91 protein-coding genes, 4 tRNA genes and 4 pseudogenes (1 of these 99 running past the window's edge) are annotated in these 115,343 nt (G+C 55.9%); 22 read left to right on the forward strand and 77 right to left on the reverse strand.

What is annotated here, in order from left to right; translation table 11 throughout:
• Nucleotides 1-150: 150 nt before the first annotated feature.
• Genes hemG through pepQ form a run of 4 tightly spaced genes read right to left on the reverse strand, consistent with a single transcriptional unit; the run spans nucleotide 151 to nucleotide 4,134 of the window.
• The gene (hemG, locus tag AC2LB6_RS04105; RefSeq protein WP_490092567.1) at nucleotides 151-684 is read right to left on the reverse strand and encodes a menaquinone-dependent protoporphyrinogen IX dehydrogenase; all 534 of its coding nucleotides are present in this window, start codon (nucleotides 682-684) and stop codon (nucleotides 151-153) included.
• Nucleotides 685-701: 17 nt separating this feature from the next.
• Nucleotides 702-2,153 carry a Trk system potassium transporter TrkH gene (gene trkH, locus AC2LB6_RS04110; RefSeq protein ID WP_004571219.1) on the reverse strand — a complete coding sequence of 484 codons (1,452 nt, stop codon included), beginning with the start codon at nucleotides 2,151-2,153 and terminating at the stop codon, nucleotides 702-704.
• 32 nt (nucleotides 2,154-2,185) lie between these two features.
• Nucleotides 2,186-2,803, reverse strand: a complete 618-nt coding sequence (locus tag AC2LB6_RS04115) for an IMPACT family protein (RefSeq protein ID WP_490092568.1) — start codon at nucleotides 2,801-2,803, stop codon at nucleotides 2,186-2,188.
• Entirely contained in the window at nucleotides 2,803-4,134 is a 1,332-nt protein-coding gene (gene pepQ / locus AC2LB6_RS04120) for a Xaa-Pro dipeptidase (RefSeq protein ID WP_490092569.1), read from the reverse strand. Before pepQ ends, AC2LB6_RS04115 begins: the two co-directional genes overlap by 1 nt.
• 187 nt (nucleotides 4,135-4,321) lie before the next feature.
• Here pepQ and fadB point away from each other — a divergent pair, with 187 nt between their 5' ends.
• Both fadB and fadA read left to right on the forward strand, forming a co-directional pair.
• Nucleotides 4,322-6,505: a fatty acid oxidation complex subunit alpha FadB gene (gene fadB, locus AC2LB6_RS04125; RefSeq protein ID WP_490092570.1), complete on the forward strand. Its 2,184-nt coding sequence runs from the start codon at nucleotides 4,322-4,324 to the stop codon at nucleotides 6,503-6,505.
• Nucleotides 6,506-6,515: 10 nt separating this feature from the next.
• Nucleotides 6,516-7,679 (forward strand): acetyl-CoA C-acyltransferase FadA, encoded by a 1,164-nt coding sequence (gene fadA, locus AC2LB6_RS04130; protein ID WP_490092571.1) that lies wholly within the window; start codon nucleotides 6,516-6,518, stop codon nucleotides 7,677-7,679.
• A gap of 80 nt (nucleotides 7,680-7,759) precedes the next feature.
• Here fadA and fre read toward each other — a convergent pair whose 3' ends face one another.
• Together fre and ubiD are read right to left on the reverse strand one after the other, a co-directional pair.
• On the reverse strand, nucleotides 7,760-8,461 hold the full coding sequence (fre, locus tag AC2LB6_RS04135) for an NAD(P)H-flavin reductase (RefSeq protein WP_008926461.1): 702 nt from the start codon (nucleotides 8,459-8,461) through the stop codon (nucleotides 7,760-7,762).
• Between the two features lie 41 nt (nucleotides 8,462-8,502).
• Nucleotides 8,503-9,987, reverse strand: a complete 1,485-nt coding sequence (ubiD, locus tag AC2LB6_RS04140; protein WP_490092572.1) for a 4-hydroxy-3-polyprenylbenzoate decarboxylase — start codon at nucleotides 9,985-9,987, stop codon at nucleotides 8,503-8,505.
• Between the two features lie 240 nt (nucleotides 9,988-10,227).
• On the opposite strand from ubiD, the gene rfaH reads away from it, so the two are divergent.
• Entirely contained in the window at nucleotides 10,228-10,716 is a 489-nt protein-coding gene (gene rfaH, locus AC2LB6_RS04145) for a transcription/translation regulatory transformer protein RfaH (protein ID WP_090966337.1), read from the forward strand.
• On the opposite strand, the gene tatD is transcribed toward rfaH, so the two are convergent.
• The 10 genes from tatD to udp form a co-directional block, all read right to left on the reverse strand.
• Entirely contained in the window at nucleotides 10,713-11,495 is a 783-nt protein-coding gene (gene tatD, locus AC2LB6_RS04150) for a 3'-5' ssDNA/RNA exonuclease TatD (protein WP_490092573.1), read from the reverse strand. The genes rfaH and tatD overlap by 4 nt on opposite strands.
• Nucleotides 11,496-11,582: 87 nt before the next feature.
• Nucleotides 11,583-12,341: a Sec-independent protein translocase subunit TatC gene (tatC, locus tag AC2LB6_RS04155; RefSeq protein ID WP_419140470.1), complete on the reverse strand. Its 759-nt coding sequence runs from the start codon at nucleotides 12,339-12,341 to the stop codon at nucleotides 11,583-11,585.
• Entirely contained in the window at nucleotides 12,341-13,042 is a 702-nt protein-coding gene (gene tatB, locus AC2LB6_RS04160; protein WP_490092574.1) for a Sec-independent protein translocase protein TatB, read from the reverse strand. Before tatB ends, tatC begins: the two co-directional genes overlap by 1 nt.
• 3 nt (nucleotides 13,043-13,045) lie before the next feature.
• Complete coding sequence (gene tatA / locus AC2LB6_RS04165) at nucleotides 13,046-13,300, reverse strand: twin-arginine translocase TatA/TatE family subunit (RefSeq protein WP_490092575.1); 255 nt, start codon at nucleotides 13,298-13,300, stop codon at nucleotides 13,046-13,048.
• A gap of 109 nt (nucleotides 13,301-13,409) precedes the next feature.
• Nucleotides 13,410-15,047, reverse strand: coding sequence for a ubiquinone biosynthesis regulatory protein kinase UbiB (gene ubiB / locus AC2LB6_RS04170; protein ID WP_090966348.1), 1,638 nt, complete (start codon nucleotides 15,045-15,047; stop codon nucleotides 13,410-13,412).
• Nucleotides 15,044-15,649 carry a ubiquinone biosynthesis protein UbiJ gene (gene ubiJ, locus AC2LB6_RS04175; protein ID WP_490092576.1) on the reverse strand — a complete coding sequence of 202 codons (606 nt, stop codon included), beginning with the start codon at nucleotides 15,647-15,649 and terminating at the stop codon, nucleotides 15,044-15,046. The genes ubiB and ubiJ overlap by 4 nt, the downstream gene beginning before the upstream one ends.
• An 11-nt stretch (nucleotides 15,650-15,660) precedes the next feature.
• Nucleotides 15,661-16,419, reverse strand: coding sequence for a bifunctional demethylmenaquinone methyltransferase/2-methoxy-6-polyprenyl-1,4-benzoquinol methylase UbiE (gene ubiE, locus AC2LB6_RS04180; protein WP_008926452.1), 759 nt, complete (start codon nucleotides 16,417-16,419; stop codon nucleotides 15,661-15,663).
• A gap of 75 nt (nucleotides 16,420-16,494) precedes the next feature.
• A complete protein-coding gene (gene rmuC, locus AC2LB6_RS04185) occupies nucleotides 16,495-17,994 on the reverse strand; it encodes a DNA recombination protein RmuC (RefSeq protein WP_136196618.1) in 1,500 nt (499 codons plus the stop codon).
• Nucleotides 17,995-18,079: 85 nt separating this feature from the next.
• Nucleotides 18,080-19,348, reverse strand: coding sequence for a tetratricopeptide repeat protein (locus AC2LB6_RS04190; protein ID WP_490092577.1), 1,269 nt, complete (start codon nucleotides 19,346-19,348; stop codon nucleotides 18,080-18,082).
• An 88-nt stretch (nucleotides 19,349-19,436) separates the two neighbouring features.
• Nucleotides 19,437-20,198, reverse strand: coding sequence for a uridine phosphorylase (gene udp / locus AC2LB6_RS04195; RefSeq protein ID WP_008926449.1), 762 nt, complete (start codon nucleotides 20,196-20,198; stop codon nucleotides 19,437-19,439).
• A 303-nt stretch (nucleotides 20,199-20,501) separates the two neighbouring features.
• On the opposite strand from udp, the gene AC2LB6_RS04200 reads away from it, so the two are divergent.
• Nucleotides 20,502-21,335: a dienelactone hydrolase family protein gene (locus AC2LB6_RS04200; RefSeq protein WP_490092578.1), complete on the forward strand. Its 834-nt coding sequence runs from the start codon at nucleotides 20,502-20,504 to the stop codon at nucleotides 21,333-21,335.
• 51 nt (nucleotides 21,336-21,386) lie between these two features.
• Here the strand turns inward: AC2LB6_RS04200 and metE are convergent, their stop codons facing one another.
• Nucleotides 21,387-23,657 (reverse strand): 5-methyltetrahydropteroyltriglutamate--homocysteine S-methyltransferase, encoded by a 2,271-nt coding sequence (gene metE / locus AC2LB6_RS04205; protein WP_490092579.1) that lies wholly within the window; start codon nucleotides 23,655-23,657, stop codon nucleotides 21,387-21,389.
• Between the two features lie 144 nt (nucleotides 23,658-23,801).
• Here metE and metR point away from each other — a divergent pair, with 144 nt between their 5' ends.
• Both metR and AC2LB6_RS04215 read left to right on the forward strand, forming a co-directional pair.
• Nucleotides 23,802-24,728: an HTH-type transcriptional regulator MetR gene (gene metR, locus AC2LB6_RS04210; RefSeq protein ID WP_003854400.1), complete on the forward strand. Its 927-nt coding sequence runs from the start codon at nucleotides 23,802-23,804 to the stop codon at nucleotides 24,726-24,728.
• An 83-nt stretch (nucleotides 24,729-24,811) separates the two neighbouring features.
• Complete coding sequence (locus tag AC2LB6_RS04215) at nucleotides 24,812-25,291, forward strand: YehS family protein (protein WP_010257278.1); 480 nt, start codon at nucleotides 24,812-24,814, stop codon at nucleotides 25,289-25,291.
• Nucleotides 25,292-25,696: 405 nt separating this feature from the next.
• Here AC2LB6_RS04215 and AC2LB6_RS04220 read toward each other — a convergent pair whose 3' ends face one another.
• The gene (locus AC2LB6_RS04220; RefSeq protein ID WP_490092580.1) at nucleotides 25,697-26,554 is read right to left on the reverse strand and encodes a carboxylate/amino acid/amine transporter; all 858 of its coding nucleotides are present in this window, start codon (nucleotides 26,552-26,554) and stop codon (nucleotides 25,697-25,699) included.
• A 374-nt stretch (nucleotides 26,555-26,928) separates the two neighbouring features.
• Here AC2LB6_RS04220 and glpT point away from each other — a divergent pair, with 374 nt between their 5' ends.
• Complete coding sequence (glpT, locus tag AC2LB6_RS04225) at nucleotides 26,929-28,269, forward strand: glycerol-3-phosphate transporter (RefSeq protein WP_003854394.1); 1,341 nt, start codon at nucleotides 26,929-26,931, stop codon at nucleotides 28,267-28,269.
• Between the two features lie 49 nt (nucleotides 28,270-28,318).
• Here glpT and yigL read toward each other — a convergent pair whose 3' ends face one another.
• Nucleotides 28,319-29,119, reverse strand: coding sequence for a sugar/pyridoxal phosphate phosphatase YigL (gene yigL / locus AC2LB6_RS04230; protein ID WP_490092581.1), 801 nt, complete (start codon nucleotides 29,117-29,119; stop codon nucleotides 28,319-28,321).
• Nucleotides 29,120-29,171: 52 nt separating this feature from the next.
• Nucleotides 29,172-30,164, reverse strand: a complete 993-nt coding sequence (gene pldB / locus AC2LB6_RS04235) for a lysophospholipase L2 (RefSeq protein WP_490092582.1) — start codon at nucleotides 30,162-30,164, stop codon at nucleotides 29,172-29,174.
• Nucleotides 30,165-30,276: 112 nt separating this feature from the next.
• On the opposite strand from pldB, the gene rhtB reads away from it, so the two are divergent.
• Nucleotides 30,277-30,900: a homoserine/homoserine lactone efflux protein gene (rhtB, locus tag AC2LB6_RS04240; protein ID WP_490092583.1), complete on the forward strand. Its 624-nt coding sequence runs from the start codon at nucleotides 30,277-30,279 to the stop codon at nucleotides 30,898-30,900.
• A 69-nt stretch (nucleotides 30,901-30,969) separates the two neighbouring features.
• On the opposite strand, the gene AC2LB6_RS04245 is transcribed toward rhtB, so the two are convergent.
• The 4 genes from AC2LB6_RS04245 to pldA form a co-directional block, all read right to left on the reverse strand.
• A complete protein-coding gene (locus AC2LB6_RS04245) occupies nucleotides 30,970-31,779 on the reverse strand; it encodes a DUF1460 domain-containing protein (protein WP_490092584.1) in 810 nt (269 codons plus the stop codon).
• Between the two features lie 211 nt (nucleotides 31,780-31,990).
• The gene (gene rhtC, locus AC2LB6_RS04250; protein ID WP_179899028.1) at nucleotides 31,991-32,614 is read right to left on the reverse strand and encodes a threonine export protein RhtC; all 624 of its coding nucleotides are present in this window, start codon (nucleotides 32,612-32,614) and stop codon (nucleotides 31,991-31,993) included.
• Between the two features lie 12 nt (nucleotides 32,615-32,626).
• Nucleotides 32,627-34,456, reverse strand: a complete 1,830-nt coding sequence (gene recQ, locus AC2LB6_RS04255) for an ATP-dependent DNA helicase RecQ (protein ID WP_490092585.1) — start codon at nucleotides 34,454-34,456, stop codon at nucleotides 32,627-32,629.
• Nucleotides 34,457-34,480: 24 nt separating this feature from the next.
• Entirely contained in the window at nucleotides 34,481-35,359 is an 879-nt protein-coding gene (pldA, locus tag AC2LB6_RS04260; protein ID WP_490092586.1) for a phospholipase A, read from the reverse strand.
• Nucleotides 35,360-35,553: 194 nt separating this feature from the next.
• On the opposite strand from pldA, the gene AC2LB6_RS04265 reads away from it, so the two are divergent.
• On the forward strand, nucleotides 35,554-36,024 hold the full coding sequence (locus AC2LB6_RS04265) for a thioesterase family protein (protein WP_490092587.1): 471 nt from the start codon (nucleotides 35,554-35,556) through the stop codon (nucleotides 36,022-36,024).
• A gap of 23 nt (nucleotides 36,025-36,047) precedes the next feature.
• Nucleotides 36,048-36,953 carry an EamA family transporter RarD gene (gene rarD / locus AC2LB6_RS04270; RefSeq protein ID WP_490092588.1) on the forward strand — a complete coding sequence of 302 codons (906 nt, stop codon included), beginning with the start codon at nucleotides 36,048-36,050 and terminating at the stop codon, nucleotides 36,951-36,953.
• Here rarD and AC2LB6_RS04275 read toward each other — a convergent pair.
• The 10 genes from AC2LB6_RS04275 to AC2LB6_RS04320 all read right to left on the reverse strand — a co-directional run bounded on the left by AC2LB6_RS04275 (nucleotide 36,918) and on the right by AC2LB6_RS04320 (nucleotide 47,723).
• The gene (locus tag AC2LB6_RS04275) at nucleotides 36,918-37,976 is read right to left on the reverse strand and encodes an AbrB family transcriptional regulator (protein ID WP_490092589.1); all 1,059 of its coding nucleotides are present in this window, start codon (nucleotides 37,974-37,976) and stop codon (nucleotides 36,918-36,920) included. The genes rarD and AC2LB6_RS04275 overlap by 36 nt on opposite strands.
• 97 nt (nucleotides 37,977-38,073) lie before the next feature.
• On the reverse strand, nucleotides 38,074-39,027 hold the full coding sequence (gene corA, locus AC2LB6_RS04280) for a magnesium/cobalt transporter CorA (RefSeq protein ID WP_003854370.1): 954 nt from the start codon (nucleotides 39,025-39,027) through the stop codon (nucleotides 38,074-38,076).
• A gap of 178 nt (nucleotides 39,028-39,205) precedes the next feature.
• Nucleotides 39,206-39,262, reverse strand: coding sequence for a YsgD/CorL family protein (gene ysgD / locus AC2LB6_RS04285; protein WP_369690086.1), 57 nt, complete (start codon nucleotides 39,260-39,262; stop codon nucleotides 39,206-39,208).
• Nucleotides 39,263-39,329: 67 nt separating this feature from the next.
• Nucleotides 39,330-41,492, reverse strand: a complete 2,163-nt coding sequence (gene uvrD / locus AC2LB6_RS04290) for a DNA helicase II (protein WP_490092590.1) — start codon at nucleotides 41,490-41,492, stop codon at nucleotides 39,330-39,332.
• Nucleotides 41,493-41,647: 155 nt separating this feature from the next.
• Nucleotides 41,648-42,364: a 5-amino-6-(5-phospho-D-ribitylamino)uracil phosphatase YigB gene (gene yigB, locus AC2LB6_RS04295; RefSeq protein WP_022624864.1), complete on the reverse strand. Its 717-nt coding sequence runs from the start codon at nucleotides 42,362-42,364 to the stop codon at nucleotides 41,648-41,650.
• Nucleotides 42,361-43,266: a tyrosine recombinase XerC gene (xerC, locus tag AC2LB6_RS04300; RefSeq protein WP_490092591.1), complete on the reverse strand. Its 906-nt coding sequence runs from the start codon at nucleotides 43,264-43,266 to the stop codon at nucleotides 42,361-42,363. The genes yigB and xerC overlap by 4 nt, the downstream gene beginning before the upstream one ends.
• On the reverse strand, nucleotides 43,263-43,967 hold the full coding sequence (locus AC2LB6_RS04305) for a DUF484 domain-containing protein (protein ID WP_010257324.1): 705 nt from the start codon (nucleotides 43,965-43,967) through the stop codon (nucleotides 43,263-43,265). The genes xerC and AC2LB6_RS04305 overlap by 4 nt, the downstream gene beginning before the upstream one ends.
• Entirely contained in the window at nucleotides 43,964-44,788 is an 825-nt protein-coding gene (dapF, locus tag AC2LB6_RS04310; RefSeq protein WP_010257326.1) for a diaminopimelate epimerase, read from the reverse strand. Before dapF ends, AC2LB6_RS04305 begins: the two co-directional genes overlap by 4 nt.
• Before the next feature lie 28 nt (nucleotides 44,789-44,816).
• Nucleotides 44,817-45,017, reverse strand: coding sequence for an LPS translocon maturation chaperone LptM (lptM, locus tag AC2LB6_RS04315; protein ID WP_010257328.1), 201 nt, complete (start codon nucleotides 45,015-45,017; stop codon nucleotides 44,817-44,819).
• Nucleotides 45,018-45,164: 147 nt separating this feature from the next.
• Entirely contained in the window at nucleotides 45,165-47,723 is a 2,559-nt protein-coding gene (locus AC2LB6_RS04320; protein WP_010257330.1) for a class I adenylate cyclase, read from the reverse strand.
• A 315-nt stretch (nucleotides 47,724-48,038) separates the two neighbouring features.
• On the opposite strand from AC2LB6_RS04320, the gene hemC reads away from it, so the two are divergent.
• The 4 genes from hemC to hemY are packed head-to-tail and all read left to right on the forward strand — an operon-like array spanning nucleotide 48,039 to nucleotide 52,063.
• The gene (gene hemC / locus AC2LB6_RS04325) at nucleotides 48,039-48,980 is read left to right on the forward strand and encodes a hydroxymethylbilane synthase (RefSeq protein WP_031292611.1); all 942 of its coding nucleotides are present in this window, start codon (nucleotides 48,039-48,041) and stop codon (nucleotides 48,978-48,980) included.
• Complete coding sequence (hemD, locus tag AC2LB6_RS04330) at nucleotides 48,977-49,705, forward strand: uroporphyrinogen-III synthase (protein WP_033767572.1); 729 nt, start codon at nucleotides 48,977-48,979, stop codon at nucleotides 49,703-49,705. Before hemC ends, hemD begins: the two co-directional genes overlap by 4 nt.
• Before the next feature lie 25 nt (nucleotides 49,706-49,730).
• Nucleotides 49,731-50,864: a uroporphyrinogen-III C-methyltransferase gene (gene hemX / locus AC2LB6_RS04335; protein WP_490092592.1), complete on the forward strand. Its 1,134-nt coding sequence runs from the start codon at nucleotides 49,731-49,733 to the stop codon at nucleotides 50,862-50,864.
• A gap of 2 nt (nucleotides 50,865-50,866) precedes the next feature.
• Nucleotides 50,867-52,063: a protoheme IX biogenesis protein HemY gene (gene hemY / locus AC2LB6_RS04340; RefSeq protein WP_490092593.1), complete on the forward strand. Its 1,197-nt coding sequence runs from the start codon at nucleotides 50,867-50,869 to the stop codon at nucleotides 52,061-52,063.
• Nucleotides 52,064-53,179: 1,116 nt separating this feature from the next.
• Here hemY and AC2LB6_RS04345 read toward each other — a convergent pair.
• From AC2LB6_RS04345 to trxA, 18 genes are all read right to left on the reverse strand, one after another.
• A tRNA-Pro gene (locus AC2LB6_RS04345) sits at nucleotides 53,180-53,256 on the reverse strand.
• A 20-nt stretch (nucleotides 53,257-53,276) separates the two neighbouring features.
• Nucleotides 53,277-53,363 (reverse strand) — tRNA-Leu (locus tag AC2LB6_RS04350).
• 16 nt (nucleotides 53,364-53,379) lie between these two features.
• Nucleotides 53,380-53,455 (reverse strand) — tRNA-His (locus AC2LB6_RS04355).
• A 98-nt stretch (nucleotides 53,456-53,553) separates the two neighbouring features.
• Nucleotides 53,554-53,630, reverse strand: a tRNA-Arg gene (locus tag AC2LB6_RS04360).
• A gap of 158 nt (nucleotides 53,631-53,788) precedes the next feature.
• On the reverse strand, nucleotides 53,789-54,529 hold the full coding sequence (gene wecG, locus AC2LB6_RS04365; protein WP_490092594.1) for a lipopolysaccharide N-acetylmannosaminouronosyltransferase: 741 nt from the start codon (nucleotides 54,527-54,529) through the stop codon (nucleotides 53,789-53,791).
• A 26-nt stretch (nucleotides 54,530-54,555) separates the two neighbouring features.
• On the reverse strand, nucleotides 54,556-55,899 hold the full coding sequence (wzyE, locus tag AC2LB6_RS04370; RefSeq protein ID WP_490092595.1) for an ECA oligosaccharide polymerase: 1,344 nt from the start codon (nucleotides 55,897-55,899) through the stop codon (nucleotides 54,556-54,558).
• The gene (gene wecF / locus AC2LB6_RS04375; RefSeq protein WP_490092596.1) at nucleotides 55,896-56,963 is read right to left on the reverse strand and encodes a TDP-N-acetylfucosamine:lipid II N-acetylfucosaminyltransferase; all 1,068 of its coding nucleotides are present in this window, start codon (nucleotides 56,961-56,963) and stop codon (nucleotides 55,896-55,898) included. The genes wzyE and wecF overlap by 4 nt, the downstream gene beginning before the upstream one ends.
• Nucleotides 56,960-58,210: a lipid III flippase WzxE gene (gene wzxE / locus AC2LB6_RS04380; protein ID WP_490092597.1), complete on the reverse strand. Its 1,251-nt coding sequence runs from the start codon at nucleotides 58,208-58,210 to the stop codon at nucleotides 56,960-56,962. Before wzxE ends, wecF begins: the two co-directional genes overlap by 4 nt.
• The gene (rffA, locus tag AC2LB6_RS04385) at nucleotides 58,210-59,340 is read right to left on the reverse strand and encodes a dTDP-4-amino-4,6-dideoxygalactose transaminase (protein ID WP_490092598.1); all 1,131 of its coding nucleotides are present in this window, start codon (nucleotides 59,338-59,340) and stop codon (nucleotides 58,210-58,212) included. Before rffA ends, wzxE begins: the two co-directional genes overlap by 1 nt.
• Nucleotides 59,327-60,034 (reverse strand): dTDP-4-amino-4,6-dideoxy-D-galactose acyltransferase, encoded by a 708-nt coding sequence (gene rffC, locus AC2LB6_RS04390; RefSeq protein ID WP_490092599.1) that lies wholly within the window; start codon nucleotides 60,032-60,034, stop codon nucleotides 59,327-59,329. Before rffC ends, rffA begins: the two co-directional genes overlap by 14 nt.
• Complete coding sequence (gene rfbA / locus AC2LB6_RS04395) at nucleotides 60,012-60,893, reverse strand: glucose-1-phosphate thymidylyltransferase RfbA (RefSeq protein WP_490092600.1); 882 nt, start codon at nucleotides 60,891-60,893, stop codon at nucleotides 60,012-60,014. The genes rffC and rfbA overlap by 23 nt, the downstream gene beginning before the upstream one ends.
• 19 nt (nucleotides 60,894-60,912) lie before the next feature.
• The gene (gene rffG / locus AC2LB6_RS04400) at nucleotides 60,913-61,983 is read right to left on the reverse strand and encodes a dTDP-glucose 4,6-dehydratase (protein WP_490092601.1); all 1,071 of its coding nucleotides are present in this window, start codon (nucleotides 61,981-61,983) and stop codon (nucleotides 60,913-60,915) included.
• Nucleotides 61,980-63,239: a UDP-N-acetyl-D-mannosamine dehydrogenase gene (gene wecC, locus AC2LB6_RS04405; protein WP_490092602.1), complete on the reverse strand. Its 1,260-nt coding sequence runs from the start codon at nucleotides 63,237-63,239 to the stop codon at nucleotides 61,980-61,982. The genes rffG and wecC overlap by 4 nt, the downstream gene beginning before the upstream one ends.
• Nucleotides 63,236-64,366: a non-hydrolyzing UDP-N-acetylglucosamine 2-epimerase gene (gene wecB / locus AC2LB6_RS04410; RefSeq protein WP_490092704.1), complete on the reverse strand. Its 1,131-nt coding sequence runs from the start codon at nucleotides 64,364-64,366 to the stop codon at nucleotides 63,236-63,238. The genes wecC and wecB overlap by 4 nt, the downstream gene beginning before the upstream one ends.
• A gap of 10 nt (nucleotides 64,367-64,376) precedes the next feature.
• Nucleotides 64,377-65,426 carry an ECA polysaccharide chain length modulation protein gene (wzzE, locus tag AC2LB6_RS04415; protein ID WP_090966417.1) on the reverse strand — a complete coding sequence of 350 codons (1,050 nt, stop codon included), beginning with the start codon at nucleotides 65,424-65,426 and terminating at the stop codon, nucleotides 64,377-64,379.
• A gap of 30 nt (nucleotides 65,427-65,456) precedes the next feature.
• Complete coding sequence (gene wecA / locus AC2LB6_RS04420; protein WP_090966419.1) at nucleotides 65,457-66,536, reverse strand: UDP-N-acetylglucosamine--undecaprenyl-phosphate N-acetylglucosaminephosphotransferase; 1,080 nt, start codon at nucleotides 66,534-66,536, stop codon at nucleotides 65,457-65,459.
• A gap of 280 nt (nucleotides 66,537-66,816) precedes the next feature.
• Nucleotides 66,817-68,076: a transcription termination factor Rho gene (gene rho, locus AC2LB6_RS04425; protein ID WP_010257369.1), complete on the reverse strand. Its 1,260-nt coding sequence runs from the start codon at nucleotides 68,074-68,076 to the stop codon at nucleotides 66,817-66,819.
• Between the two features lie 351 nt (nucleotides 68,077-68,427).
• Complete coding sequence (gene trxA, locus AC2LB6_RS04430) at nucleotides 68,428-68,760, reverse strand: thioredoxin TrxA (RefSeq protein ID WP_003851963.1); 333 nt, start codon at nucleotides 68,758-68,760, stop codon at nucleotides 68,428-68,430.
• Between the two features lie 117 nt (nucleotides 68,761-68,877).
• Between trxA and rhlB the strand changes: the two genes are divergently transcribed.
• On the forward strand, nucleotides 68,878-70,170 hold the full coding sequence (gene rhlB, locus AC2LB6_RS04435; RefSeq protein WP_090966423.1) for an ATP-dependent RNA helicase RhlB: 1,293 nt from the start codon (nucleotides 68,878-68,880) through the stop codon (nucleotides 70,168-70,170).
• Between the two features lie 6 nt (nucleotides 70,171-70,176).
• Nucleotides 70,177-71,664, forward strand: coding sequence for a guanosine-5'-triphosphate,3'-diphosphate diphosphatase (gene gppA, locus AC2LB6_RS04440; RefSeq protein ID WP_490092603.1), 1,488 nt, complete (start codon nucleotides 70,177-70,179; stop codon nucleotides 71,662-71,664).
• Nucleotides 71,665-71,856: 192 nt separating this feature from the next.
• Here gppA and AC2LB6_RS04445 read toward each other — a convergent pair.
• From AC2LB6_RS04445 to rep, 9 genes and pseudogenes are all read right to left on the reverse strand, one after another.
• Nucleotides 71,857-72,320: pseudogene (locus AC2LB6_RS04445) on the reverse strand (DUF943 family protein).
• A gap of 94 nt (nucleotides 72,321-72,414) precedes the next feature.
• A pseudogene (locus AC2LB6_RS04450) lies at nucleotides 72,415-72,882 on the reverse strand (DUF943 family protein).
• Between the two features lie 100 nt (nucleotides 72,883-72,982).
• Nucleotides 72,983-73,450 carry a DUF943 family protein gene (locus AC2LB6_RS04455; RefSeq protein WP_490092604.1) on the reverse strand — a complete coding sequence of 156 codons (468 nt, stop codon included), beginning with the start codon at nucleotides 73,448-73,450 and terminating at the stop codon, nucleotides 72,983-72,985.
• A complete protein-coding gene (locus tag AC2LB6_RS04460; RefSeq protein ID WP_490092605.1) occupies nucleotides 73,447-74,289 on the reverse strand; it encodes a YPO3983 family protein in 843 nt (280 codons plus the stop codon). The genes AC2LB6_RS04455 and AC2LB6_RS04460 overlap by 4 nt, the downstream gene beginning before the upstream one ends.
• Before the next feature lie 343 nt (nucleotides 74,290-74,632).
• Entirely contained in the window at nucleotides 74,633-75,097 is a 465-nt protein-coding gene (locus AC2LB6_RS04465) for a DUF943 family protein (protein WP_490092606.1), read from the reverse strand.
• Nucleotides 75,081-75,935: pseudogene (locus AC2LB6_RS04470) on the reverse strand (YPO3983 family protein). The gene AC2LB6_RS04465 and the pseudogene AC2LB6_RS04470 overlap by 17 nt, the downstream one beginning before the upstream one ends.
• Nucleotides 75,936-76,358: 423 nt before the next feature.
• Complete coding sequence (locus tag AC2LB6_RS04475; RefSeq protein WP_490092607.1) at nucleotides 76,359-76,823, reverse strand: DUF943 family protein; 465 nt, start codon at nucleotides 76,821-76,823, stop codon at nucleotides 76,359-76,361.
• A pseudogene (locus tag AC2LB6_RS04480) lies at nucleotides 76,813-77,661 on the reverse strand (YPO3983 family protein). The gene AC2LB6_RS04475 and the pseudogene AC2LB6_RS04480 overlap by 11 nt, the downstream one beginning before the upstream one ends.
• A 526-nt stretch (nucleotides 77,662-78,187) precedes the next feature.
• Complete coding sequence (gene rep, locus AC2LB6_RS04485) at nucleotides 78,188-80,209, reverse strand: DNA helicase Rep (protein WP_490092608.1); 2,022 nt, start codon at nucleotides 80,207-80,209, stop codon at nucleotides 78,188-78,190.
• Between the two features lie 75 nt (nucleotides 80,210-80,284).
• Between rep and ppiC the strand changes: the two genes are divergently transcribed.
• Nucleotides 80,285-80,566 (forward strand): peptidylprolyl isomerase PpiC, encoded by a 282-nt coding sequence (gene ppiC / locus AC2LB6_RS04490; protein WP_010257386.1) that lies wholly within the window; start codon nucleotides 80,285-80,287, stop codon nucleotides 80,564-80,566.
• On the opposite strand, the gene AC2LB6_RS04495 is transcribed toward ppiC, so the two are convergent.
• Complete coding sequence (locus tag AC2LB6_RS04495) at nucleotides 80,567-82,627, reverse strand: AsmA family protein (RefSeq protein ID WP_490092609.1); 2,061 nt, start codon at nucleotides 82,625-82,627, stop codon at nucleotides 80,567-80,569. It abuts the gene before it with no gap.
• A 284-nt stretch (nucleotides 82,628-82,911) separates the two neighbouring features.
• Between AC2LB6_RS04495 and kdgK the strand changes: the two genes are divergently transcribed.
• Together kdgK and AC2LB6_RS04505 are read left to right on the forward strand one after the other, a co-directional pair.
• Nucleotides 82,912-83,844 carry a 2-dehydro-3-deoxygluconokinase gene (kdgK, locus tag AC2LB6_RS04500; protein ID WP_490092610.1) on the forward strand — a complete coding sequence of 311 codons (933 nt, stop codon included), beginning with the start codon at nucleotides 82,912-82,914 and terminating at the stop codon, nucleotides 83,842-83,844.
• 755 nt (nucleotides 83,845-84,599) lie between these two features.
• Nucleotides 84,600-85,472, forward strand: coding sequence for an alpha/beta hydrolase (locus tag AC2LB6_RS04505; protein WP_003851978.1), 873 nt, complete (start codon nucleotides 84,600-84,602; stop codon nucleotides 85,470-85,472).
• A gap of 2 nt (nucleotides 85,473-85,474) precedes the next feature.
• Here the strand turns inward: AC2LB6_RS04505 and AC2LB6_RS04510 are convergent, their stop codons facing one another.
• From AC2LB6_RS04510 to bcsR, 8 genes are all read right to left on the reverse strand, one after another.
• Nucleotides 85,475-86,965 (reverse strand): M16 family metallopeptidase, encoded by a 1,491-nt coding sequence (locus tag AC2LB6_RS04510; RefSeq protein WP_490092611.1) that lies wholly within the window; start codon nucleotides 86,963-86,965, stop codon nucleotides 85,475-85,477.
• A gap of 246 nt (nucleotides 86,966-87,211) precedes the next feature.
• The gene (locus tag AC2LB6_RS04515) at nucleotides 87,212-88,501 is read right to left on the reverse strand and encodes a dicarboxylate/amino acid:cation symporter (RefSeq protein ID WP_090966440.1); all 1,290 of its coding nucleotides are present in this window, start codon (nucleotides 88,499-88,501) and stop codon (nucleotides 87,212-87,214) included.
• Nucleotides 88,502-88,726: 225 nt separating this feature from the next.
• Entirely contained in the window at nucleotides 88,727-90,733 is a 2,007-nt protein-coding gene (hmsP, locus tag AC2LB6_RS04520) for a biofilm formation regulator HmsP (protein WP_490092612.1), read from the reverse strand.
• A 117-nt stretch (nucleotides 90,734-90,850) separates the two neighbouring features.
• Nucleotides 90,851-94,318: a cellulose synthase complex outer membrane protein BcsC gene (gene bcsC / locus AC2LB6_RS04525; protein WP_490092613.1), complete on the reverse strand. Its 3,468-nt coding sequence runs from the start codon at nucleotides 94,316-94,318 to the stop codon at nucleotides 90,851-90,853.
• Nucleotides 94,311-96,599 (reverse strand): cellulose biosynthesis cyclic di-GMP-binding regulatory protein BcsB, encoded by a 2,289-nt coding sequence (bcsB, locus tag AC2LB6_RS04530; RefSeq protein WP_490092614.1) that lies wholly within the window; start codon nucleotides 96,597-96,599, stop codon nucleotides 94,311-94,313. The genes bcsC and bcsB (AC2LB6_RS04530) overlap by 8 nt, the downstream gene beginning before the upstream one ends.
• A 4-nt stretch (nucleotides 96,600-96,603) precedes the next feature.
• The gene (gene bcsA / locus AC2LB6_RS04535) at nucleotides 96,604-99,204 is read right to left on the reverse strand and encodes a UDP-forming cellulose synthase catalytic subunit (protein ID WP_490092615.1); all 2,601 of its coding nucleotides are present in this window, start codon (nucleotides 99,202-99,204) and stop codon (nucleotides 96,604-96,606) included.
• Nucleotides 99,201-99,932: a cellulose biosynthesis protein BcsQ gene (gene bcsQ, locus AC2LB6_RS04540; protein ID WP_490092616.1), complete on the reverse strand. Its 732-nt coding sequence runs from the start codon at nucleotides 99,930-99,932 to the stop codon at nucleotides 99,201-99,203. The genes bcsA (AC2LB6_RS04535) and bcsQ (AC2LB6_RS04540) overlap by 4 nt, the downstream gene beginning before the upstream one ends.
• Entirely contained in the window at nucleotides 99,932-100,129 is a 198-nt protein-coding gene (gene bcsR, locus AC2LB6_RS04545) for a cellulose biosynthesis protein BcsR (protein WP_490092617.1), read from the reverse strand. The genes bcsQ (AC2LB6_RS04540) and bcsR overlap by 1 nt, the downstream gene beginning before the upstream one ends.
• Nucleotides 100,130-100,356: 227 nt before the next feature.
• On the opposite strand from bcsR, the gene bcsE reads away from it, so the two are divergent.
• The 3 genes from bcsE to bcsG are packed head-to-tail and all read left to right on the forward strand — an operon-like array spanning nucleotide 100,357 to nucleotide 103,747.
• Entirely contained in the window at nucleotides 100,357-101,892 is a 1,536-nt protein-coding gene (gene bcsE, locus AC2LB6_RS04550) for a cellulose biosynthesis protein BcsE (protein ID WP_490092618.1), read from the forward strand.
• Entirely contained in the window at nucleotides 101,892-102,080 is a 189-nt protein-coding gene (gene bcsF, locus AC2LB6_RS04555; protein ID WP_490092619.1) for a cellulose biosynthesis protein BcsF, read from the forward strand. Before bcsE ends, bcsF begins: the two co-directional genes overlap by 1 nt.
• The gene (gene bcsG, locus AC2LB6_RS04560; RefSeq protein WP_490092620.1) at nucleotides 102,080-103,747 is read left to right on the forward strand and encodes a cellulose biosynthesis protein BcsG; all 1,668 of its coding nucleotides are present in this window, start codon (nucleotides 102,080-102,082) and stop codon (nucleotides 103,745-103,747) included. The genes bcsF and bcsG overlap by 1 nt, the downstream gene beginning before the upstream one ends.
• Before the next feature lie 114 nt (nucleotides 103,748-103,861).
• On the opposite strand, the gene AC2LB6_RS04565 is transcribed toward bcsG, so the two are convergent.
• The 7 genes in view from AC2LB6_RS04565 to bcsO are tightly spaced (at most 48 nt apart) and all read right to left on the reverse strand, a layout consistent with a single transcriptional unit that may run on beyond the window.
• Nucleotides 103,862-104,869, reverse strand: a complete 1,008-nt coding sequence (locus AC2LB6_RS04565; protein ID WP_490092621.1) for a family 8 glycosyl hydrolase — start codon at nucleotides 104,867-104,869, stop codon at nucleotides 103,862-103,864.
• Between the two features lie 8 nt (nucleotides 104,870-104,877).
• Complete coding sequence (gene bcsD / locus AC2LB6_RS04570; RefSeq protein ID WP_490092622.1) at nucleotides 104,878-105,321, reverse strand: cellulose biosynthesis protein BcsD; 444 nt, start codon at nucleotides 105,319-105,321, stop codon at nucleotides 104,878-104,880.
• Entirely contained in the window at nucleotides 105,321-109,136 is a 3,816-nt protein-coding gene (locus tag AC2LB6_RS04575; RefSeq protein ID WP_490092623.1) for a cellulose biosynthesis protein BcsC, read from the reverse strand. Before AC2LB6_RS04575 ends, bcsD begins: the two co-directional genes overlap by 1 nt.
• Nucleotides 109,137-109,141: 5 nt before the next feature.
• A complete protein-coding gene (gene bcsB / locus AC2LB6_RS04580; protein ID WP_490092624.1) occupies nucleotides 109,142-111,937 on the reverse strand; it encodes a cellulose biosynthesis cyclic di-GMP-binding regulatory protein BcsB in 2,796 nt (931 codons plus the stop codon).
• Nucleotides 111,934-114,045, reverse strand: a complete 2,112-nt coding sequence (bcsA, locus tag AC2LB6_RS04585) for a UDP-forming cellulose synthase catalytic subunit (RefSeq protein ID WP_490092625.1) — start codon at nucleotides 114,043-114,045, stop codon at nucleotides 111,934-111,936. Before bcsA (AC2LB6_RS04585) ends, bcsB (AC2LB6_RS04580) begins: the two co-directional genes overlap by 4 nt.
• A 48-nt stretch (nucleotides 114,046-114,093) precedes the next feature.
• Nucleotides 114,094-114,897, reverse strand: a complete 804-nt coding sequence (gene bcsQ / locus AC2LB6_RS04590) for a cellulose biosynthesis protein BcsQ (protein WP_490092626.1) — start codon at nucleotides 114,895-114,897, stop codon at nucleotides 114,094-114,096.
• On the reverse strand, nucleotides 114,888-115,343 hold the 3' portion of the coding sequence (bcsO, locus tag AC2LB6_RS04595; protein WP_490092627.1) for a cellulose biosynthesis protein BcsO. Its footprint extends 120 nt past the window's final position; only the last 456 of its 576 coding nucleotides appear in the window; its start codon lies beyond the right edge, outside the window; its stop codon occupies nucleotides 114,888-114,890. The genes bcsQ (AC2LB6_RS04590) and bcsO overlap by 10 nt, the downstream gene beginning before the upstream one ends.

Consider the following 115,343-nt stretch of genomic DNA (forward strand, 5'->3'; position numbering starts at 1 on the left):
GGCTCAGTCTCCTGTGCCTCTCAACCCGTTTCCCGTTGCCGGTGTTCCGTGTCGATGGAGGCGCATTATAGGGAGTTCGCGCGGGCTGACAAGTGTTTATTACGAAAAGATTATCGTTCGCAGTAATTTTCATCAAATCGCGCTATTTCGCTACGATTTGCCTGGTAACTGTGCAAGATCATTGGCAAAAGTACGTACCTGTTGCCAGTCCGTGTACTCCACTTCTTTCGTGGAATCTGTCTCACCGCCGGTCATACGCATAATCAACTGAATCATGACGCGATCGAACCAACGATAGCGCGGATAATAGAGTGCGCCTGCAAACACGGCACAGCAATCGGGTTGCCACGGCGAGCTGGCCAGGAACTTCTGCGTATAAGCATTAGTTTCAGGAGAACGCTTCTCAGGTTTACGCGCCGTGAGGTTCACCGAAAAGAAACCGCTGGTACGCTGCTGCAACTCCTGCAGATGTTGCTTCACGAATTTATCAACGACCGGCTGGAAGTGGCCGTAGCGGATAGAGGCGCCAATCAGCACGCGATCATACTGCGCCCAGTCAGGCAGAGCGGCATCCTGAATGTCCAGCACATCACATGGCTGTTGCTGACGGATCAAATCAGCTATAGAAGAGGCAATCTTCTTTGTTTGTCCGTCGCGGGTGGAATAGAGAATCAGCGCTTTCATGTCAGCATCCTTATTAATTATTCACGCCAGAAAGTAGGCGTGAACAGCACCAGCAAGGTAAATACCTCGAGACGCCCAAATAACATGGTGGAAATAAGAATCCATTTCGCCACGTCATTCATTGAAGTGAAGTTATCGGCCACAACCCCTAAACCCGGCCCGAGGTTATTTAGCGTCGCGGCAACAGCAGCAAATGCCGAGAAGTCATCGACGCCTGTGGCAATGATCGCCAGCATGCTGACCAGGAACACCAGCGCATAAGCCGAGAAGAATCCCCATACGGCCTCAAGGATACGTTCCGGCAACGCCCGATTCCCCAGCTTAATGGTGTAGACCGCATTCGGGTGAACCAGACGCTTAAGCTCACGATTACCCTGCTTGCATAACAGCAGGATGCGGATAACCTTCAGGCCACCGCCGGTTGAACCGGCACAGCCGCCGATAAAGGCGGAGCACAACAGCAGCACCGGCAGGAACAATGGCCAGCGTGCGATGCTGTCGGTCGTGAATCCCGCCGTTGTCGCCATGGAAACGACCTGGAAGAAGGCCTGGTTCAGCGTTTGCCAGCCGCTGTCGTAAACATTGTGGAACCAGAGCACCAGCGTGCAGATCAACACCAGTGTCAACTGAACACCAATGAACATGCGGAATTCCGGGTCGCGCCAGTAAACGCGCAGATTGCGCCCGCTTAACATGGCAAAATGCAGGCCGTAGTTACAGCCTGAGATCAGCAAAAACACCGCCACGATGGTATTGATGGTGCCACTGTGAAAATAGCCGATGCTGGCATCATGGGTTGAGAAGCCGCCAATCGCGATGGTCGAGAAGCTGTGGCCGATAGCATCAAAGGCCGGCATTCCTGCCAGCCACAATGCCAGCGCACAGGCCACCGTCAGCAGAACATAGATCAGCCAGAGTGTTTTGGCCGTTTCGGCAATACGCGGCCGCATTTTGTTATCTTTCAGTGGCCCCGGCATTTCAGCGCGATAGAGCTGCATGCCCCCGACGCCCAGAATCGGCAATATCGCCACCGCTAACACGATGATTCCCATACCGCCCAGCCACTGCAGCATCTGCCGATAGAAGAGGATCGCCTTAGGCAGCGAGTCCAGCCCCACCAGCGTGGTGGCACCGGTCGTTGTCAGGCCAGAGAAAGATTCAAAGAACGCATCCGTCACGGAAAGATGCGGCTGCTCGGCAAAGATAAAGGGCATAGCCCCTACGCTGCCCAGCACCGTCCAGAACAGGACAACAATCAGAAACCCTTCCCGCGGTTTGAGTTCGGTTTTCTTTTTGCGATTCGGCCACCACAGCAGCGAGCCGATCACCAGCGCCATCATAAAGGTCTGGCTAAACGCCCGCCCCGCGCCATCGCGATAAATCAATGCAACCAGGCCGGGCAAAATCATCGTCACTGAAAAGAGGATCACCAGCAGACCGACTATGCGGGTAATGGCGCGAAAGTGCATTCAGCCGTTCCTTTAAATAATAGAGATGAACATCAGGGTGTGAGCGGGATCAGCGATAACGCGCCCCGACTAAAGTCTGACAGATTTTTTTTGAATCCGTCGATTTGTCCGTAAGGTACAGCCAGCGTCAGCGCAATGCGATCCTGAAACTGACTGTCGGTCACCTTACCGTCGAAACGCTGAACCAGCCGTTCAACATCACTGAGCTGTGGATAGTCACATTGCAACGTAAACAGCTTCATCGGCACTTTGCGCTGCCGTGGCAGCAGCTTAAGCCCCTGCTGAACGCCACCGCCATAGGCTTTTACTAAGCCACCGGTTCCCAGCATGATGCCGCCGTAATAACGCACTACCACGGCAGTAATCTCGCCAATATCCGCGCCCATCAGTTGCGCCAGCATCGGTTTCCCTGCCGTACCCGAAGGTTCACCATCATCAGAGAAGCCGAGCTGTTGAGAATCATTCGGCGCGCCCGCGACCCATGCCCAGCAGTGATGCCGTGCAGCGGGATGCTCGCTTTTGACCTGCTGGACAAAGGCGCGTGCCGCCTCTGTCCCCTCGGTGTGCGCCAGCAGCGTAATGAACCGACTCTTTTTGATCGTCTCCTCACTGCTGCTCACGGGCACAGCGGGAATATCAAAGGCCTTCATCAGGCCAGATGCAGATCGCGGGTCATGTTCTCAACGCGATGCGCATGGATCACCACGTTATCCTCGATACGAATCCCGCCATAAGGCCGAAGTGCATCGATAGCCTGCCAGTTAAAGTGCTGACTGAAACGGCCTGCACGCAGCGGCGCCAGTAATGAGTCAATAATATAGAAGCCCGGCTCGATGGTTAATACCATGCCCGGTTGCAGCACGCGGGTGCAGCGAAGATAAGGATATTGCGCAGGCGCGGCCAGATGCGTGCCCTGTTCATCCTGCATAAAACCAGCCACGTCATGCACCTGCAGACCCAGCGGATGCCCCAGGCCATGTGGCATAAACGGACCGGTCAGATCTTCAGCCACCAGCGCTTCTTCGCTGATGCCCTGCACCAGCTCAAACTTCAGCAGCATCTTCGCAATACGCTGGTGCATCTGAAGATGATAATCGGTGTAGCGAACGCCGGCTTTCAGCGTAGCTATCAGCGCCAGCTCTTCCGCGTTCATCGCCTCAACCATTCTGGCATAGAGCGAACTGCTCTGCGCCGCATAGCTACGGGTCAGATCGGCGGCGTAGCCAAGATACTCAGCGCCCGCATCAATCAAAAAGCTGTGGCATTTCGCCGGTGGCTGATGATCCAGCCGGGTGTAGTGCAACACCGCAGCGTGCTCATTCAGCGCAATGATATTGCCGTAAGGCACATCGGTGTCGCGATGACCGGTCGCAGTCAGATAGGCCTGGTTGATATCGAACTCGCTTAAGCCTGCCGAGAACGCCTCTTTCGCTGCGCGATGACCGGCAACCGCCAGCTTTTGCGCCTGGCGCATACAGGCAAGTTCATAATCTGTTTTGATGCTGCGATGGAAGTGCAGGAAGTCGATCACCGCTTTGGGATTGATATTGCCAGAGGCGATACCGAGCTGAGCCGCGCGCGCGTTGACCGGACCAATATAGGCGACATTATCACGCTGGGCAGGCAGCAACTGCGCAATCTCATCCGCATTTTTCAGGCCGATAACCTCGACATCCCCGGTCCAGAAGCTATCCGGCAGCGGTTCAACGTTATGCCAGTAATCCACCGGAGAGTAGAACCACAATCTGGGTTTGTTCACTCCATCAATCCACAGCCAGCAGTTAGGCACCTGCGTCACCGGCACCCAGGCCTTGAACTGTGGATTCACCTTGAACGGATAGGTGTGGTCATCCAGAAACACCGTCAACAACTCACCGGAATGGATCAACATCGCATCCAGTTTGTTGCGTGCCAGCACCTGCTGCGCCCGTTGTTGCAACGTGGCGATATGCGCGTGATACAAGGTCTTCAGTGAATCCATTGACGTCTCTCCAGTGTCGCGAAATGGCCGCAAGTTTAGCATACCCCTTGCGCAGATGCCGAAGTCGGCGGAGCTGTGATCTTGTTAGCAAATCAGCAAAGAGCAGTTTGCAAATAATTAACATCACTCCCACACTCACGATCATCTGGTATGACCAGATCACCTTTCGCGGTTTCAGGAGACGCACATGCTCTACCAAGGCGCTAACCTTACTCTTCACTGGCTGGACGATGGCATCGCCGAGCTGGTTTTTGACGCTACAGGCTCGGTCAACAAGCTCGATACGCAAACCGTCGCCAGTCTGGGCGAGGCGATTGCGGTGCTGGAACAGCAGCCAGAACTGCGCGGCCTGCTGCTGAGCTCCGCTAAACCTGCTTTTATTGTGGGCGCGGATATCACCGAGTTTCTTTCCCTGTTTGATGCACCTACCGAAAAACTGAGTCAGTGGCTGAGCTACGCCAACAGCATCTTCAACCGTCTGGAAGATTTGCCGGTGCCGACCCTGGCCGCCATTGACGGCTATGCGCTGGGCGGCGGATGTGAATGCGTTCTGGCAACCGATCTGCGTATCGCCACTGCGGACGCCCGTATTGGCCTGCCGGAAACCAAACTCGGCATCATGCCCGGATTTGGTGGCAGCGTGCGATTGCCACGCCTGCTGGGTGCCGACAGTGCGCTGGAAATTATTGCGGCGGGCAAAGATGTCGATGGCAATGCTGCCCTGAAACTCGGTCTGGTCGATGCGGTGGTCGCTCGCGAAAAACTGCGCGAGGCGGGGATCACGATGCTCAAAGCCGCCGCCACTGATGGCAGCTGGCGCGCGCGCCGGGCACCGAAACTGGCTCCGCTGAAACTCAGCCCGATTGAAGCGGCCATGAGCTTCACGATTGCGAAAGCGATGGTGCTGCAGACCGCAGGTAAACATTATCCCGCTCCGCTGATGGCAGTAAAGACTATCGAAGCGGCGGCCAGTCTTGGCCGTGATGATGCGCTGAAACTTGAAACCGCGGCGTTTGTGCCGCTGGCGCAGTCTGATGAAGCCCGCGCACTGGTCGGCATCTTCCTCAACGACCAGTACGTGAAAGGCCTGGCGAAAAAGCGCGGCAGCGAAAGCGGCGCACCGTCTCAGGCGGCGGTACTGGGCGCAGGCATTATGGGTGGTGGCATCAGCTACCAGTCTGCGTGGAAAGGCGTGCCGGTCAGAATGAAAGATATTAACCCCAGGGCGTTAACCCTGGGGATGAACGAAGCCAGCAAGTTACTTAATAAGCTGTTGGAACGCGGCAAAATCGACGGCAACAAACTCGCCAGTGTGATCGCCACTATCCAGCCCACACTGGATTATGCCGGTTTTGACCAGGCCGATGTGGTGGTGGAAGCCGTAGTTGAGAACCCCCTGATCAAGGCCAAAGTGCTGGCTGAAACCGAACAGCATCTGCGTGAAGACGCGATTCTGGCCTCCAATACCTCGACCATTCCTATCAGCCAACTGGCACAGGCGCTGCAGCGCCCGGAAAACTTCTGTGGCATGCACTTCTTCAATCCGGTGCCGCGTATGCCGCTGGTTGAAGTAGTTCGTGGCGAGAAAACCAGTGAAGCGACGCTGAGTAAAGTGGTGGCCTGGGCCAGCAAAATGGGCAAAACGCCGATCGTGGTGAATGACTGTCCGGGCTTCTTTGTGAACCGGGTACTGTTCCCCTACTTCGCTGCTTTCAGCCTGCTGCTGCGCGACGGCGCTGATTTCCGTCAGATTGATAAAGTGATGGAAAAACAGTTCGGCTGGCCGATGGGTCCCTCCTGGCTGCTGGATGTGGTAGGCATCGATACCGCACACCACGCGCAAAGCGTCATGGCGGATGGTTTCCCGGATCGTATGAAGCATGACTATCGCGATGCGATCGACCTGCTGTTTGATGCCGGTCGTTTTGGCCAGAAAAATGGCAAAGGCTTCTGGCGCTGGGAAGAAGATAAAAAGGGCAAGCTGAAGAAAGTGCCAGATGCGGAGGTGGATACACTGCTGCAACAGGTTTGTCAGCCCGCGCGAGTCTTCAGTGACGAAGAGATCCTGAACCGCATGATGCTGCCGATGCTGAATGAAGTGGTGCGCTGCCTGGAAGAGAAGATTATCGCCTCACCGGCAGAAGCGGATATGGCGCTGGTCTATGGCCTCGGCTTCCCGCCGTTTCGTGGTGGTGCTTTCCGCTACCTCGATACCCTGGGCAACAGCAATGTGGTCGATCAGGCCCGGCGCTACAGCACGCTCGGCGGCCTGTATGCCCTGCCTGCGCTGCTGGTGCAGAAAGCCCATCAGCATGAAAGCTGGTATCCCGCCGCCAAACCGATTGATGAAGCCGCGCTGAAAAGCGCCTGAGGGCAAGAAGATGGAAAATGTGGTGATTGTTGATGCGGTGCGCACGCCAATGGGACGTTCAAAAGGCGGAGCTTTTCGGAACGTGCGCGCTGAAGATCTCTCTGCGCATCTGATGCGCGAAATTCTGAGCCGCAACCCGGCGGTGAATCCGACATCCCTCGACGATATCGTCTGGGGCTGCGTACAGCAAACGCTGGAACAGGGATTTAATATCGCACGTAACGCCGCGCTGCTGGCCGAAATCCCGCACTCCGTACCGGCCACAACCGTCAACCGGCTGTGTGGTTCTTCCATGCAGGCGCTGCACGATGCGGCCCGCGCCATTATGGTTGGCGATGCACAATGCTGCCTGATTGGGGGCGTGGAGCATATGGGACACGTGCCGATGAATCACGGTGTAGACTTTCATCCCGGCCTGGGCCGCACCGTCGCTAAAGCCGCGGGCATGATGGGCTTAACCGCCGAGATGCTGGCACGTATGCATCATATCAGCCGTGAGCAGCAGGATGCGTTTGCTCTGCGTTCGCACCAGCGCGCATGGCAGGCCACCCAGCGTGGGGATTTCGCGACAGAGATTGTCGCCACTTATGGTCACGACAGCGACGGCATTCTCAAACGCTATGATTTCGACGAGGTGATCCGCGAGGAGACCAGCGCCGAAGGACTGGCGGCGCTCAAACCCGCCTTCGATCCGGTGAATGGCACCGTCACGGCAGGAACGTCGTCGGCGCTGTCAGATGGCGCGGCCGCCATGCTGATCATGAGTGAATCACGCACCCGTGAACTGGGGCTGACGCCACGCGCACGTATCCGCAGCATGGCAGTGGTCGGCTGTGATCCGTCGATCATGGGCTACGGACCGGTACCGGCCAGCAAACTGGCATTGAAACGCGCTGGACTGAGCGTCAGTGATATCGACGTGTTTGAGCTGAACGAAGCCTTTGCCGCGCAGACGCTGCCCTGCATCAAGGACTTAGGTTTGCTGGAGCTGATAGATGAAAAGGTCAATCTGAATGGTGGAGCGATTGCTTTAGGCCATCCGCTGGGCTGCTCCGGTGCGCGCATCAGCACTACGCTGCTGAACATTATGGAACGACGCGATGCCCGGTTTGGTCTCGCCACCATGTGCATCGGACTGGGTCAGGGGATCGCGACCGTATTCGAGCGTCTGTAATACGTTGAGTCTTACTTTGTCAGATTTACCCGCCGTTAACCGGCGGGTTTTTTCTATCTGCTACAGGCTGCTACCGGGAATCAGATAAAGGCAAACGCATCGCCATACATCTGTGATTCCACTGCGCCACGCTCGGCACAGAAACGATCGCGGGCAATCTTCGCCATCTCAAAACGACCGGCGATGTAGATCTCATGCTCGCTCAGCGTGCTGAAGTCCTGCATCACGGCCGTCAGGACCGTGCCTGAACGACCCTGCCAGCCCGCTTCGGGCTGCTCGACGACCGGGATCACCTTCAGGTTCGGGTGCTTGACTGCCAGCGCATCAAGTTCGTCCATATCGTACAGATGTTTGAGTTCGCGTCCGCCCCAGTAAATGGCGATATCGCGCTCTGGCTGTTCCGCCAGCGCGGTGAGCAGAATTGAACGGGCATAGGAGAAACCGGTACCGCCTGCAATCAGGATCAGCGGTTTAGTGCTCTCTTCGCGCAACCAGGCATCGCCGTGCGGCATATCAACCGTGATCTGGCGATCGTTACGGATGCGATCCATAACGGCCATGGCATAGAGGTTCAGATCGGACGCGCCGATATGCAGCTCAATGATATCTTTTTCCATCGGCGTTGAGGCCAGTGAGAACGGACGCTTGTCGCGCTCATCCATCACTACCATCAGATACTGTCCCGCGCGAAAACTGAATTCCGCTTCAGGGATCAGGCGAACGCGATAGACCGTGTCGGTAATCGCCTCAACTGAAGTTACTTTACAGCTTAACGTTGTCATGCGTTCCCTCTGTCGGGTCGTCTTTATGGTTGTGCTCGCCATCAACGCTGTGGCGGCTGATCAAAAATACCTAGCTCATCCCAGATAGCATCAATGCGCGCGGTGACCGCAGGATCTTTAACGATAGGAGTACCCCATTCGCGCTGCGTTTCACCAGGCCACTTGTTGGTCGCATCCATCCCCATCTTCGATCCCAGCCCAGACACAGGCGAGGCGAAATCGAGATAGTCGATCGGAGTATTTTCCACTAATACCGTATCGCGGGCCGGATCCATACGCGTGGTGATCGCCCAGATCACGTCGTTCCAGTCACGCGCATTAACGTCATCGTCACACACAATAACAAATTTGGTGTACATGAACTGCCGCAAAAACGACCAGACGCCAAACATGACACGTTTGGCATGCCCTGCGTACTGCTTTTTAATCGTCACAACCGCGAGGCGGTATGAGCAACCCTCAGGCGGCAGATAGAAGTCCACGATCTCCGGGAACTGCTTCACCAGAATCGGCACCAGGACTTCATTCAGCGCCACACCCAGCACCGCAGGTTCATCCGGCGGACGACCGGTGTAGGTGGAGTGATAGATAGGCTTATGGCGCTGCGTAATATGCGTCACGGTAAACACCGGGAAGCTATCTACTTCATTGTAGTAGCCAGTGTGGTCGCCGTAAGGTCCTTCCGGCGCCATATCGCCCGCTTCGATATACCCTTCCAGCACGATTTCCGCACTGGCCGGCACGTCGAGATCGTTCGAGAGGCATTTCACCACTTCGGTTTTATTGCCGCGCAGCAAACCGGCAAACGCATATTCTGATAGCGTATCCGGTACCGGCGTGACGGCACCGAGGATGGTCGCGGGATCGGCACCCAGTGCCACCGAGACCGGAAAGCGCTCACCCGGATGCGCTTTCGTCCACTCCAGATAATCAAGCGCGCCGCCACGGTGCGATAGCCAGCGCATAATCAGACGATTTTTGCCGATCACCTGCTGCCGGTAGATACCGAGATTCTGCCGCTCTTTGTGCGGGCCGCGCGTCACGGTCAATCCCCAGGTAATCAGTGGTGCCGCATCGCCAGGCCAGCACTTCATCACCGGAATGCGCGTCAGATCGACTTCATCGCCGCTGAACACCTCTTGCTGACAGGACGCATTGCGCACGCGTTTAGTCGGCATGTTCAGGACCTGCTTAAACTGCGGCATCTTGTCGAAAAGATCGCGGAACCCTTTTGGCGGCTCCGGCTCTTTCAGGAAGGCCAGCAGTTTACCCACTTCACGCAGTGCGCTGACCTCCTCCTGGCCCATGCCCATCGCCACACGCTTTGGCGTGCCGAACAGATTACACAGCACCGGCATGTCGTACCCTTTCGGGTTTTCAAACAGCAAGGCGGGGCCACCGGCACGCAGAGTGCGATCGGCAATTTCGGTCATTTCCAGTTCAGGGTCGATCGACTGGGTAATGCGCTTTAGCTCACCGCGCTGTTCGAGCAGCGCGAGAAAGTCTCTTAAATCGTGATATTTCATGCGGCTTTAGCTTTCCGGCCAGAGTGAATCGGCCATTATAGGTCTGATTAAGCGGATATGCTGAGGTTTATACGGCGGCTTCACAAGCTGACGTCCATTTCCTGCCACCTTTTCTGCTGCCCACCGGTATGTTAAGAAAATTCTCAGTTTTTTTTCGCTGCGGGACGCTTTACCCTGCCCCTGCGCTATAACTCTGGCAGCAGGTTTGCTATTCTTAGCGTCCATTCAATGGGAGCAGTTATGGAATCCTGGTACTTACTCTATTGCAAACGTGGACAGCTATTGCGCGCGAAGGAGCATCTGGAACGGCAGGAAGTAAATTGCCTGAGTCCAATGATCGCTCTGGAAAAGATCGTGCGCGGCAAACGCACCACGGTGAGTGAGCCACTTTTTCCAAATTATCTGTTTATTGAATTTGATCCGGAAGCGATTCATACCACGACCATCAGCAGCACCCGTGGTGTCAGTCACTTCGTGCGCTTCGGCACCACGCCCGCGACCGTGCCATCGGCCGTGATTGAAGCGCTGGAGACCGACGTCCCGCAAATCCTGCTTGATCCTGAGACCCCACAAAGCGGCGATGAAGTGGTCATCACCGAAGGGACGTTTGAAGGGCTGCGCGCCATCTTTGCCGAGCCGGATGGTGAAACACGCTCGATTCTGTTGCTTAATCTGCTGAACAAGCAGGTGATGCGCAGCGTGGATAACAAGCAGTTCCGCAAGCTTTAAACCAGTCTGAACAACGTCCGCGCATTCTGATCAATGCGGACCGCCAGTTCCTCAGCATTCTCGCCACGCCATGTCGCCACCTGATTAACTATATGCGGTAAAAAGCAGGGTTCGTTCCGGCGTGAGGTCGGGCGCGGGCGCATGTCGCGCGGCAGCAGATAAGGCGCATCGGTTTCCAGTAGCAGACGATCGGCTGGAATCAGTGGCAGCAGCTCACGCAGTTCCAGACCACGACGCTCATCGCATACCCAGCCCGTTATCCCCACCGATAATCCCATTGCAAGACAGGCTTCCAGTTCATCACGCGTGCCGGTAAAGCAGTGGATCACCGCACCCGGCAATTTTGGTAGCCAGGGCCCAAGCACCGCAGCGAAGCGCTCATGAGCTTCACGGCAGTGAAGAAACACAGGCATATTGAGTTCCGCCGCCAGAGCCAGCTGCGCGTCAAACGCATACTCCTGCTGCTCATGCGCCGACAGGTTGCGGTTGAAATCGAGTCCGCACTCACCGATAGCCACCACTTCCGGTTTTTCAGCCAGGCGACGCAGAGTGCTGGCAATTTCCACAGACCATTCACTGGCATGATGAGGGTGAACGCCCGCGGTAGACCAGCAGAATTCAGGTTGAGCTTCAGCCAGTCGCTGAGCCTGCTGGCTCTCCAGCGCGTTAGTGCCGGTAATAAGCATCCCGGTGACGCCCGCATCACGCGCGCGTTTAACCACCTTTTGCCGATCGGAGGCGAATTGCGTGCTGGTCAGGTTTACACCGATATCAAACATAATTTTTCCCACTGTTTATAACAAAAACCGCCCATCCGGGCGGTTTGGCTTGATCGCTTCCCGCCTGTGCGGGTAAAGCTGTCAGCTTCAGGAGTCGCTGTTTTCGTCCTCATCCTGTGCCCGGCGGCCTTTACCCACATAGTAACGGGAAAAGAATACGCCGACTTCAAACAGGCAGTACATCGGAATAGCGAGCAAAGTTTGGGAAAAAACATCCGGTGGTGTGAGCAGCATCCCGACTACGAAGGCGCCCACCAGAATATAGGGACGTTTCTTCTTCAAATCTTCCGGACTGGTGATTCCGGTCCAGCACAGCAAAACAATCGCCACCGGCACTTCAAACGCCACACCAAATGCCATAAACAGCGTCATGACAAAATCGAGGTATTTAGAGATATCCGTTGCGACGGTGACGCCAATCGGCGCGGTCTTGGTGAAAAAACCAAATGCCAGCGGGAAGACCACGAAATAGGCAAAAGCCACGCCGAAGTAAAACAGGAAGGTGCTGGAAAAGAGCAGCGGCATAACCAGCTTACGCTCATGCCGGTAAAGCGCCGGGGCGATGAAAGCCCAGACCTGATAGAGGATCACCGGCACCGCAAGAAACACCGACACAATAATGGTCAGCTTAATCGGCGTGAAAAACGGTGAGGCCACATCGGTCGCAATCATGCTGGAGCCAACCGGCATCTGGCTGATCAGCGGAGCCGCAACCAGCTGGTAGATATCATTAGCGAAGTAAACCAGCACCAGGAAAATCCCCAGTACGGCGAGGATGCAGTTCAGTAGTCGCTTACGCAGCTCAATCAGATGACTGATGAGCGGTTGGGTATCTTCAACGGCCATTATCGTTCATCACTTGCAGAAGAGGAGGTAGCGGAATTACGCACAGAATCTGTCGGCCTGGCAACATCCGCAGCGGGTGCCTGTGCCGGAGCGCTGGCCACGGCGGCAGGTGCGGCAGAAGATTGCACAGCCGGAGCGGATGAAACTGCTGACGGAGCCTGCGCCGGGACAGTGGCAACTGCGGAAGGTGCCGCAGAAGGTTGCACAGCCGTGACAGAGTCTGAAACCGGAGCGGGGGCCTGTGCCGGCGCGCTGGCCTGATGTTCTGCGGTAGCCGGCGTCGCCGCAGGCTCAACCGGGCCAGGCTCTGAGCCCTGCACCGTTTCAGAAGCGGGCTGAGGCGCCGGCCTGTGCTGAGCCGAATGAATGGTGTTTGCCTCGTCTTCCTCTTTTTCAATGTCGATGCTCTGACTGACCGAGCGTTTCATTGAATCCGCGGTTTTACGCAGCTCTTCCATCGACTCTTTCAGCTCAGGTGAGAGTGTGCCGCGGCTCGCTTCTTCCACCTTTTTCAGGCTGTCCTGCAGCTCCTGCAGCTTAAGTTCCTGCGCCAGTTCATGTTGTACATTGGCTGCGAGCGAACGGATCGCCCTGATCCAGCCGACCACAGTTTTCACCGCAACCGGTAAACGTTGCGGGCCGAGTACAATCAGCCCGATAACGAACACCAATACCAGTTCACTAAAACCAATATCGAACACGGTTTACACCTGCTTGTCGTTCTTGACGTCTTCTTTGGTAGCCGAAGTTTGCTGTTTATCAGCCAGCGTTTTGGCCGCGAAGTCAGCATCCTGCTCTTTCGGTTGATCCTTTTTATCGTCCTCGTCACCCATGGCTTTCTTGAAGCCACGAATCGAAGAACCTAAATCTGAACCCAGATTACGCAATTTATTGGTACCGAACAGAAGTACAACAATGACGGCAATGATTAACAATTGCCAGATACTGATACCGCCCATGAGATAGCCTCTAATATTCTGTGAAAACGATGAGGTAATGCACCACAGAGTGCCCTTTTTAACCGGGCCTGAGCCAGCGACATTACCTTTTTTTAGACGGACGTGACAATCAGTTTGTCTTACGCCAGCCGATTAACCAGGAGACGATTCCCGCTGCCATCAATACCGCCGGGAAGAAGTCCCAATCCGGTCGGGTGAGCAGCACAGCCGTTCCGCTTAACAGCAACGTTGCACCGACGCCAAACAGGTAACGCGCCTGATGATGGCGGACGCGCTGCGCATTCATATCGCCCACTAATTTATCGACACTGTGCCTTAAAAGTTTGTGCTGGCGCAGGCTGTCGTAAAAGAGTTCTGGCAACTCGGGAAGCTTCTCAGCCCAGAATGGCGCTTTCTCTTTCACCGCACGGATAATGGCGGGCAAACCGACCTGATCCTTAATCCACTCTTCCAGGAACGGCTTGGCTGTCTTCCACAGGTCGAGCTGCGGATAGAGCTGACGGCCGATGCCTTCCACATAAAGCAGCGTTTTTTGCAACAGGACCAGCTGCGGCTGCACTTCCATATTGAAGCGGCGTGCGGTGTTAAACAGGTTCAGCAGCACATGCCCGAAGGAGATCTCAGCCAGTGGCTTTTCAAAAATCGGCTCACAGACCGTACGAATCGCAAACTCGAAATCTTCAACATTGGTATCGGGCGGTACCCAACCTGAGTCAACGTGCAATTCCGCGACTTTACGGTAATCACGGTTGAAGAAGGCGATGAAGTTTTCCGCCAGATAACGCTTATCTTCTTTATTCAGCGAACCCACGATACCGCAGTCAATGCCGATATATTGCGGATCTTCCGGATGTTCGTAGCTGACAAAAATGTTGCCCGGATGCATATCCGCATGGAAGAAGCTATCGCGGAAGACCTGGGTGAAGAAGACCTGCACACCACGTTCAGCCAGCAGCTTCATGTTCACGCCATGACGCTCCAGCGTGGCAACGTCTGAAATCGGAATGCCGTAGATGCGCTCCATCACCATCATGGTTTCGCTGCAGTAGTCGGAATAGACTTCCGGCACATAGAGCATGCGGCTGTCTTCGAAATTCCGGCGCAGCTGAATGGCGTTGGCCGCTTCACGTAACAGGTTCAGCTCATCAAGCAGGGTTTTTTCATAATCGCGCACCACCTCGACCGGACGCAGACGGCGGCCATCCGGCAGCAGACGCGGAACCCAGCGGGCCAGGCGATAAATTAGCTTCATGTCCGCTTTAATCACCGGCAAAATATCGGGGCGAATCACTTTGATCACCACCTTCTTGCCGGTCGATTTCAGCGTGGCGGTGTGCACCTGCGCAATGGATGCTGACGCCAGTGGCTTGATATCAAAATCATCAAACCAGGTTTCAATCGGCGCACCCATCGAAGCCTCAATCTGCGCTTTAGCTTTAACGCCATCAAATGGCGCAACGCGGTCCTGCAGGATAGCGAGTTGATCGGCGATCAGCGGCGGGAAGAGATCCCGACGGGTTGACAGCATCTGGCCAAACTTGATCCAGACCGGACCCAGTTGCTCCATCGCCATACGCATACGTGCGCCGATGGGTTCATGCTGATGCAGATTCGGGATCCAGAAAACAGAGCGACGCCACAGGCGAAACAGAAAAGTGAGGCGTGTCTGGGGAATCAGTTCATCAAGGCCATAGGTCAGAAACACCTTCATGATCAGATATAAGCGGCGGATCTCTCCAAAACTCATTTTGCCTCCAGCTGCGCCAGACGCGCATCAAGCGCCTCAAGCGAACGTTCCATCGCGTCAACCTCCTCAGAAAACCAGGCTAATTCCAGCGAGCCAGGCGCAACACGCCACTCTTCGGTTATAGCCTGTCCGAGATAATCCTGGCGACGCTGCACTTCACCTTTGAAAAAGCGTAATGCCTGTTGAGAGCGCTGACTAATGCCTTGTGCGGCGATATCGCCCACCCAGGGAGCCAGATATTCTGCCGGATCCAACTCAGCCAGATCCATCAGCGCGGAGAACTGCTGCACCACCTGCAGGTCACCTTCAACCTGCAGCTCACCGCTGCGGATCAGCGGCGTCAGCTGCTGGCGATCGCGCAGCTTCGGCAACGTTTTCAGTGAGGTGATCACCGTGCAGTCACTGCGATCCTGCCAGTCCGCTAACACATCCAGCTGCTGTTCACTGAAGACCAGCACCAGCGGATGAGAGAACTCATTCAGGCGCAGCGTCAGCACTTTGCCATTCAGGCGTTGCCGCGCCGGTTTCAGGCCGCGATCGCGATAGAGAATACGGTTCAGCACCGTTTCCAGGCCCGCGGTAATCAAGGGCGTCAGGTTCATTACCATCTCACTCAGAACTTAAATCCACGATGCAGCGCGACAATGCCGCCGGTCATATTGGAGTAAGTGGTATTTTCAAAACCAACATCGTTCATCATCGCCTTCAGGGTCTCCTGATCGGGATGCATGCGGATCGATTCGGCCAGATAGCGATAGCTCTCTGCATCCTGCGCTACCAGCTGTCCGATGCGCGGCAGAATGTGGAACGAGTAAGCGTCATACGCTTTGCTCAGTGGATCCAGCACCGGCTTAGAGAACTCCAGCACCAGCAGACGTCCGCCCGGCTTAAGGACGCGGAACATCGAGGCCAGCGCCTTCTCTTTTTCCGTAACGTTGCGCAGACCAAAGGAGATGGTGATGCAGTCGAAATAGTTATCGGGGAAAGGCAGAGCTTCTGCGTTGGCCTGTACATAACTCACGTTGCCAACCACGCCCTGATTGCGCAGCTTTTCGCGGCCCATCTTCAGCATGGAGCTGTTGATATCGGCCAGGACAACCTGACCTGTTTCGCCCACCAGGCGAGAAAATTTAGCGGTCAGATCGCCGGTACCACCCGCCAGATCTAACACGCGCTGACCGCGACGTACGCCGCTGCTGTCAATGGTAAAACGCTTCCAGATACGATGGACGCCAAACGACATCAAATCGTTCATCAGGTCATATTTTGCCGCTACGGAGTGAAACACGTCTGCGACTTTGTCAGCTTTTTCGCTTTTGGCGACCGTCTGAAAGCCAAAATGGGTAGTTTCCTGCTGTGATTCATCTGCCATCGGTTTTACCTGCTCCACAAACAATACTTCCCGAAGTGTATCAGAGTCACGGAAGTCAGGCACGCTGCGCCCATACTATTCGTGGAGGCGTCTCACACGCAGCTCACTTTCATCCGCATCCCTGTCGTCATCTGCATCTTCCTCTGCCCGGTTTTCCGGCATGGCACGTTCGGCCAGTTGCGGGTTGATGGGCCGTTTGATCTCCACGCCCAGCGCGCGAAATCCTTCTGTCTGCGCAATCAGGTTGCCACGCCCTTCTGACAGCTTTTTCATCGCCTCGCGATAGCTATTCTGCGCCTTATCCAGGCTGTGACCAATGCCGCTCATGTCATCAACAAACAGCCGCATTTTGTCATAGAGCCGGGTTGCACGATCGGCGATACGCTGCGCATTGCGGCTCTGATGCTCATAGCGCCACAGATTATTAATGGTCCGCAACGCCACCAGCAGCGTGGTGGGACTGACCAGCATGATGTTCTGCTGCAGCGCCTCGCCAATCAGCTCAGGCTGACGGTCAATCGCCAGCAAAAAGGCGGGCTCAACCGGGATGAACATCAGCACATAATCCAGCGATCGTAAGCCGGGCAATTGCTGATAGTCCTTTCGTCCCAGCAGGCGGATGTGTGCCCGCATGGCAGCGACATGCTCCTGAATCGCCTGCTCACGTTCGATCTCATCATCAGCATTGAAGTAGCGCTCATAGGCCACCAGCGTCATTTTGGCATCTACCACCACATCTTTACCCTGCGGCAGGCGCACAATGACATCCGGCTGCATCCTGCCCTGCTGTTCTGACTGAATACTCACCTGGGTTTCATATTCGTAGCCTTCACGCAGTCCGGAGGCTTCCAGTACCCGGCTCAGCACGACTTCACCCCAGTTACCCTGGATTTTATTGTCGCCCTTCAGCGCTTTGGTCAGGTTAAGGGCCTCCTGCGCCATCTGCGCATTCAGCTGCTGTAACTGCCGGATTTCATGGGTCAGGGTGTGCCGCTCGCGCGCCTCTGCGCCAAAGCTCTCATGTACCTGACGACGAAAGCCATCAAGCTGTTCACGCAGCGGGCCAATCAGCCCATCCAGACTCTGGCGGTTCTGTTCATCGACGCGACGGCCGCTGTTTTCGAAAATACGGTTGGCGAGGTTTTCGAATTGGGCGCTGAGGCGTTGTTCGCTGTTGGTCAGCAGACGCTGTTTCTCTTCAGCAGCGAAACGGGTCTCTTCAAGACGGATGGTCACTTCGCGCAACTCCGCTTCCTGCGCGCTATTAACCTCAAGCTGATTGCGCAGTTCACGATTGAGCTGTTCGCTTTCATTGCGCCAGTAATCAAGCTGTTGCAGTCGCTCATTGGCACCGCTCAGCGCGCCGTGAAGCTGACGCAGCTCCTGCTCACGCTGCTGCGTCTGCTGCTGAAGCTGTTCAATTTGCTGCTGCTGGCGCTGTTGCGCCTCTTCCTGCAGACGGCGCTCGGTCTGGAAACTGGCGACCTGATGACCGGCACGTAACTGTGCCAGCATCCAGCCAATCCCTAACCCGGCAAGCGCCAGACAGGCGCTGATGATGATGTGCTGATCCATGATTTCCCCGCGACTCAGGCTGCTGAGGGAAAAGGTAGAGTCGCACTGTATGAATGTCCAGACAATTTTAGCCGGACTCAGCCACTTACAAAGCCGCCACCGTCAGCTTTCCAGCCTGCCACTCATCAATCAGGAAAAATGGCATCGGCAGCAGCCATTCCCCCTTTCTAACCTGCGCCAGATAGTGCCAGGTTGTCTCGCCGGACGTGATCGCGACGCGCTGTCTGCTCCCCTCCTCGGCGCTGGATTTGCCGGTCATACTGGCAAAACCGGCATTGCTGCCAACGTGGAAATGCGGCGTCTGCCAGCGTACGGGCGCATGGTCAGGCCACGGCTGAGCCTGATGGAAATGAAACAGCTCATCATGGCTCAGGAGGCTTTCACGCACTGTCGGCCACAACGCCACCTTAAGGAAATACTGATCGGTGAAGCGTTCACTGCCCTGATACTGCGCAATGAAATCACGCATCGCCTGTTCCACACCCCGGAAGACGCCGTGACAGCCGCCCCACATCCCTGCCAGCAGCAGTTCGGTATGAGAGAAGTAGTCACGCATATGGTGGAACCAGTAAGGCGATGCCAGCCAGGCGTTAACCGCCATCGCTTCGCGCTCCGAGAGCAACGAGTCGGCATCGCGCACGATAAAGCGCTTCACAGCCGGATCGTCGAGCACCAGAAAACGCCACAGGGTTGGATACAAGGTTTTTTCGTGAGACATATCGATCAACTGGACGTGCGGCTGGTCAAGACGCTGCCAGACATGCTGCGGCACGCTGTCATCAAGGTAGATGCGGCAGACCCAGCCGGGATAGAACTCAGGCGCCACTTCAACGTTTTTGATTAAGGTTTCGCAGTAGCGTGGCTGATCGCCATACAGGCAGAAGGCGATAACATTCTGGTGCGGCTGACTGAGATCGACAGGCTCAGGTTGCGGAGCGGGAAACGCCATGCGCTGCCCCTGACTGAAACGCGCATCAGAACGCATCAGCGACGCCAGACCGTGACGCGCCACCTCGTCCTTTTTATCCAGCCAGCCACACACTTCGGTCAGGCCATCCAGCCAGGTTTCAGAGGCTGTCGCCTGCACAGCAGGCGGTGACTGATAAATCTTCTGATAGATTTTGTACGCTTTATTGTACTGACCCAGACGCAGCAGACATAACGCGTAGTCGCTCAGCACCTGCATTTGATTGGGCATTGAGCGCAGCACCTCTTCGCAGCATTGGGCAGCCAGCGCATAGTCGCCCTGTTGCATGGCGGCGCGGAAATGTTCGGCACTGCGTTCCAGCCGGGCACTGAGTGCGGCAGGATTAGCACCAGGGAGAGGACGTCGGACAGGAATGGTATTGCGCATAAACACTCTCAGGTTTCACTGAAATTACGCGCCGTTAACTACCGGCAGCAGGTTTTAGTCTGGACAAAAACCTGCTGCCTGACGCGGCCTACAGCAAGCGACGCGCCGCTTCGACCACAATCTTCACTGCGTCACTTTCTGTCTGTTTCATGGTGACCGCATCCGGGATCTCTTTCTGAGTACGGTTCACAATCACGCCCGCCACCATACCGGCCCGCAGACCCTGGCTGGCGCACATGGTTAACAGTGTAGCGGATTCCATCTCATAGTTAAGCACGCCCATCTCCTGCCACTCTTTCATCGAACCTTTGAAGCGGCTGACGACGCGGCCTGAGACGGTGTCGTAACGCTCCTGGCCCGGATAGAAAGTGTCAGAAGAGGCGGTGATACCGATATGGGTCTTCGCGCCACAGGCTTCTGCCGCGGCAACCAGCGCGGTGGTGCAGGCGAAATCCGCCACTGCCGGAAACTCCATCGGCGCAAAATGCAGGCTGGCCCCGTCCAGGCGAACCGATGCGGTGGTCACCAGTACATCGCCAACATTGATATGTGGCTGGATCGCGCCAGTCGTTCCAACACGCAGGAAGGTCCGCACACCGAGCTGTGCCAGCTCTTCGACGGCAATCGACGTAGAAGGACCGCCTATACCAGTTGAACAGACCACGACCGGCTTACCATCAATTTTTGCCAGCCATGAGGTAAATTCACGGTGTGAGGCGAGATGCGTGGCATCTTCCATCAGTCCGGCAATTTTCTTCACACGCTCCGGATCGCCTGGCACAATCGCTAGGGTGGCGCCCTGCAGATCGGCTTTAGTCAGGCCAAGATGGAAAACGTCAGACTGTGTCATTTTCAGACTCCTGTTAAGGGAAGGTAGCGCGCCACTCTACGCCAGCACGCTCGATAAATATGTGACAGCATTCACTTAAGAAAATGAAAGTTACATTTCAAGCCAGCTAAAATGTGATTGCTATCACACAATCAAATCTTCCTGGTCTGGATAGCCCTTCGCGAGGCTGTGTCTGGGTCACCGCAATGTTAAAGAGATGGATGATTTTATTCGCTGCTGATTCTGTTACCCGACACCTGGCGCGCAGGCTTTACAGCCAGGCTATAGTTACGTGATTGCGCAAATGCTTGCACGGAGAGAATAATGAAACCCAGTGATAATATGGCACAAAAACCGGCGACGGGCGGCTTTGCCCCTGCCGTGCAGCCCACCGCCTCTACGACCATCATTACCGAAAGCCCGGCCATTCACTCAGGTGAAACCTCAGTACCGAGCCAGGGCGAAAACATGCCGGCATTTTTTGCAAAGCCCCACTCTGCTGAAGGACCATTGCCTGTCGTACTGGTGGTGCAGGAGATTTTTGGTGTGCATGAACACATCCGGGATATCTGCCGCAGACTGGCGCTGGAAGGCTATCTGGCGATCGCGCCCGAGCTCTATTTCCGCGAGGGCGATCCTTCTGAATACAATGATATCCCGACGCTGTTCAGCGAGCTGGTCAGCAAAGTGCCTGACAGCCAGGTGCTGGCCGATCTCGATCATGCCGCCAACTGGGCCGCACGCAACGGCGGCGATATTCGTCGCATGGGCATCACCGGTTTTTGCTGGGGTGGCCGCATCAGTTGGCTCTACGCCGCGCATAACCCGCAACTGCGCGCCGCCGTGGCGTGGTATGGACGACTGACCGGTGAGCGCACGCTGAAGCAGCAGAAGCATCCTATTGATATTGCGGTCGATCTGAGTGCGCCGGTGTTAGGTTTGTATGGGGGCCAGGATGACGGCATTCCACTGGAGAGCGTCGAGCAGATGCGTCAGGCGCTGCATGCCGCCAATGCGACCGCCGAGATCATTGTCTATCCCGAAGCGGGACATGCGTTTAATGCTGACTACCGTCCGAGTTACCATGCTGAATCTGCCAATGATGGCTGGCAGCGCATGCTGACCTGGTTCAGGCAGTATGGTGTGACATCAAAATAAATGAAAAAGGGGCGCTTCTGCGCCCCTGCTTTTACCCATCGGGCCCCTTTCCTACGCCGTCTCCCCACGCAGTTTCTTCGCCGCCGTCACCATATTTGCCAGTGCCTGACGCGTCTCCTCCCAGCCACGCGTTTTCAGACCGCAGTCCGGGTTTACCCACAGCCGCGCTTCCGGAATCCGTTTCGCCGCCTTCAGTAACAGCGCTTCTATCCACTCCACGCTAGGGACATTAGGCGAGTGAATGTCATAGACGCCCGGGCCGATTTCATTGGGATATTCGAAGTCTTCAAACGACTCCAGCAGGTCCATGTCAGAGCGTGAGGTTTCAATCGTGATCACATCGGCATCCAGCGCCGCGATGGCGTCCATGATGTCGTTGAACTCGCAGTAACACATATGCGTGTGAATCTGGGTTTCATCCTGCGCGACCGCCGCATTCAGCCTGAACGCCTCTACCGCCCAGTTCAGATAGGCTGCCCACTCAGACTGATGCAGTGGCAGACCTTCGCGCAGTGCCGGCTCATCAATCTGAATGATCCCGATTCCCGCCTTCTCCAGGTCTTCCACTTCATCACGTAGCGCCAGCGCGATCTGCTTCGCGATGGTTTCACGTGACACATCTTCACGCGGGAATGACCAGCAGAGAATCGTCACCGGACCGGTCAGCATTCCTTTTACCGGCTTATCCGTCAGCGACTGGGCATAACGGGCCCACTCAACGGTGATCGCTTCAGGACGACTGATATCGCCGATGATGACGGGCGGTTTCACACAGCGTGAACCGTAGCTCTGAACCCAGCCATTCTGGGTGAAGACAAATCCGTCCAGATGCTCGCCGAAGTACTCAACCATGTCGTTACGTTCCGCTTCACCGTGCACCAGCACATCCAGTCCCAGCCGCTCCTGCTCGGTAATCGCCTGTTTAATGTGCTCCGCTATGCCAGTGCGGTAATGGTTGCTGTCGAGACGGCCCTGCTTAAAGTCGAGGCGCAGGCCGCGAATTTCCGTGGTCTGCGGAAAAGAACCGATGGTCGTGGTGGGCCAGGCCGGCAGATTGAAACGCTGACGCTGCAGAACTGCCCTTACCGGATAAGCGCTCAGACGTTCACTGTGCTGCGGCGTGATGGCCTCCAGACGCTGGCCCACCACCGCATTGTGCACGCGGCGGGAGTGAGCACGGGCGCGCACCGGTGCGCTCCAGGCGTCCAGCGACCTCGCATCATTCTTGTTCAGTGCCTGACTCAGCAGCGAGAGCTCAGCACATTTCTGCAACGCAAAGGCAAACCAGCTTTTGACTTCATCATCAAGACGGGTCTCGACGCTCAGATCGATCGGACTGTGCAGCAGGGAGCAGGAAGAGCCGATCCACACCTGCTCACGCTCTTTGATCAGCGGTTTCAGACGGCTGAACCAGCGGCTTAGATCGGCTCGCCAGACGTTACGTCCGTTAATTACACCCAGCGACAGCAGCCAGCTGGCGGGCAGTTGCTGATTCAGTTGCTGAATATCATCGCGGCCATGAACCAGATCGACATGCAGGCCCTGCACGGGCAGCGCATGAATCACATCAATGTTCTGGCCGATGCTGTCAAAATAGGTGGTCAGCAGCAGCCTGCAGTGGCCCTGCAGTGTGTCATACGCTGGCTGGAAGGCTTCGCGCCACGCCTGCGGCAGCTCCAGCGCCAGGGCGGGTTCATCAATCTGTACCCATTCGATACCGCGCTTTGCCAGTTCCGCCAGCACCTGCTGATAGACCGGCAAAATCGCCTCCAGCAGCGACAGACGTTCAAACGGCTCGCCTTTGACTTTACCCAGCCACAGATACGTCACCGGCCCGAGCAGCACCGGCTTGATGTTATGGCCCAGCGCCAGTGCCTCATCAACCTCGTCCAGCAGTTGAGTCCAGGTCAGTTTAAATGTCTGGCCCTGGGTAAATTCCGGCACGATGTAGTGATAGTTGGTGTTAAACCATTTGGTCATTTCTGCCGCCGCCGCAGGCTCGCCGGTCGGCGCACGCCCGCGCCCCACGCGAAACAGCGTATCCAAATCAACGGTGTCCTCTTTGTTCTGATGACGAGCAGGCACGTTGCCCAGCAGCAGGCTGGTGGTCAGCACATGATCATACCAGGCGAAATCACCAACCGGCAGCAGATCAACGCCCGCCTCTTTCTGTTGTTGCCAGTGTCGCGCACGCAGCTCGCGGCCCGTCGCCAGTAACGCCTGTTGTGTGCTGTCGCCCGCCCAGTAACTCTCCAGTGCTTTTTTCAGTTCACGGCGCAGGCCAATTCGGGGAAAGCCGAGGGTATGGTTCAGGATAGTCATGTGCTGTTCTCCAGATAATCTTTCACTTTGGCTGAAATGGGCAGCCAAAGATGTTTAGCCGTCCAGATGTTTACACTGCTATACTCTGCGGGTACTGTATGTTGCTCAAGCGCAATATGTTCATTTTCGATGTGAAGGACTCTCATGATCGAACTCAAGCACCTGCGGACGCTTCAGGCTCTGCGTAATACGGGATCGCTGGCGGCGGCGGCGGCCCAGCTTCATCAGACGCAATCGGCGTTATCTCACCAGTTCAGCGATCTGGAGCAGCGGCTGGGATTCCGCCTGTTCGTCCGTAAAAGTCAGCCACTGCGTTTTACACCGCAGGGCGATATTCTGCTGCAGCTGGCAGAGCAGGTGCTGCCGCAGATTCAGCAGGCTTTGCAGGCCTGCCATGAACCACATCAGACCACGCTGCGGGTAGCGATTGAGTGTCATAGCTGCATTCAGTGGCTGACTCCCGCGCTGGATAAATTCCGTCAGAGCTGGCCGCAGGTGGTGATGGATTTCAAATCGGGCGTGACCTTTGATCCCCAACCCGCCCTGCAACAGGGTGAGCTGGATGTGGTGCTGACCTCCGATATTCTTGCGCGCTCTGGCCTGTTCTACTCACCGATGTTTGATTATGAAGTCCGGCTGGTGCTGGCGACGGATCACCCGCTGGCGCAGGTTGAGCAGATCTCGCCGGAAGATTTAGCCGATGAAGTGTTGATGATCTATCCGGTACAGCGTCAGCGTCTGGATATCTGGCGTCACTTCCTGCAGCCCGCTGGCGTCAGTCCGGCCCTGAAAAGTGTGGATAACACCCTGCTGATGATTCAGATGGTGTCGGCGCGGATGGGGATTGCGGCACTGCCGCACTGGGTGGTGGAGAGTTTTGAGAAGCAGGGTCTGGTCGTCACGCGCACGTTGGGTGATGGGCTCTGGAGCCGTCTTTATGCCGCCGTGCGCGAAGGGGAACAGCGTCAGCCGGTGCTGGAAGCCTTTATCCGCTTTGCCCGTCAGCATGCCTGTGAGCATCTGCCGTTTGTGCGAGACGCCGCGTTGCCCGGTGCGGTGTTACAGCGGTAAGTCAGCAGGCACAAACCTGCGCGAGAGCGGGTAAAATCCCCTATAATGCGCAGCCTGTAGACTGACCATGAGAAGATCTCACCATGACTAACAATGATATTCTGCGCAGCGTGCGCTACATGCTCAACCTGAGCGATGCCAAAATGGTGGAGATTTTTGCGCTGGCGCAATGTGACGTGCCGCTGGCGGATATTCAGGCGTGGCTGAAAAAAGATGACGATGCCGCGTTCCGTCCCTGCCCCGATGTGCTGATGGGTTATTTCCTGAATGGCCTGATCTTTTACCGTCGCGGCAAAAGCGAAGATGCACCTGCGCCATCGATTGAGCGCAAGATGACTAACAACATCTTCATGAGAAAGCTGCGCATCGCTTTTGATCTGAAAACCACCGACATCCCTGATGTCCTGAAGCGCGTGAATTTTACCGTTTCGCAGGCCGAAATTGGCGCGATTTTTCGCAAGCCTGATCATAAGAACTATCGCGAGTGTGGCGACCAGATTCTGCGCAACTTCCTGAAAGGGCTGGCGATGATTCAGCGTCCTAAGAGTGAAAAGCCTGCTTAACGTCTGTTGCTGATCGCTTCGGATACCTGCGTGGTCAGAAGTGGCGCATCTGATCGCAAAGAAAGCCTGCATCCATGCAGCACGGCCTCGCCATCCCTGGCTCGGACGCTTTGCTCCTCAGTTGCGCCACCTCTTCCCTCAAGCTTCTACATGGCTTTTAAAATGGCAGCGCCTGGCTGACACGAAGGAGGGAACGCGGGTCACGGAGTAAAGCGTCCGTCGCAGGGATGCGACGGCCGAGGCTACAGGGACGTATTTACGCCGTCTTTGCGGAGCTGACCCACTTTCCCGAGTGGAACGCACGACATCCACCACAGGGAGGTGAGATTCCTTCGCGATCGGACGCGCCAGCCCTGAAGGCCGCACTCATGCAACAGCCGCTATTGATAGCCTGACACCTGATCATTAGTCACCGCGCCCCACCACCCACCGCTTATGCACCCACAGCGAGGCGAGGATCACCAGCGCGCCCGCAATAAAACTCGGCCAGTGCGGCTTCTCCTGCCAGATAGCAAGGTTCACCAGCAGCCCGGCAGGGACGTGCATGTTATTCATAATGCCCAGCGTACCGGCATCGACCTGCGTAGCACCGTAATTCCACATAAAATAGCCAAGACCGGAAGCGGCGACGCCCAGCCAGACCAGAATGCCCCACTGCAATGAAGTAGTCGGCAACTTCTGCGGATTGCCCCAGGCACACCAGGCGATCACCGCAATTAACACCGCCCCCAGATAGAACCAGGAGAAGGCCGTATGCTGCGGCATGGGTCGGGTCTCCTGCAGACGCTTATAACCCACCATTCCCGCCGCAAAGCAGATGTTTGCGAGTTGCACTAACAGCAGACCAAACCAGAAATGATCGCTGACTTTGTCATAGCGAATAATGGCCGCGCCTGCCACCGCCAGCAGCGCACTGAAGATATAGCCGATGCGCAGTGGACGACGGCTGATCAGATCGTAAATCAGCGTCACATAGAGCGGCGTCATCACCGTAAACAGCAGGAATTCCGACACGCTAAGATAAAGATAGGCTTCAAAACTCAGCAGATACATCACCCCCAGCTGGAGCATCCCAACCAGCATGTAAAGCAACAGCGTTGAAGGGCGATGGCCACGCCAGCGCAGGAAAGGTAAAAATACCAGCGCAGCCAGCGCCAGTCGCATCAATACAGAAAACCAGCTGTCCACCTGCCCGGCAAGATATTCGCCAATCAGACTGAACGAGAAGGCCCACAGGATGGTGGTAATAATCAATAAAAACACGGCGACAACCCCGAAATTAACAGGCCGTCAGTGTAAACAATGTGCGGCAATCAGGCTGTGAAATCTGGTTGACATTTGATTACAAAACAGGCGATCAGAATATCCATCGGAAAAGGACTTTCGCCTACTAACACAACTGTCTGCAGAAAGATCTTTCAGCCAGATAAAATGCGCGAAATGATCCATCACATGATCACTTCCGCTCTAAACTGTAATAAAAGTGTAACAAATGTGTCATTCATCACAGTAACGTTGCGCAACTAACACTATTCTTTGCGCGAAATGGAACATTGTGCGTCCATTTTATTCTGCTCTTTTCCTGCCCCAACCTGCTGGGAATTAAAAACCATAATGTGCCCTGGAGGGCCTCACTGATGCTGAGCATTTTTAAACCTGCACCACGTCAGCCGCAGGTGGCGGAGGATCACGTTGATCCGCTCTACCGTCGTCTGCGCTGGCAAATTTTCATCGGGATCTTCTTTGGTTACGCCGCCTACTATCTGGTCAGAAAAAACTTCGCACTCGCTATGCCTTATCTGGTGGAGCAGGGTTTTTCACGTGGCGATCTCGGTTTTGCGCTGTCCGGCATCTCCATTGCCTACGGCTTTTCAAAATTCATCATGGGCTCGGTTTCCGACCGCTCTAATCCACGCGTCTTCTTACCGGCCGGCCTGATTCTGGCTGCAGCAGTGATGCTGATCATGGGATTCGTTCCCTGGGCGACCTCCAGTATCATGGTGATGTTTGTGCTGCTGTTTGTCTGCGGCTGGTTCCAGGGCATGGGCTGGCCACCTTGTGGTCGCACTATGGTTCACTGGTGGTCGCAGAAGGAACGCGGCAGGATCGTTTCGGTCTGGAACTGTGCGCATAACGTGGGCGGTGGTATTCCGCCTCTGCTGTTCCTGCTCGGCATGGCGTGGTTCAACGACTGGAAAGCGGCACTCTACATGCCCGCGTTTGGTGCTATTGCCATTGCGATTCTGGCCTTTGCGCTGATGCGCGATACACCACAATCCTGCGGTCTGCCGCCGATTGAAGAGTATAAAAATGACTATCCACCCGATTACGATGCCAGCCACGAAGAGGAGCTGACGGCAAAACAGATCTTCATGAAGTATGTGTTGCCGAACAAACTGTTGTGGTACATCGCGCTGGCTAACGTGTTTGTTTATCTGTTGCGTTACGGCATCCTCGACTGGTCGCCAACTTATCTCAGAGAGGTCAAACACTTCACGCTGGATAAATCGTCGTGGGCCTACTTCCTGTATGAATATGCGGGGATTCCGGGAACGCTGCTGTGTGGCTGGATGTCGGACAAAGTGTTCCGCGGTAATCGCGGTGCGACCGGGGTGTTCTTTATGACGCTGGTGACCATTGCGACCGTGATTTACTGGCTCAACCCGGCGGGCAATCCTGGCGTCGACATGGCCTGCATGATCGTGATTGGCTTCCTGATCTATGGCCCGGTGATGCTGATTGGTCTGCACGCGCTGGAACTGGCACCGAAAAAAGCGGCGGGAACGGCGGCGGGCTTCACGGGCCTCTTCGGCTACCTCGGAGGATCGGTGGCGGCCAGCGCCATTGTCGGTTACACCGTCGATTATTTCGGCTGGGACGGCGGCTTCATGGTGATGATTGCTGGCTGTGTGCTGGCGGTTATCCTGCTGTTACTGACTATGGTCAGCGAACACAAACACAAAAAGACCCTCGCCTGACGGCAATAAAAAAAGGGCCGGATAACCGGCCCTTTTACATGCTGAAGTCTTAAGCCAGATAGAGCGTGTGCAGCGTTTGCGGTACCGCATCATCGGCATTCGAACCAATCACATCCAGCTCTGGCAGCGTATCTTTCAACCGCTGATGGGCGTTCTGCATGATATAGCCCTTACCCGCCATGCTCAGCATCTCCACGTCATTCATGCCGTCGCCAAAGGCGATACAGCTTTTCAGCGTGTGGCCCAGCGTCTTCGCGACCGCCTCCAGCGCATGCCCTTTCGACACGCCGCCCGCCATCACTTCCAGACAGGTCGGCAGCGAGAAACTGACGTTAACCCGATCGCCCCAGCGTGCTTCAATCGCCTGCTCCATCGGGATCAGATGCTCGGGATCTTCGCAGGTGAAGAAGACCTTGCTGATGTTATCGGTTGGCAGCAGGCCCGGCTCATAGACCTGATAGTTGAAGACCGACTCGCGGAAATAGTCCTGTTCAGCCGGGCTTGAACGGCTGACAAACCACTCATCGTCGCGGTAAACGTGCGTCAGAATATTGCTGTGATGATATTGCAGGCCAAACAGATCGCTGGCGATATCCTCATCCAGATTATGACTGAACACCAGTTCGCCCTCTGCGTTGTGCACGCGTGCGCCGTTTGAAGTGATCATATAGGCCGGAATCGCCAGGCTGTCGCGCATCTGTCCGACATCGATATGATGACGGCCGGTGGCAAAAACGAAGTGAATATCCTTCGCAACCAGCTGCTGCAGCGTTTCACGCGCAAAAGGGGTCAGACGATGTTCGGGGGAAAGCAGCGTGCCATCCAGATCGGATGCAACGATGTGATACATGAAAACCTCGGGTATCTGGTTCTGCCGGTTTAAACCGGTCGGATAAATAACGTCAGTGGTGCGATGAAAAGAAGTCGACCACTGCATTGAGTGCTTCGGCGCGCATCTCATCCTTTTCGAACAGAATTTCATGACGCGCACCCTCGATCACCCGTGGCTTATTGCCCTCACACGGATGACCCGCCGCCGCCATCGCGGCACAAAACAGGTCCTGTGAACGATTGTCGACCACCCGATCATCGCTGGCCTGTAACAGCAGCAGTGGCGTGGTGATTTTATCGACCTGACTGATGATGTTGCGACCCGCATGGATGCCTTCACGCACCCAATGGTAGGTTGGCCCGCCCACGCGAATCGCCGGATCGTCCGCATAAAAACGCAGGTTTCGCCGGTAACGCTCGGTGCTGTGCGTCAGCCGGTTAATGCCAAACGGATGTGCGCGCCAGCGTCCTGTGCCCAGCGCATAGCCATCACGCATGGCCGGACGTTTCTCCGCCCAGTCCAAAATGCGGTGGGCCAGAAATGAGGGCAGCGGCAAGGCGATGCCAAACATCGGTGCCACCAGCGCGACCGCATGAAACGCTTGCGGCTGACGAGCAAGGAACAGCGTTAAGATTGCGCCACCCATCGAGTGAGCCAGCGCATAGCGCTGCTGGTAATGGCCACTGACGATCTCTTTCAGGTAGAGCGTTTCAAGATCGTCAACATAATGGGTAAATTCCGCCACATGACCCCGGTGTGAATCTTCCAGCAGGCGATCGGAACGCCCCTGACCGCGATGGTCCAGAATCACAACATCAAATCCGCAGTGAAACAGATCGTACGCCAGTTCAGGATATTTTATGTAACTCTCGATGCGTCCCGGCACAATCAGGATCACACGCTTGTGTTGCGGCGATGTGAAGCGGACATAGCGCAGCGTCAGATTACCCACGCCGGTAAACTCAAGCTCTTCACGACTGTGCCAGAAATCGAGCAGCGGCCCGGTGGCGAAGGCAGCAAAGGCTTTTTCTCGTCGCAGCCAACTGGCTTTATGTAGATTCATTCGCCCTCCTGATGACCGGATACAGAGTCCTGAATGCGCTGCGCAGGCCATAGCGCCGCGCTTATTTCTGGCGTATTGTGTCACAATTCCGCTACTAAAGAGAGCCTGACCCATGACCATCGAATGGTGGCTGACTTATCTGCTTACCACCACAATCCTGAGCCTGTCGCCCGGTTCCGGCGCAATCAACACCATGAGTACCGGTATCAGCCACGGCTATCGTGGCACGGTGGCTTCTATCTCCGGTTTGCAGGTCGGACTATTGCTGCACATCGTGCTGGTCGGCATCGGTCTGGGCGCGCTGTTTTCTCAGTCGCTACTGGCATTTGAAATTCTGAAATGGGCCGGTGCGGCCTATCTGGTCTGGCTGGGTATTCAGCAGTGGCGATCAGCGGGTGGCATCGATCTGGATGCGGTCGCCAAAGCGATGCCGCGTCGTCGCCTGTTCAAACGCGCCGTACTGGTTAACCTGACCAACCCGAAAAGTATCGTCTTTCTGGCTGCCCTGTTCCCGCAGTTTATTCAGCCACATCAGCCGCTGTTTATGCAGTATCTGGTGCTGGGCGTGACCACCGTAGTGGTCGATATCATCGTGATGATTGGCTACGCCACGCTGGCCACACGCATTGCTGGCTGGATTAAAGGGCCAAAACAGATGAAGTTGATGAACCGCATTTTCGGCGGGCTGTTTATGGCAGTTGGCGCACTGCTGGCCAGCGCCAGAAAAATCGCTTAAGACCTTACGCGCCGACACTCTGAGGTCGGCGCGAACCCTTCCTGTTTAATCCCTTCTTCCCTGGCGCCGTTATGGCGCGGTCAGTGGCACCGCACGTAACACAACGATGCCCGGTTTAGACCGCATATATTCCCTGAATGGCGCATCGACAACTTTGCGATTAGCGGCCAGCGAAGAGGCATTCCTGAACCACAACCGGCCATCATGCCGGACGGCAATCCCGGCATGTGAGACATCCAGCCCCTGGGCGGGGGTGTAAACCCCAATGTAATCGCCGGTCTGGATCTGCTTCAGTACGTGTACGGTGATCGCGCGGGCCGGAATATAAGTTATGCGGCGAGGAATCACACCCAGACCGGGCAGCCTCTCTTTTCCGCTGGCCTGACGATTCAGTTGCTTCACCACCGTCACCGCATCCGGGCTGAGTGTGCTGGTTATGTCATCGGCATTGCGCGGACTCTCAGCAAACCAGTCGGTAAAAAAGTGCCGACGTTTCAGGTAGCTGACTTCACCGCCAGCGTAGCGGGTCTGAATCAGGCTAGTTTCAAAGCTGGCGCGGTCGTGGCTGCGGCTCAGCGCGTGAACGTAATCAAGCAGCGTGAAGCAATCCACTCCATTGAAATTGATCACCAGTGCCTCTGGCGTATCGGGCGAGCCAATCAGCGTATCCGCCTGGTAGGGCGTACCGAGAAAAGTGGCTGAGATCTGGCTAATCCTGTCACCCTGCAGTTGCTCTGACGCCGGAGGTGTCTGCGCAAGGATAGCCGAGACACTATCCTCTTTAGCCGGATCAGGGGCGCGGTAATGGGCAGCATCAGGCGAGGCGCAGCCGCTGAGGCAGACCGTGATTAACAGCAGTAACAGAGGTTTTACTCTCATCATCATCTCCATGAAAAAATAGTCCGTCGCAACGACCATACCGGAGGTGATGGTTTCATTAATTAACGAATGGTGACTATTTATCTGCGGTTACAGCAGATAGACCTTAGCAGGCACAGATTGTGACAGCCGTCACGCAGGCGAAGTTCATAGGAGGTGACAGGAGGTGAAATTACTGCCGGATGCGCAGCGCGCTATCCGGCATAAGGGCTTAACGAGAAATAATCAGATGGATACCAAAACCGGCAAACAGGACGCCTGCCATGCCATCGACCCATTTCGCCAGCCGCTGATAGCGGGTGCGGATCCACGGCAGCGCAAAGATAGCTGCCACCAGGGTAAACCAGGCAAAGGTTTCACCGACAATCAGCAGGAACAGACCCCAGCGCTCCGCCGAACCGACATCGTCGCCGACAAACAGCGAGAAGACGCTACCGAAGTAGATAATGGCTTTAGGATTCGACAGGTTGGTCAGCAGACCCTTGAGAAAGCTCATTCCGCGTTTCGGCAGTTCAACCACCGGCTCATCCTGCTGCGGCTGTTTGTGACGCTGACGTGCCGAACACATCAGCTGCCAGCCCATCCACAGCAGATAAAGACCGCCGCCGACCATGATGATCTGGTGCAGCCAGGCCATTTTTTCCAGAATCAGATGCAGCCCCATCAGCGCCACGCCCGCCCAGACCACAATGCCAAGCGTAATGCCCAGCACACCCATCATCGCTTCTTTGCGTGAGCGGCTGGCTGCGGTTTGTGATACGAAAAAGAAATCGGGGCCGGGGCTCATCAGCGCCACCAGATGAACCAGCGCCACGGTTGCGAATAACATCAGCATGATTAGTGTCCTTTACTCTTCATCATCAAGATGCTCTTTGATCATCACCAGGAAAGGTTTGCCAAAGCGCTCCAGTTTGCGGTGACCCACGCCGTTGACGCTGAGCATCTCGGACGCGCTGACCGGCATCTGTTCTGCCATCTCTATCAGTGTGGCGTCATTGAACACCACGTAAGGCGGAATATTCTCTTCATCAGCGATCGCTTTTCGCAGCTTACGCAGTTTGGCGAACAGTTTGCGATCGTAATTGCCACCGTGGAACTTCGCCGGACTGCTGCTCTTAATCTTCGCAGTAATTAAACGCGGCACTGCCAGCATCAGTGGTACTTCACCGCGCAGCACCGGACGCGCTGCTTCGGTGAGCTGTAACGCCGAATGCATAGCGATGTTCTGCGTCACCAGCCCCAGATGGATTAACTGACGTAACACGCTGACCCAGTGTTCGTGGCTCTGATCTTTGCCCAGTCCGTAGACCGGCAGTTTGTCATGACCCTGTTCACGGATGCGCTGATTGTTCGAACCGCGCAGCACCTCAACGATGTAGCCCATCCCAAAACGCTGCCCTACGCGGTAGATGCCGGAGAGCGCTTTTTGCGCTTCAACCAGGCCGTCATAACGTTTAGGCGGATCGAGACAGATATCGCAGTTGTCGCACGGCTGCTGGCGACCTTCGCCAAAATAGTTCAGCAGCACCAGGCGGCGGCAGGTCTGCGCTTCGGCAAACGCGCCCATGGCGTTGAGCTTGTGGCGCTCAATATCCTGCAGCGGCCCCGGCACTTTCTCTTCCAGACATTTACGCAGCCAGGCCATATCGGCCGGATCGTAAAGCATCATCGCTTCGGCTGGCAGACCATCACGTCCGGCTCGCCCGGTTTCCTGATAATAGGACTCAATGTTGCGCGGAATATCGAAGTGGACCACAAAACGGACGTTGGGCTTGTTGATGCCCATGCCAAAGGCCACCGTCGCCACCACGATTTGCAGATCGTCACGCTGGAATGCTTCCTGCACCCGGCCACGCTGTTCGCTGTCGATTCCGGCATGGTACGCCCCGACGCTGAATCCCCGGCTTTGCAGTCGCGCGGCAGTGTCTTCCACCTTCGCCCGGCTGTTGCAGTAGATAATGCCGCACTTGCCGCGCTGATCCTGAACGTAACGCAGCAGCTGATCGGTGGGTTTGAATTTTTCCACCAGCGTGTAGCGGATATTGGGGCGGTCAAAACTACTGATCTGGATCAGCGGATCCTGCATGTGCAGCAGGTTAACGATGTCGTTGCGGGTAGTTTCATCGGCGGTCGCGGTCAGCGCCATCACCGGTAATTCCGGGAAACGCTGACGCATCTTCCCGAGTGCGCCATATTCCGGGCGGAAATCGTGGCCCCACTGGGAAATACAGTGCGCTTCATCTACCGCCAGCATCGCCGGTTGCCAGTGCGCCAGACTTTCCAGGAAGTTATCCATCATCAGGCGTTCAGGAGCGATATAAAGCAGCTTAACCCGACCAGTGCGGCAGTCAGCCATCACCGCCTGCTGCTGATCGCGCGTCATGGTGGAGTTGAGATAGGCGGCCGCCACGCCGTTCGCCAGCAGCTGATCGACCTGATCTTTCATCAGCGAGATCAGCGGCGACACCACCAGCGTCAGCCCCTCGCGCACCAGCGCCGGGATCTGATAGCAGAGCGATTTACCGCCGCCGGTGGGCATCACCACCAGACAATCGCGCCCGCTCAGCGCCTCATTAATGATCGTCTGCTGACCGGGACGAAAATGCTGGTAGCCGAAGGTATCCTGCAATACCTGCTGCGCCAGCGCTTCCTGATTAAGAACTGCCGAGGTTGCCACGCGATTCCTGTCTTTCGTTAGGGATTAGAACAAGTCGTTAAGTGTTACACCCATACCCAGACGCGTCTGGCGATGGTTATAATCGATCAGTGATTCACCGTAGCCGCTAAACACCTGAGTATAGAAGCGAACATGCTCAGTGATAGGATAGCTCCAGCCCAGCGTCGCGCCGCCATAACCGCTGTTCCAGTTATAGTTGCCCTCTACGCTGAAGATATTGTCGCCGAGTTTATAGCCCAGACGGGTGCGGTAGTAACCCATGTATTTGGTAATGTCCGGGTTATCATTGCTGCTCGCCCCTTCAGGGATGCGATACCAGGGTTTGATTTCCGCCAGGAAGTTACCGTTCTCTGCCATCAGACGCGCATAGACGCGGTTCCAGCTGCGCGAGGTCGGATCGCTTCGTCCGTTGGATTCGTGATTCAGACCCACTTCGACATCACGCAGCGTCCAGCCACCCAGCGAGTAGTCGGTCGCCCAGCCGAGGAAAATCTGCGGCTCATAGTTGGTTTCACGGAAGGGTGATGACTCCGCGCTATTAGACAGCTGCCACCAGGAACGTTGGGTGTAAGAAGCTGCCAGCACCGAATTGTCGCCCAGAATACCGCGCCACAGCGGAAACGCCAGGCTGAGCTGGAATTTCACTTCATCTTTGCGCGCATTCTCTCCCCAGTTATAGGAGGAGATCGCCTCTTTATTAAGGTCGCTGGTATAGGTGTAGAGCAGATAATTGTTCTCGTAAGGATAGAGAACAAACGGATTATCATGCTTCTCCAGCAGGTTAGCAATAATGCTGCCCTGCACCTGTGGCGCGTCATGAACCTCTTTAATCCGGGCTTCATCCGCCTGCGCCAGCGCAGGAAATATCAACATTGCCGCCAGCAAGGCGCGATGCTTACGCATATAATTCTCCGGTGAGCAGCTGCGTATCAGAATAACTGAAAGGGTGTCGTAAAAAGCAGGCCATTCTACACGCAAATGGCAGTGAGCATGAGTGCTGATTTCTTAAACTGGAAACACCCTCGCAGGCGGAATAGAATACACAACTCGTTCATGTTCCGCGCCCCTCTGGCCCGATTTTTTCAGGACACATCATCATGTCATCACCCGTGCTGACACAGCAGGACGCTCGCCAGCTGGTCGGCGAAATTTTCGTTTATCACATGCCGTTCAATCAGGCGTTAGGCCTGGAGCTGGTGCGCCTTGATGCAGACTACGCTGAGATCAGCTTCAATAACAAAACCATGCTGGTAGGTAACCAGGCGCAGCAGATTCTGCATGGCGGTGTTATCGCGTCCGTCCTGGATGTCGCTGCGGGCATGGTCTGCGTCAGTAATGCGTTAACCCGTCAGGAGAGCATCAGCGAAGCGGATCTCCGCCAGCGTCTGTCACGCATGGGCACCATTGATATGCGCGTCGATTATTTACGTCCCGGACGCGGCAAACGCTTCACCGCGACCAGCAGCCTGCTGCGCGCCGGTAACAAAGTCGCTGTGGCACGCGTAGAGCTGCACAATCAACAGGGCGACTATATCGCCACGGCTACCGCCACCTATCTTATCGGCTAACAAAGCCATTGAATGGACCGCATATGGATACGCAACAAACCCGTCAGGGCGTTGGCTTTGCACTGGGCGCTTACTTTATCTGGGGCATTGCACCCGCTTATTTCAAGCTAGTGAAACAGGTTCCCGCGACAGAAATCATGACGCACCGGGTGATCTGGTCTGCACTCTTTATGCTGTTGCTGATTACCCTGAGCCGCAGCTGGCCGGGTGTCCGCAGCGTACTGCGCCAGCCTAAAAAAGTGCTGCTGCTGGCGCTGACGGCAGTGACTATCGGCGGTAACTGGCTGCTGTTTATCTGGGCGGTCAACAATCAGCATATGCTGGAAGCCAGTTTGGGCTACTTTATTAACCCGCTGATTAATGTGGTGTTTGGCATGCTGTTTCTGCGCGAGCGTTTTCGCCGCCTGCAGTGGCTGGCCGTCCTGCTGGCAGCCGTCGGCGTGCTGGTGCAGCTCTGGCAGTTCGGGTCGTTGCCGATTATCGCGCTGGGCCTGGCGCTGAGCTTTGCCCTGTATGGTCTGTTGCGCAAAAAGATTCAGGTCGATGCGCAGAGCGGCATGTTGATTGAAACCCTGTGGCTGTTTCCGCTGGCGGCAATTTACCTGTTTGGCTTTGCCGACAGCGCCACCAGCCATTTATCGGCTAACCCGCTGAGTCTTAACCTTAAACTGATAGCGGCGGGCATTGTGACTACTATTCCGCTGATGCTGTTTGCGGCAGCCTGCAGCCGGCTGCGGCTCTCCACCGTGGGCTTCTTCCAGTACCTCGGCCCGACGCTGATGTTTGTCCTGGCGGTGGCGTTTTACGGTGAAACCATCACGCCAGACAAGCTGGTGACCTTTGGCTTTATCTGGCTGGCGCTGCTGGTGTTTGTCTGCGATGCGGTGGCGTTTTCAATCCGCTCCCGCTCCCGTTCGCGCATAGCGTGAAATAAAGCGAGCTAAGGCCGGGCCGGTCAGCAGGATGGTAAAGAGACGCAACGTCTGCATCGCCATCACAAACGCCATGTTGACCTGCGTTCCTGCAGCAATAATCGCCACCGTGTCCAGTCCACCTGGACTGGTGGCGAGATAGGCCGTCATCAGATCGATATCCAGCATTCGCGTCAGCATCCACGCCAGCCCGCCACACAGCAGCATTAGCCCGAAGATCGAGGCCAGCATCTGCGGCAGCGTGCGCAGTGCCAGCAGAAAGATTGGACGGGTGAAACGCAATCCCACGCTCCAGCCAATGAGCGCATAGGCCACGGCCAGCAGCCACTCCGGCACCTGTAATACCGCGATATGGCTGCTGTTCAGTGCCGCGCCCGCCAGCGCGGGCAGCAGCAGCGCGCCAGAAGGAATGCGCAGTCGTGTGCCCAGCCACGCGCCCGTCAGCATCACAACCAGCGTAATAGCAAAGCCGCGATTCAGCGCGGGGAACCAGAGCAAAGAAACGCTGTGGGCTTGATCACCCAGCCCGATGCGCGCCACCAGCGCGGCCGCCGAAGCGACAAACAGCACCCGAAGATACTGCATAAAAGCGACCAGCCGGACGTCAGCGCCAAAGTCCCCCGCCATCGCCACCATGGCTGAGGCACCGCCCGGCGACGATCCCCACGCGCCGGTCGGGCCGGGCAGATGACTGAAGCGCACCAGCAGAAAACCGGACAAGCCGCTAGCCGCCAGCGTCAGCAGCAGCACCGCCAGCACGATCGGCCAGTCCTGAATCAACGGTGTCAGAATCGAGGGCGACAGGCTCTGGGCAATCATGCAGCCCAGAACGGCCTGAGCAAGCAGGAAGAACCGTCTGTCAATGCGCAGCGTGGCACCCGACAGCCCCATCACCACACCCACAATCATCGGTCCCAGTAACAGCGCGGCGGGTACATGAAAATAGTGCAGTACCGCACCCAGTAACACGGAAATCAGCAGCAGCAGCGTCCACTGCGCGCGCAACGAAAAAGCGTCCATAAGAAGTTAATTGTTTGTAAAAACAGGAGGGTCAGAGTACGCAGAAATCGGGACGGGAGCCAGCAGAACGGGCCATCTGAGATGGCCCGTGGCTTTTTTAAAGCCAGTTTTTACGCTTGAAGTAGAGATAAGGTGCCAGTCCGGCCAGAATCATCAGGCCGATAGCCGCAGGATAACCGAAGCTCCACTTCAGTTCCGGCATAAACTCGAAGTTCATCCCGTAGCTGGAAGCGACCAGCGTCGGCGGCAGAAACACCACGGAGACCACCGAGAAGATCTTGATGATGCGGTTCTGTTCGATGTTGATAAAACCCATCGCCGCCTGCATCAGGAAGTTGACCTTCTGGAACAGTGATTCGTTATGCGGCAGCAGCGACTCGATATCGCGCAGAATTTCCCGCGCCTGCTCCAGCTGATTGCCCGGCAGACGCGCTTTACGCACCAGGAAGTTCAGGGCGCGCTGAGTATCCATCAGACAGAGACGCACCTTCCAGCCGATATCTTCCAGTTCCGCGAGTCGCGACAGCGCCTGATCGTACTCTTCGCCCTGCTGACCTTCCATGATCACCCGGCTGAGTTTCTCCAGTGCGCTATAGATGTTCTCGATTTCATCCGCCAGCTGTTCGATTTTGGTTTCAAACAGGTCGAGCAGCAGCTCAAAGGCATTGCCGTCAATCAGGGTCTGGTTACGGGCGCGCATGCGATAGAGGCGGAAAGCGGGCAGCTCACGTTCGCGCAGCGTGTAGAGCCGACCTTCACGAATAGTGAACGCCACGGTGGAGTTACCAGCGTGGTCGTCAGCATCTTCATAGAAGAAGAAGGAGTGAATATGCAGACCATCTTCATCTTCGAAGAAGCGTGCCGAGGCCTCAATATCTTCCAGCTCAGGCCGTGTTGCCAGGCTCTGGCCCAGCTCCGACTGCACGCGGTCACGCTCACCCTCTTCCGGTTCGATGAGATCGACCCAGACGGAGGTGGTCAGTTTGTCGTTTTCGTCTTCCAGCTCCAGTCGCGTCAGGCGGCTGTGATCCAGTTTAAATGCGCTCAGCATAGCAATACTCCCCATTGCAGACTAAATGGGACAAGGCAGTCCGCCGTTCCTCAACATGGAACGTGCGGCCTGAACACGGAAACAGAGTTTCAGAGATAAATCAGTGCTGACTCGTGCGACGGAATCAAAAAGGGAGGTCGCTGATAACCGCTAAGGCTACCCGCGTAAAGAGGTAGCCTTAGATGTTATTCCTGGTATCCAGGTCATTGAGCCAGCATCGACTGGGCGTGTCCAAGGCATTGTCCTCTCATGATAATAGTGGGCGCATGTTACGCTGAGACGAAAAAGCCGTCAACCGCACCCTAAAGCGTTTCCAGCTTCGCGTAAGCCGCCACCAGCCACTTGATTCCCTGCCCCTGAAACGCCACCTGCAGGCGGCTGTGCTCACCGCTGCCTTCCAGATTAATGATGGTGCCTTCGCCAAATTTAGCGTGATGAACACGCTGTCCCAGCGCGAATCCGCTGTCATTTTTGGTCATCGGGGCACCCATCCGCTGATGGTTCACCGGACGGCTTACGCTGGCACGCAGACGCACTTCTTCAATGCATGCTTCGGGCAGTTCGCCGATGAAACGGGAAGGCCGATGATACACTTCCTTACCATAGAGTCGGCGGGTTTCAGCGTAGGTCAGTGTCAGCTTGATCATCGCACGGGTTACACCGACATAAGCCAGACGACGCTCCTCTTCCAGACGGCCGCCTTCATCCAGCGACATCTGGCTCGGGAACATCCCCTCTTCCATGCCGACGATAAAGACCTGACTGAACTCCAGCCCTTTGGCCGAGTGCAGCGTCATCAGCTGAACCGCATCCTGCCACTTGTCCGCCTGACCTTCACCCGCTTCAAGGGCGGCATGGGATAAGAAGGCCTGCAGCGGCATCAAATCTTCATCTTCGTCCTGATAGCTGAACTGGCGTGTTGCCGTCACCAGCTCCTCAAGGTTTTCGATACGCGCCTGGCCCTTCTCACCTTTTTCCTGCTCATACATCAGCCACAGGCCTGAGTCTTTAATGACCCGGTCGGTCTGAACATGCAGCGGTAAATCGGCAGTTTCGGTAGCCAGTGAATCAACCAGCTCACAGAAGCGTTGCAGCGCCGATGCGGCGCGACCAGCCAGCGCGCGGCTTTGCAGCAGTTCACGCGTTGCCTGCCATAGCGTCATCTGACGTTCACGCGCCGTCTGACGCACCACGTCCAGCGTGCGATCGCCCACGCCGCGCGTCGGGGTGTTTACCACGCGCTCAAATGCCGCGTCGTCATTGCGGTTCGCCATCAGACGCAGATAGGAAAGCGCATCTTTGATCTCCTGACGTTCGAAGAAGCGCATGCCGCCATAAATACGGTACGGCATGCTGCTCTGCAGCAGCGCCTCTTCCAGCACACGCGACTGGGCGTTGCTGCGATAGAGAATGGCGCAGTCGTTGAGCGCGCCGCCGTTCTCCATCCAGACCTTGATACGGTTGACCACGAAGCGTGCTTCATCCAGCTCATTAAAGGCGCAGTAGATCGAGATCGGTTCGCCGTCGCTGCCTTCGGTCCACAGCTCTTTACCCAGACGACCATTATTGTTGGCGATCAGGGCGTTGGCGGCTTTCAGGATATTATTGGTTGAGCGGTAGTTCTGCTCCAGACGGATCGTTTCTGCGCCAGGGAAATCCTGCAGGAAGCGCTGAATATTCTCGACCTGCGCGCCGCGCCAGCCGTAGATCGACTGATCATCATCGCCCACGATGATCACCCGGCCGCTGTCGCCCGCCAGCATCCGAATCCAGGCGTACTGAATGTTGTTGGTATCCTGAAACTCATCTACCAGCACGTTGGTAAAACGTTCGCGGTAGTGATTAAGAATGTGCGGCTTGTTGAGCCACAGCTCATGGGCGCGCAGCAGCAGCTCGGCGAAGTCAACTAAACCGGCGCGATCACAGGCTTCCTGATAGGCCTGATAAATGCGCAGCCAGGTCTGCTCAATCGGATTACCGTAGCTTTCGATATGTTTTGGCCGCAGGCCTTCATCTTTTTTGCCGTTGATGTACCACATGCCCTGACGCGCAGGCCACTGCTTGTCATCAAGGTTCATGGATTTGATCAGGCGCTTGAGCAGACGCAGCTGGTCTTCACTGTCGAGGATCTGAAAATCCTGCGGCAGGCCGGCGTCAAGATGGTGAGCGCGCAGTAAGCGGTGCGCAAGCCCGTGAAAGGTTCCGATCCACATTCCGCCCTGGCTGGTGCCGATCAGATGCTCGATACGGTGACGCATCTCCGCTGCTGCTTTGTTGGTAAAGGTCACCGCCATAATCGAATAGGGCGAGCAGTTCTCCACCGACATCAGCCAGGCAATGCGATGCACCAGCACCCGCGTTTTACCACTGCCCGCGCCTGCCAGCACCAGCAGGTTACTGCGCGGTGCCGCAACGGCAGCGCGCTGATTGTCATTCAAACCATCGAGCAGTTCAGAAACGTCCATAAGCACCGATTACCAAAGAAAAAAACGCCGTCGTCACACTGATTATTCCGCCTGCCGCAAGGCATTATCGCTGCCAGTCAGGCGGCGCCACAGACGCCGGATAAGGGACGGCGGCAAAACAGAAAAGAGGAGACGACTGGATAAATTTACAGCCATTATAGCAGTGAGGTGAGTGATGCCAACCGCGAAATTTCGACATGCGGCAACAGGCGCGCATCCGGGATATGCATCAGGTTGCCCTGCCGCAGGTTAATCCAGCAGGCCTGCAGCCCGCAGCGCAGTGAGCCCGCCACGTCGGTGGTCAGGTCATCACCCACGTGCAGAATATGGTGTGGCGCGATATCAAGGCGTTGCGCGGCAAGCTGATACATATCCTGCCATGGCTTGGCGCGCCCGTCCGGGCCGGCCCGCAGTGTGAAGCGGAAGTATTCGGCAATGCCCATTTTTTCCGGGCAGGCGTTGCCGTTGGTGACCGCCACCAGCGGGATTTTCTCCGCCAGGGCTTTCAGCGTCTGGTGCGTCTCATCCGGCATCTCGACCTGACTCCGCCACTGATGGAAGACCGCCATCACTTCTGCCGCGCCCGCGGTGGCTTCAGCAGCAGAGAGGCCGATATTCAGCATCGCCAGCTCAACCGAACGGCGTCGCCACTCCGAAACATCATGATAGATATCAGGTTCGCGCTGCAGCAGTTCATCGCGCAACTGCTGATAATCCTGCGGCGTGAAGTCACGCAGCGCCGGATGAAAAGCCTGCAACGCGGCATGGGATTCCAGGGTGGTACGACGGATGACCGGGTAGTTATCGTAGAGTGTGTCATCAAGGTCGAAGGTCATGGCTTTTATGGCCGACAGCGGACGATAAAACTTCATTCGTTCTTTCCTCGTTTGGCGCGGGGATGCGCAGCGTCATACACCGAAGCCAGATGCTGGAAGTCGAGGTGGGTATAGATCTGGGTCGTCGACAGGTTTGCATGGCCCAGCAACTCCTGCACGGCGCGCAGGTCACCACTGGATTCCAGCAGATGCGTGGCAAAAGAGTGTCGTAGCTTATGCGGATGAATATGACTCGCCACACCCTGTCTGATGCCCCATTCGGCAAAGCGTTTCTGCACGTTACGTGGCGAGATGCGGTTGCCGCGCGTCGAAAGAAACAGCGCATCATCCTGGGCGCCAAAGGTTTCACGCAGCGGCAGCCAGTGCTGGATCCAGGTGACCGCCGTGCTACCAATCGGTATCCGGCGCTCTTTGCTGCCCTTACCGACGACCCACACTTCGCCTGAATCGAGATCGACGTGGCGACAATCCATATTCACCAGTTCAGAGAGACGCAAACCGCCGCCATACATCACTTCCAGCATCGCCCGGTCGCGCACCGCCAGCGGATCGCTAAGGTCGATCTCCAGCAGTTGATTCACTTCATCAACATCAATGTTTTTAGGCAGATGGCGCGCTTTACGCGGCGTCATCACCCCTTTGGCCGGGTTGGCGGAAAGCAAACCCTGGCTCACCTGCCAGTCGAGAAAACTGCGCAGGGCGGAGAGCCGCAGCGCGAGGCTGCTGGCGGCCAGTCCGGCGCGACGGCTGCGCGCCGCCATGCTGCGCACCTGTGCTGGTTCCAGCTGCGCCCAGCTGCTGAGCTTCATCTCATCAGCAATCGCCACCAGCGCGGCAAGCTGGCGCGCATAGCTGCTCTGGGTTAACGGACTGAGCTGGCGCTCCACTTTCAGGTAGCGCAGAAATCCGTCGACGGCCTCCTGCAGCGCGCTGCTCATGCGCGTTCAACCCAGCGGGAGAGCAGATCAGGCATCATCTGCGACAGATGCTGCAGCAGCAGTGTCCCCATGCCCGATTGATAGTGCTGGCTGTCACGACTGCTGAACACCAGCACGCCGAGATCGCCCTCCTCACCCATTAGCGACATGGCAACCGACCCGATCGCTTTGGCCTGCGGCAGCAGCAGCAGCAATTCCGGCCCGTTAATGTTGCCAAGATAGTGATGCTGGTTACCGAAGCGCTGAATACGCAGCGGTTCAAACGCCTGACGCGAGAGGCTCAGCTGAAAGAAATCGGAGGGCGCGCCCAGCAGCCATTTATCACTGAACAGCCGCACATTGGCACCCGCCAGGCCCAGCTCACGCGCCCAGCGATGCAGACGGTTGAGCATATCCTGCAGCGAGTCAGCCGCGGCCAGGTGGCTTTCCAGCGACAGCAGACGGTCAAACAGTTCGTGGTTAGCGCTGGCCTGCTCCATCAGCAGCGTGATCTCTTCTTCCAGCCGCTGAATATGGTTGCGTTGCCGCGCCATATGCCATTCGACCAGCGAGACGCTGCCACGCACCGGATGCGGCACGGCCATCTGTTCAACTGCGCGGGCATTGCGGATAAAGAAATCGGGATTCTGCCGCAGATAATCACTGACGGCCTGATCGTCCAGCAGAACCGAACTGTCAGCCTGCTCTTCGATATTTTTCATAGATGAATAAACCCATCGTAGACGTGTGTCGCAGGCCCGGTCATATAGAGCGGCTGACCGGCGCCTTTCCAGGTGATGTGCAGCGTTCCGCCAGGCAGGTCGACACGCACTTTGGGTGCCAGAATGCCCTGCTGAATGCCACATGCAACGGCAGCACAGGCGCCGCTGCCGCACGCCTGCGTTTCACCCGCTCCGCGTTCGTAAACGCGCAGGCGGATATGTTCGGGATTGATGATCTCCATAAAACCGACATTGACGCGATCCGGAAAGCGTTCATGACTCTCCAGAATCGGGCCAAGCAGTTCAACCTGCGCGGTTTTGACACTTTCAACCTGGATAACGCAGTGCGGGTTGCCCATCGACACCGCACCCAGCATCACCGTCTGTTCGGCCACGCGCAGCAGGTAGAGATTTTCGGCTTTGTTGGCACGGAACGGCACCTGCTGAGGCTCAAAGTTTGGCTCGCCCATGTTCACGCGCACCTGGTCGTCAGGCGTGACGGTCAACACCATGCGGCCATTCTGCGTACTGACCCGGATGTCACTTTTGTTGGTCAGCCCTTTCAGCTGAACAAAGCGGGCAAAGCAGCGCGCACCGTTGCCGCACTGTGCGACTTCACTGCCGTCAGCGTTGAAAATGCGATAGTGGAAATCGAGATCGGGATCATAAGGCGGTTCAACAATCAGCAGTTGATCAAAACCGATGCCCAGATGACGATCGGCCAGCCGGCGGATCAATTCCGGCGAAAAGAAGACGTTTTGTGTCACCGCATCCACAACCATAAAATCGTTGCCGAGACCGTGCATTTTGGAGAACTGCATTTTTTGCTCCGCCGGATAAGCCATCAGATTAGTTCGCTTTTACGCCTGAATTGCCGGTAACCAGCCCGCCGACATCGGCTTTAGAGGCATCCGCTTTCTGGCGGTCGGTTGGGGCTTGTTGTTTCTTCGGCTGATCCTTCGGCGGGAAGTAGAGCGGTCCTTTCAGACCACAACCTGCAAGGCTGATTACTGCCAGTGTCATGGCCAACAGGCTTATTACTTTCTTCATTCTTTATGCTCTTCATGTCCTTTACCTGGATGCTTATCATCGCAGTTGAAGGTGGAAAAGCAACAGGAAATGCCCGCAAATAGCGTGAAGCGGGTGTCAAGCCGGGAAGATAGCGGCCACCTGCAGAGCGCAGGCAGCCCGTCAGCATCAGTGCACCTGATAGCGTGGCTGATAGTCGCTGTTGTCGTTATCAGGCTGCGAGGTACACAGCTGCGTCAGCGTCTGGCTACGGAACGGAATCACCTGGAATCGCTCACCGGTGTTCACAATCTGGTAGAACTGCGGCAGGTTGAAGTTGATAAAGCTCGAACCATAGGTAAAGCGATCGTGCGATGAGGAGTAGAACCGGCTGACGTCGCGCACCAGCTCCTCTTTGCTGCCTTCACAGTGATGATAGACCTCAACCCGATTGGTCTCATCAAGGATGTAGATATTGAAGCCGCGCTCATCAGTGGTGTTTTCAAAGAAGAACTGAATAATGCCTTCGCTGGCATAACCGTTGACCACGGGTGGCAGCGGCGTCTGATTCGTTTCGACTTTGATCGACAGTCCGTGCAGCTTGTTGTTGGAGATCGCGCCATAAAACTCAACCGCGTTTTCCAGCTTCTGCACCGAAACGCTCATGCGTTCAAAGAACAGGCCCCAGGTCTCACCCGCCATACGCAGCGCTTTAAAGCGACCCGGCTCCTGACGTGTGCTGGAGAGGCGCAGCTCAATGCATTCGGAGACCAGCTGCTGTACCCGCGTCCGAATCAGACCGCGCAGATGCTGGCTGTAGCAGAACACTTCCACCGTATCGGGCGGTGCAGCATCCTGATGCATCTTGCCGAGAATGGTTTTCAGTCCTTCGATCATCGCCTGTTCGCCACTGAAGTGCAGCGTACGTACCTCATTCCAGGAGTTGCGATAGAGCAGATCGATGCTGCCAATCAGGCACTGCTGCTGCTGACCAAAACTAAAGACATCCAGCTTACGGAAGTCGAAGTGCACCACCTGATTGCGGAAGGCCGCCGTCGGATCGTGTTCAAGGTTAACAATAATCGCAAGGTGCCGGATTTCGCACGGACTGTAGAGCGCTTTTGGCGTCGGCGAGGGCAGACGCAGCGGGAAATGGCTGGAAACATCGTTAACCAGCTCCTGCAGACGCGCCAGATCGCAAACCTCATTGCCTTTAATATGCAGCCGGGTTTTACGGGTCAGCAGCCCATTGAACCACGCCCACGCCACCAGCTTATTCAGGTAACGGTTATATTCCAGCGGCTGATGGCTGATAATCGAATCCATGTCCGGTGCCTGGTTGTAGAGATACCAGCCGGAACGGTTGGCGCGGCCAGGCGGCACATGAATAAAGGTCAGATTGGGCTCGGAGAGATCGGGCGAAATCTGCGGATTCACCAGCGTCACTTTGCCCGGCAGCGCTTCAAACGCGGCATACAGTTTACGGGTCAACACACCGATATCCTGCGGGCTGGCGCTGACGCTTAAGTTATTGCGGCGGGCAAAACGGATCAGGTTGCGATAACTCTGCATCATCGCATCCAGCAATTCATTATGGGCTTCGCGCACCCGCTCGATTTTCCACTCAGCGCGGTTGTCCAGAATGGCGATCTTCTCTTCGTTCCAGCCCCACTCTTTGACCAGCTGCGATAAAATTTCGCGACGCCAGCCGGTGCGGTGCTGATGATCTTCGGTGCTGAGCTTTTCACACACTTTGAGGTAGAAGCAGCGACGCACCAGGTCAAGACGCGGCTGATCGTCAACGCTGGTCAGATAGTGCGTGACGCGCTCCAGCATCATGCAGTAAGGATCAAGCCCGAAGCAGATAATTTCACCGTCATGCAGGCGCTGTTTGATATCCATCGCCAGCAGTTGCGTATTCGGGTATTCCCAGCTGTACGCTTCCAGCAGCAGCGTTTTCAGTACGGCTTTATACGGGGAGTCGATGCTTTTATAGAGCTGCCACAGGCTGGCGCCGAAATACTCTTCCGCCGACAGCGTGCCGAGGCCGCCAAGATCGAGCCACTCATTAGGGGTCAGCACGCCTTTGGCGTAAAGCGACATCACGTAGTCGTCGTAATTGTGCTCTTCTTCGCCCGGCACCATATTCCACAGGATGCGTTTACCCGCCATACGAACCGCGGTACGGTAAAACTCATCCAGCAGTAAAATATGTTGTGTTGAACCGCAATCTTCACCGCCCAGACTGCCGCTTTCGTTGTGGCGGAAGCGGTTCTCATCAATCAGAAAGAAACTCACCTCCACGCCCATCGAAACGCACCACTTCTGCAGCAGCGTACATTTGCGCTGCAGATTCAGACGCTCTTCATTATCGAGCCAGGATTGATGGCAGACCCAGATATCGAGATCCGAGACGCTGTTCTGGCCGACAGATGAGGTGCTGCCCATAGAATAGATAGCCGTGATCGGCATTTCGCCTTTCGGCGCATCGGCATGACGCAGATCGCTGTCGCCGGTGAGATCGGCCAGCAGCTGACGCTGATTTTCATCAGGCGTGAAGAAGCTGATGCCATGTGGAACGCTACCTTCAAGGTAACCCGGCATCTGCGGATGTTGATAATGTAATAAGGTTGGCAGCAGACTGTAGACGCGCTGAAAAGCGGGTCCCATAGCAGCCAGCGCACGATCAACGCGCAGCTGGTTGATTGCATCCAGTCTCTGTTTCAGTGTCTCAATGTAGAGGTACAAGACGTTTCGCCTGATTGTCCCAGTGTTTAAGCACCCTGTTTCCACACTCTGCCGCTTATAAAGTAAAAAAGTGGGCAGATAATTGCTGGAAACGTGATCAATCTAACACCCTGCAGATTGACCGTAAAGAAAGTTGCGCTACCTGACAGTTTAGCACGTTCTTACCAGCTTCCCGCCTTTTCAGCTCTGGTTCCCACGTTATGGCTTAATAAACCGGCCTGAAACCGCACGCAGGCCGTTTTCAATCCGTTGAAACTGACAGTCTTCACCCAGAGATGATAGGATATTCAGTGAACGATAAAAATGGTTAACAGCATGTTAGACAAAATTTTCAGAATTGCTACAAGACAAAGCCCGCTCGCATTATGGCAGGCACATTATGTACAGCAACGACTCATGAGTGCCCATCCGGGACTGCGCGTTGAGCTGGTGCCTATGGTCACGAAAGGTGACATCATCCTTGATACGCCGCTGGCAAAAGTGGGTGGCAAAGGGCTGTTTGTCAAAGAGCTTGAGCTGGCGATGCAGGATGGCCGTGCCGATATGGCGGTGCACTCGATGAAGGATGTGCCGGTCAATTTCCCGGAAGGTCTGGGCCTGGTAACCATCTGCGAGCGCGACGATCCGCGCGATGCGTTCGTTTCTCATCATTATGACTCTATCGACGCGCTGCCACAGGGTGCCATTGTCGGCACGTCCAGCCTGCGCCGTCAGTGCCAGATTAGTGCGCGCCGTCCGGACCTGGTTATCCGCTCGCTGCGAGGCAATGTCGGCACCCGCCTCGGCAAGCTTGATGCCGGAGAGTATGACGCGATTATTCTTGCTGTCGCCGGGCTGAAACGCCTGGGACTGGAAGATCGCATTCGTCAGGCGATGCCTGCCGAAGTTTCCCTGCCCGCCGTGGGTCAGGGTGCGGTCGGCATTGAATGCCGTCTGGACGACACCACCTTAATTGGCCTGTTGCAGGCGCTGAATCACGATGACACCGAAGTCTGTGTCAGAGCCGAGCGCGCCATGAATACCCGTTTAGAGGGTGGCTGCCAGGTGCCAATCGGCAGTTTCGCGGTGCTGGAAGGCGATGACCTCTGGCTGCGCGGCATGGTCGGCGCACCGGATGGCCGGGTCATGGTCAGCGGCGAACGCCGTGGTCCCCGCGCTCAGGCTGAACAGATGGGCATTTCACTGGCCGATGAACTGCTCAATGGCGGCGCGCGTGAAATCCTGCAGGAAGTTTACCAGGGGCAGCCGCCGGCATGACCATTCTGGTGACGCGTCCGGAACCCGCAGCGGCAGAGCTGGTGTCACGCCTGCATGCCCTTGGCAAACAGGCGTGGAGCCTGCCGCTGATCGAATTTGCGCCGGGCGCTGATCTCACCTCTCTGCCACAAAAGCTCGCCGCACTTCGCCCTGGCGACCTGGTTTTTATCCTTTCTCAGCAGGTTATACATTACGCACAACACACCGTCACAGCATGGCCCGCTGAGCTGGACTATTATGCAATTGGTCGCAGCACCGCACTGGCGTTTCATACCGCCAGCGGACAGCAGGTGACCTGGCCTCATGCACATGAAACCAGTGAAGAATTGATCCGGCTGAATACCCTTCAGCAGGTTGCCGGTAAACGTGCACTGATCCTGCGTGGCGATCCCGGACGCGAGTTGCTGGCACAGACGTTAACCCGGCGAGGTGCTGAGGTGTCGTTTGCAGCCTGTTATCAGCGCTGCCAGAAGTATTATGATGGACCCGTTGAAGGACGCCGCTGGCGCGATCGCGGTGTCTCCGTGCTGGTGGTGACCAGCGGTGAAATGTTACAACAGCTTTTTTCGCTGTTCCCCGCAGTTGATCGCGAGGAATGGCTGCTCAACTGCCGACTGGTTGTCGTCAGTGAACGTTTGGCTACCCTGGCCGCAGGATTGGGTTGGCAGGATATTCAGGTAGCCGATGGTGCCGATAACGATGCGCTGCTGCGCGCGTTACGCTGAACTTTAACAATGGGATGTGCCACATATGACGGAACAAAAAGACTCCTCCGCCATGGTTGAAGAAACCACCCCAGCGGTCGACCGCTCTCCTTCCAGCAACAGCACACCACCGCGTAATGCGAAAAATGGTGGCATGGTGCTGGGTGCAGTTGCGATTGTCATTGCGCTGGCGATTGGTGCGGGTTTATACCTTAACGGGAAACATCAGGCTGATTTACAGGCACAAACCAATCAGAAGCTGAACGAACAATTAAGCGCGTTGCAACAGCAGGCCAGCAGCGACAAACAGCAGCTGACTCAGCAACTGAGCGGCGCCGAAACCGCGTTGCAGACAGCCCAGACACAGCAGAACGCGTCAGCAAAAGAGCTGGAAACCCTGCGTGAAAAAGTGGCCGTGATTTCTGGTAACGACGTGCGCAGCTGGTTGCTGGCACAGGCGGACTATCTGGTGAAACTGGCTGGTCGCAAACTCTGGAGCGACCAGGATGTCACCACCGCCGCTGCACTGCTGAAAAGCGCCGATGCCAGCCTGGCCGACATGAACGATCCCAGCGTCATGAATGTGCGTCGTGCGCTGACCCAGGATATCAGTAACCTCTCTTCTGTTACACAGGTCGATTATGACGGCGTGATCCTCAAACTGAACCAGCTGTCGAACAACGTTGATAATCTGCGTCTGGCCGATAACGACAGCGATGATGCGCCGATGGACAGCGATGGCGGTGAACTGTCAGGTTCCGTGCGCGAATGGCGTCAGAATCTGGTGAAAAGCTGGCATAACTTTATGGATGATTTTATTACCATCCGCCGCCGCGATAACACCGCCCAGCCGCTGCTGGCACCTAATCAGGATGTTTACCTGCGTGAGAATATCCGCTCGCGTTTGCTGATTGCTGCTCAGGCGGTACCGCGTCATCAGGATGAGATTTATAAACAATCTATCGACACCGTGTCCGCATGGGTTCGCGCCTGGTACGACACCAATGATGCCGCTACCAAAGCCTTCCTTGCCCAGCTGGATGAGCTGAGCCAGCAGAACATCAATATGGATCTGCCGGATAACCTGGAAAGTCAGCCGTTGCTGGAACAGCTGATGCAGACCCGCGTTCGGAACCTGTTAGCGCAACCGTCTGCCGCTGCTAATCAGCAGGGAGGCTAAGCATGCTTAAGGTATTTATCCTCTTTATCCTGCTGATTGCTGGCGTAGTGCTGGGACCGATGATTGCCGGTCATCAGGGCTACGTGCTGATTCAGACCGATAACTGGAATATCGAAACCAGCGTCACCGGCCTGGTCATTATCCTCATCCTCAGCCTGCTGGTGATTCTGGCCGTGGAATGGCTGCTGCGCCGCGTGCTGCATACCGGCGCGCGTACCCGTGGCTGGTTTACCGGACGTAAACGCCGTCGCGCCCAGCGTCATACTCAGTCGGCGCTGATGAAGCTGGCAGAAGGCGATCACCGTCAGGTGGAAAAACTGCTTTCTAAAGATGCCGATCACGCTGATGTGCCGGTGGCGAACTACCTGCTGGCAGCAGAAGCTGCGCAACAGCGTGGTGATGAAATCCGTGCTAATCAGCATCTTGAACGTGCTGCAGAGCTGTCGGAGAGCAACACTATTCCGGTAGAAATTGCCCGCGCACGTATTCAGCTGGCACGTAACGAAGATCATGCTGCGCGTCATAGCATTGACCGTCTGCTGGAAGTGGCACCGCGTCATCCTGAAGTGCTGCGCCTGGCCGAACAGGCTTATGTCCGCACCGGTGCCTGGAGTGCCCTGCTGGATATTCTGCCTGCTATGCAGAAGTCGCAGGTTGGCGATGAGCTGCATCGCGATGCATTGCAGCAGCAGGCCTGGCTGGGTCTGATGAATCAGGCGATGGCCGACCAGGGCAGCGATGGACTGAAGCGCTGGTGGAGCACGCTGAGCCGCAAAACCCGTCAGGATACAACCCTGCAGGTGGCTTTGGCGGATCATCTGATTGAATGTAACGATCACGACACCGCTCAGTCGATCGTGCTGGAAGGCCTCAAGCGTCATTATGACGATCGTTTGGTACTGCTGATGCCTCGCATCAAAAGCGGTAATCCGGAAGCGCTGGAGAAGGCATTACGCCAGCAGATCAAACAGCATGGCGCAACGCCGTTGCTGCACAGTACGCTGGGACAGTTGCTGATGCGTCATGGCGAATGGCAGCAGGCGGCTGACGCGCTGCAACAGGCGCTGGCACAACGTCCGGATGCCTTCGATTATGCATGGCTGGCAGATGTCTACGATCGTCTGCATCGTCCGGAAGAGGCTGCGAAGATGCGCCGTGAAGGATTGTTACTCACATTGAAGAACAATCCCAACGCCTGATCCTCTTTTCATATCTGATAAAGCCGGGCTTGCCCGGCTTTTTTGTGCCCGCAATCTGCCAACACGCTTTCGCAGGCAAAAAAACACCTGCCAGTGGCAGGTGCAAGATCAGGTCGGTAAGACAACCGGGAGGTACCTGACTCAACGTGGTGTCTGTTAACCCTGTAAGGCTTACGCGATACAGGCAGGCAGACAACAGGTACCGAAAATTGGCTCTGCATCATTCCCAGGTTTATGTAGCATCAGCAGACATAAGAGGTGGAATGAGCATCTACAGCAGAAGTATTGCACAAGCCGTGCCAGGTTTATGATTTTTTTTAAAATCACAATAAATCAGCAGGTTAAATAATTAGCTCAAAACTTCATTCAACAGGCCTGTCGGGAAATGTCGGTATCCAGCGACAGCTGGCATTTTCTCTGTCTCTGAATGGAGACAGCAAAGCCAATCTCTCTGTGAACTCAACAATAACAATGACTTATTTGTCGGCAATTCACGACGCTGTTGCTACTGTTTAAGCAACTTTATCTGACAACTGGCGAAATCAAGGGTGAGCTGGCATCAAAGGACTAGCTAACAAGCAGCCCGCTCTCACTGCTGTGCGGGCTTCAGGGAGCATACGCCTTTCGCAAAGACGCAAAAGACGCCATCCATGGCAGGCTCAGCGCGGGCCGTCCCTGGCCCGCGATGCTTTGCTACAGGCGTATGCTCCCTTCGCTTCACGTATGGCAGACGCATCTGATACTTACAAGGACGCTTCAGACAAATGACAGATCTAAACCCGGATGCATCTGACCACAGCGCATAAGCTCAACGCGCAGGGAGCATGGTCAGAGGAGGAAAGCGTCCCGCGCCAGGGACAAAAACGCCGGGAGCGTTTTTGAACAACGCAAAGCGTTGGCCCGGTAACGGGCGCACCTCAGGGATGAGGTGCGTAATCGCGTGGGCCGAGCGGCCATGGATGGCTTAAGCGACTTTCCGATCTGACCATGTTCCCTTCGCAGGCTCGGATTTACAGCAAACTTATTTAGCCGTACCCACCTAAACCTCCTTCGGAGGTCCTCATCCTCTTTTCTACAGACGAAAAAAAACCTGTCTTTTCAGACAGGTTTCTAAAATGGTCGGCGAGAGAGGATTCGAACCTCCGACCCACTGGTCCCAAACCAGTTGCGCTACCAAGCTGCGCTACTCGCCGATTTTTTTAACTGTTTTGCCTGGTGCGAAGAGAGGGACTTGAACCCTCACGTCCGTTAAGACACTAACACCTGAAGCTAGCGCGTCTACCAATTCCGCCACCTTCGCGTTTCCCAGCAAAATCTGGGGTGGCTAATGGGACTCGAACCCACGACAACTGGAATCACAATCCAGGGCTCTACCAACTGAGCTATAGCCACCACAATACTTAATGTCACAAGTTAAAAACCTGCAGCATTTAAATCTTTACTGCCAACCGCGGTAAATCAACCACCGAAGCTCATGCGCACAAACGATATGGCGCGCCCGACAGGATTCGAACCTGAGACCTCTGCCTCCGGAGGGCAGCGCTCTATCCAGCTGAGCTACGGGCGCGTAGCGCCGTTGCGGATGTGCATACTAGAGATAAGCGCCCATCGTGTCTAGTGCTTTTTAAATAAAAAGACGCGTTTGATTACGCTTTGTGCACTTTCTCGACAAATAGTGCATTTCCTTTCTCACAACGCCTAAAAATGCGGCATTTATCAGCAATATCAGAGATCGCCGCGCCAGTGATAGCGCAAATATTTAAGCAGTTTTAATTGCCTGCGCAGGCGGCTCGGCTGTCGAATCAGACGATAGAGCCACTCCAGCCCCAGTCGCTGCCAGATTTTAGGGGCGCGCTTCACATGGCCGGTAAAAACATCGTAGGTTCCGCCCACGCCCATGTAGAGCGCATCAGGCCAGTGCGCACGGCACGCCAGCATCAGCAGCTCCTGACGTGGCGATCCCAGCGCTACGGTCACCAGCTTCGCACCGCTAGCCGCAATCCGGGCAAACAGCGCATCCTGATCGGCTGGCGCAAAATAGCCATCCTGCGCGCCAACAATATTCACATTCCACTGACGGCGTAACTTATTACAGGTTTCATCCAGCACCCGCTGGCGACCACCGATAAGAAACACCGGCGTCCCTTCACGCCCGGCGCGCTCCATCAGCGCTTCCCATAAATCTGCCCCCGCAATGCGCTGCACCGACGCCTGCGGATATTTTTTACGAATCGAACGCACAATGCTGATGCCATCGGCATACGCATATTCCGCCTGCGCTAACAGCGTGCGCAATCCCTCATCCCGCTCAGCGGTCAGGATCTTCTCTGCATTGATCGCCACTAAAATACCGCTGCGAACGCTCTGCGGCGGCATCAGGAAATTTACCGCCGACGGCATGTTTTCGAAGCCATACAAATCAACGCCGCGAATCCGGTACTGCGGCGTCTCAGTTAACGTTGTCATATCTTCCGTCAATCCCAGAGGTTAATTCAGAGCGGGCTGTGCAACACCCGCCTGCTGCGGTCGCGAATCAAACCTGCGCGATCCAGTAACCAGAAAAGTAATTTAGCCATGCCCAGACAGGCAGCAAAAATGATGCAGAAAAACACCACGCGAGAACCGAACGCATCGAGACCTTCGCGGGCCAGCACGATCATGTTAAACACAGCGCCAAAACAGAAGCTTTGCAGTATGGCGCCGGTGTACCGGTTGGTCTCAAGGCAGCCACGCTGATAAATCGCATCGAAGGCTTTAATAATCATCCCAACTGCGACAGCACCGATTGGAATCGCCCAGACGCCGCCCATCACCACCAGCGACCCGATTAGCGTGGGGGAAATCGCCAGGCCAGAATGGTTGTTCAGCACTTCCCAGGTAAAGTAGTTCGCGCTGTTTAACACCGCCAGTGGCCGATCGGGCCAGAGCCAGGTTGGAATGAAAACGTAGAAATCACGCCACAGGGGTGCCAGCCCCTGAAACTCAATTCTGGCGTAGTTATCCAGCAGCAGGGCGAGATTCTCCCACGGCGAGAAGGTATCACGCGTCAGATAGAGGAAGGTATAGAACGCTTCATCGCCCATCACGTCGAGGTTATAGCGGCGCAGCGCCAGCCAGAACATCCCCGCAATCGCCAGTACGCCTGCCGTTGCCAGCATCCACAACGTGATCCAGCCACGGGTAATCCCGATAAACAGGAACAGGGCAAACGCAATAATGATATTGGCGCGGGTGCCGCCTACCAGCGCGTAGGTCAGCAAACCAAAGGCCACCGTCACCACCAGGAACAGCAGCCAGTTGCGGCGCGTCGGACTCAGAAAATAGGGGATCAGCATCGCCGGGATAAAGAAATAGAAGAAGCGCTTAAGCGCCACCCCCGACACTTCGCTGGAGAAAATCTGGTTATAGGCGGTCAGGCGGAACAGCAGAAAACCGTTGTGAATGAAGAACACCGTCACGGTTCCCAGCGCCACCAGAGCCAGAATCACGCAGGTAAGATGCGTTTCAACCCGATTCATCTGCAACCAGGGCTTCGCAGGAGGCGCACTGGCGGGCTTCAGCCGCACTTTATAACTGACGTAGTAGATGGCGTAAAACGCTGTCGCCGACAGCAGCGCCTCCAGCAGATTCTCCACCGGCACCACCTCAACATTAAAGCGAAACACCAGCACGGAGGTCAGCGGGAAGCCGAAGTAAAAGGTCAGTAAGAACAGCAGTGTGAAGAACAGATGGAAGTTAAAACGGACGCGCTTAAACTCCCGCCAGGTCAGGGTCAGAATAAAAACCAGTGACAGCAGATAGACCACCAGCAGGCCACCAAACTGCATAAGACTCATGACAATTCCCCTTCGCTGATCTGTAACGCTGTCCGCCAGCCTGAGAGATAACCCGGCGCAAAAAAGGCGATCGCCTGTTTATCACAGCTCATCAGCTGGCGGCGTGCCTCGGCGATCACCGCAGGCGACAGCGTATCTTCGCTGAACAATACCGGAAGTTGCTGCTCGGCCACATCACGCCAGAACGGATTTTTGCGGGTCAGGATAAACGGCACATTGGCCTGAATCAGCAGACAGAGTGTTCCCACCCCCTGCTGACGCTCAAACATAAAATAGCCAACATGGCAGCGCGCCAGCAGCGCTAAGTAATCATCAAACGCCACATTTTCACGCATCAGATTCACCTGCCCGTTCGGGAACAGCGCCTCTGCTGCGGCCTGAATCTGACTGATGTAAGTCTCATTGTCTGGTGGATAGCCCAGTGGCACCTCGATGCGCACCTGCTCGCCAAACTGCGTGTGAATCGCTTTTAAGCCTTCAATGTGCCGGTTACTCGGATCGCCCGAGTTGCCCAGCAGCAGCGTAAACGGCTCTGACGGCGCAGACTCAACGGCGGCGGCGGGCATTCGGGTCGGGAAATAGAGCAGTGAACCAGGAACCCGACGATGACGCTGATGATAATGATGCAGGTCGCCACGGGTCGCGAAAACTTGTGCAACACGACCCTGCGCTATCCGGCGCACCAGATAGAACAGGCGGAACTTCAGGCTGCGCGAATCTTCATAGAGATCGGCACCCCAGACATGCCAGAAGAGCTGAGAACGACGCAGCTTACCGCTGAGTAATGCCAGCCAGATCCACGGATTAAACTGACCGTGGCAGAAAAAACGCTGCTGACGATTTCTGGCCCGCTGCAGCACCGCCTGCGCCAGCGCTTTCTTGCTGGTAAAGCACTCGATCTGCAACGCACTGAACGCAGTCAGGCTCTCTGGCTGCTGCGTCACCACCATAAAATGGCGTGGCGTAGCCACGGGCAGCTCAACGCTGAGTACATCGTTGAAAAAGCGCAGCACCGTAAGATTGTGGTGGGGAATGTCCGATCCCAAAACGTGAATTAAAGTCATTTTTTCCGGCAGTAAACAATAAAAGCGCCACAACACAGGGCAAAGTAAGACATATAGGTAAACATATAGGCCTGCGCCGCACCCGTCGCGCCATGTAACGGGATCAACCAGCGTGAGAACAGGGTCAGCAACAGAAACTGGCTGATCTCAGTCAGAACATAAAAGCGCAGCGAGGCTTTAGCGATAACCAGATATCCGAAAACATAGGCACCGACCTTAAAAACATCGCCGCACAACTGCCAGATAAAGAGATCGCGCATCCCGCGAAAAGCCTCAGAGAACAGCAGACTGATGGCAAAATCGCGCAGCACCCAGACGCCAAAGCTGGCAACCGCCACCGCAGGCAACACAAAGCGCAGCGCCCGGCCAATCTCGCGCGCGATGTCGCGTTTATTGTCGAGCCGCGCCAGCGTCGGCAGCAGCCAGACGCTAAACGTCGCAGTGATAAATTGCAGATAGGCATCGGAAATGCTGGTGACACCCTGCCACAATCCGACCTGTGCCCAGCCTTCCTGCTCTGCCAGCAGGTTACGCATTAACACCCAGGCAACCGGCAGGGTCACGGCTGTGATCAGCGCCATCAGGGTATATTTTGCCAGATTACGCGCCAGCTCAGGGTGCCATTGCGGGCGCAGCCAGCTCAGCGGCAGCGGCGCGCGGCGTTTCAGCATCAGTAGAGCAGGCAGCAGCAGCAAGGCCGGCACCAGCGCGAGGCCAATCAGCGCCCCCTGATAGCCACCCAGCCACCAGCAGAGCAGATAACCCGCCACGCCAATCAGGCTGCCGAGAATCAGTGCCAGCGCATTTCCACGCGCGTCGCGATAGCCTTTCAGCAGCGCCAGGGTAAAGTTGGCCCAGGCGATGCCGAGCTGAAGAAAGGCGACGACGCGGATGACGCCCTGATAGCGGTCGTGGCCAAACAGCGCGGTGCTGACAGGCGCCGCCGCCAGCAGAAACAGCAGCGCCAGCACGCCGGAAAAGCCCAGCACCATAGTTGATGCCGTGCCCACCATCGCCCGCAATTGTCCAGGCTGCTGCTGATACTGCGCCACATAGGTAGTGACGCCGTTGAAAATGCCCGCACCCGCCAGCACGCCCAGCACGGTGATCAGCTGACGGAAGTTCCCCGCCTGGCCGACCCCCTCGGGTCCGAAGCTGACCGCCAGCAGTTTGACGACCAGCAGACCGGCCACAATTTTTACCAGCGTGGACGATGCGGTCCACACTGAGGCTCTGGCTAATGACATCAGGAAAAGAAGCTCAGCAGTGAGCTGATAACCGTGCTCTGATTATTATCGGACAGGTTATAGAACAGCGGCAGACGCAGCAGACGTTCACTTTCCTGCGTGGTATAGCGGTCGTCGCCGACAAACTGCGAGAAACGCTCACCAGCAGGCGAACTGTGCAGCGGAATATAGTGGAACACCGTTAGTATTTCGGCTTCTTTCATCCAGTTGATCAGCGCCTGGCGATCGTCCTGATCGCGCAGTTTGATGTAGAACATGTGTGCATTGTGTTCACAGCTGGCGGGGATCACCGGCAGGCTGATGCGACCCTGAGCCACCAGCGGCTGAAGTGCGTCGTAATAACGCTGCCAGAGGCGTAACCGCTGCTGATTGATTCGCTCAGCGGCTTCCAGCTGCGCCCAGAGATAGGCTGCCTGTAGGTCGGCCATCAGGTAGCTCGACCCCATATCGCGCCAGGTATATTTATCGACCTGTCCCCGGAAGAACTGGCTGCGGTTGGTGCCTTTTTCCCGTACGATCTCGGCGCGCTCGACCAGGCTGGCGTCGTTGATGAGTGTCGCGCCACCTTCGCCACCGGCGGTGTAGTTCTTGGTCTCGTGAAAACTGAAGCAGCCAATGTGACCGATGGTGCCCAGCGCACGACCTTTGTAGCGTGACATCACGCCCTGCGCCGCATCTTCAATCACAAACAGCTTATGTTTTGCCGCCAGCGCCATAATAGTGTCCATTTCACAGGCCACGCCTGCGTAATGCACCGGCACAATGGCGCGGGTTTTTTCAGTGATAGCGGCTTCGATCAGCGTTTCATCGATGTTCATGGTGTCCGGGCGCACATCGACAAACACGATGCGCGCGCCGCGCAGCACAAAGGCGTTGGCGGTAGAGACAAAGGTATAGCTCGGCATGATCACTTCATCACCGGGCTGCAGATCGATTAACAGCGCCGCCATCTCCAGCGAAGCGGTACAGGAGGGCGTCAGCAGCACTTTTTTGCTGCCAAAACGCTGCTCCATCCACTGCTGACAGCGACGGGTAAAACCGCCGTCGCCGCATAGCTTGCCGCTGTTCATCGCCGACTGCATATACTCAATTTCTGTGCCCACAATCGGGGGCGCATTAAATGGAATCATGACCTTTCCTGTAAAACCAGTAGGCGGTGCTGTCGAGCCGGGCACCGCTGCGTAAATAGAGGCGCATCGCCGTGAGATTACTGAGCTGGGTAGCAACCCGAAGCTGAGCCAGCTGTCGTACCCGCGCCCAGTCCGCCGCCGCCAGCAGCAGTCGCTGACCCAGTCCCTGGCCCTGCGCCTCAGGCAGCACGCCCAGCAGGCCAATGCGGGCATCGCCGTCCACCGCGCGCAGCGAAACAAAACCCTGCAGCTGGCCGGTGGCGTCACTGGCCACCAGGCACTGATCGTCAAACGTTCCACGCACCGCATTCTCAATCCACTGCGCATAGAATCGGCCGCTGGCGTCGGGTGCATACCAGGGCGCGCGGAAACGACTCTGGCTGAAGAGCTGAGATGCCGCATCGCGCAGTTGCGGAATTTGTGCTTCGCGCGCAATGCGAATCCGCGCCTGACGTTCCGTCTCTTTAACCGTCAGCGTCAGGTCAGCCTCGCCTTCTGCCAGCTGGAACTGATGCTGCTGCAGCGTATCAATCAGCGCCGTCTCACTGGCCGCGACTTTCATCTGCATCAGCGCACAGGGATGGCGCAGCGCCTGCGCCAGTGGTATATCGCCCTGCGGCTCCAGTCGCACGCTCTCAACACCGAAGAATGCACTTTCCCAGCCTAGGGGATTAATACTGACGTGGACGGGCATGTAATAAATCCAGCAGGTATTGGCCGTAGCCGGTTTTTGTCAGCGCTTCACCGGCGGCACGCAGCTGGTCATCACTGAGCCAGCTGTTACGCCAGGCAATCTCTTCCAGGCAGGCAATTTTAAAGCCCTGACGTTTTTCTACCGTCTGCACAAACATACTGGCTTCCACCAGGCTGTCGTGTGTGCCGGTATCCAGCCAGGCAAAGCCTCGTCCCAGCAGTTCGACCGTCAGCTCACCGCGTTCCAGATACATTTGGTTAATGGCGGTGATTTCCAGCTCGCCCCGCGATGAAGGCTTAACCTGCTTCGCGAAATCGATAACCTGATTGTCATAGAAATAGAGTCCGGTGACCGCCCAGCGCGATTTCGGCTGCGGTGGCTTCTCTTCAATCGAGATCGCCTTAAAGTTATCGTCAAACTCCACCACACCGAAACGCTCCGGGTCCATAACCTGATAGCCGAACACCGTTGCGCCACGATTCTGCTCGACGACTTTCCGCAGCTTGGGGCTGAAGCCCTGGCCAAAATAGAGATTGTCACCCAGCACCAGGCAGCAATTGTCATCGCCGATAAAGGATTCGCCGATGATAAAGGCCTGTGCCAGTCCATCGGGACTGGGCTGCACCGCATAGCTGAGGCGAATACCAAATTCACTACCATCACCCAGCAGGCGTTCAAACTGCGCCCGATCCTCCGGCGTGGTGATCAGCAGAATGTCGCGAATCCCCGCCAGCATCAGCACGGAAAGCGGATAGTAGATCATCGGTTTGTCGTAGACCGGCAGAAGTTGCTTTGATACTGCACGGGTTATCGGGTGTAACCGAGTGCCCGACCCTCCCGCTAAAATGATGCCTTTCATCGCTGCTCCTTACGCGGATTTATTGCGATAAGCCGAGGCGTTCGCCCTGATAGCGACCATCCAGAATGGCCTGCCACCAGGCGGGATTAGCCAGATACCATGCCACGGTTTTACGCATGCCGCTTTCAAACGTTTCCTGCGGCACCCAGCCAAGTTCATGCGCAATTTTACTGGCATCGATGGCGTAGCGCTGATCGTGACCGGGCCGGTCAGTGACATAGGTAATCAGGTCACGGTAATGCGCCAGCCCGGCAGGTTTCTGCTCTGCAGCCAGCTCTTCAAGCAGGCTGCAGATGGTTTCGACCACCTCGATATTGCGACGCTCGTTATGGCCGCCAATATTATAGGTTTCGCCTGGCTTGCCCTGACTGACCACCTGATAGAGTGCGCGGGCGTGATCTTCAACGTAGAGCCAGTCACGAATCTGCTGTCCGTTACCGTAAACCGGCAAGGCTTTACCCGCCAGCGCATTGATGATAGTCAGCGGGATCAGCTTCTCCGGGAAGTGGCACGGGCCGTAGTTGTTTGAGCAGTTGGTGACCAGCGTGGGCAGACCGTAGGTTCGCAGCCAGGCCCGCACTAAATGGTCGCTGCTGGCCTTGCTGGCAGCGTAAGGACTGCTTGGCGCATAAGGGGTGGTTTCGGTGAAATAAGCCTGGCTGTCATGCAGATCGCCAAAGACTTCATCGGTAGATATATGGTGGAACAGAAACGCTGTCTTGCGTGCGTCATCCAGGTTTTGCCAGTAAGATCGCGCGGCTTCCAGCAACTGCCAGGTCCCGACAATATTGGTTTCGATAAAGGCCGCCGGCCCGTCAATTGAGCGATCAACATGGCTTTCAGCGGCAAGATGCATCACGCAGTCTGGCTGATGACGGGCAAACACCTCATCAAGCGCTGCACGTTCACAGATATCGACCTGCTCAAAACAGAAGCGGGCCGAGTTGGCCACACTGGCGAGTGACGCCAGATTCCCGGCGTAGCTGAGTTTATCGACCACCACGACCTGATGTTCGGTTTCTGCGATCAGAAAGCGCACCAGAGCCGAGCCGATAAAACCGGCACCGCCCGTGATCAGAAAGCGCTTCATCGCCATACACCTTTGGTGTCGACAATCCAGTTCTGCTGAACGTCGGCGGCATCAATGGCGCGGAAGGCGCGGTGATCGACCAGCATCACCAGAATATCAGCCTGGGCCAGCGCCTGCGCGCAGGAGACCAGTCCGGCTTTATCCGCCAGCGAGTCCGCAAGCTGTTCAATATGGGGTTCAACCACCCAGGTTGTGCCGCTGTGCCACTCTGCAATCTTCTGTGCCACACCGACAGCCGGGCTTTCGCGCAGGTCGTCGATATTCGGTTTAAAGGCCAGGCCAAAGCAGGCGATAGTGATATCGCTGGCACGCTTGCCGGTCTGCGTCAGACAGTCCGCCAGCGCGGTTTTTACCTGGTCCAGCACCCACTGTGGCTTGGCGTCATTCACCTCGCGCGCGGTGCGGATCAGGCGGGCTAATTCCGGATTCTGCGCCACGATAAACCAGGGATCGACGGCGATACAGTGACCGCCGACGCCTGGACCTGGCTGCAGAATGTTGACGCGCGGGTGACGATTCGCCAGCGCAATCAACTCCCAGACGTTGATCCCCTGCTCGGCACAAATCAGCGACAGTTCATTGGCAAAGGCGATATTCACGTCACGGAAGCTATTTTCAGTCAGCTTGCACATCTCGGCGGTGCGGGCATTGGTCTCAACGCATTCGCCTTTTAAAAACAACCGGTAGAGTTCGCTGGCGCGGGCGGAACAGGCCGGCGTCATACCGCCAATCACCCGGTCATTGTTAATCAGCTCAACCATCACCTGACCGGGCAGCACGCGCTCCGGGCAGTAGGCGACAAAAATATCGGGCGCCTCTCCGTGCTGCGGAAAGCGCAGATCGGGACGCGCCGCTGCCAGCCAGTCAGCCATCTGTTCGGTACTGCCCACCGGTGAGGTTGACTCCAGGATGACCAGATCGCCCTTCTTCAGAACCGGCGCGATCGACTCGGCCGCTGCTTTCACAAAGCGCAGGTCGGGCTGATGCTCATCTTTAAACGGGGTAGGTACCGCGATCAGAAAGGCGTCGGCGGGTTCAGGCTGGGTGGTGGCGCGCAGGTCGCCTCGCGTAACGGCCGCATGCACGACCTGATCTAAATCGGGTTCCACGATGTGAATCGCGCCACGATTGATGGTTTCAACGGCGCGCGCATTGATATCCACGCCCACCACTTTTTTTCCCTTTGAGGCAAAAACGGCTGCCGTCGGCAGCCCAATGTATCCCAGTCCAATCACGGAGATAGTTTCAAAACTCATAATTCGGCTCTGTTATCTTTTAAGGCTTGTAAAATTCGACCACAGGCTTTGCCATCGCCATAAGGATTATGGGCGTGGCTCATCGCCTGCCAGGCATCGTCGTCGTTCAGCAATTCGCTGACACTGGCCACGATTCTGGCGATATCTGTTCCCACCAGTTTGACGGTACCGGCATCGACCGCTTCGGGGCGCTCGGTGGTATCACGCATCACCAGCACCGGTTTACCCAGCGAAGGCGCCTCCTCCTGAATGCCGCCGGAATCGGTAAGGATCAGCCAGGCGCGGTTCATCAGCCAGACAAAAGGCAGGTACTCCTGCGGTTCAATCAGGATGATATTCTCAATGCCGCTAAGTATCCGGTTGACTGGCTCGCTGACATTGGGGTTGAGGTGTACCGGATAGACGATTTGCGCCTCGGGATGCTGGCGGGCAATCTGCGCCAGCGCGCTGCAGATACGTTCAAAACCGCCGCCAAAGCTTTCACGGCGATGACCGGTGACCAGCACCAGTTTCTTATGCGGATCGAGAAACGGATAGCGCGCCGCTAACTGTGCATTCAGATTGCTGTCATCCAGCACCCTGTCGCGAACCCACAGCAGCGCATCAATAACCGTATTACCGGTCACAATGATGCGCGAGTCGGGCAGATTTTCCTGCAACAGGTTCTGCCGCGACTGCGAGGTTGGAGTGAAGTGCAGACGGGCAAGATGGCCGGTGAGCTTACGGTTACCCTCTTCCGGCCACGGCGAGGCGAGATCGCCGGTACGCAAACCGGCCTCCACATGCCCCACTGGAATTTGCTGATAGAAAGCCGCCAGGCTCGCCGCCAGTGTGGTGGTGGTGTCACCATGCACCAGCACGATGTCCGGTTTGAAGTCGAGCAGAACGGTTTTCATGCCCTCTAAAATACGGCAGGTAATCTCGGTCAGCCCCTGCTCAGGACGCATAATATTGAGATCGTAGTCCGGTTCCAGCTTGAACAGACGCAGTACCTGATCCAGCATTTCGCGATGCTGTGCGGTGACGCACAGCCGCGACTCAAAAGCGGGATCCTGCGACAACGCCTGAACCAGCGGGGCCATTTTAATCGCTTCGGGGCGAGTACCAAATACCGTCAGAACTTTCACACTGTTTCTCTCACTCATGCGTGTCTGACATCAGACGCGGACGACGTGCCAGCGCCACTCCCGCGCCTGTTAATGCCCCAACGGCACCCCACATAATCATCATGAACAGACGTCGCGGACTGTCACGTGATACCGGCTCTTCCGGCGTACGCAGATAACGGTAGGTCTGGAACTTGCTGTTCAGTTTTGGCCCGGTCTGCAGCGTGGTCAGCATTGCTCTGTTCTGATCATAGCTGATATCAAAGCTCGGACCGGTGGCGCGCAGGGTATCCAGCTGTCCCTGTAAAACAGGCTGGCCCAGCAGGAACAGATCGCTGTCCGCAAGGTTCTCACCCACTTCGCGCGTCTGCTTCTCATTAATGCCCTGCTGACTGGCGATCTTCAGCGCCTGCTCCAGCCGATGCTGCTGGCGCTCGAATACCGCGTTAGCCACATCTTCCTGACGCTTCACCTGCGCCTGCAACTGGTCGGAACGCGCCCGCCAGGCGCCTTTTAACTCATCGTTCAGATGACGCGCGGCGCGCTCACTGGCGTAGGCGATGTACTGACGCAACAGATTGTTGGCGTCGCCGGCCGTTTCCGCTTTGAGTTTGACGTTATCAGGCAGGTTATGTGCCGCGTCAGCGGGCGTGAACAGGATATTGCCGATCATATCGTCGAGCAGCGCGGCATCGTTATGCGCATTGCCGGTTTTACGACTTTTGAAGTAATCCGTCTGCTGCCAGAACTCACGACGCGTATCCCACGAGGCGAGTTGCATGGTGAACTCCTGATAGACCTGATCCATCACCGTCGGTGACGGCGCTGCCAGGGTCAGGGCGTTGTTGCGCACATCAAGATTGGTCAGGAACTGCTGCTGCGCATAGTAAGAACCCAGCATGTTCACCGTCGGACGATCGGTGATCGCCGTGGTGCTCCAGACCTGTTTCAGCAACAGTGTGACCAGCCAGGCCACCAGAGCAAACAGCAGCGCCAGCCCGACAATCCAGCGCTTGCCACGCCATAAACGGCAGCTCAGGCCGCGAATATCCAGTTCGTTGTCCACAACGTCAGAAGGCATGGCAGAGTTATCCTTTAATCAGCATCGGGTTCATTTGTTTTTTGCTTCGCGGTAATGGCTCAGACGACGCTTGATACGCCGGATGCGTCGCGCCACGCGCCACGCATGTTTCAGGCAGTAGCCGTAAACCATAAAGGCACCCAGGAATAGCAGCAGCATTACCCACTCCGGGATGAAGGCCAGATACTCACCCAGCACACCGATACCGGCGAGGATCGCCGCCGCAACGGTGATCAGCACAAAGGCCTGACGCGAGGTAAAGCCGGCACGCATAATCAGATGGTGGATGTGCTGGCGGTCAGCCGAGAACGGGCTCATGCCTTTACGCAGGCGACGATACATAATCGCCACCATATCCATCAGCGGAATGGCGATGAGCCACAGGGCGGTAACAGGCGTAATGGGATGACTCAGACCCTGCGTCGTTTCCAGCAGAATCCAGATAATGGTGAAACCGATCATGGTGCTGCCGGCATCGCCCATAAAGACTTTGAAGCGGCGGCCAAGGAAACCGAGGTTAAGCAGGATATAGGGCAGCGTGGCGGCAATCATCGCAAAACACCACATCGCAAGGCTGGTCTGGCCGTCGAAGTAGAGGATGATGCCCATAGCGGCAAAGGTGACCGAAGAGAGTCCGCCCAGCAGACCGTCGATCCCATCCACCATATTAAAGGCGTTGATCGCGGCCCAGACGGCAAACAGGGTCAGCACATAACCGAAGGGTCCGACGATAAGCTCGAACGGGCCGACGATAAAGCCCAGGCTGAGCAGATAGAGTTTTGCGCCAAACATCATCACCAGGGCGACAATGGCCTGCACGACCGCACGGAATTTGACGCTGATATCGAAGCGGTCATCCAGTGCGCCAACCAGCACCAGAACACCGGCGCAGCCCAGATAGAGCAGCGCGTGTGGCAGATAGTAGTTGGTAATGGCAAACGTGAAGCAGATACCTGCGAACACAGAGATGCCGCCCACCAACGGAATCGCGCCATGGTGGCGTTTACGTGAGTTAGGCTTATCAACTAAACCAATTTTTTTAGCTGCTTTTCGAGCAAAAAAGAGGAAAGCCAGGGAAAAGAGAAAAATTAAACCAAGCTCAGTACTCATAGTGAGTAAATTCACGTTAAACGCTCTCAGCTAACATCCCGCACAACAATACGCGAAAAAACGCGCCGGTCGCTGTGTCGGATTCCGAATTCTGCATAAAGAGACAGACGAACGGTCAAAAATTCGCCATCACTACCACAGTCATTATAAATGCTCCTGCCAGTGTTCAATCCTATAGCTCACAAATGAAAAACGCCACGTTGAGACGTGGCGTAAGGTCGATTTTCTGCGCATTTGGACTAAAAAAGCCGAATCTGTGGTTCGGCCTGGCAGTATCGGATTATGAACGCTTCATCATGTCGAAGAATTCATCATTAGTTTTGGTCATCGCCAGCTTGTTGATGAGGAATTCCATTGCGTCGATTTCGCCCATTGGGTGAATAATCTTACGCAGGATCCACATCTTCTGCAGCTCTTCCTGAGAGGTGAGCAACTCTTCTTTACGTGTACCAGAGCGGTTGTAATCAATCGCCGGGAAGACACGCTTTTCAGCAATTTTACGGGCGAGATGCAGTTCCATGTTACCGGTACCTTTAAACTCTTCGTAAATTACTTCATCCATCTTCGAACCGGTATCAACCAGCGCGGTTGCGATGATGGTCAGGCTACCGCCCTCTTCCACGTTACGTGCAGCACCAAAGAAACGCTTTGGACGATGCAGGGCGTTGGCATCCACACCACCGGTCAGGACTTTACCTGAAGCAGGAACCACGGTGTTGTAGGCACGCGCCAGACGTGTGATTGAGTCGAGCAGAATGATGACATCTTTCTTGTGTTCAACCAGACGTTTGGCCTTCTCGATCACCATTTCAGCAACCTGAACGTGGCGTGAAGCTGGCTCATCGAAGGTTGAGGCGATAACTTCGCCTTTCACCAGACGCTGCATCTCCGTCACTTCTTCCGGGCGCTCATCGATCAGCAGTACCATCAGGGTACAGTCCGGATAGTTGTGCGCCAGGCTCTGCGCGATATTCTGCAGCAGCATGGTTTTACCGGCTTTCGGTGGTGCAACAATCAGACCACGCTGGCCACGACCAATTGGCGACGCCAGATCCAGTACGCGAGCGGTTAAATCTTCCGTTGAGCCATTACCCCGCTCCATACGCAGACGCTTGTTTGCGTGCAGCGGCGTGAGGTTTTCGAACAGAATCTTATTACGCGCGTTTTCCGGCTTGTCGTAGTTAACTTCGTTAACTTTCAGCAGCGCAAAATAACGTTCACCTTCTTTTGGTGGACGGATTTTGCCAGAGATGGTGTCACCCGTGCGGAGGTTGAAGCGGCGAATCTGGCTGGGGGAAACGTAGATATCATCAGGACCGGCGAGGTAGGAGCTGTCTCCGGAACGGAGGAATCCAAAACCATCCTGAAGGATCTCCAGCACGCCATCACCGAAGATGTCTTCGCCGCTTTTCGCGTGCTGCTTCAGGATTGAAAAGATAATGTCCTGCTTGCGCATACGAGCCTGGTTTTCCAGTCCCATATTTTCGCCGAGAGTAACCAGCTCAGCAACCGGCGTATTCTTTAATTCGGTAAGATTCATAGTGATGGGTTCTTAAACTCGGGGTAATACTCGGAATGTTTGTCGTGAATGGTATGGCAACTAATCCATGCCGTTAATGGCTCTTTTCGGCTCTTCCCGACGATCATCGTATGGAATGGCGATCGGTATGCAGGGAGATGTCCGAATGTAATGCCAGAGTTGGAGCTAACCGTAAGATTGCTGAACCGTTCTATCTTTATAATGTACAGGGCGACAGGGTTCAACAAGGGAAAACTTTAGATGCTAACTACAAGGTAAGTTCGTAATGCAGTGTTGGTAACTTAGCACGCCTGAAAGTGAACGTCCAGCAGCAGGAGATAAAATCACCACTGCCAGACATTCAGCCCTGAATTACGCCAGATTGGCGTTCAGGAACTCTTTCAGCTGGCCTTTAGACAGCGCGCCCACTTTGGTCGCGGCGACTTCGCCATTTTTAAACAGCAGCAGCGTCGGGATACCACGAATGCCATACTTCGGTGCCGTGCCTGGGTTATCATCAATATTCAGCTTAGCGATGGTCAGCTTGCCATCATACTCTTCTGCAACTTCATCAAGGATTGGCGCGATCATTTTGCAAGGACCACACCATTCAGCCCAGAAATCTACCAGTGTAACGCCGTCGGCTTTCAGCACGTCGGTGTCGAAACTGTCATCAGTCAGATGAACGATTTTATCGCTGCTCATGTTTTACTCCACAAGATTATGCCTGGCGAATTGGCGTAAAAAATACCAATGTTGGTTGACTTTATTTCATCGGATACGCTTTCGTAAAGCGATAGTAAGCTGATATTCTACCACACTATGAGCAAAACACACTTAACTGAACAGAAGTTTTCCGACTTCGCCCTGCACCCAAAAGTGGTGGAAGCCCTTGATACTAAAGGCTTTCAATACTGCACGCCGATTCAGGCGTTAGCTCTGCCTTTTACGCTTTCAGGGCGTGATGTTGCAGGCCAGGCGCAAACCGGTACCGGCAAAACGATGGCGTTTCTGACGTCAACGTTCCATCATCTTCTCTCTCATCCTGCGGCGGAAGGTCGTCAGGTTAACCAGCCACGGGCATTAATTCTTGCGCCGACGCGTGAACTTGCTGTGCAGATTCATGCAGATGCAGAACCCCTTACCGCCTCAACCGGCCTGAAACTGGGTCTCGCCTATGGCGGAGACGGTTATGACAAACAGCTGAAAGTACTCGAGCAGGGCGTTGATATCCTGGTGGCAACCACTGGTCGCCTGATCGATTACGCGAAGCAGAATCACGTTAACCTCGGTGCCATTCAGGTCATGGTGCTGGACGAAGCCGATCGCATGTTCGATCTCGGCTTTATTAAAGATATCCGCTGGCTGTTCCGTCGCATGCCGCCGGCAACTCAGCGTCTGAGCATGCTGTTCTCAGCGACCCTCTCCTACCGCGTCCGTGAACTGGCGTTTGAGCACATGAACAGTGCTGAATATGTGGAAGTGGAACCGGAGCAGAAAACCGGCCATCGCATTCAGGAAGAGCTTTTCTATCCGTCTAACGAAGAGAAAATGCGCCTGCTGCAGACCCTGCTGGAAGAAGAGTGGCCCGATCGCGCCATTATCTTCGCTAACACCAAGCACCGCTGTGAAGATGTCTGGGGCCACCTGGCTGCGGACGGACACCGTGTTGGCCTGCTGACCGGCGATGTGGCTCAGAAGAAGCGCCTGCGCATTCTGGATGACTTCACCAAAGGTGATGTGGATATTCTGGTCGCGACCGATGTTGCGGCTCGCGGTCTGCACATCCCGGCTGTGACCCACGTATTTAACTACGATCTCCCAGACGACTGTGAAGATTACGTTCACCGTATTGGCCGAACCGGTCGTGCGGGCGCCAGCGGACACTCAATCAGCCTGGCCTGTGAAGAGTACGCGCTGAACCTGCCTTCGATTGAAGAGTACATTGGCCACAGCATCCCGGTCAGCAAGTACAGCAGCGAAGCGTTGTTAACCGATTTACCGCCGCCTAAGCGTCTGCAGCGTAGCCGTACCGGCAGTGGCCCGCGTCGCGGGGGAAATAACGCCAATCGTCGCGGTGCTCCACGCAATAACAACCGTAAACGTTCAGGTTAGGGCATCATGCTAAGCGCATCGTCACTTTATGCAGCGATTGATTTAGGGTCTAACAGCTTTCATATGTTGGTGGTGCGCGAGGTCTCTGGCAGTATTCAGACCGTCGCAAAAATTAAGCGCAAGGTCCGCCTTGCTGCCGGTCTGGATAAAAATAACCTGTTGTCAGCCGATGCGATGTCGCGTGGCTGGCAATGCCTCAGACTATTCTCTGAACAACTGCAGGATATTCCCCCCGATCAGATTCGCGTGGTGGCGACCGCTACGCTGCGTCTGGCTGCCAATGCGCAGACCTTCCTGGACACGGCTCAACAGATTCTCGGCTGTACTATCAACGTCATCAGCGGTGAAGAAGAGGCGCGCCTGATTTATCAGGGCGTGGCCCACACTACCGGCGGTTCGGACCAGCGTTTAGTGGTCGATATCGGCGGCGGCAGTACCGAGCTGGCCACCGGCGATGGTTCGCACGCGTCGGTGTTGTTCAGCCTGTCGATGGGCTGTGTGACGTGGCTGGAGCGCTTCTTTAGCGATCGTCACCTGGCAAAAGAGAACTTTGATCAGGCCGAACTGGCGGCGCGTGAGATGATCCAGCCCGTTGCAGCGCAATTGCGTGAGCAGAGCTGGCAGGCCTGTGTCGGGGCATCCGGCACGGTTCAGGCACTGCAGGAGATCATGGTGGCGCAGGGCATGGATGAGCGTATCACGCTGAATAAACTGCAGCAGTTGAAGCAGCGCGCCATTCAGTGCGGCAAACTGGAAGAGCTGGAAATCGAAGGACTGACGCTGGAACGGGCACTGGTGTTCCCCAGTGGCCTGTCGATCCTGATCGCTATCTTCCAGGAGCTCAGCATTGATAGCATGACGCTGGCGGGCGGCGCATTGCGGGAAGGGCTGGTCTACGGCATGCTGCATCTGCCCATCGACCGCGATATCCGGACCCGTACGCTGCACAACGTCCAGCGCCGTTTCAGCATCGATGTCGAACAGGCAGACCGCGTGCGTCAGCTGGCAGAAAGTTTCTTCCGTCAGGTTTCTACACCGTGGAAGCTGGATCAGCACTGTCGTGAGCTGTTGCTCAGCGCCTGCGCGATCCACGAAATCGGCCTGAGCGTCGACTTCCGTCATGCGCCGCAGCACGCGGCGTATCTGGTACGTCACCTCGATCTTCCCGGCTTCACACCGGCGCAGAAGAAGTTGCTGGCCTGTTTGCTGCAAAACCAGAGCGGCAGCATCGACCTGGCGTTGCTGACCCAGCAAAACGCCCTGCCGCCGCGTCTGGCGGAACGGATGTGTCGTCTGCTGCGACTGGCGATTATTTTTTCCACCCGCCGTCGCGACGACACTCTGCCTGCTGTGCGGCTACAGGCAGACGACGATGCCCTGCATCTGACCCTGCCCGCTGGCTGGCTGGAAGCACATCCGCTGCGCAGCGAGCTGCTGGAGCAGGAAAGCCATTATCAGTCTTACGTCCACTGGTTATTAACGCTGCAGGAATAGACTTTTAAGTGAGAGGCATGGAAATAACTACGATGTAATCGTTATCTATTTTCAATGCCCCTGAGGCAGGCGGTTAGGCATTGTCGCTTTTCTCTCCTTCGGGATAGCCTGCTGAGCATTTTGCTGCTTATGTATGACTGGTGCAAGCCGGGTAGGGGATGCTTTAATGCTGTCTCTACGCGTGAAGTAAATCTAATCGGTTCCGTCTTTTACCATCTTACCGTTTTTCTTCATGCGATATATTTCATTATTCGTTGTAAAAGAGAGCCTCCTATTCCTGCCATAGCTGACAGTAAAAACTTTATCTTTTTCTATACAGTTCTCTGGTGGCTCCATGTCTTCAAAACAAAGTCTGTCATACTTACCTTCTTCTTTGTAACCATCACTAAAATCCCAAAAGACAGCAGTAAAAAAACCATCAGCATCAGGCTTGGGGACTTCATACCTTTCTTTGAGCATATGCTTGTTTTCCTGCCACCAGTTTATTCTTCCTTTATCCGTAAAAGGAAATTTTTTCACTAAAATATAGCTGTGATACCATTTTCGTGTATAGCGACGATTTCCATCGTACGCAGTGACAGCCAGAGTAAGCACGTCAGTAACAGCAAAGCGAAGAAGGACAGCGCGAATAGAGTTGCCTCATGTTTAACTTTCATCACGAACTCCGGTAATTTCTACAGCAGCTTCCAGTAGTTATGAAAGGTTTGAAGCCAGACTGATTATATTGCTGTCTCTTCGCGTGGAGTAAACCTAATCGGAAGCGGCTTTTATAATGTAACCATTATGGTCTAAGCGATAATCATCACCATCGTACACGGTAAAGATTACGCCCATATTTCTGCTTTTATCGACAGAAAAAACAGCATCTTTTTCTATGCAGTTTACTTTTGTCTTCATATCATCAAAACAAAGCCTGTCATATTTCCCTTCTTTCTTATATCCTTCTCCAAACAACCAAAAAGTTACATAAAAGTAGCCCTCTGAATCAGGGTTGGGAATACCATATTTATCTTTTAACATATCCTTATTTTTTAACCATCAGTTGATTTTTCCTTTATCAGTCGGCGGGAAACTGGTGACCAGAACATCACTAAAACCACTACTTCTGTGATGAACGTCTATGATCTCCACGGGGCGAAGAAACACCCAAAGCCAATAGCTAAGTAGCACACAGCCAGCCAGAAAGAGCAGAACAATAGTGGTGTTTTTCACTATCATTAACGACCCCCCAAAATTTCCATGGCAACCTCTATATTGGTCATGAATGGCTTTAAGCCAGACTGGTTTTATTGCTTTCTTTACATGAGGGGCGCAGAGATTACTCATCTTTAATTTTTATTATCTTACCCTCTTTATTCATACGGTATTCGCCATCATTTACTGTAAATATAGTGCCTCTGTTTTTGCTGGAACTGATCGAAAAAACCCTATCTTTCTCAATGCAGTTTACAGGAGGGGACATATCAAAAAAGCAAAGCCTGTCATATTTTCCTTCCTCTTTATACCCCTCGCCAAATATCCAGAAGGTTGTATAAAAATAGCCATTTCTTTCAGGCATTGGAATGTCATATTTATCTTTTAACATATCCTTGTTTTTTAACCACCAGTTGATTTTTCCTTTATCAGTCGGCGGAAAATTGGTGACCAGAACATCACTAAAACCACTACTTCTGTGATGAACATCTATGATCTCCACAGGACGAAGAAACAACCAAAGCCAATAGCTAAGTAGCACACAACCAGCCAGAAAGAGCGAAATTATAGTTTTCTTGTATTTCGCTATCATTTGCGAGTTCCTGTGATTTGTATGGTGGCTTCCATATTGGTCATGAAAGGCTTGAAGCCAAAATGATTATATCGCTGGAGAACAAACCAGATGCGGAAGAAGTGGAACTGGCTGAACTTTGTTTTCAGAATGTCATCACTATCCAGACCAAAATGATCCTGAACTTTATAATGCACCACTGCCCGGAAACGATCATTTTCAATATGCAGGGAGTTTAGGGTGATGTGTGTTGCCCAGGTATCATGAACGGTAATACCCATACCGTTAAAATTATCCTGAAGTCTATTGAATTTAGGCAATTTACCCCCTGATATGGCTTCATACAGTTTTGCCTTCTCAATAGATAAATAAATGTTATTTTTCCAGTCTATATTGTCTTCAAACGCTTTCTGCAATAAAACATGTGTACTATTTTCCTGTGACTTATCGCTGAGAATTTGTTCTTTTAACGCCCCATCCAGCGCCATATTCCGAAACGGCTTACCGTTACCATTTTGCATATGGGTGATCATCTTTTCGATCAGATGACTGTATGGCCCGTAAAGGGAAAACTGACGGGATAACAAGCGGAATTCATCAAACAGCATTGAGGCGCACTGCTGGCGAGTAATCTTTTCACCCTGGCCGCGCAGATTACAGCAGAACATGGACTGAGGACGATCCATTGAAGAGCGTCGGGTCAGCGTGTAAGGATCAACCCGGTCAGAAATATAGCCCAGCCCGTAATGGGATTTTAGCGCCGCTTCTGTCAGATCGGCGCACTGCATATCACTGGCGCTGTAGTCGTCCATCCATTTTTGGGTTTTGAATATCGTGCAGGGAAACTGTAGTGCGGTCATCGTGACACATTCCTTGTGTTATTTTCCGTAGAGTCTTCACACGAAATATTACCCGACTAAGGTCTGAGTGTAAACTTTGTACAGCCCCTGCCCGTGATTTTTTGCAGATTTCAGGCAGGGTATAGTTGATGTTTTAACGACTCCGTCTACATGTCGATACCGGCACACAATGTATTTTAGCTACTTAGCTTAAAAACTGCCTTTTAAGGCCCCGATTTTACTGTGCGCACGACACCTGAACTCAATTACAGTTTGAGATAGTTTCCTCTGCGACATTCGCAGAACAGGTGCGAGCCTGGCAGGCGTATAATTTTATTGCTATCACTACGCGATGGGAGCAGCGCTAATCTGATTTGTTTTTTACCATTTTACCGCTGTCATTTATACGGTATGTTCCGCTATCCAGAGAGAAATAAGTTCCGGTATTCTTACTGTTATTCACCATCAGCAAAGAATTTTTATCGATGCAATTTATGGGCGGTTTCATATCATTAAAACAACGTCTATCATATTTTCCTTCTTCTTTATACCCATCGCCAAAATCCCAAAAGACTATCGAGAAAAAGCCATCATTTGACGGTTTTGGGATATTATATTTTTCTTTTAATTCCAGACTATTTTTAACCCACCAGTCTACTTTACCGCGATCAGTGAAAGGAAAGTTTCTTACCAGAACAGAACTAAACTCTCCATCTTCATGCACCGAGATAATCTCTACCGGACGGGATGACAATGAGATAAAGTAACTGAGCACGACAAAACCAATCAGTAATAATGCACATAGTAGTTTCTTATTTTTGGATTTCATTACAACCTCCGTTAATCTCTACAGTCGCTTCCATATTGGTTATGAACGGTTTGAAGCCAAACTGATTGTACCCCTGGAGAACAAACCAGATGCGGAACAAGTGAAACTGGCTGAATTTTGTTTTGAGTATATCATCACTGTCGAGGCCAAAGTGATCCTGTACCTTGTAATGCACCACTGCCCGGTATCGATCATTTTCAATATGTAGTGATTTAAGGGTGATATGTGTTGCCCAGGTATCATGAACGGAGATACCCATACCGTTATAATTATCCCGAAATCTGTCAAACCTGGGCAATCGTCCCTCAGCGAGAGCTTTTCTCAATCTGTCTTGTTTTTCCGCTGGAAAATTTTTGCTTTCCCATTCGATGCCTGTTCTTAATGCTTTTGATAACAGAATGCGTGTACTGCTCTTTTCCGAAGAATCCCTGATAATATGTTCCTTTAAAGCACAGTCCAGAGACATATCACGGAAGGAAGCACCATTGCCGTTCTGCATATGAGTAATCATCTTTTCGATCAGACAGCGGTACGGTCCGTAAAGGGAAAACTGACGGGATAACAGGCGGAATTCATCAAACAGCATGGCGGCGCACTACTGACGGGTAATCTTTTCACCCTGCCCGCGCAGATTACAGCAGAACATGGACTGAGGACGATCCATTGAAGAGCGCCGGCTCAGCGTGTAAGGATCAACCCGGTCAGAAATATAGCCCAGCCCGTATTGGGATTTTAGCGCCGCTTCTGTCAGATCGGCGCATTGCATATCACTGGCGCTGTAGTCGTCCATCCATTTCTGGGTTTTGAATAGGGTGCAGGGGAACTGTAGTGCGGTCATCGTGACACATTCCTTGTGTTATCGTCCGTTGCGCTTTTAGCGGCCAATAATACGTGGAAGCAGGTGGCAGTGTAAATATTGTACAGCCCTGATCGCATTTTATGCAGCATTCGGGCGGGGTGCAGATAATGGGGACTTTGTGCTTACCGTCTATTATCAGAATGATACATAACATCTTACAGACTGTAAGGGATCGCCTTCCCTATACCTTTTGTACTGATGGCCTGCGTCTGGAAATCAGTAATATCGTTCCACATATATCTATACTGCAAAACCTGCCGGGACCGGCGCTGAGGCAGGCGATAAGGTATTGCCGGTTTTCTCTGCGTCGGCATAGCCTCCTGAGCATTTTCTACTTATGTATGACTGGTGCAAGCCGGGTAGGAGATGCTTTATTACGGTCTCTACGCGAGGGCGGCAAACCTAATCGGCCCCGTCTTTAACTATCTTCCCATTTTTCTTCATGCGATATATTTTATTATTAGTAGTAAAAGAGAGTCCCATATTCCTACCGTAGCTAACAATAAAAACTTTATCTTTTTCTATACAGTTCCTTGGTGGTTTCATGTCTTCAAAGCAAAGTCTGTCGTACTTACCTTCTTCTTTATAACCATCACCAAAAGCCCAAAAGACAACAGTAAAAAAACCATCAGCATCAGGCCTGGGGACTTCATACCTTTCTTTGAGCATATCCTTGTTTTCCTCCCACCAATTTATTCTTCCTTGATCCGTAAAAGGAAATTTTCTCACTAAAATATAGCTGTGATTACCATTCTCGTGTACAGCGACGATTTCTACCGTACGCAGTGACAGCCAGAGTATGCATGCCAGTAGCAGCAAAGCGAAGAATGACAGCGCGAATAGTGCTGTCTTGTGTTTAACTTTCATTACGAAATCCGGTAATTTCTACAGCCGCCTCCATATTAGTCATGAACGGTCTGAAGCCAAACTGATTGTACCGCTGGAGAACAAACCAGATACGGAAAAAATGGAACTGGCTGAATTTTGTTTTGAGTATATCATCACTGTCGAGGCCAAAGTGATCCTGTACCTTGTAATGCACCACTGCCCGGTATCGATCATTTTCAATATTTAGTGATTTAAGGGTGATGTATGTTGCTCAGGTATCATGAACGGAGATACCCATACCGTTATAATTATCCTGAAATCTGTCAAACCTGGGAAATCGTCCCTCAGTAATAGCTTTTGTTAGTTCGCCTTTTTGCCTGATTGGGTAGTATTTTTTACCCCAATCGATATAGGTATCAAAAATCTCTTTCAATAACAGATATGTACTATTTTCCTGTGAGTTATCTCTGATAATATGTTCCTTTAAAGCCTCATCCAGCGCCATATCCCGAAACGGCTTACCGTTGCCGTTCTGCATATGAGTGATCATCTTTTCGAACAGATGACTGTACGGGCCATAAAGGGAAAACTGACGGGATAACGAGCGGAATTCATCAAACAGCATGGCGGCGCACTGCTGACGGGTAATCTTTTCACCCTGCCCGCGCAGATTACAGCAGAACCTGGACTGAGGACGATCCATTGAAGAGCGCCGGCTAAGCGTGTAAGGATCAACCCGGTCAGAAATATAGCCCAGCCCGTATTGAGATTTTAGCGCCGCTTCTGTCAGATCGCCGCATTGCATATCACTGGCGCTGTAGTCGTCCATCCATTTCTGGGTTTTGAATAGGGTGCAGGGGAACTGTAGTGCGGTCATCGTGACACATTCCTTGTGTTATCGTCCGTTGCGCTTTTAACGGCTAATAATACCTGGAAGCAGGCGGCAGTGTAAATATTGTACAGCCCTGGTCGCATTTTATGCAGCATTCGGGCGGGGTGCAGATAATCGGTACTTTGTGCTTACCCTCCTTTATCAGAATGCCATATAACATCTTACAGATTTTCAGGTATGGCTTGCTCTGGTCAGGTAACTAAAGACGCACAATTCCATGCCATCAGCGGGTTTATAGGCTTTGTCTTTGGGTTTGCCTGTCTCTACCTGTCCTGCAGTTAATTTTATCTCAGGGGCAGTTTTAATATCGACCCAGAGCGCCCCCAGCCATGAACCTTAATATGTGCGAATTACAATAGACGTTAAACACTTACAACCACTGCAAAGCCGCATGGCTAAAGGTTTTTGGTTTTTATGAACGCTCCTGAAAGTGAAAATAGTTGCGGAAGGAGCTCCCTGTTGTAATTGCACGCGCGTGAGGCGAATCTCCTTCGCCTCCTGCTTTTGTGGTTTAACTCTTTTTCGCCTTATCCAGCATCGCTCTCAGTCCCGCGACCCTGCTCTGCCCGGTTTTCATCCGCTCCTCCGCACTGACCACTTTGCGTTCGGTCTCCCATTGCAGATCGTCCTGCGGCAGCTCCAGCAGAAAACGGCTCGGCTCCGGCCGGATTAACTCGCCATATTGCCGCCGTTCGCGGCACAGGGTAAAGGTCAGCTCTTTCTGCGCTCTTGTGATCCCCACATAAGCCAGACGACGTTCCTCTTCGATGTTGTTCTCATCGATGCTGCTCTGATGCGGCAACAGTCCTTCCTCCATGCCCACCAGGAACACATAGGGGAACTCCAGCCCTTTGGAGGCGTGCAGCGTCATCAGCTGCACCTGATCCAGCTCTTCATCGCTTTCACCGCGCTCCATCATGTCGCGCAGGGTAAAGCGCGTCACCACCTGCGCCAGCGTCATCGGCTCATCGATATCGCTGCCTTCCAGCATTTCGGTCATCCACTGAAACAGTGTGTTGACGTTCTTCATTCGCATTTCGGCGGCTTTCGGGCTGCCGGAGGTTTCGAACAACCAGCTTTCGTAGTCGATGCCGCGAATCAAATCGCGTACCGCGTTCACCGGCTCCCGTTCGGTGAGCTGGATAATCTCATTCAGCCAGTGGGTGAACCGCTGTAGATGCTCCAGACCACGGCCACTTAGCGTCTGCCCCAGGCCGACATCGAAACTGGCGTTGAACAGGCTCTTGCTGCGCAGGTTGGCCCACTCACCGAGCTTCTGCAACGTAGCCGGGCCAATCTCGCGGCGTGGCGTATTGACGATACGCAGAAACGCGCTGTCATCTTCAGGATTGGTCAGCACGCGCAGATAGGCAAGCAGATCCTTGATCTCCGGCCGGGAGAAGAACGAGGTGCCGCCAGAGATGCGATAAGGGATGCGGTTCTGCATCAGAAACTTTTCGAAGGTCCGTGACTGATGGTTCCCGCGATAGAGAATTGCGTAATCTTTGTACTGTGTTTTGTTGATAAAGTGATGCGCGATCAGTTCGCCGGTCACCCGCTCCGCTTCGTGCTCTTCACTGTTAGCGGTCAGCACTTTCAGCTCGCTGCCCTGCCCCAGTTCCGAAAACAGCCGTTTCTCAAAGACGTGCGGGTTATTAGCAATCAGGATATTCGCCGCTTTCAGGATGCGCTGCGAAGAGCGGTAGTTCTGCTCCAGCTTCACCACCTCCAGCGCCGGGAAATCCTGATTCAGCAGCACCAGATTCTGCGGCCGCGCGCCGCGCCAGGAGTAGATGGACTGGTCATCGTCGCCAACCACCGTGAAGCGCGCCCGTGCGCCAACCAGCAGCTTAACCAGCTCATACTGGCTGGTGTTGGTGTCCTGATACTCATCCACCAGCAGATAGCGGATACGCTGCTGCCAGCGTTCGCGCACCTCCGGATTACGCTGCAGCAGCAGCGTCGGCAGTAGAATCAAATCGTCGAAATCGAGCACGTTGCACGACTTAAGATGCTGACTATAGAGGGCGTAGCAGTGAGCAAAAATATTATCCTGCTGTGATCGCGCCAGCGCGGCGGCGCCCTGCGGATCGATCAGATCATTTTTCCAGTTCGAGATGGTGGAGATCAGCTGCTGTAGCAGCGTCTTATCCTCTTCCAGCCACTCTTTTGTCAGCTCTTTCAGCAGGGCGAGCTGATCCTGATCGTCGAACAGCGAGAAGTTGGACTTCATGCCCAGCGCCGCGGTTTCGCGTTTGATGATCTCCAGTCCCAGCGTATGGAAGGTCGAGATCAGCAGGCCGCGCGCCTCTTTGCGGCCCAGCGTCTGCGCCACGCGCTCTTTCATTTCGCGCGAGGCCTTATTAGTGAAGGTCACCGCTGCGATGTGGCGCGCCTGATAGCCGCATTCACGAATCAGGTGGGCAATTTTATTGGTAATCACGCGGGTTTTGCCCGATCCCGCGCCCGCCAGCACCAGACAGGGACCGGTAACAAATTCGACGGCACGTTGTTGGCTGGGGTTTAAACGCATAGGAGAAATCGCCTGATTGAATCAAAAGAAAGGGGTTTATACTGGGCGGCAATTATACACAACCGAGATACCAACATGGCGAAAACCGCGGCGGCTTTACACATACTGGTCAAAGAGGAAGCGCTGGCAAAAGAGATTCTGGCGAAACTGGCAAAGGGTGGCAATTTCCAGCAGCTGGCAAAGAAGCACTCAACCTGTCCTTCCGGCCGGAATGGCGGCGATCTGGGCGAGTTTCGGCAGGGACAGATGGTGCCGGCCTTTGATAAAGCGGTCTTTACCTGCCCGTTGCTGACGCCTTACGGGCCGGTAAAGACCGGCTTTGGTTATCACATTATCAAAGTGCTCTATCGCAACTAGTTACTTCTTCTGCTTCATCTGCTGCAGTACGGTGCTGCACTGGTTGTCCTCGTTATCACTTGGCGAGATCAGTGCCAGCAGCGCCGCCGCCGGGCCCACTACTGCGCCCAGTGCCACGGCAGCGGCACCACGTGCCAGCAGTGGACCCGTTTTCACGCCCGCATCAGGATTTTTAAAGGTGCCACGCACGTAGAGCGGGGAGCGCAGCGTTACGATGCGGACGCCCTTACTCTCCGGATTCACCGACAGATCCAACCGCTCACTGGCGAAGTTCGCGTTGCCGGACACATTGATAATCGCGTTCTCGGTATCAAATACAAACAGGTTAGGCGTCGCCACACCGTTCTGCAGCTTGAGATCGGTGGCGGCGCAGTTGATGCGCACCTGGTCATCGCCAAACAGCTTGCCCACTACATAGTTACCAACGTTGAGTCCGGCAATCTCCATCAGGCTGCGGCTAATCAGACCATCATTCATCAGCAGCTTAAGTTGCCCGTTACTGGTCGCCAGCAGATCGGCTACGGAGTTACCGGTGCCGGTAAAGCTGGCATCGCCATTGAGCTGGCCACGGCTGTTCTTCATCGCCTCCACAGTCGGGAAGAGCTGACGCAGCTGCAGCTTACGGACATGAAGGTCAACCCGACCGCGCATCGGCGAGTGATCGCCCTCCAGCCGGATAGTGCTATTGAGATTGCCGCCCGCCACACCAAAGCGCAGAGGGTCCAGCAGCAGATCACCGTTTTTCAGCTGTAAATGGGTATAGAGATCGCTTAGCGGCAGTGAATTGCTGTGTTCGATCCGTTTGCCGCTGAACTTCACGTCGGCATCCATCACATCCCAGTTTTTGGTGTCGAACTTATTGTGCGGCAGCACGCGGTCGGCTGGCTGATTCGATTTCTCACCGCGCCGGGCTTTGGCCTGCGCGGTTTTTTCACTGCCTTTGCCAGAGTCGACGCCAATCAGCGGCCCCAGATCGGCCATGCGCAGTTGCTCAGAGGTCAGCTCGCCGCTGAGTGTCGGGCGAGGTTTGACCTGGCTGTAGATCAGCGAGCCATGAATATCGCTGTCACCAATGTGGCCGTTGAATTTCTCATAGCGGTAGACCGCGCCCTTTTCGCCATTGAATTTGGCAATCAGATGGCCGTCAGTTTCATAAGGGGGTGTGTCAGGCAGCAGGACGCCGGTCAGGCCATAGAGATTCGCCAGCGTATCGCCCGAGAAGCGCAGTCGCACGTTAAGCCCGCCGAGGTTCATCGGATCCTGCAGACCGCCAGTCACCTGAACGCGCGTGGTGCCGTTGTGTACATCGGCCTGAATCGGGAACGGGGTGTTCTGACTGCGCAGCGACAGCATGCCGCCAATCTTGCCGTCGCCAGTGAGTTTCTCATTGTTGTAGGTGCCGCTGGCCTGCCAGCCAAAGACGAAGTCGCCTGCGCCCTTCTGCTGGTCATCGCCTCCGGCAATCTGCGTATACGGCACCGGTTTACCCAGCGGATTGACCTGCACCGTGACATCGGCGCGGTTAATGGCGTCGCGATAACGAATCTGGCCCTGATCGAACAGAATATTATCCAGACGGAAGGACCAGGCCGATGGCGCGGCATTCTTATCGTCCTTGCCGCTATCAGCAAGGGTAAAGGTCCAGTTGTTCTTTTTATCGGCAGTCTGAATCAGTCGCGCATCAGGGCGTTGCAACTTAATCCACGGGATGAAGAGCTCTTTATGCAGCAGCGACAGCGGTGACAGGGTGGCGTCGACACGCTGCAGATGCACCATGGTGACGTCAGAAATGTCAGGCGGGTTACCCAGCATGATGTCTTCCGCATGGATCTGCGGCCACGGCACCCAGCGCCGCCAGCCTGCCTCGTCGCGATTTCGTGCCCAGTCGATGCCCAGATCCCCGCGAATTGCAAAGGGACGGTTTAACTCGGTTGAGACTTTCTGATTGATGGTGGGCTTAAGGCGATTCCAGTCAAAGGTCGCGATGACGACGATAATCACCACGATCAACAACACCAGAATTCCTGCTATCCAGCTGACTATTTTCCCGATACGCGACATTACGCCTTCTCCTTGCACATTCACGGTCTGCGTTAAAGATAGTCGAGACCACGGGCAACGGCATCAGGGAAGCGGGATAGTAAGATGATTCAATTCAGAAAAGAGAGTTTCTCAGCCATTTTGTTAGCATAAGCGATAAAAAAAGCCCAAATTCCCGGCATTTATCCCCCAGACCGGGGCTAATAGCCACCTTTAAAGTTAAATTAAAACGGCGTTTTAAAACCATTGACGTCTGCCATACCAGACGCGAGACTAAGGCGATATTTCACTACAGGTCTTAAACCATGACGCAGAGAAAAATCGCCATCATCGGCGAATGCATGATTGAGCTGTCCGAAAAGGGTGAGAACATTAAGCGGGGCTATGGCGGCGATACGCTTAACACGGCGGTTTATCTCGCCCGCCAGGTTGATGAGCAGCAGTTGCGGGTCGATTATGTCACTGCGCTGGGAACGGATTCGTTCAGCGATCAGATGATCGCCGCCTGGCAGCAGGAGAAGGTGAACACGGACCTGATTCAGCGCCTCGATAATAAGATGCCGGGCCTGTATGTGATTGAAACGGATGCCGATGGCGAGCGTACTTTCTGGTACTGGCGCAGCGATGCCGCCGCGCGTTACTGGCTCGATAGCCCGCAATCTGCGGAGATAGCCGAACAATTATCGCACTACGATTATCTCTATCTCAGCGGCATCAGTCTGGCGATTCTGCCGCCTGCCAGTCGTGAGAAGCTGATGGGGCTACTGGCCCGTTGCCGGGCAAATGGCGGCAAGGTGATTTTTGATAACAATTACCGCCCGCGTTTATGGGCCGATCGCGCCAGTGCGCAGGCTGCTTATTGCGCCATGCTGAACTGTACCGATATCGCCTTTCTGACACTGGATGATGAGCATCTGCTGTGGGGCGAAGAGCCACTGGAAGAGGTTATTGCGCGAACCCGTCAGGCGGGAGCTAGCGAAATCGTGATTAAGCGCGGTGCCGACTCCTGTCTGGTGGCCACCGGCGATGCGCCGCTGATTGATGTGCCTGCGGTGCGTCTGGCGAAAGAGAAGGTAATCGATACCACTGCCGCCGGCGATTCATTCAGTGCCGGCTATCTGGCGTGCCGTCTGACGGGCGCCTCAGCTGAGGCCGCCGCGCAGCGCGGACACCTGACAGCCAGCACAGTGATTCAGCATCGCGGCGCGATTATTCCGGCAGAGGCGATGCCAGACTGACAGAACGGTAGCCAGCGTCGTTGATACAGGCACTGGTAGTGCAGATGCCAGAAAATGCGCCCGAGGGCGCATTTTTTAGGCGGTTGGTAACGTCTGGCTGGGTGGCTGTAACAGTGTGCCTGCACAGAAAACCGGCTCAATTGGTAAGACGTCAAAGCCAGTCCCTGACACGCTCGTCCCGCGCGATAACGCACCTTATCCCTGAAGTGCGCCCGTCACCGGGCCCCAGAGGCGACCAAAGGTTTTTCTGGTAGAGAGATCGGTATTAAACATGGAATGCATCTTACCGTTGTGAATGAACGGCTGATCTTATGTTAAACCTCATCAACCATCAGGAAACTGCCCGGCGCTGAGCACTCCCAAATGATACTGGCACTTAAGCCTCTGAAGCGAAGCAGGTGTAGCCCTGGCGCTAAAATAATTATGTCGACTTAACAGCAGACAGCGTGATATCCGGTAAATTGCGGCTAGTAAAGCGGGCCGTGCCAGCCATTTACCTTAAGCTGTGAATTAGTGGTTAATAACGCACTCCGTGCGGCAATCCCCTTCAACCTCTCTTATAATTTAGTCATTAAAATTAATCAGTTATACAAACAGATCCACCACCAGGCATAGTCCGAATCTGGTCAGATTCGCCCTTTTCGGATGGACGACTGCCTGAAAAAAGACCATCTTTTAATCAAAAGACAGCAGGACGCTGTTCTCTCCGGCCGCGAACAAAACAATTAAAATATTCCCCGCATCAGGATCTATTTATGCACACAGAAATTATTAATATCTGGCCACACGGTGATGCGCCAGGCGCCAGCGATTCGCGCGCAGAGCCGCAGATCGTCGATATGGCAAAAGAGTATGAACCTTACGATCGGGCAGCGACCGGCGTGCGTTGCCCGGAGATGGCGATCTGGCATCCGGTCGAATCAAATGGGATTACCCTGCTGGTCGCCCCGGGCGGTGGCTATCAGCGCGTGATGATTGACCGTGAAGGCAGCGCTCTGGCGACCTTCTTTACGTCGATGGGTTACACCCTGGCGGTCATGACCTATCGCCTGCCCTATGACGGGCATCACGAAGGCCCCGACGCGCCGCTGGCCGATGCGCAGCGTGCGGTTCGCGTCCTGCGTGAACGGGCACAGCGTGGCCTGAACGGTAAATACATTGTTATGATGGGCTTTTCTGCGGGTGGCCACGTGGCAGCCAGTCTGGGAACGCGTTTCGCAGAGAAACTCTATCCGGTGCAGGATGGCGCAGAGAACTTCTCGCCGCGTCCGGATGCGATGGTATTGGTCTATCCGCTGATCAGTATGCGTGATGGCATCGCCCATGAAGGTGCCAGAACCCGCCTGCTGGGGGCGTGGCCGGATCAGAAAACCATTGAAGCCTATTCAATGGAAACCCGTGTTCATCCGCTGGTGCCACCGACACTGTTGATCCACGCCGCCGACGATGATGATGTCTCAGTGAATCACAGCATGGCGTTTTTTGGCGCGCTGCGAGAGCATAAGGTTCCGGCAGAGGTACATTTCTATCAGAAAGGCGGGCACGGATTTGGTATCCGTGGTGTGGCAGATCTGCCCCTCGCCAGCTGGCCGATGTTAGTGACCGAGTGGCTCAGGGCAAAAACCTGATATTACGCAGCTGGCGGAACGTCTTTGACGTTACTATCCGGCGGACTGGCTTCGTTGCTGGTCGCCGGTGCCGCTGCCGGTGACATCACTTTGTCCCAGCTGTTTTGCAGGCTTTTCACGTTGGTTTCCGCTTCGCCTTCCGGCTGAATGAGAACCATCATCAGTTCCTGCGTCAGTTGCTGGCGCAGTTCCTGGTTCAGCTGTTCACGGGTCAGGCCGGCCAGGAAAGTCTGACGCAGCTTCTGATACTGCTCAGGCGCAATATCGACCACAGCGTTCTGCTGAGATCGCAGGCGCTGGCTCATCAGCACATCGGTATCGGTGCGGGCATAGGTGGTAAAGAGCTTATTCAGCTCTAGCAGCTTCTGCGCCATCAGCGCATCAAACTCCTCCTGCGGAATGCCTTTATCACGTACGTTCGCCAGCTCACGCGCCACCAGATTCATATTCTGCGCCAGATTTTCGTTGCGCCCATCCATGTTGATCGAGCACTGCGCACGCTGATAGAGCACGCGGCAATCAAATCCGACCTGGATGCCCTGCGCCTTACTGTCGCTGAGCGCACGCTGGACATGCCAGAACAGTGCTTCACGCGCCAGGTCGCCCTGCCAGTAACGCTGCAGATTCTGGGAATCACGAATTGGCTGCCACGGCGTATCCCACACCAGCGAGAGACGATCCTGCGTCATGTTGCTGCTGACCAGATTCACTGGCTCGTGCGGCAGCGGCGACAGAGTCGGCAGTGGCGCAGGCGTTTCACGTTTGCCGGTTAACGTCGAGAAGGTTTTGTTGATCTGCTCAGAGAGGTTGCGGCTGTCGACATTCCCTACCACGTAGAGCGTCATCGCATCCGGGGTGTACCACTGATGATAAAAATCGTTGAGCTGGGTTAAATCGACCGGCGCGCGCGGTTGCGCTGCGGGATCATGCGCCAGCAGCGCCGAGCCTTTAAGGCGGTAGCGCCACCAGACATCCTGGGAATCTTTTGGCCAGGTCGCTACCGGATCGGAGGCGGCCAGCGCGGTGTTAACCACCTGTTCAGTAATAGCCATATTGCCCGCCGTGGCCGCCAGCCAGTTCAGCGCTTCTTTCAGCAGCTCAGGGCGGTTATTCGGCAGACTCAGATTATATTGGGTGGAATCATAAGAGGTGATGACGGGCGGCAGCGGGTGCTGAGGATCCATCGCCTGTTGCCATAGCGCGCGCTGCTGATTGTTATCGAGCGCGGTGTTATGCACCATCGCCAGGCGCGGCAGCAGATGGCTGAAGCCGGTCTGTTGCGCACTCTCCACCAGCGAACCGGTATTCACCACCAGCCGCAGTTCAATGCGATCGCTGGGGCGTTGCGGTGTGGCCAGTAACTGCCAGTTAAATCCATTATCCAGCTTGCCTTCCTGCCAGGCCGGATCCGGTTGCAGCGTTTCTGCCTGGAGACCAAAGCTGCCTGCCAGCACTAATCCACCAACCAAAAGCCGAATTCTGGTGCCCTGCATGTGAACCCCTACTCAAATAATTCAAATATCGTTATCACTGGCGCGTATTGCCGCTGTTATTAACGAATCGGCTGGCGCCGAATCGCGCTGTTATCCAACAACAAAGTGTTTGACCACAGGAAGCGCAGGATGTCGCGTAACGAAGTGAAAAACGTCAAAAAAAACAAGTGGGGTTTATTATGCAAATGCCCGCTGTCAGGGCAAGCGACAGCGGGCATTTGTGAGGATTTAAGTGAAATTCAATGATTAAATTGAAGATTCAGACGCTTTATTCTCCTTATTACGGCCTGCCAGCGTATCGGTCAGCTGTTTATGATCCAGCTGGTCGACCCATTTCGCCACCACCACGGTCGCCACACCGTTACCGATCAGGTTGGTCAGCGCACGGGCTTCGGACATAAAGCGGTCAATACCGAGAATCAGCGCCAGACCCGCCACCGGCAGATGTCCCACCGCAGAGAGCGTCGCCGCCAGCACGATAAATCCGCTTCCGGTTACCCCCGCCGCACCCTTGGAAGAGAGCAGCAGCACCACCAGCAGCGTAATCTGATGGAAGATATCCATGTGCGCATTGGTCGCCTGAGCGATAAATACTGCTGCCATGGTCAGGTAAATCGACGTGCCATCCAGGTTAAAGGAGTAACCGGTGGGAATCACCAGCCCGACCACCGATTTCTTACAGCCCAGCTTCTCCATCTTATCCAGCATGCGCGGCAGCGCAGACTCGGAAGAGGAAGTCCCCAGCACAATCAGCAGCTCTTCTTTGATATAGGCAATGAACTTAAAGATGCTGAATCCGGCGAACAGACGCGCAATCAGCCCCAGCACAATCACCACAAACAGAATACAGGTGATGTAGAAGCAGATAATCAGCTGGCCGAGTTGCACCAGTGAACCCACGCCATACTTACCGATGGTGAAGGCCATTGCGCCAAATGCCCCTATCGGCGCCAGACGCATGATCATGTTGATGATGCCGAAAATCACTTTTGAGAAATTTTCAATCACGTTGAAAATCAGCGTGCCGGTGTTACCCAGACGATGCAGGGCAAAACCAAACAGAATGGCAAACAGCAGTACCTGCAGAATGTTGCCGCTGGCAAAGGCGCCAATTACGCTGTTGGGGATAATATCCAGCAGGAAAGCGACGACACCCTGTTGTTCTGCCTGCTGGGCGTACATCGCCACGGCTTTGGCATCCAGCGTGGCAGGATCAACATTCATCCCGGCACCTGGCTGCACCACGTTCACCACGATCAGGCCGATAAGCAGCGCGATGGTGCTGACAATTTCAAAATAGAGCAGCGCAACCGCGCCGGTCCGTCCTACCGCTTTCATGCTTTCCATGCCAGCGATGCCGGTCACCACGGTACAGAAAATTACCGGGGCGATAATCATCTTGATTAGCTTAACAAAGGCATCTCCCAGAGGCTTCATCTGGGTCCCTAACTCCGGGTAAAAATGGCCTAACAAAACGCCGATGCCAATCGCCATCAGCACCTGGAAATAAAGGCTTTTAAAAAGTGAGGTTTTCATAAACAGGTGTCCACTAACGCCGTGAGGTGATGTTGTCGGATTCGTTATTGTGACTGTCAGGCAACACAGGTAGCGCCTGACAGTAACCCGAAAATAACACTCTGTTTACGTGATTAATACAGGGTGACAAACGCCCAGGAAACCCTGGGATCGTAATTCTGAACTGAAACGCTTCAGCAAGGGGTTTTGTAACTAAAAATCTCGCAAAATCAATGAATCAGGTAATTATTGCGGTAGTGAGGAGTTTTCAATCCACGCCTGATTAAATCGGGTCAGAGGCAGAGCTTCAGCATAGAGGTAACCCTGCCCGATAGAAATACCGCGCGCCAGCAGCCAGTCGCGCTGCTCTGCGGTTTCCACGCCTTCGGCAATCACTTCCAGATGGATAATCTCGGCGATGGCCGCCACGATGCGGACCATCGTGTCGTCATGCGGCAGCGCCGCCACGAAACTGCGATCCATCTTCAGCTTGTTCACCGGCAACGCTTTCAGCTGATGCAGATAGTTGAGGTTGGAATAGCCCATGCCAAAGTCATCCAGCGCCACGGCGACGCCGGTTTGCTGTAATAGTCGCAGCATCGACATCGCCTGTTCCGCATCGTCAAGCTGAGCCGTCTCTGTCACTTCCAGCACCAGCGTGTCAGGTGCGATGCGGTGGCGCGTCAGGAGGGATTGCAGATGGGAGACCACGCCGGTATCCCGCAGTTGCACAGCAGAAATATTCACACTCAGCGGCAGCATAATGCCCTGTCGCTGCCAGCCTGCCAGAATGCGGCACGCCTCTTCAAACACCCAGCGGCCAATCGCGCTGATCACGCCTATCTCTTCGGCACTGGCAATAAACTCTTCGGTCAGCCCATAACTGCCATCTGGCTGCCGCATCCGCAGTAGTGCTTCCGCGCCGGTTAACACGCCAGTGCGCATATCGACCTGCGGCTGCAGATAGAGCGCGAACTGCTCATCATGCAGCCCCTGCAGAATGTCATGCTCCTGCGTAAGACGCTTCTGGGCGCGCTCGGTCAGCGCGGCGTCAAAGAACAGGATCTGATTTTTGCCCTGATGACGGGCCGACATCATCGCTGAGGTCGCGCGGTCAAGCAGCTCATTCGCGTTCAGAGGCTGATCGTCGCGCAGCGCCAGACCGATGCTGAGGTTAGGACGCAGCTGCAGCTGATGCAGATTAACCGGCTGATTCAGGCGAATCATCAAATTGCGCGCCAGACGCAGCGCGCGGAATGGATTACTGGCGCGCTTCATTAACAGGACAAAGTCGCTGGTCCCGGTCTGCGCCAGCAGCGTATGGTCATCCAGGGTATGCCGGATCTTCTCCACCAGCGTCAGCATCAGCGTATCGCGCTGCTCATCGCTCAGTACGCCGTTGGCTTCCTGCAGGGTTTCAACGCGGATTACCATCAGACCCAGCGGCTGTTCAGGGTGACACATGAACTGTTCGACCAGTGCCAGAAACAGAGTACGGTTGGGCAGATCGGTGACGGGAAAATGGGTGGTCAATCGGCTCATCTCGTCATGTATCGACTCCAGCACCTGCTGATTGCGGTTGTAGCTGCGCACCAGCATGCCGATTTCGTCATCGCGGTGGCTCTGCGGCAGCGACAGTTTATGCGTCAGAATCGACTGCGGCGGCAGCTCCTGCAGCTCGCGCGAGAGATTGCGCAGCGGATGCACCACCAGCCGGTTGATGCACCAGCTGATCGCCACGGAGAGGATCAGCGCCAGCAGCAGATAGGTGATTATCATGGTCGAGAGCGTGCTAAGGATAAACTGGTAGACGCGTGTCGAGTTAGCCTGCAACACCAGATAAGCCAGCGGCTTCGGCATCCCGGTATTTTCGACCGAATAGAGCGGCAGAGTAATCTGCACCGGCAGCTCAAACAGGCGGGCGACCAGACGCGGCACCGGTTTTTCCACCTCGAAGTCGGCATGCAGTGCCTGGAACGCATTCGGCAGCACCACATCGGCGCGCGATAAAATCCCGGCTGGTTTCAGTGAGTGAAGAATACGTTCGGCCTGAGGAATATCGGCGCGCAACACCGCTTCCGACAACGGCTGACGGACGGTGTGCGCGATGTTTTCCATCTGCTGGGCGTAGTCAATCCTGCGCTGCTGCACAAAATGAAACAGTTGGATGACGATAAAGATACTGATGGTGATAACCGCAACCAGCGAAACTGTCGCCATCTGCTTTATCGTAAGTGATCGGCTTACGCGCAAAAAATTCTCTCCTGACGATGAAAAAAGCCCAGATAGCAGACAGTACAATGCCCGCCAGTATATCCCATAAACTGACTTTTTTACCGTCTGAAAAGTCCGGCTTTTCCCCGGTCAGGATTATTTAAAATCCGCGTAAGGGCTTAGTGGCTGTGGCGGCATATCCAAATCCCCTTCCCAGCCTCCGGCAGCATAGCGCACATAGAGCAGACCGTGGCTCGGGGTATAATCCTTCGCCTGCTGAATATCGACACCCGCCCCGATAAACCAGCCCGACGTCAGCCGTCGCTCAATCACTGCCTGCAACGTGTAGCCCGTTCCACCGCCTGAGCTGCTGGCGGAAGAGGGATTGCTGGCAAGTACAAAGCCAGGATTAACCGGATAACGCTGCTGCGCATCGGTTTTCGAATGCGACCAGGAGACAGAGCCGCCCAGATCAAACGACCAGTTCTCCGTCCGCTGCCGCCAGGTGACCGGCACAGAAAAAGAGAGGTATTGCTGCGGACTGTAGTAGCCGCCCTGGCCAAAGGTGTAATCACTGAGATCCTTCTGATAGTGCCAGAGCATGCTGTTCAGCCCGATGGTCGCACGGCGATTGTCGGTGTTAATCAGCTTGTAGTAATAGCCGCCCATCAGGCGCTCGCGGCTGTTATCAGCGACATTCTTGCCGGTGATCTGATGCGCACTGATGTCGCCCCAGACGCCATGCGCACCGCCCTGATCGTAACTCAGCCCGATGCTGCCGCCCGTTGCCACCACGCCGCCCCAGCTTTTGCCACCGTTGGCTGCAGGATCGCGCGTCCCGGCATAGGAAAGCAGCGAACTGGCAATCGGCCTGCGTGAGGCGGTCAGCGTCACGCCGAGCTGCTTCACATCGGTTTTCCAGCTTACTCCACCGGTCCAGTTAGTGACTTCAAAACCCAGCGGCGTAGTACCGAGGTCGGCCGACCAGGTCGCGTTATGCCAGCCAGCGGCCAGCGCCGTGCCCTTGTCGCGCTGGTGAGTCTGAGAACTGCAGCCGCCGGAATTAGCGTCGTCGCAGCTGCCAAAAAGTTCATCAAAGCTGCCGTTTCGGGTGGTAAAGGTCCCTGCGGAGACATCCACCTGGTCGAGACGGAAAAAACCGCGCCCATCGGCAAACGGATGTTCCGCCTGCAGCATGGTGGTGTGCGCCGTAAAATCAGAGATGCCGCCGGTGCCGCTGTTGCGTGAATAGTCCTGCTGCACCGTCAGCGTGGTCTGCTGCTGACGATAGAGATCGGCCGTGTCGCTGCGCAGGCTGCGCTTCAGCCAGTCATCCTGCGGATCGTTGCGGGTGGCGCGGCTGATATTGCCACTGCTATCAATACCGCTGGCCGTCATCGCCTGACGATAATCCACCAGCGCCCGTTCAGGCTGCTGCTGCACGCGTTCCAGCCGTGCCGCATCACGAAACACCAGCGCCTTGTCCTGCGAAGGCGGCAGCGAGGCGGCGCGCTGTTTCAGATCGGTAAACAGCACGGCAGCCCGTGTGGTTTCACCCACCGCCTGCCACGCCAGCGCAGCACGCCTGTCCGCATTGACACTCGCCTGCACCGGCGGCTGTTGCTCAAGTGCCTGTCGCGCTTCGCTGTTGCGCTGCAGGGCAACCAGCGCTTCGATTCGTCCCAGCGCCGCATCGCCGTTTTCCGGCTCGCGCGACAGTACCTGCTGATAGCTCGCCAGCGCCGGCTGCGCGTCACCGCGTGCCAGTGCCCAGTCGGCCAGCGTCAGGTCGCGTCGGCTGGAAACCGGCTGCTGCTCAAGCAACGTTACGGCTGCTGGCTCCTGTCCGGCGGCGCGCAGTGCCTCGGCCTGAGCATAGATCTGATTCTGTTTCAGACGGTCAGCCAGCTGGCGCATATCGCTGCTCCACTGCGCGTCGGGCAGGCGATGCAGCGTGGCCAGTGCCTCGTTGTCGTTATCGTTGCCCGAGAACCAGAGTGCGGTGGCGTAAAGTGCGGTGGCGTCCTGCGGATGCTGCTGTGCGACCGCGCGCATCATCGTCTGCGCCTGCTGCACATCGCCACTGTTACGCAGTGCGCCTGCAAGCCGATAACTGAGCCAGACGTCATCCGGCGACAGCAACAGCGCCTGGCGATATTTCTCTGCCGCCTGCGGCCAGCGTGCCTGCAGCGCCAGAGCATCTGCTTCCGCACGCAGGCTGTCGCTGCGAAGCACGCGCAGCGTGTCAGCCAGGGCGCGCTGCTGCCCTGCGGGTAAGCTATTAATAAATTCCAGCTCGCGTGCAGGCGACACCGCCTGATAAAGCCCCGCCAGCCGACGCACTGCGGTGATATTGGTGCCATCCAGCCGTCGCGCGCGCTGCCAGAACTGTTCAGCGCCCGCCGCATCTTTACGCGCCATCGCCACATCACCCAAGCCAATCAGGGCATAGCTGTCGCTGCTGTCAAACTTTTGGGCCGCGCGATAGTGCTGTTCGGCACCCTCAACATCGTGCTGCGCCAGTGCTTTATCGCCCTGCTCAATCGCCAGCCAGTAGCGATTACTCTGCAGCAGCGACTGCCATTTGCCGATCAGCGTGCTCTGCTGACCCGCTTTGATGGCGCGTTCCAGCCAGAGAATGGCGGCATCACGATGGCCCGCGCGGGCCTGGGTCTGCCCCATCGCCCCCATTAATTCGGCATCATCGGGATTCGCTTTCAGCGCCCGGTTCAGGGTCACCATCGCGTTATTCACATTGCCTGCGTCGACCAGCGCCAGCGCCCGCATCCGTTCGCGATAAGCGGGATCGGCCAGCGTCGTCTGCTGCTTCGATAGCGCCTCCACGCCCTGCTGATGCGCATCGCCCTCAGTGAAGACGGTGAGATACTCTTTCAGCTGCGCTACGCTGCTGTCGCTGACCGGTTGATCGTTAATCTGCTTCAGCCAGAGATCAGCCGCGGCATCACGCCCGCCGCCGCTCTCCGCCAGCCGCTTCAGCTGGGCTATCGCCTGCGCTGACTGCTGCCGGGCAAATGCCATACGGGCAATCTGCAATCCGACGCCGACGTTGCCCGGATAGCGCTGTTCCAGCGCCTGCAGCTGCTGCCAGACGACATCTTCCTGGCAGGGAAGGCGCGCCAGCAGCCGCCAGTACTCCAGGGCGATGTTGGGATCGGGGAACACGCCGTTAAACAGCGCATCGTACGCGCTTTTCGCCTCCGCCAGACGGCCTGAGGTGGCAAGCAGTCGCGCCTGCTGCAGTTGCTGCCGCCCCTCTGGCGACATCATGCGCAGGCCTGCGGCAGACTCACGCGTCGCCGTCGAGCCGGGCGCCAGCCTGTTGAGCTGATCCAGCAACGTCTGCGCTGCGGTGATATCGCCCTGATGCAGCGCCAGACGCAGACGCGCCGCCAGCACCTGCGGATTATCCGGGTCCATCTTCTCCAGCCGGTAAAGCGATTGCTGTACCAGGTCGTATTTGTTGGTCGACTCACCGGTGCGGACCTGTGCCAGCAGCCACTCGACTGGCGAGACTTCCGGTCCGTCAGTCGGTGCGGCCAGCCCCGGCAGCACACTTAGCGCACCGAGCAGCATGCCCGCCCGCAGTACCTGAGCGTTATTCATCTTCATCCAGTAAACGACGACGGGTAATAATTCGCATCAGACGCCACGTCATTAGCGCGAACAGCACCACCACAAAGAGTGCGCAGAGTGCCAGCCAGAATGGATGGGTCGAGAGTAGCGACCAGAGACGCTCCCACCACGGCAGATGACCAACGTAGTAGCTCTCGCCAACCCGCAGACTGTTAACCCCTGACTCGCGGATAATCGCGGTGGAGCCAGACATTGCGCCACGCTTATCGCTGTCACTCATTGCCTCGTTGAGCAGTTGCCAGCCACGCGGCGTGCCATCGGCGAGCAGTGCAACCACGCTGCGCTGATCGTAAAACGGCGACTGGAAGCCGATCACCGTTGCCAGCGGGCCGCGGGAGCTGATAGCAGTGGTGCTTTCTGCCGTCTGATCGCGACTACTTTGCGGATTCATCTGTGGCGTGATCCGTCGCACTGGTTCTTTCAGCCAGCTGGCGGTGGCGTCGACCAGCGCCGGGATCCGCTGGTCATCCTGAAGATCTTTAGGGATAACACCGATCATCAGCAGATCCACATCCTCCTTCTTCGCCGTGGCCCAGTCGTCGGTCAACTGAACGCGCAGTGCCGGATAGCCGGTCTGTGCGCCACTATTGCCCATCGCATTCAACAGTGTGCTGACCTGCTGGACGTCTGGTTTTGGCGGCATCAGCACCAGGGTTTGCGCCAGATCGGCATAACGGCTGAACGGGAAGCCCGCATTTGCCCAGGCACGCAGTGACGGCATTTCGATGTAGTGGCGATAGCCAGAAAAATCGATGCTGGAACTGTCGTCCACCACCACATGATGGCCGACCGGCGTCACGGTTTCACAACGCCCGTCAGCATTGCCACCAATAAAGGTGTTGGCATAGTCAAAATCGAAGCGCAGCTGGTTCACCACACCCAGGCGTAACGCCGGAATCAGCAGTTCATGATTTTTGTCCAGCATTCCCTGAATCAGGGGAATATGCAGCAACTGCTGACCGGCCGTGTTTTTAGGCGGTAGCGGGTAATCCTGGATGAACTGATTATTCAGGTTCACCGACAGCCGTGAGCCATCCGACTGGAAAGGCGCGGTATAGCGATAGCTCAGATCCATGTCGATGCCGCGCGCGCGAACCAGAAAAAGATCGGGCGGCAGATTCAGCGTCAGGCTGATGGGATTGGGCTGCAGGCCGTCAGACTGCAGCTGGTTTTCATACTGCGTCAGCTCAGCAAAGGTGGTGCGGCGATCGGTGCGCACCCAGTTTGGCGCATCATAGGGCTGGCGCGGTGCCAGCAGCGTAACGCGGTCAATGGTCGAGGTGTCCCCACGTAACAGCAACTCACCCTGCGCAATCCCCTGCACCGCCGTCAGTAAATCGTCGTCGTTGCGTCCCAGGATCAGCAGCATTTTTTCATAGGGACTGTCGGGCTGACTCACTATCTCCACGGTCGGCTTTACGACCGGCGGCAAATCTTTCAGGAAATCCGGGCGCGCATCGTTGGTGGCAAACACCACGGCATGCTGCTGTTGCGGCAGCTGATTGTAGAGCACCGGGAAGCGCTGTCCGCGCCAGGCGGCTTTGCTGCCGAACCAGGAGGCGAGAATCGCGGCGGCGCGCTGCTGTTTGATATCCGGCTGGGCAGCAAACACCATCGGCAGGGTCAGCGGTCGCGTGTCGCGGGTATCAAAAAACGGCTCCGGGAAGTGTGACAGGTCGTTTTTCAGTGGCAGTTTTTGCAGCGTCAGATCCAGACCGCTCTCTTTGCCGATATCGAGCCAGATGGTGCTGTTGGCCGGATTTTCGCAGATGTTGGCGTAGTGACCAACCAGCTCAAAGCGCACGCGGTTAAAGTCGGTGATAAAACGGGGATCGATCGGCAGCTGCATCTGATTTTGTTTGCCAATCTGTTCCGGCGTCAGGGTAATCAGGCTCACCAGCTCATCGTTGAGATAAACCTTCAGCTGCGACAGCACAGGCAGCAGCGCAGGCGAGGGCCGATAGGTGAGATTAAGCAGCGCACGCGTCACTACCTCATCACTGCGCACCCCGAACTCGATCTGCCCGCTGGTACGCGTTCCGCTCAGCGTCATGCTACCCGGCGGCGGTGCCAGCTTAACAAAGCTCAGCTGACTGTTACGCAGCGGCGCAGCAGGCTGTAGCGGCAAAGATTGCACCGCGGTTTCTCCGGGGGTAATGACCGGCATATTTTCCTGCGCCAGGGCGCAGCTCAGTGTTGTGGAACCCAACAGCAGCGCAGCGACCCACCTGTTTACTCTCGTTATCGTCATATCATCAACTCAATGCGTTTTTTGAAGCTGGCACACGGATGCCTTGCGGCAACAGCGAAGCCAGCCAGCTCACCCCAACGGTAAGCAGGTTAAACAGCCGACGTAACTGTGGCGGGCCATATTCCGCCAGGCGCAGGTAACCTTTGAAACCGAGGATCATGATATCGGCGAGGCTTTGCACCGGTTTATCTTCCGGAAAACCGTCCTGCCACAGCGCCCAGGTATCGGCGCGGGCGAAGGTACACTGGATAAATTCAATATGCTGCTGGGTGGTCAGCTCATGGAGACGGACGCCAGCCCGGTGGCCAAAGACACGCTGCACCTGGCAGGGGAAGCTGAACTCTTGCTGTCCACGACGCAGCAGCAGCCACACTTTTTCATTCTCACGCAGGGCGTCCGGTTCGCGCAGCTCCAGCCCGACGCCGCCATCCGAGTAGTCACGCAGCGTACAGGGCAGCATATGACCATCTTCCCGTGCGATGGCGGCCGGCATGGCGATCTCTACGCGGTGCGCCTCGCGGATCTGCCGGGCTTCAACTGAAACCGCCACCGCACCGCCAAGAATAATCATGTTGTAGAGCACCCAAATCAGGCTTACGCAGACGGTCAGTATCTCGTTGGCCGGACCGTGCTGCATGCGCCAGAACGCCATTAACACGCCCGCCACATTGAGCAACACCAGCAACATATAGGGCTTGGTTATCACCCAGTCCAGATGCTGCTCCTCGACCAGTCCGCCTTTCGCCGTGACATTAAACTTACCCTTGTGAGGATTGAACAGCGCCACGGTAGTAGGGCGGGCGATATACCAGGCCAGCACCGTCTCGTAAACTTCGCTCCAGAAAGAGTGACGCCAGCGCCCCTGAATACGCGAGTTGGTCAGGCTGGTGTGCAGCATGTGAGGTAAAACATAGATGGCGATCGCCAGGGCAGGCGCGTAGATGATGTAGGCATGGCAGAGTAAAAACGCCAGCGGTGCCAGCAGGAAGATCAGCCGCGGAATGCCGGACAAAAAATGCAGCATGGCGTTGGCATAACAGAGCCGCTGCACCCACTTCAAACCCTTACCAAACAACGGATTATCAAGGCGGAAAATCTGCACCATCCCGCGTGCCCAGCGAATACGCTGCCCGATATGCGCTGACAGGCTTTCGGTCGCCAGCCCGGCTGCCTGAGGAATGCGGATGTATGCCGAGGTGTAGCCACGCCGGTGCAGACGCAGCGACGTATGGGCATCTTCAGTGACGGTTTCTACGGCAATACCGCCAATCTCTTCCAGCGCGGTGCGGCGCAGAATGGCGCAGGAGCCGCAGAAGAAGGCGGCGTCCCAGGTATCGTTACCGTCCTGCACCAGCCCATAAAAGAGCGAACCCTCATTCGGCGTACGGCGAAACCGCCCGAGATTGCGCTCAAACGGATCGGGTGAAAAGAAGTGATGCGGCGTCTGCAGCATCGCCAGCCGGGGATCTTTGATAAACCAGCCCATGGCCATTTGTAAAAAAGAGCGTGTCGGCACATGGTCGCAGTCAAAGATCGACACGAAGTCGCTGCGGCAGTACTTTTTCAGCGCGTGGTTGATGTTGCCCGCCTTGGCATGTTCGTTAGATGGACGCACCACATAGTTAATGCCAATGCTGGTCGCAAACTCGCGGAATTCAGGCCGGTTGCCGTCGTCAAGCAGATAGATATTCAGGCGATCTTTCGGCCAGTCGATACCCAGCGCAGCATAGAGCGTCGGTCTGACAACGCTGAGAGGTTCGTTATAGGTCGGCACCAGCAGGTCTACCGATGGCCACAGTGAACGGTCAGCCGGCATGGAGACGGGTTGCCGGTTAAGCGGCCACAGCGTCTGGAAATAGCCCAGCACCAGCACCACCCAGGCGTAGGTCTCTGCTGCAATAAGCAGCAAACCAAAGATCAGGCTCAGCGGATCGTCCCAGTTCAGCGTCGAGGTGTAGCGCCACCAGAGGTAGCGGCACGACACGGTCAACGACAGCACTATCAGCATCATGGTAGGAAAACGACCCGGAATGCGCCGTACCAGCATCGCCAGACCCCAGAGCAGTACGACAAAAATAAACTGCGTCATCAGACCAAAGGGCTGACTGATACAGAGCAGCGCCAGCAGTGAGGCAAAGAGAGCCGTCACCACAAAAAGGCTGCGTCGCATCAGCGGCGACAGGCGCTTCAACCGCTGTTCGATGCGCGTATCAATGCCCTGGGTTTGCGAGCGGGCAATAACGTTGTCCAGCCAGCGATAGCCGTGCTGCCGCCAGCCAGAAAGTGCGCTCAGGCCCTTAACGCCATCGCGGGCGCTCGCCTGGGGTAGCCGGATCACAATCAGCCACAGTGTCTGGATCAGATAACGCAAGATATCCAGCGGACGCGGACGCTCCGGTGAGATATGCGGATAGAGGCGGCGCCGCTGCTGAATCACGCTCTGCCAGCCCGGGCTTTCGAAGCGGAGCAGCATCAGGCCCAGAACAGACCAGAAAAGATGAAGTGCGCTGGCGAAGCGGGAGGCGCCATTGCCTCGCGCAGTGGTATAGCCCCGGTGCAGCGATTGCCAGGCGGGCGCAGTCAACAACCAGCGCAGCGGGTTCAAGAACTCACTCCCTTCAGATTGAGCAGCAGCCAGTTTGCCAGCGTGATGATCTCCTCGCTGGCTAACGCATGTGGCCGGTATTCACCGACCGGCTGCTTCATCATCAGCGCCTCCGCCAGCGCCTCATCGCGATGAATCAGCAGCGGTATCAGCTGAGTCAGTGAAGCCATCCAGAGCTGATGCAGATCCTGCTGCAGACGGCTGTTGGCATTAAACTGATTGATAACAAAGCGGGTTCGCGCCGGAAAGCAGCGCTGACTAAGACGCAAATGACAATTGGCGTCTGGCTGGGTGATGCACAGTATGCCGTCCAGCTGCGGATAGAGTGTTTCATGCCACGGCAGGGAGTCGGCAGGCAGATCAAAAATAATCCACTGATAGCGCGACTGCAGGTCCGGCAATGCCTGGAGCAGCGGTGCGGCGACCGCCTCATTCTGACGGGTGACAGTCAAAGAATGCTGATGAGAAAGCACACCATGTGGCAGCAAATCAGGCCCCTGAGGATAGCGCAGCGCACTGTGCTGCCAGTCACCCCCTTCGCACAGTGCTTTCATCCAGCCATTCTCCTGCTGAGCGGGCAGATTGAAATGCACGCCGAGCTGACTGACCGGCGAGCCGTCGATCAGCAACACCCGCTCGCCGAGAGCCGTCAGTGCCCAGCCCAGTCCGGCACAAAGAGACGTTGTGCCGACACCACCCCGCACGCCCTGAAGCGCTATCTGCGGCATCAGTGAGGTTGCTCAGGCTGGCTGGGGACCGTTTCGGCTAACAGCGGCCAGCGCGACACAATCTCTTTCAGACGTTCTTCGCGCGCAATATCGACATAGCGAAAAGAGTGCAAAGAAAAGGCGTCACGCAAAGCACTAATATCATCCTGACGATCGCCATTGGTGGCCTCAGGGGTATGAAGATTTGGGTTTTTCATTACTGTTCGCCAAAGATAAAACACTGTCAGACTCAGAATAGCCGCCTGTGCGTAAAAATCAGAATAGCCGCCTGCGCGTAAAAAGGAGGTTAAAAAAAATTTCCAGAAACGCTGCATTTGCCGAACGTTGTGAACCAGCCTGTCATTAGCAATGTTTAAATTTCTCAGGTTACATCCTGGCCTGTCTATAATAAGCTAGCCTGGACTGGAAAAATAACGAATTCAATATGAAAAATTCTTTTTCGCTAGGGCTGTTGCATGTTCAGCCTGAATTAACGGCATTGCAAACGCCTGGCTGTTATTGGGTGACGTGTGCACGGCAGGATGACGCCCGCATGTTCATTCGACAGGTGATTTCACATCAGCAGGCCGTCACGCTAATCAGCGCGGATCAACCGCCTCGTGATCTCCTGACGCCCGACCCGATCGGCGGCCCCGACCGTATCCCGCTGTTTTCTCTTTCCAAAAGCAAACGGAGTCTTTTGCAGCTGGAAAATGATTTTCTGCGTACGCTTGGCAGTAAAAACGGACTGGTGATATTTAACAGCAGCGCGGCGCAATGGGATAAGCTCGATGACGCCGAATTAACCCGGTGGATAAAGGGTATGCGCCGCACGCTGCATAAAAGAAAACTCACGCTTTTAATCATCACCTCCGGCACCACCATAATAAATCTGAGTAATAATCTTCAGCGTTATTTTCGTCAGCTGGATGGCGTTGCGCATTTGAGCTTTCAGCAGGACAGCTGGCAGTATCGAATTAACTGGTGGTATGCCGCGGAACGCCTGCTCGCCGATCGTGCAATACGTCTGGGCTGTGAAGAGGATCGTTTCTTTACCTTAAATGAAAAGCAGGAACCGTTGAGCCTTAATGACGAACAACATTATCTCGCGGACAAAATCGTGCTTGAGGGCGCGCCGCCGCTTTCACGCCAGTGGCAGCTCTTTGATGATAATGAGCAGGTCTGGTTCCGGGCACAACAGGCCAATGCCGCGACGGTTATTTTCAGTCTGACCCGCAGCGACTATATCAGCGAACTGGCGAAGATGGTGCATAGCCTGCGTCGAGCTCGCGGCAACGGAATGAAAATTGTGGTACGTGAGATGGGTGCCAGCCTGCGTTATAGCGACGAGCGCCTGTTGCTGGCCTGCGGAGTCAACACCATTGTGCCGGCTAATGCAGCCATGTCGCGCTTTCTGACCACGCTGGAAAGTCTTCAGGGACAGGTGTTTAACCGTCGCGTCCCCGCCAGTCTTGAGGCGTTAACCGCCTCGTTGCAGCCGCTGCATGAGAAAGGCTACCTCCGGCTTGACGCCTTCTGTCAGTCAGTCAGCCAGTTAATCAGTAATACCTTACTGCCGGAAAATGATAAGGGCCTGTTGGTGGCATTGCGGCCCGTTCCGCAGCTTAAACCCCAGCAGATTCTGACGCTCTGTAAGCCGCGTCGCTTCGGCGACCTGGTCACGGTGCTGGAAGATCGCGTCATTCTGTTTCTCTCGTCCTGCCGCTACAACGATCTCGATAAAGCGTTGAAATATATATTTTCATTGCCTCACGACGAGCTGTTTGCAAACCGGATGGTCTGGTTCGAGGATAATCAGATTCTTGCAGAAGTCAGCAATATCAAAAAACTGACGCCGATGGCGATTCAGGATCTGACGCCAGCCCCAGAGACAGCGTGCGCCGCTATTGAGAGCCGGAGCGAAACGCAGGCACGCTCAACACCGCTGCCCATCATTTTATTGCCGGAGAACAAAGCCTGATGAATCTGATGGACTGGGTACAAATTGCGCTGCTGGTTCTTTTTATCCTGCTGTTTTTAAAGCCGTTATATCATCAATGGCTACCCCGTCGCTGGAACGGCATCATGAATCGCCTGTTGCCTGCGCGCGCGCTTAAATCGGAAGGCCACTGGCAGCGTCAATCCTCTAAAACGGATGCAAAAAATTAATGAATAGTGATCAACCCGCGGCGGTCTCCTCTTCCGGTTTCTGGTCTTCCTGGCGCGGCCTGGGCGGCTGGAATTTCTACTTTTTAGTGAAGTTCGCCCTGCTGTGGTACGGCTATCTCAACTTTCACGCACTCAGCAACCTGGTGTTTCTCGCCTGGCTGCTGTTCCCGCTGCCGACAGTACGCCTGCATCGCCTGCGCCACTGGGTCTCGATCCCCATTGGCGCAGGACTGTTCTGGCATGACACCTGGCTGCCCGGACTCAGCAGCATCATGAGCCAGGGCGATCAGCTGGCGGGCTTCTCCGCAGCCTATCTTCTCGATCTGGCAGACCGGTTTATCAACTGGCAAATGGTAGGTGCGCTCTTTGTCCTGCTGGTTCTCTATCTCTTTGTTGCGCAGTGGGTTCGTATCACCGTGCTGGTTTCATTGATGCTGATCTGGCTCAACGTACTCACTATCGCTGGCCCGGCGATGTCGCTGCTGCCGACCCGCGCAGCCACCCCGCAGGTAGTTCTGAATCAGACGCCCGCCGCCACTACCAGCCAGGCTGCTGCCGTGCCGGACGGACTCGATCAGTCAGCCGCGCCCACCAGCGCCAGCCTGACCGCCTGGCTCAACCGTTTTTACGAGAGTGAGCGCAAGCGCGTCACCCACTTTCCCGACAGCCTGCCTGCCGATTCACAGCCGTTCGACATTCTGGTGATCAACATCTGTTCACTCGCCTGGTCCGATATGGATGCCTCGCAACTGCGTAATCATCCGCTGTGGCAGCACTTCGACATCATGCTGACCAACTACAACTCCGCCACCAGCTACAGCGGACCGGCAGGAATTCGTCTGCTGCGTGCCAGCTGCGGTCAGACCTCGCATAGCGATCTCTACAAGCCCACTGATTCACGCTGCTATCTGTTCGATAATCTGGCGAAGCTGGGCTTTAAAGAGCAGCTGATGATGGACCACACCGGCGTGTTTGGTAACTACCTCAAAGAACTGCGCGAGGGCGGGGATATTCAGGCACCACTGATGTCGCAGGCGGGTATTGCGCCGGAGGTAACCTCATTCGACAGCACGCCGGTGTTCAACGATGCCCAGCTGATGCAGCGCTGGCTCGACGATCGCAACAAGAGTAGCGATGCCCGCAGCGCCACCTTCTATAACCTGATCCCGCTGCACGACGGCACCCGCGAACTGGGCAGCACCCAGACCGCCCCATGGAAGCCGCGCGCTCAGTTGCTGTTTGATCAGCTCGACACCTTCCTCAATCAGCTGGAGAAGTCAGGCCGTCGGGTGATGGTGCTGGTGGTGCCGGAGCATGGGGCCGCCCTGCAGGGCGATAAGATGCAGATGTCAGGCCTGCGCGACATTCCCAGCCCGGGTATTACGCATGTGCCAGTCGGGATTAAGTTTGTCGGCATGAAAGCGCCGCATCAGGGACAGCCACTCAATATTGATGCGCCAACCAGCCTGCTGGCAGTCTCTGAAATTGTGTCTCGCGTGGTGGATGGGCAGGTATTTAATGCGCCAAATGTGAATATGTCGGTGCTGACTGACAAGCTGCCACAGACGCCAGTGGTGTCGGAAAACGACGGTGCGGTGGTGATGATGTATCAGGGTAAGCCCTGGATCAGGCTGAATGGCGGAGACTGGGTGCCCTATCCGGAGTAACGCATCACCGCCAGGAGCAGAATTGCGGGTCAGGCGCGGCTTAGCGCCTGACCCCTTTTTATCGTCTTACTGTCGGCAGCAGAACAGCGGCCAGCACCGCCGTTCTGTCTGTTATCAGCGCTTCTCCTGAAATGCCTGCCAGGTCAGCAACTGCAGACTGGCGGAGAAATAGTTCTGATCCGCAGCCAGCTTATCGCTCAGATAGCCGGTCTCGTTCAGCGTCAGGTCACGAACCGCAAGCAGTCCACCCTCAAGATGGTAAGGCGCAGGCGCATTTGCCAGCACGTCGAACCAGGCAGGTGTTAGCATACGGCTGTAACCCTGCCAGACGCGCTGAAACGGCACCAGCGCCAGACTATGCGGGTCATACCACCAGATATTCAGCGGTACGCGAATTGCGTCGTAACTGAAGCGGTTTGAGTAGCCCACCGCTGGCGCAACCGAACCGTCGGCATTCAGCGCAACCCAGTCCAGCGGCAGACCGGTTTTGCCAAAGCTCAGCTTACCCAGCAGATCAAAACCATCGTTAATGAGTTTATCCCAGACCTGCAGGTGACTGCGCTCGCCAAACTCCCGCCACGCCTGAAACAGGAAATAGGAAGGGTTAAGCACCACATAGCTGGTTTTATTGAAACCCTGCGCGCCCGGCAGCAGGACGGTATGGCCGCCAAAGCTCGTGACATCCAGCTTGATGATCGCGCGCTGAATGCGGTCAGACTCCTGCTGGTAACTCTCCACCTGCCATTTCTGTGCAGCGCGCTGCAGCGCCCAGGCCAGCAGCACATCACCATCCGAGGCGTTATTTTTGTCGGCAACCGGGTTGTCAGTGCCTGGTACATAGCGCCAGTAGAAGAGATCGGTCTGCGGATTACGCAGCTGGGTGCGCGTCCACAGCCACAGCCGATCGAAGGTGGTGCGATCGTTGTTGGCCACCGCCAGCAACATGCCATAACCCTGACCTTCGGTGTGACTGACATTGTTATTGGCGGTGTCCGTGATCCGCCCTTCCGCGGTCACAAAGCGGCTTTTAAACGTGTCCCAGCCGCTGGCACTCGCCTGCGCGCTGCAGGCAAGCAGTAAAACAGAGCAGATCCAGCCCATCCAGAATGGCTTACGTTTCATTTTCGATCCTATTGATATCGATAGTGCAGCGTGCTGCCATCGTTGAGTTCAAGCGTCACCGGCACAACTCTGCTACCGCCCTGGCCCTGTAACCAGCCTGAAAACAGTCCGGCCATGACCGCCCCAAACGCTGCCTGCCAGTCCGCCGGAGCGTGGATATTGTCGCCCGCCGGCAGGGCGTGACAGGCAATCAGCAGCGCCGTCTCTTCTGGCTGAAGCTGCACAAAGCCCCAGTTAAACCGTGCCAGCTGCAGGTTGGCTTCGCGCTCCAGATCCTGCACGGTTCGCGACTCTGGCAAGGGATAGCGGGTCGCCAGCGACTCACCCATTTTATAGAGAAAGGCTTCCGCATCATGCTGACCGGCGTTGGCGATCATCCCGTCAATCAGCACGCTGACCAGGTCAAACCAGCCCGGCTGATAAGGATGCGATACCCCCGAATGCTCACTCATTACTTCTCTCCGAACAGGTAACGGACATAGAGCTGCGCGCTGCTTTCGTTGTAGTCACCAAAGGTGTCATAACCCAGCTGGCCGCCAATCGTCACATCTTTATTGAGTTTGTAGTCCGCCCCGGCGTGCAGGTTGTAGCCGATGCCGTTTTTGCTGCCGCCAGAGTAGTAAGCGTCTTTCACGCTGCCGCTGGCGGCAAGGGATTCCAGCTCCGACTGCAGGCTGGCATCCGACGGGAAGTACGCGCTCTTATCCTGACTGTAGGTCTGATAACCGGCTGCACCGCCAATATTGACTTTTAAATCGTCAAACTTGCGTGAGAACTCTATCGGGAACGAGACCGACGCGTAGTTCTGCGGGCTGAAGTAGCCGCCCTGCCCGTAACTGAAGTAGCTGAGGTTCTTCGAGAAATCCATCCACGACAGGCTCATGCCGACTTTCAGCTCGCGATCCTCAGAGTGGAACGGACGGACATAGGCCCCGGCAGTTGCCTGCAGGTTGTTGTTGCTGGCGACATTCTCGCCGAGATAGCTGTACGCGCCCGCACCAGCATAGAAGCCTGCATCACCATTATCGTAGCTTAACAGGGCGTTCGCGCCGTTCTTCGTGACGCGTCCCCAGCGTTTGCCGCTGGTTTTATCTTCTGCACCGACGTAAGAGAGCAGGCTGTCGGTAATCGCGCGACGCTCACCGGTCAGGATCAGCGTCAGGAAGTCGGTGAGTTTCGGTGACCACTGTACGCCACCGACCAAAGTACTGAGATCCTGGCCCAGCGGCGTACTGCCGATATCCACTTTATAATTGTCACCCTTCAGCGCCAGATCCAGCTCCACGCCAGAGGCGGTTTGCGAATCTGTGGTGGCGTTCGGCAGGTCATTCACCGTCGCACCGCCTGCGGCGACCACTCTGCCCTGACTCAGCGCATTGGTGCCAAAACGACGCCAGGCATCGGCTGCGCCACTGCCCGCCGTAAGTGAAACCGGCGTGGCGGTAAAGTCGAGGCGCGCCGTTTCAAACGGCACGGTAGAGAAAGTCAGCGGTGCTTTGGCTTCGGTCAGTTTGCTCAGGCCCGACTCGCCGTCACGCCCGCGCACCTGCACCATGCCCTGACTCCAGGTGCCAGTTTTCTCCTGCAGCGAATCCATCATGGTGTCGACGTCGTGGAGAACCTGGGACTGCTGAGAAACGGTTTCGCTGCCCGCAACCGGTTCGCCCTGCGTTGTCACGCCAGCGGCAACGCCCGCCGGTGCTGCCTGCCACGGCAGCACTGTGCCGTAGCTGGACGGTGAACGTCCCACCGGCGAGGTGTTGCGGTTGATAAACGGATTATCCGCCAGCGCCAGGCCGCCCACGGTCGGCACGCTGCCAGGCTGCGCGCCCTGCAGGCCAATCAGCTGCCCGCGCGCGGAACGCAGCAAGGCCATCGCCTGCGAATGCTCGCCATTGGCTTCGGCGACACGCGCCAGCAGCAGCAATCGATCCGGCGTCTGCGTGGTGGTGTTGAGGCCGCGACTCAGCTCATTGGCACGCTGCACATTATTCTGCGCCAGCGCGACGTTGATAGCCCCGACGCGCGCATCCTGCGTCGGCGTATCCTGGGTCATCAGGTAGTCATAGACCACGCCCGCATCCCGGTTCATCTTGCCGTCCTGGTAGAGACGGGCCATCGCGAACATCAGATCGCGGTTCTGCGGATCCTGCTGCAGCGCACCAATCAGCTTGTCATACGCCACTGCGTACTGACGCTGCCGCCGCAGGCGATCCACTTCGTTAATCAGATAGCCGTTGCGGATACCGGCCAGCTGCGTCGGGGTACTGCGCGCCTGCAGTTCCGGGTTGCTGAGGAAGCGCTGCGCCTCACTGCCAAGGCCCGCCTGATTCAGCACCGACATCTGCGCGGCATAATCGCCCGCATTGCCCTGCACGCCACGCTGCAGGTTAGTCTGCACCACCGAAACGGCGCTGGTGAGATCGCCCGCCTGCGCCAGCTTCTGCGCCAGGTTTCCGGCATCAACCGGGTTGGTGGGTGGCGTAACCGTGAGCGCTTTCAGGGTATTGGCAGCCGCGGCCGTCGCGCCCTGCGCCAGGTACTGATCGGCGGTGCTCATCTGCAGATTAAAATTAACCCGCTGCGCCAGTTCACGCATCGCCACCGTTTTCGCATTGGCGGGAATGCGCGCCAGCAACGCGCTGGCCTGCTGCCAGCCACCACTTTCGCTGGCGTTGAGCGCACCGGCATAGAGTTCGCTGGTGCTGGCACCATTACGCATCACCGGCTGCATCACGTTGGCCGCCAGCAGCGTGTCACCCTGCTGACGATAGAGCCGGGCTAAATCGAGCCGCAGCCAGCCATCCGACGGATAGCGCTGAATGCCCTGCTGCAGCGTCGCGATGGCCGCGGCATTGTTACCGGCAACCAGCTGACGCTTCGCCTGCTGACGCAGCGCATCGGCCTCATTAGCGCGTGGTGTGACGCTCTGACGTACGCTGTCCGGCAGCGCTCCCAGCAGCGTACTGGCTTCGGCAGCCCGATTCTGCTGTCGCAGAACGTAGAACAGTCCCTCTTTGGCGCTGCGGTTATCCGCATCGCTTTGCAGAATGGTGCGGTAGATCTGCTCCGCCTGCTGCGGTTGATTGGTGCGGCGCAGCACGTCAGCGCGGAACAGTCTGGCAGCCAGCCCTTTTTCGCCATCAGCCTGCACCAGCGGTTCGCTTAAGGTCAGCGCCTGCGCCGTATCTCCGCTTTTTAGCGCCTGCTGGGCGCTGGCCAGCTGTGCATAAAAGCGTGCATCGTCCGCCTGCTGCTGACGCGATGCCCCCTGATCGCCGCCGAGCTGAGCAGACCGCTGCAGATAATCTGCCGCTTCCTGATAGCGTCCGGCTCGCTGAGCCACATAGCCCATGCCCGCTAACGCATCAGCATCCTGCGGATTCGCGCCCAGCACTTTTTCAAAGCTGGACTGCGCACCGCCGACGTCACCGCTGTTGAGCGCGCTGAATCCGGCCCCTTTTTCTGCGCCGCCGACGTTTTTACGGTAGTAGTCGATCACCGCCGGGTCCTGCGGATGACGCTGCTGCCAGGTCTGATAGAGCGCTGCATCTGAAGGCTGTGGACCAAGCCACAGTAGCGCCTGCCGCAGTGAGCGATCGGCATCCTGATTACCACTCGCCAGCGAACTCAGCACCTCAATGCCTTCCCGACGGGTCGGCTCCTGATAGGTCAGCGCTTTACCCAGCGCCAGCCGCGCACCGGTGTCCTGCGGATGCTGCGCCGCAAACTGGCGCAGCGCCTCAACCGCCTGCGGCAGCAGCGTACGGTCGCCCGCCATAGTCAGATAATATTCCGCCGCGACGCTGGGTGGCGGCTCATTGCCGGTGAAGGTATTGCGCCAGGTCTGTAACGCCGCCGGAATATTGCCGCTGCGCGCCTGCTGACGCGCCAGCGAAAGCTGCGCCTGCGGAATGGTCTGCATCTGGCGCGCATTATCCAGCTCGCTCAGGTGCGGATCGTTGGGGGAGGCCTGGCTCAGCCGGGCGCGATACTGCGCCGCCGCAGCGGTGTCGCCACCCTGCTGTGAATAGAGCGCCAGCAGATAAAGTGCCTGTGTGTTGCCGGGTTCAACCATCAGCACCTTTTGCAGTGAGGCTTTCGCCAGATCGTCATGCGCTTTCTGATGCCAATAGGATGCCTGATCAAACAGCGCCTGCAACGCCGGATTGGCGCTCTCCGCCGCCAGCAGCGGCTGTGACAGGGCCAGCGCGCTGCCCAGCAGCAACGCCTTACGGATACCGGCACTCAACAGATTGTTTTTCATTGTTATTATCCTTGCTTCCTGCCGGAATCACGGTCTTGCTTTGGGTTCAGACGCCGCCAGGCATGACGTTTCAGCATCACCCAGGCCGCACTCCCTACCAGCGCGGAGAGCAGCATCGCCGCCACCGCCAGCAGCACCGAGTGCTGGTTGGCATACCACATCACCATCATGTACCAGGGCATTTCGCCGCTCGGGAATTGCGCGCCGACACGGAAACTGCGGATGCCGTTTTCATCGGTAATAATCGCGGTATCGCCACGAATGCCAGCGTTAATCTGCGCCGAACTCAAATCGTTATGCAGGCGCAACAGCTGATCGTCGCTGGTAGCCACCGTCATCACCACCAGGCGATCGTAATTCCACGGCGATCGGTAGCTGAGGAAGCCTCGCCACGCTTCGTTGGAGGAGAAGTAACGATCCGCATCCAGCTGCTGAAGACTCCAGTCGCCGGTCAGCCAGCCGCGTAATTTTTCCAGCATGTCCGGCTCTTTCACACCAAAGGTGCTGCTGGTGGCGTCATACGGTGAGGACGCCAGCATCGCCTGATTAAAGGCGCTGTTGCCGGTGGTGCTGACCGCCAGCAGGTCGCTCTTCTGTAAGCGCGCCAGATGAGTGCCGCCATTCGGCAGACCAAACAGCACCTGATTTTGCGTCAGCGCCACGCCGGTCGCGGTTCCGGCCCGCGCAGCCAGATCCAGCAGCGTCGACAACTCAGCATCGCTGGGCGTTTCCGGCAGCAGCAGCGTAGTCTGGCCGAAGTCAGCCAGCCGCGAGAACGGGAACGAGGCACCCACAAAGTAAGAGAGGTTCGGCAGCATGCTGAAGTGGCGGGTATGACTCAGATCGATCCACGAGTCCTCTTCAATCCGGCTCTTGATGTTGTTGTTCAGGAGTACGCCGCAGGGCGCATCAGCCCGCGGTTTGATATTGAAGTAGAGCGCCAGCTGGTTGTCGCCATAGATCAGATAGGGTTCAAGATTCAGCTGATACTGCTCCTGACGCGCATCACCGCCTAAACGGTGCCAGGCGCTCTCCAGCAGGCCGACTTTGTTCACCGTCAGGTTGCGCAGGAAAGTGCCGTTGAGCATGACGTTAAGGAACGAGTTGTCCTCATCAATCCAGCTTTCGGACGGGAAGCGATAGTGCAGATTAACCGGCACCGTGTCGCCATCCCACAGGAACAGGTCAGGCGCGGCACGGAAGTTCACGCGCAGCGCATCATGCCAGATACCGCTGCTGGTGAGACTCTGATCTTTACGCAGCAGTTCGCTCAGGCGTACCGGACGGTCGGTGTTGATCCAGCGCGGCGCATCGTAAGGTTTGCGGTTGCCAATGGTTTGCGCGGGGACCTGCAGCTGGCTCTCATCGGTGGTAAATGGCTGCGTCGTCAGACGGTTCGCGGCCTGACGCAACTGATCATCATTGTTGCCACTCACCAGCAGCAATTTGTAAACCGGGTTATTGGGATTATCCACCACCTGCAACATCGGGCCGTTACTGGCCGGGAACGTCAGGGTGCCGATCCGATCGCCAGGATGACCAAACAGGATGCCGTTGTTTTCCGGCAGCTCGCCGCGCACCACCGGGAAACGGATGCCGCGATAATCACTCTGAATGCCGAGCCAGGAAGCCACCAGTGCAGCCGCGCTGACCGCATCGGGTGAGAGGTTACTGGCAAAGCCCACCGTGATGCTGGACGCCGTCATCCGTTGAGGATCCAGGAAAGGACGCGGGAAATTACGCAGGCTGGTACCGATATTGAGCTTCTGCCCTTCAAGGTGCAGCGAGGTATTTGGCAGAATGGTGACCTGATACTGCTGCGCGCTCTCTTTCTCACACAGCAATTTGTCCGCGTCGTTGATTTTAAAACTCAGGTTGTTGCTGGACACCACCATCGCGGCTGGAATATCCAGCTCATAATCACTGACGTCGCTGTCAGTGGCACCCAGCGGCAGCGTGCCAAGCGGCTGACCGTTCAGCATCAGCTGTAGTGAGGTATTGCGCGCTGCCAGTGCGGCAGAGACGCGCAGCGTCAGATTCAGTCGCGCATTGGTAATGACTTCATCGCCTGGCAGGGTGAAGGTGATGCCCGACTGTAACTGGCCGCCGGTCAGCGTGATGCCGCGCGCCTGGCCCATCTGGGCCACTGAAATCACGCTGCTGATCGGCTGATTGATGGCTGCCGCGATCGGTGGCTGTGGTTCTGCCAATGGCGCGGTCGTCTGGCCCGGCGCGTAGGGCAGCGCACTGGCGGCCGCTTCCAGCGCCGGATCGGCATTACTCAGTCCCTGCGGCAGTGGCACCGCGGACAGCGCGCTGCTGTCCTGGGTCACGGCTCCGCTGCTCGTCACCGGCGCGGCGGCCGCAGCTTCACCGGTCGCTGACGCCTGAGGCGCTGATGTTGCCTCTGCAGCCGGAGCGTAAGATGGGGTTGCGGATGCCGGTGTGGCATCCGGAGCTGCACTCTGCGGCCCAGAGGCCGGAGCCAATTCTGCGGCCTGAGTAGCTGGGGCCGCATTTGTCATGGATGGCACTGACTGTGGTGCAGACTCGCCACCGCTGACCGGGGCCGTCACCTGGGCTGAACCGGCTGGCGTCGGGGCTGGGCTATTCATCGGCGCACTGGCCGCGGGGCTGGCAGGCTGAGAGGTGGAAGCGGCATCAGGCGGCATCGGGGCCGAGCTGTTTACCGGGGCAGCACTGCTGTTATCAATCGCAACCGGCGTTTCCGCGCCAGCGGGCGTCAGCCATAACGCTGCGGTCAGTGAACTGGCCAGCAAAGTTTGCGTCAGGATCTTCATGCCGCGCCATCCTCTTTCGCTGCCGCGGCAATCGGATCGCCTTTTTTACGTTTATCGTGGCGGCCCTTCCAGGTCAGCCAGAACAGCTCAAATACAGTGCGAATAATAGTGCCCAGCGAAATCAGTGGGTTATCCTGCTTATACTCTGGCTGAATCCAGGCATCTGCACGCGCCAGCACCACACGCACAAGTTCGCGACGGCGCGCCAGCGGCATCGCCTCAAAGCGCAGACGGATGCTCTCCTCATCGCCGGAAATCTTACTCACCGGGATGGTGATCGCGCCGGATTTCAGCAGCAGATCAATCTCTTCAATCTCATCCGTTTCATGACGTCCATCCGGCGTATCGAGCTGCGCACCCCCCATCGAAAGGTTGCTGGTCTGAGTGCGCGATGAAATGCCGCTGGCGTAGTGAATAATCGCCGGAATTTGCACTTCAACGCGGATGGTTTTACGCACCTGCTTGGTTTCACGCGCCACGGCAATCGCCGCCATCAGAATGATCAGGCTGAAGATCGCCCAGCCGACGTTGAGCGCGATAACGTAGGGATCAACGCCAAAGTAGTCATGCATGACGGCTCGCACTACGCCCGCCACAATGCCAATGCCCAGCAGCAGCGCCACAATCACGTGCGGACGCACGATGTGGAAATCAAAGAAGCCCTGATCCAGCACGCCGCCTTTGTCGGTGACGTTGAACTTGCCATGTTTCGGCGACAGCAGGGTCAGAATGGTCGGGATCACCAGATGGAAGCACATCACCGTCTCATAAATCTCACCCCAGAAGGTGTAACGGAAACGGCCATTCATGCGTGAGTTTACGTAGAGCGACATCACCAGGTGCGGCAGCACATAGGCAAAAATCAGCGACGCCGACGAGTGAATAATATTCAGGTTAAACAGCAGGTAAGCCAGCGGCGCGGTCAGGAAGGCGACGCGCGGCAGGCCGAACTGGAAGTGCAGCATGGCGTTGAGATAGCAAAGACGCTGCTGCCACTTCAGTCCACGGCCAAACAGCGGGTTATCGATGCGGAAAATCTGCGTCATGCCGCGCGCCCAGCGGGTTCGCTGAATAATATGCAGGCCCAGACGCTCGGTCGCCAGACCGGCAGCCAGCGGGATCGACAAAAAGGCTGAACCCCAGCCCAGGCGCTGCATTTTCAGGGCGGTGTGCGCATCTTCGGTCACGGTCTCAACCGCAAAGCCACCAATCTCTTCCAGCGCGGAACGACGGATTACCGCACAGGATCCACAGAAGAAAGTGGCGTTCCAGTTGTCGTTACCCTGCTGCACCGGGCCATAAAACAGCGAGCCTTCATTCGGAATGCTGCGGGCGGCGCGCAGGTTACGCTCAAAGGGATCGGGAGAATAGAAGTAGTGCGGCGTCTGCAGCAGCGCCAGTTTCGGATCTTTCAGGAACGGCCCTACCGTCGCCTGCAGGAAGGTGCGGGTCGCCACGTGGTCGCAGTCAAAGATGCAAATCAGTTCACCTTTGGTGATTTTCATTGCATGGTTGAGATTACCGGCTTTGGCATGTTTATTGTCGTCGCGGGTGATGTAGCCCACCCCGACATCCGCCGCAAAGCGGGCAAATTCGCTGCGCTTGCCATCATCCAGCAGATAGACCCTGACTTTGTCGCGTGGGTAGTCAATACACTGTGCCGCCAGTACGGTGTCGCGCACCACATCCAGACTTTCATTATAGGAAGGCACATAAATATCGACCGTCGGCCACAGACGGGTATCGTCCGGCAAGGGTTCAATGGTGCGCTTTAATGGCCAGGTGGTTTGCAGGAAGCCGAGAATTAAGATCAGCCAGACGTAAAGCTCCGCCAGATATAAGCCAATCCCTAAAATAGCCTCAACTTCAGAATTAAAGTGCAGTGTCTCAGTGGTGCGCCACCAGATATAGCGGCTGGACATCAGTGCAGAGAGGATCACCATCACCACAGTTATTTTGCGGCTTTTGCTGAAACCCAATAAAAACATCATGCCGATGCTGATCAGACCAAAAATATACTGTTTCTGGCTGTCCATCGGCGTAATGATGATTACCGCCGCAACGGGTGCAAGCACCAGCAGCAGCAGGTAAAACCCGATTTTACTCATGATTCACCCTGAGAAGAGCTATGTAAGTCAGTCGCCTGCGGAAGCCGACTAAAAATGATTTGTGCGGATGGGAGCCTGAACTTCGCCATTACCCACGGTGATATTCAGAATACTGCTGACGCGTTTCGCGATCAGTTCAATATCAAATGCCGCTGCAGAGGCGGGGCTGAAATCGTAAACAGACTGCTGGGAAGCGTTGGCTTCGCCCACACTTTCATCCCGGTGAACCACACCCAGTAAATTGTCACCCAGACGCTGCTGCATAAACGCGGTGACATCGCGATTGATATTCCGGCGGTTGTCACACTGGTTCAGGATAAAGTAGTGACCCTGCTTATTATTGAGCGGTTTACCGGTCATCCGGTTCTCTTCAATCTGCGGTAATAAAGAGACAGACGCCGTATCCGCTAACATCACCACTAAATGCATATCGGCCAGCGCCGTCATTGCTTTAAGGGCGGGGCCGGGGCCAGGCGGAAAATCAGCCACAATCACCAGGCCGGGATAATTGAGCACCGAATCCAGGCCGCGCTTGATAAAGTGGGGATCTTTCATCAGGTTCTCTTCGAACCGTTCGCGCTGCGGCTCCGTGACGTCGCCATAGGGCAGAACAAAGATATTGCCGCCGGTGGTGAGAATCGACTGACTCCAGTCTGCCTGCTCTTCTGAGCGCGCCACAAATCCGCGGCCATCATGAAGCGGCACGCCAAAGTGAAGACGCAGTGCATTCTGCACATCAAAATCAATCGCCAGAACTTTGCTACCGGAACGCGCCAGACTCCAGGCCAGATTTGCCGCCAGCGTGGTTTTCCCCACGCCTCCCTTCGGCGAGCACACACAAACTAACGGCATAGCGCAATCTTCTCCAGTAGCGGTTTGAGTAAGGTTTCTTTCGGCAGAGTCATATCGCGCGAGCGGAACAGCGCACCAAACCGTCCCGGCTCAGAATGGGATGCGGTGGGCGGAATAACCGGCTGGAGATCCGCCACCGTGGCGGGCCGGACGGGCTCAGCACGCGGTGAAAGCGCCGCCACGTTTTGTCGTGGCGACGGCGGAAAAAGTGACGAAGGGCCGCGCTCATCTGGGCTGGCTGCTGGCAGGTTGCTGCCTGACAGGCTATCGAGAATCGAACTGCGTGCAGCCATTGCCGGTTGCACACTGAGTGTAGCGTGTCGTGCCGGCGCTTCCGGCGGTGGAGACGTGAACTCATCACCGCGCAGCGGCTGAGGTTGCGGCAGGTCAATACGCTGGCCGCTTCCTAATGGCGTCTGTTGTTCATCTTTCGCCAGCTGGCGAAT

The sequence above is a fragment of the Pantoea sp. RCC30.1 genome (assembly GCF_058148845.1).

Excerpts from the sequence above, each read along its gene's own strand:
- rep (WP_490092608.1), bottom strand. The coding sequence starts at position 80,209 with ATGCGTTTAAACCCCAGCCAACAACGTGCCGTCGAATTTGTTACCGGT.
- AC2LB6_RS04575 (WP_490092623.1), bottom strand. The coding sequence starts at position 109,136 with ATGAAAAACAATCTGTTGAGTGCCGGTATCCGTAAGGCGTTGCTGCTG.
- AC2LB6_RS04505 (WP_003851978.1), top strand. The coding sequence starts at position 84,600 with ATGCACACAGAAATTATTAATATCTGGCCACACGGTGATGCGCCAGGC.
- uvrD (WP_490092590.1), bottom strand. The coding sequence starts at position 41,492 with ATGGACGTTTCTGAACTGCTCGATGGTTTGAATGACAATCAGCGCGCT.
- tatC (WP_419140470.1), bottom strand. The coding sequence starts at position 12,341 with ATGGCCGTTGAAGATACCCAACCGCTCATCAGTCATCTGATTGAGCTG.
- AC2LB6_RS04215 (WP_010257278.1), top strand. The coding sequence starts at position 24,812 with ATGACTAACAATGATATTCTGCGCAGCGTGCGCTACATGCTCAACCTG.
- fadA (WP_490092571.1), top strand. The coding sequence starts at position 6,516 with ATGGAAAATGTGGTGATTGTTGATGCGGTGCGCACGCCAATGGGACGT.
- rfaH (WP_090966337.1), top strand. The coding sequence starts at position 10,228 with ATGGAATCCTGGTACTTACTCTATTGCAAACGTGGACAGCTATTGCGC.
- AC2LB6_RS04265 (WP_490092587.1), top strand. The coding sequence starts at position 35,554 with ATGTCATCACCCGTGCTGACACAGCAGGACGCTCGCCAGCTGGTCGGC.
- pldA (WP_490092586.1), bottom strand. The coding sequence starts at position 35,359 with ATGCGTAAGCATCGCGCCTTGCTGGCGGCAATGTTGATATTTCCTGCG.
- AC2LB6_RS04565 (WP_490092621.1), bottom strand. The coding sequence starts at position 104,869 with ATGAAACGTAAGCCATTCTGGATGGGCTGGATCTGCTCTGTTTTACTG.
- tatA (WP_490092575.1), bottom strand. The coding sequence starts at position 13,300 with ATGGGCGGTATCAGTATCTGGCAATTGTTAATCATTGCCGTCATTGTT.
- wzxE (WP_490092597.1), bottom strand. The coding sequence starts at position 58,210 with ATGTCATTAGCCAGAGCCTCAGTGTGGACCGCATCGTCCACGCTGGTA.
- fadB (WP_490092570.1), top strand. The coding sequence starts at position 4,322 with ATGCTCTACCAAGGCGCTAACCTTACTCTTCACTGGCTGGACGATGGC.
- AC2LB6_RS04275 (WP_490092589.1), bottom strand. The coding sequence starts at position 37,976 with ATGGACGCTTTTTCGTTGCGCGCGCAGTGGACGCTGCTGCTGCTGATT.
- rffG (WP_490092601.1), bottom strand. The coding sequence starts at position 61,983 with ATGAAGCGCTTTCTGATCACGGGCGGTGCCGGTTTTATCGGCTCGGCT.
- ppiC (WP_010257386.1), top strand. The coding sequence starts at position 80,285 with ATGGCGAAAACCGCGGCGGCTTTACACATACTGGTCAAAGAGGAAGCG.
- pepQ (WP_490092569.1), bottom strand. The coding sequence starts at position 4,134 with ATGGATTCACTGAAGACCTTGTATCACGCGCATATCGCCACGTTGCAA.
- tatD (WP_490092573.1), bottom strand. The coding sequence starts at position 11,495 with ATGTTTGATATCGGTGTAAACCTGACCAGCACGCAATTCGCCTCCGAT.
- bcsF (WP_490092619.1), top strand. The coding sequence starts at position 101,892 with ATGAATCTGATGGACTGGGTACAAATTGCGCTGCTGGTTCTTTTTATC.
- ubiE (WP_008926452.1), bottom strand. The coding sequence starts at position 16,419 with ATGGCAGATGAATCACAGCAGGAAACTACCCATTTTGGCTTTCAGACG.
- wzzE (WP_090966417.1), bottom strand. The coding sequence starts at position 65,426 with ATGCCTTCTGACGTTGTGGACAACGAACTGGATATTCGCGGCCTGAGC.
- bcsE (WP_490092618.1), top strand. The coding sequence starts at position 100,357 with ATGAAAAATTCTTTTTCGCTAGGGCTGTTGCATGTTCAGCCTGAATTA.
- hemY (WP_490092593.1), top strand. The coding sequence starts at position 50,867 with ATGCTTAAGGTATTTATCCTCTTTATCCTGCTGATTGCTGGCGTAGTG.
- AC2LB6_RS04200 (WP_490092578.1), top strand. The coding sequence starts at position 20,502 with ATGAAACCCAGTGATAATATGGCACAAAAACCGGCGACGGGCGGCTTT.
- rfbA (WP_490092600.1), bottom strand. The coding sequence starts at position 60,893 with ATGAAAGGCATCATTTTAGCGGGAGGGTCGGGCACTCGGTTACACCCG.
- rhlB (WP_090966423.1), top strand. The coding sequence starts at position 68,878 with ATGAGCAAAACACACTTAACTGAACAGAAGTTTTCCGACTTCGCCCTG.
- kdgK (WP_490092610.1), top strand. The coding sequence starts at position 82,912 with ATGACGCAGAGAAAAATCGCCATCATCGGCGAATGCATGATTGAGCTG.
- ubiB (WP_090966348.1), bottom strand. The coding sequence starts at position 15,047 with ATGAGTTTTGGAGAGATCCGCCGCTTATATCTGATCATGAAGGTGTTT.
- xerC (WP_490092591.1), bottom strand. The coding sequence starts at position 43,266 with ATGAGCAGCGCGCTGCAGGAGGCCGTCGACGGATTTCTGCGCTACCTG.
- hemC (WP_031292611.1), top strand. The coding sequence starts at position 48,039 with ATGTTAGACAAAATTTTCAGAATTGCTACAAGACAAAGCCCGCTCGCA.
- udp (WP_008926449.1), bottom strand. The coding sequence starts at position 20,198 with ATGACACAGTCTGACGTTTTCCATCTTGGCCTGACTAAAGCCGATCTG.
- bcsQ (WP_490092626.1), bottom strand. The coding sequence starts at position 114,897 with ATGCCGTTAGTTTGTGTGTGCTCGCCGAAGGGAGGCGTGGGGAAAACC.
- yigB (WP_022624864.1), bottom strand. The coding sequence starts at position 42,364 with ATGAAGTTTTATCGTCCGCTGTCGGCCATAAAAGCCATGACCTTCGAC.
- ubiD (WP_490092572.1), bottom strand. The coding sequence starts at position 9,987 with ATGAAATATCACGATTTAAGAGACTTTCTCGCGCTGCTCGAACAGCGC.
- AC2LB6_RS04465 (WP_490092606.1), bottom strand. The coding sequence starts at position 75,097 with ATGAAATCCAAAAATAAGAAACTACTATGTGCATTATTACTGATTGGT.
- AC2LB6_RS04115 (WP_490092568.1), bottom strand. The coding sequence starts at position 2,803 with ATGAAGGCCTTTGATATTCCCGCTGTGCCCGTGAGCAGCAGTGAGGAG.
- bcsC (WP_490092613.1), bottom strand. The coding sequence starts at position 94,318 with ATGAATAACGCTCAGGTACTGCGGGCGGGCATGCTGCTCGGTGCGCTA.
- wecC (WP_490092602.1), bottom strand. The coding sequence starts at position 63,239 with ATGAGTTTTGAAACTATCTCCGTGATTGGACTGGGATACATTGGGCTG.
- AC2LB6_RS04495 (WP_490092609.1), bottom strand. The coding sequence starts at position 82,627 with ATGTCGCGTATCGGGAAAATAGTCAGCTGGATAGCAGGAATTCTGGTG.
- rhtB (WP_490092583.1), top strand. The coding sequence starts at position 30,277 with ATGACCATCGAATGGTGGCTGACTTATCTGCTTACCACCACAATCCTG.
- gppA (WP_490092603.1), top strand. The coding sequence starts at position 70,177 with ATGCTAAGCGCATCGTCACTTTATGCAGCGATTGATTTAGGGTCTAAC.
- lptM (WP_010257328.1), bottom strand. The coding sequence starts at position 45,017 with ATGAAGAAAGTAATAAGCCTGTTGGCCATGACACTGGCAGTAATCAGC.
- hemX (WP_490092592.1), top strand. The coding sequence starts at position 49,731 with ATGACGGAACAAAAAGACTCCTCCGCCATGGTTGAAGAAACCACCCCA.
- hemD (WP_033767572.1), top strand. The coding sequence starts at position 48,977 with ATGACCATTCTGGTGACGCGTCCGGAACCCGCAGCGGCAGAGCTGGTG.
- metE (WP_490092579.1), bottom strand. The coding sequence starts at position 23,657 with ATGACTATCCTGAACCATACCCTCGGCTTTCCCCGAATTGGCCTGCGC.
- metR (WP_003854400.1), top strand. The coding sequence starts at position 23,802 with ATGATCGAACTCAAGCACCTGCGGACGCTTCAGGCTCTGCGTAATACG.
- rho (WP_010257369.1), bottom strand. The coding sequence starts at position 68,076 with ATGAATCTTACCGAATTAAAGAATACGCCGGTTGCTGAGCTGGTTACT.
- AC2LB6_RS04190 (WP_490092577.1), bottom strand. The coding sequence starts at position 19,348 with ATGCGCAATACCATTCCTGTCCGACGTCCTCTCCCTGGTGCTAATCCT.
- AC2LB6_RS04460 (WP_490092605.1), bottom strand. The coding sequence starts at position 74,289 with ATGACCGCACTACAGTTTCCCTGCACGATATTCAAAACCCAAAAATGG.
- bcsB (WP_490092614.1), bottom strand. The coding sequence starts at position 96,599 with ATGACGATAACGAGAGTAAACAGGTGGGTCGCTGCGCTGCTGTTGGGT.
- AC2LB6_RS04455 (WP_490092604.1), bottom strand. The coding sequence starts at position 73,450 with ATGATAGCGAAATACAAGAAAACTATAATTTCGCTCTTTCTGGCTGGT.
- bcsB (WP_490092624.1), bottom strand. The coding sequence starts at position 111,937 with ATGAAGATCCTGACGCAAACTTTGCTGGCCAGTTCACTGACCGCAGCG.
- glpT (WP_003854394.1), top strand. The coding sequence starts at position 26,929 with ATGCTGAGCATTTTTAAACCTGCACCACGTCAGCCGCAGGTGGCGGAG.
- trkH (WP_004571219.1), bottom strand. The coding sequence starts at position 2,153 with ATGCACTTTCGCGCCATTACCCGCATAGTCGGTCTGCTGGTGATCCTC.
- pldB (WP_490092582.1), bottom strand. The coding sequence starts at position 30,164 with ATGAATCTACATAAAGCCAGTTGGCTGCGACGAGAAAAAGCCTTTGCT.
- wecF (WP_490092596.1), bottom strand. The coding sequence starts at position 56,963 with ATGACTTTAATTCACGTTTTGGGATCGGACATTCCCCACCACAATCTT.
- bcsA (WP_490092625.1), bottom strand. The coding sequence starts at position 114,045 with ATGAGTAAAATCGGGTTTTACCTGCTGCTGCTGGTGCTTGCACCCGTT.
- rhtC (WP_179899028.1), bottom strand. The coding sequence starts at position 32,614 with ATGCTGATGTTATTCGCAACCGTGGCGCTGGTTCATCTGGTGGCGCTG.
- bcsG (WP_490092620.1), top strand. The coding sequence starts at position 102,080 with ATGAATAGTGATCAACCCGCGGCGGTCTCCTCTTCCGGTTTCTGGTCT.
- AC2LB6_RS04305 (WP_010257324.1), bottom strand. The coding sequence starts at position 43,967 with ATGAAAAATATCGAAGAGCAGGCTGACAGTTCGGTTCTGCTGGACGAT.
- AC2LB6_RS04515 (WP_090966440.1), bottom strand. The coding sequence starts at position 88,501 with ATGAAAACCTCACTTTTTAAAAGCCTTTATTTCCAGGTGCTGATGGCG.
- yigL (WP_490092581.1), bottom strand. The coding sequence starts at position 29,119 with ATGTATCACATCGTTGCATCCGATCTGGATGGCACGCTGCTTTCCCCC.
- AC2LB6_RS04245 (WP_490092584.1), bottom strand. The coding sequence starts at position 31,779 with ATGAGAGTAAAACCTCTGTTACTGCTGTTAATCACGGTCTGCCTCAGC.
- AC2LB6_RS04510 (WP_490092611.1), bottom strand. The coding sequence starts at position 86,965 with ATGCAGGGCACCAGAATTCGGCTTTTGGTTGGTGGATTAGTGCTGGCA.
- wecA (WP_090966419.1), bottom strand. The coding sequence starts at position 66,536 with ATGAGTACTGAGCTTGGTTTAATTTTTCTCTTTTCCCTGGCTTTCCTC.
- hemG (WP_490092567.1), bottom strand. The coding sequence starts at position 684 with ATGAAAGCGCTGATTCTCTATTCCACCCGCGACGGACAAACAAAGAAG.
- wzyE (WP_490092595.1), bottom strand. The coding sequence starts at position 55,899 with ATGAGTCTTATGCAGTTTGGTGGCCTGCTGGTGGTCTATCTGCTGTCA.
- rffA (WP_490092598.1), bottom strand. The coding sequence starts at position 59,340 with ATGATTCCATTTAATGCGCCCCCGATTGTGGGCACAGAAATTGAGTAT.
- AC2LB6_RS04475 (WP_490092607.1), bottom strand. The coding sequence starts at position 76,823 with ATGAAAGTTAAACACAAGACAGCACTATTCGCGCTGTCATTCTTCGCT.
- bcsR (WP_490092617.1), bottom strand. The coding sequence starts at position 100,129 with ATGAAAAACCCAAATCTTCATACCCCTGAGGCCACCAATGGCGATCGT.
- rarD (WP_490092588.1), top strand. The coding sequence starts at position 36,048 with ATGGATACGCAACAAACCCGTCAGGGCGTTGGCTTTGCACTGGGCGCT.
- rmuC (WP_136196618.1), bottom strand. The coding sequence starts at position 17,994 with ATGGATCAGCACATCATCATCAGCGCCTGTCTGGCGCTTGCCGGGTTA.
- corA (WP_003854370.1), bottom strand. The coding sequence starts at position 39,027 with ATGCTGAGCGCATTTAAACTGGATCACAGCCGCCTGACGCGACTGGAG.
- rffC (WP_490092599.1), bottom strand. The coding sequence starts at position 60,034 with ATGCCCGTCCACGTCAGTATTAATCCCCTAGGCTGGGAAAGTGCATTC.
- wecG (WP_490092594.1), bottom strand. The coding sequence starts at position 54,529 with ATGACAACGTTAACTGAGACGCCGCAGTACCGGATTCGCGGCGTTGAT.
- bcsD (WP_490092622.1), bottom strand. The coding sequence starts at position 105,321 with ATGAGTGAGCATTCGGGGGTATCGCATCCTTATCAGCCGGGCTGGTTT.
- dapF (WP_010257326.1), bottom strand. The coding sequence starts at position 44,788 with ATGCAGTTCTCCAAAATGCACGGTCTCGGCAACGATTTTATGGTTGTG.
- bcsQ (WP_490092616.1), bottom strand. The coding sequence starts at position 99,932 with ATGCCGCAGATAGCGCTTCAGGGCGTGCGGGGTGGTGTCGGCACAACG.
- ubiJ (WP_490092576.1), bottom strand. The coding sequence starts at position 15,649 with ATGAACCTGACGCCCTTGATTACCGCGGGCCTGGAAACGGTGCTGAAC.
- fre (WP_008926461.1), bottom strand. The coding sequence starts at position 8,461 with ATGACAACGTTAAGCTGTAAAGTAACTTCAGTTGAGGCGATTACCGAC.
- trxA (WP_003851963.1), bottom strand. The coding sequence starts at position 68,760 with ATGAGCAGCGATAAAATCGTTCATCTGACTGATGACAGTTTCGACACC.